Origin of the sequence: Nissabacter archeti (genome assembly GCF_018257325.1) — a bacterium.
GTDB lineage: Bacteria > Pseudomonadota > Gammaproteobacteria > Enterobacterales > Enterobacteriaceae > Chimaeribacter > Chimaeribacter arupi.
In genome coordinates, this window is record NZ_JAERKB010000001.1 from 171,979 (window position 1) to 285,682 (window position 113,704).

Annotated in this window: 114 protein-coding genes and 1 other annotated feature (1 of these 115 cut by a window edge); of the genes, 46 read left to right on the plus strand and 68 right to left on the minus strand. The window is 60.4% G+C overall.

Translation table 11 applies throughout. The annotated features are described in order from the left end of the window. Positions 1–815: 815 nt before the first annotated feature. Both JK232_RS00675 and chaB read right to left on the minus strand, forming a co-directional pair. A complete protein-coding gene (locus tag JK232_RS00675) occupies positions 816–1,526 on the minus strand; it encodes a gamma-glutamylcyclotransferase (RefSeq protein ID WP_101828892.1) in 711 nt (236 codons plus the stop codon). Positions 1,527–1,894: 368 nt separating this feature from the next. Next, complete coding sequence (gene chaB, locus JK232_RS00680; protein ID WP_072928552.1) at positions 1,895–2,131, minus strand: putative cation transport regulator ChaB; 237 nt, start codon at positions 2,129–2,131, stop codon at positions 1,895–1,897. Between the two features lie 446 nt (positions 2,132–2,577). Here chaB and chaA point away from each other — a divergent pair, with 446 nt between their 5' ends. Next, on the plus strand, positions 2,578–3,678 hold the full coding sequence (chaA, locus tag JK232_RS00685) for a sodium-potassium/proton antiporter ChaA (RefSeq protein WP_072928551.1): 1,101 nt from the start codon (positions 2,578–2,580) through the stop codon (positions 3,676–3,678). Between the two features lie 75 nt (positions 3,679–3,753). On the opposite strand, the gene phoH is transcribed toward chaA, so the two are convergent. The 4 genes from phoH to efeU form a co-directional block, all read right to left on the minus strand. After that, positions 3,754–4,542, minus strand: a complete 789-nt coding sequence (gene phoH / locus JK232_RS00690; RefSeq protein ID WP_072928550.1) for a phosphate starvation-inducible protein PhoH — start codon at positions 4,540–4,542, stop codon at positions 3,754–3,756. A gap of 670 nt (positions 4,543–5,212) precedes the next feature. Continuing rightward, positions 5,213–6,520: an iron uptake transporter deferrochelatase/peroxidase subunit gene (efeB, locus tag JK232_RS00695; RefSeq protein WP_277622385.1), complete on the minus strand. Its 1,308-nt coding sequence runs from the start codon at positions 6,518–6,520 to the stop codon at positions 5,213–5,215. Between the two features lie 4 nt (positions 6,521–6,524). Continuing rightward, positions 6,525–7,658 (minus strand): iron uptake system protein EfeO, encoded by a 1,134-nt coding sequence (efeO, locus tag JK232_RS00700; RefSeq protein ID WP_212588794.1) that lies wholly within the window; start codon positions 7,656–7,658, stop codon positions 6,525–6,527. A 38-nt stretch (positions 7,659–7,696) separates the two neighbouring features. Beyond that, complete coding sequence (gene efeU, locus JK232_RS00705) at positions 7,697–8,545, minus strand: iron uptake transporter permease EfeU (RefSeq protein ID WP_212588650.1); 849 nt, start codon at positions 8,543–8,545, stop codon at positions 7,697–7,699. 393 nt (positions 8,546–8,938) lie between these two features. Between efeU and JK232_RS22780 the strand changes: the two genes are divergently transcribed. Both JK232_RS22780 and JK232_RS00710 read left to right on the plus strand, forming a co-directional pair. Continuing rightward, positions 8,939–9,178 carry a hypothetical protein gene (locus tag JK232_RS22780; RefSeq protein WP_072928547.1) on the plus strand — a complete coding sequence of 80 codons (240 nt, stop codon included), beginning with the start codon at positions 8,939–8,941 and terminating at the stop codon, positions 9,176–9,178. A gap of 58 nt (positions 9,179–9,236) precedes the next feature. After that, positions 9,237–9,782 carry a helix-turn-helix transcriptional regulator gene (locus JK232_RS00710; RefSeq protein WP_212588651.1) on the plus strand — a complete coding sequence of 182 codons (546 nt, stop codon included), beginning with the start codon at positions 9,237–9,239 and terminating at the stop codon, positions 9,780–9,782. Between the two features lie 87 nt (positions 9,783–9,869). On the opposite strand, the gene putP is transcribed toward JK232_RS00710, so the two are convergent. Then, positions 9,870–11,354, minus strand: coding sequence for a sodium/proline symporter PutP (gene putP / locus JK232_RS00715; RefSeq protein WP_072928545.1), 1,485 nt, complete (start codon positions 11,352–11,354; stop codon positions 9,870–9,872). A gap of 736 nt (positions 11,355–12,090) precedes the next feature. On the opposite strand from putP, the gene putA reads away from it, so the two are divergent. Then, positions 12,091–16,059 carry a trifunctional transcriptional regulator/proline dehydrogenase/L-glutamate gamma-semialdehyde dehydrogenase gene (gene putA / locus JK232_RS00720; RefSeq protein ID WP_212588652.1) on the plus strand — a complete coding sequence of 1,323 codons (3,969 nt, stop codon included), beginning with the start codon at positions 12,091–12,093 and terminating at the stop codon, positions 16,057–16,059. Between the two features lie 723 nt (positions 16,060–16,782). Here the strand turns inward: putA and tcyN are convergent. The 7 genes from tcyN to JK232_RS00755 form a co-directional block, all read right to left on the minus strand. Then, complete coding sequence (tcyN, locus tag JK232_RS00725; RefSeq protein ID WP_072928543.1) at positions 16,783–17,538, minus strand: L-cystine ABC transporter ATP-binding protein TcyN; 756 nt, start codon at positions 17,536–17,538, stop codon at positions 16,783–16,785. A 2-nt stretch (positions 17,539–17,540) separates the two neighbouring features. Then, positions 17,541–18,203: a cystine ABC transporter permease gene (tcyL, locus tag JK232_RS00730; RefSeq protein ID WP_072928542.1), complete on the minus strand. Its 663-nt coding sequence runs from the start codon at positions 18,201–18,203 to the stop codon at positions 17,541–17,543. Between the two features lie 69 nt (positions 18,204–18,272). Beyond that, positions 18,273–19,070: a cystine ABC transporter substrate-binding protein gene (gene tcyJ, locus JK232_RS00735; RefSeq protein WP_072928541.1), complete on the minus strand. Its 798-nt coding sequence runs from the start codon at positions 19,068–19,070 to the stop codon at positions 18,273–18,275. A 114-nt stretch (positions 19,071–19,184) separates the two neighbouring features. After that, positions 19,185–20,186 carry a D-cysteine desulfhydrase gene (locus JK232_RS00740; RefSeq protein ID WP_241522898.1) on the minus strand — a complete coding sequence of 334 codons (1,002 nt, stop codon included), beginning with the start codon at positions 20,184–20,186 and terminating at the stop codon, positions 19,185–19,187. Positions 20,187–20,403: 217 nt separating this feature from the next. Beyond that, a complete protein-coding gene (gene fliZ, locus JK232_RS00745; protein ID WP_072928540.1) occupies positions 20,404–20,916 on the minus strand; it encodes a flagella biosynthesis regulatory protein FliZ in 513 nt (170 codons plus the stop codon). 75 nt (positions 20,917–20,991) lie between these two features. Then, on the minus strand, positions 20,992–21,714 hold the full coding sequence (locus JK232_RS00750; RefSeq protein WP_072928539.1) for an RNA polymerase sigma factor FliA: 723 nt from the start codon (positions 21,712–21,714) through the stop codon (positions 20,992–20,994). 282 nt (positions 21,715–21,996) lie between these two features. After that, positions 21,997–22,821 carry a flagellin N-terminal helical domain-containing protein gene (locus JK232_RS00755; RefSeq protein WP_212588653.1) on the minus strand — a complete coding sequence of 275 codons (825 nt, stop codon included), beginning with the start codon at positions 22,819–22,821 and terminating at the stop codon, positions 21,997–21,999. A 541-nt stretch (positions 22,822–23,362) separates the two neighbouring features. Between JK232_RS00755 and fliD the strand changes: the two genes are divergently transcribed. The 6 genes from fliD to JK232_RS00785 all read left to right on the plus strand — a co-directional run bounded on the left by fliD (position 23,363) and on the right by JK232_RS00785 (position 29,579). Continuing rightward, a complete protein-coding gene (gene fliD / locus JK232_RS00760; RefSeq protein WP_101828897.1) occupies positions 23,363–24,802 on the plus strand; it encodes a flagellar filament capping protein FliD in 1,440 nt (479 codons plus the stop codon). A 9-nt stretch (positions 24,803–24,811) separates the two neighbouring features. Continuing rightward, positions 24,812–25,222, plus strand: coding sequence for a flagellar export chaperone FliS (gene fliS, locus JK232_RS00765; protein WP_072928536.1), 411 nt, complete (start codon positions 24,812–24,814; stop codon positions 25,220–25,222). Next, on the plus strand, positions 25,222–25,587 hold the full coding sequence (gene fliT, locus JK232_RS00770; RefSeq protein WP_072928535.1) for a flagella biosynthesis regulatory protein FliT: 366 nt from the start codon (positions 25,222–25,224) through the stop codon (positions 25,585–25,587). The genes fliS and fliT overlap by 1 nt, the downstream gene beginning before the upstream one ends. 102 nt (positions 25,588–25,689) lie before the next feature. After that, positions 25,690–26,532: a helix-turn-helix transcriptional regulator gene (locus JK232_RS00775; RefSeq protein ID WP_072928534.1), complete on the plus strand. Its 843-nt coding sequence runs from the start codon at positions 25,690–25,692 to the stop codon at positions 26,530–26,532. A gap of 160 nt (positions 26,533–26,692) precedes the next feature. Then, the gene (locus tag JK232_RS00780) at positions 26,693–28,342 is read left to right on the plus strand and encodes a glycosyltransferase family protein (RefSeq protein WP_212588654.1); all 1,650 of its coding nucleotides are present in this window, start codon (positions 26,693–26,695) and stop codon (positions 28,340–28,342) included. A gap of 223 nt (positions 28,343–28,565) precedes the next feature. Next, a complete protein-coding gene (locus JK232_RS00785; protein WP_212588655.1) occupies positions 28,566–29,579 on the plus strand; it encodes an acyltransferase in 1,014 nt (337 codons plus the stop codon). Positions 29,580–29,632: 53 nt separating this feature from the next. Here the strand turns inward: JK232_RS00785 and JK232_RS00790 are convergent, their stop codons facing one another. Then, positions 29,633–29,857 carry a YgdI/YgdR family lipoprotein gene (locus JK232_RS00790; protein ID WP_072928531.1) on the minus strand — a complete coding sequence of 75 codons (225 nt, stop codon included), beginning with the start codon at positions 29,855–29,857 and terminating at the stop codon, positions 29,633–29,635. A gap of 211 nt (positions 29,858–30,068) precedes the next feature. Between JK232_RS00790 and JK232_RS00795 the strand changes: the two genes are divergently transcribed. Continuing rightward, positions 30,069–30,335 (plus strand): sigma-S stabilization anti-adapter protein IraP, encoded by a 267-nt coding sequence (locus JK232_RS00795; protein ID WP_072928530.1) that lies wholly within the window; start codon positions 30,069–30,071, stop codon positions 30,333–30,335. Between the two features lie 424 nt (positions 30,336–30,759). Continuing rightward, on the plus strand, positions 30,760–31,020 hold the full coding sequence (locus JK232_RS00800) for a biofilm/acid-resistance regulator YmgB/AriR (protein ID WP_072928529.1): 261 nt from the start codon (positions 30,760–30,762) through the stop codon (positions 31,018–31,020). 49 nt (positions 31,021–31,069) lie between these two features. Here JK232_RS00800 and JK232_RS00805 read toward each other — a convergent pair whose 3' ends face one another. From JK232_RS00805 to fliE, 8 genes are all read right to left on the minus strand, one after another. Further along, entirely contained in the window at positions 31,070–31,273 is a 204-nt protein-coding gene (locus JK232_RS00805) for a hypothetical protein (protein WP_241506130.1), read from the minus strand. Between the two features lie 185 nt (positions 31,274–31,458). Continuing rightward, the gene (locus JK232_RS00810; RefSeq protein ID WP_165698476.1) at positions 31,459–31,608 is read right to left on the minus strand and encodes a hypothetical protein; all 150 of its coding nucleotides are present in this window, start codon (positions 31,606–31,608) and stop codon (positions 31,459–31,461) included. Positions 31,609–31,783: 175 nt separating this feature from the next. Beyond that, positions 31,784–31,969 carry a hypothetical protein gene (locus JK232_RS00815; RefSeq protein WP_072928528.1) on the minus strand — a complete coding sequence of 62 codons (186 nt, stop codon included), beginning with the start codon at positions 31,967–31,969 and terminating at the stop codon, positions 31,784–31,786. 82 nt (positions 31,970–32,051) lie between these two features. Then, complete coding sequence (locus JK232_RS00820; RefSeq protein WP_072928527.1) at positions 32,052–32,252, minus strand: hypothetical protein; 201 nt, start codon at positions 32,250–32,252, stop codon at positions 32,052–32,054. A gap of 175 nt (positions 32,253–32,427) precedes the next feature. Then, entirely contained in the window at positions 32,428–32,610 is a 183-nt protein-coding gene (locus JK232_RS00825; RefSeq protein WP_072928526.1) for a hypothetical protein, read from the minus strand. Continuing rightward, on the minus strand, positions 32,600–32,752 hold the full coding sequence (locus tag JK232_RS00830; protein ID WP_165698475.1) for a hypothetical protein: 153 nt from the start codon (positions 32,750–32,752) through the stop codon (positions 32,600–32,602). The genes JK232_RS00825 and JK232_RS00830 overlap by 11 nt, the downstream gene beginning before the upstream one ends. Beyond that, positions 32,752–32,886: a hypothetical protein gene (locus tag JK232_RS22900; protein WP_276327353.1), complete on the minus strand. Its 135-nt coding sequence runs from the start codon at positions 32,884–32,886 to the stop codon at positions 32,752–32,754. The genes JK232_RS00830 and JK232_RS22900 overlap by 1 nt, the downstream gene beginning before the upstream one ends. 172 nt (positions 32,887–33,058) lie before the next feature. Then, entirely contained in the window at positions 33,059–33,373 is a 315-nt protein-coding gene (fliE, locus tag JK232_RS00835; RefSeq protein WP_072928525.1) for a flagellar hook-basal body complex protein FliE, read from the minus strand. Between the two features lie 294 nt (positions 33,374–33,667). On the opposite strand from fliE, the gene fliF reads away from it, so the two are divergent. The 13 genes from fliF to fliR all read left to right on the plus strand — a co-directional run bounded on the left by fliF (position 33,668) and on the right by fliR (position 44,750). Further along, on the plus strand, positions 33,668–35,386 hold the full coding sequence (gene fliF / locus JK232_RS00840; protein WP_101828901.1) for a flagellar basal-body MS-ring/collar protein FliF: 1,719 nt from the start codon (positions 33,668–33,670) through the stop codon (positions 35,384–35,386). Beyond that, complete coding sequence (fliG, locus tag JK232_RS00845) at positions 35,383–36,375, plus strand: flagellar motor switch protein FliG (RefSeq protein WP_072928523.1); 993 nt, start codon at positions 35,383–35,385, stop codon at positions 36,373–36,375. The genes fliF and fliG overlap by 4 nt, the downstream gene beginning before the upstream one ends. Beyond that, a complete protein-coding gene (gene fliH / locus JK232_RS00850) occupies positions 36,368–37,066 on the plus strand; it encodes a flagellar assembly protein FliH (protein WP_072928522.1) in 699 nt (232 codons plus the stop codon). The genes fliG and fliH overlap by 8 nt, the downstream gene beginning before the upstream one ends. Then, positions 37,063–38,430, plus strand: a complete 1,368-nt coding sequence (fliI, locus tag JK232_RS00855) for a flagellar protein export ATPase FliI (protein ID WP_072928521.1) — start codon at positions 37,063–37,065, stop codon at positions 38,428–38,430. Before fliH ends, fliI begins: the two co-directional genes overlap by 4 nt. 31 nt (positions 38,431–38,461) lie before the next feature. Continuing rightward, complete coding sequence (gene fliJ / locus JK232_RS00860; RefSeq protein WP_072928602.1) at positions 38,462–38,908, plus strand: flagellar export protein FliJ; 447 nt, start codon at positions 38,462–38,464, stop codon at positions 38,906–38,908. Continuing rightward, the gene (locus tag JK232_RS00865) at positions 38,905–40,236 is read left to right on the plus strand and encodes a flagellar hook-length control protein FliK (RefSeq protein WP_246538163.1); all 1,332 of its coding nucleotides are present in this window, start codon (positions 38,905–38,907) and stop codon (positions 40,234–40,236) included. Before fliJ ends, JK232_RS00865 begins: the two co-directional genes overlap by 4 nt. Before the next feature lie 158 nt (positions 40,237–40,394). After that, positions 40,395–40,874 (plus strand): flagellar basal body-associated protein FliL, encoded by a 480-nt coding sequence (gene fliL, locus JK232_RS00870; protein WP_072928520.1) that lies wholly within the window; start codon positions 40,395–40,397, stop codon positions 40,872–40,874. 6 nt (positions 40,875–40,880) lie between these two features. Further along, positions 40,881–41,885 carry a flagellar motor switch protein FliM gene (fliM, locus tag JK232_RS00875; RefSeq protein ID WP_072928519.1) on the plus strand — a complete coding sequence of 335 codons (1,005 nt, stop codon included), beginning with the start codon at positions 40,881–40,883 and terminating at the stop codon, positions 41,883–41,885. Next, positions 41,878–42,297: a flagellar motor switch protein FliN gene (gene fliN / locus JK232_RS00880; RefSeq protein WP_072928518.1), complete on the plus strand. Its 420-nt coding sequence runs from the start codon at positions 41,878–41,880 to the stop codon at positions 42,295–42,297. The genes fliM and fliN overlap by 8 nt, the downstream gene beginning before the upstream one ends. Before the next feature lie 200 nt (positions 42,298–42,497). Beyond that, entirely contained in the window at positions 42,498–42,926 is a 429-nt protein-coding gene (gene fliO / locus JK232_RS00885; protein WP_072928600.1) for a flagellar biosynthetic protein FliO, read from the plus strand. Next, entirely contained in the window at positions 42,923–43,681 is a 759-nt protein-coding gene (fliP, locus tag JK232_RS00890; protein ID WP_072928517.1) for a flagellar type III secretion system pore protein FliP, read from the plus strand. Before fliO ends, fliP begins: the two co-directional genes overlap by 4 nt. Before the next feature lie 12 nt (positions 43,682–43,693). After that, positions 43,694–43,963: a flagellar biosynthesis protein FliQ gene (fliQ, locus tag JK232_RS00895; RefSeq protein WP_072928516.1), complete on the plus strand. Its 270-nt coding sequence runs from the start codon at positions 43,694–43,696 to the stop codon at positions 43,961–43,963. Between the two features lies 1 nt (position 43,964). After that, complete coding sequence (gene fliR, locus JK232_RS00900) at positions 43,965–44,750, plus strand: flagellar biosynthetic protein FliR (RefSeq protein ID WP_072928515.1); 786 nt, start codon at positions 43,965–43,967, stop codon at positions 44,748–44,750. A gap of 39 nt (positions 44,751–44,789) precedes the next feature. Here fliR and JK232_RS00905 read toward each other — a convergent pair whose 3' ends face one another. From JK232_RS00905 to rimK, 10 genes are all read right to left on the minus strand, one after another. Next, positions 44,790–45,341 carry a hypothetical protein gene (locus JK232_RS00905; RefSeq protein ID WP_212588656.1) on the minus strand — a complete coding sequence of 184 codons (552 nt, stop codon included), beginning with the start codon at positions 45,339–45,341 and terminating at the stop codon, positions 44,790–44,792. Continuing rightward, entirely contained in the window at positions 45,332–45,973 is a 642-nt protein-coding gene (locus tag JK232_RS00910) for a hypothetical protein (protein WP_101828903.1), read from the minus strand. Before JK232_RS00910 ends, JK232_RS00905 begins: the two co-directional genes overlap by 10 nt. A gap of 129 nt (positions 45,974–46,102) precedes the next feature. Then, positions 46,103–47,230 (minus strand): 23S rRNA (uracil(747)-C(5))-methyltransferase RlmC, encoded by a 1,128-nt coding sequence (gene rlmC, locus JK232_RS00915; protein WP_212588657.1) that lies wholly within the window; start codon positions 47,228–47,230, stop codon positions 46,103–46,105. A 97-nt stretch (positions 47,231–47,327) separates the two neighbouring features. Continuing rightward, positions 47,328–47,777 carry a YbjO family protein gene (locus JK232_RS00920; RefSeq protein ID WP_072928511.1) on the minus strand — a complete coding sequence of 150 codons (450 nt, stop codon included), beginning with the start codon at positions 47,775–47,777 and terminating at the stop codon, positions 47,328–47,330. Positions 47,778–47,873: 96 nt separating this feature from the next. Then, positions 47,874–48,719, minus strand: a complete 846-nt coding sequence (gene potI / locus JK232_RS00925) for a putrescine ABC transporter permease PotI (RefSeq protein WP_072928510.1) — start codon at positions 48,717–48,719, stop codon at positions 47,874–47,876. Continuing rightward, positions 48,716–49,669, minus strand: coding sequence for a putrescine ABC transporter permease PotH (gene potH / locus JK232_RS00930; protein ID WP_072928509.1), 954 nt, complete (start codon positions 49,667–49,669; stop codon positions 48,716–48,718). Before potH ends, potI begins: the two co-directional genes overlap by 4 nt. Positions 49,670–49,682: 13 nt before the next feature. Beyond that, a complete protein-coding gene (gene potG, locus JK232_RS00935) occupies positions 49,683–50,816 on the minus strand; it encodes a putrescine ABC transporter ATP-binding subunit PotG (protein WP_072928508.1) in 1,134 nt (377 codons plus the stop codon). Between the two features lie 159 nt (positions 50,817–50,975). Continuing rightward, positions 50,976–52,085: a spermidine/putrescine ABC transporter substrate-binding protein PotF gene (gene potF / locus JK232_RS00940; protein WP_072928507.1), complete on the minus strand. Its 1,110-nt coding sequence runs from the start codon at positions 52,083–52,085 to the stop codon at positions 50,976–50,978. A 403-nt stretch (positions 52,086–52,488) separates the two neighbouring features. Then, entirely contained in the window at positions 52,489–52,968 is a 480-nt protein-coding gene (locus tag JK232_RS00945; RefSeq protein ID WP_072928506.1) for a YbjN domain-containing protein, read from the minus strand. 106 nt (positions 52,969–53,074) lie between these two features. Next, a complete protein-coding gene (rimK, locus tag JK232_RS00950; RefSeq protein ID WP_072928505.1) occupies positions 53,075–53,977 on the minus strand; it encodes a 30S ribosomal protein S6--L-glutamate ligase in 903 nt (300 codons plus the stop codon). Positions 53,978–54,226: 249 nt separating this feature from the next. On the opposite strand from rimK, the gene JK232_RS00955 reads away from it, so the two are divergent. Then, entirely contained in the window at positions 54,227–54,490 is a 264-nt protein-coding gene (locus tag JK232_RS00955) for a GrxA family glutaredoxin (protein WP_072928504.1), read from the plus strand. Between the two features lie 61 nt (positions 54,491–54,551). Here JK232_RS00955 and ybjM read toward each other — a convergent pair whose 3' ends face one another. After that, positions 54,552–54,929, minus strand: coding sequence for an inner membrane protein YbjM (ybjM, locus tag JK232_RS00960; protein WP_072928503.1), 378 nt, complete (start codon positions 54,927–54,929; stop codon positions 54,552–54,554). 331 nt (positions 54,930–55,260) lie between these two features. On the opposite strand from ybjM, the gene JK232_RS00965 reads away from it, so the two are divergent. The 5 genes from JK232_RS00965 (at position 55,261) to JK232_RS00985 (ending at position 61,207) form a co-directional block, all read left to right on the plus strand. Continuing rightward, positions 55,261–56,943: an aspartate:alanine antiporter gene (locus JK232_RS00965; protein WP_072928599.1), complete on the plus strand. Its 1,683-nt coding sequence runs from the start codon at positions 55,261–55,263 to the stop codon at positions 56,941–56,943. A gap of 264 nt (positions 56,944–57,207) precedes the next feature. Continuing rightward, positions 57,208–57,978, plus strand: coding sequence for a phosphatase PAP2 family protein (locus tag JK232_RS00970; RefSeq protein ID WP_101835137.1), 771 nt, complete (start codon positions 57,208–57,210; stop codon positions 57,976–57,978). Beyond that, on the plus strand, positions 57,978–58,583 hold the full coding sequence (ybjG, locus tag JK232_RS00975; RefSeq protein ID WP_101828907.1) for an undecaprenyl-diphosphate phosphatase: 606 nt from the start codon (positions 57,978–57,980) through the stop codon (positions 58,581–58,583). Before JK232_RS00970 ends, ybjG begins: the two co-directional genes overlap by 1 nt. Before the next feature lie 120 nt (positions 58,584–58,703). After that, positions 58,704–59,468, plus strand: a complete 765-nt coding sequence (deoR, locus tag JK232_RS00980) for a DNA-binding transcriptional repressor DeoR (protein ID WP_072928500.1) — start codon at positions 58,704–58,706, stop codon at positions 59,466–59,468. A gap of 449 nt (positions 59,469–59,917) precedes the next feature. After that, a complete protein-coding gene (locus JK232_RS00985) occupies positions 59,918–61,207 on the plus strand; it encodes an HAAAP family serine/threonine permease (protein ID WP_072928499.1) in 1,290 nt (429 codons plus the stop codon). Positions 61,208–61,271: 64 nt separating this feature from the next. Here the strand turns inward: JK232_RS00985 and JK232_RS00990 are convergent, their stop codons facing one another. Beyond that, positions 61,272–62,492 (minus strand): serine hydrolase, encoded by a 1,221-nt coding sequence (locus JK232_RS00990; RefSeq protein WP_101828908.1) that lies wholly within the window; start codon positions 62,490–62,492, stop codon positions 61,272–61,274. 249 nt (positions 62,493–62,741) lie between these two features. Between JK232_RS00990 and JK232_RS00995 the strand changes: the two genes are divergently transcribed. Together JK232_RS00995 and JK232_RS01000 are read left to right on the plus strand one after the other, a co-directional pair. After that, positions 62,742–63,086: a GlpM family protein gene (locus JK232_RS00995; protein WP_212588658.1), complete on the plus strand. Its 345-nt coding sequence runs from the start codon at positions 62,742–62,744 to the stop codon at positions 63,084–63,086. A gap of 110 nt (positions 63,087–63,196) precedes the next feature. Further along, positions 63,197–63,850 carry an HAD family hydrolase gene (locus tag JK232_RS01000; RefSeq protein WP_072928496.1) on the plus strand — a complete coding sequence of 218 codons (654 nt, stop codon included), beginning with the start codon at positions 63,197–63,199 and terminating at the stop codon, positions 63,848–63,850. 3 nt (positions 63,851–63,853) lie between these two features. On the opposite strand, the gene JK232_RS01005 is transcribed toward JK232_RS01000, so the two are convergent. After that, on the minus strand, positions 63,854–64,780 hold the full coding sequence (locus tag JK232_RS01005) for a LysR family transcriptional regulator (protein WP_072928495.1): 927 nt from the start codon (positions 64,778–64,780) through the stop codon (positions 63,854–63,856). Between the two features lie 169 nt (positions 64,781–64,949). Between JK232_RS01005 and JK232_RS01010 the strand changes: the two genes are divergently transcribed. The 4 genes from JK232_RS01010 to JK232_RS01025 all read left to right on the plus strand — a co-directional run bounded on the left by JK232_RS01010 (position 64,950) and on the right by JK232_RS01025 (position 69,378). Next, entirely contained in the window at positions 64,950–66,371 is a 1,422-nt protein-coding gene (locus JK232_RS01010; RefSeq protein WP_212588659.1) for a M20 family metallopeptidase, read from the plus strand. Beyond that, positions 66,368–67,633: an MFS transporter gene (locus tag JK232_RS01015; RefSeq protein ID WP_072928493.1), complete on the plus strand. Its 1,266-nt coding sequence runs from the start codon at positions 66,368–66,370 to the stop codon at positions 67,631–67,633. The genes JK232_RS01010 and JK232_RS01015 overlap by 4 nt, the downstream gene beginning before the upstream one ends. A 428-nt stretch (positions 67,634–68,061) precedes the next feature. Beyond that, on the plus strand, positions 68,062–68,769 hold the full coding sequence (locus JK232_RS01020; protein WP_101828914.1) for a phage antirepressor KilAC domain-containing protein: 708 nt from the start codon (positions 68,062–68,064) through the stop codon (positions 68,767–68,769). Between the two features lie 375 nt (positions 68,770–69,144). After that, positions 69,145–69,378 carry a hypothetical protein gene (locus JK232_RS01025; protein WP_072928492.1) on the plus strand — a complete coding sequence of 78 codons (234 nt, stop codon included), beginning with the start codon at positions 69,145–69,147 and terminating at the stop codon, positions 69,376–69,378. A 253-nt stretch (positions 69,379–69,631) separates the two neighbouring features. On the opposite strand, the gene JK232_RS01030 is transcribed toward JK232_RS01025, so the two are convergent. Continuing rightward, positions 69,632–70,759 carry a PQQ-dependent sugar dehydrogenase gene (locus tag JK232_RS01030; RefSeq protein WP_212588660.1) on the minus strand — a complete coding sequence of 376 codons (1,128 nt, stop codon included), beginning with the start codon at positions 70,757–70,759 and terminating at the stop codon, positions 69,632–69,634. A 259-nt stretch (positions 70,760–71,018) separates the two neighbouring features. Here JK232_RS01030 and JK232_RS01035 point away from each other — a divergent pair, with 259 nt between their 5' ends. Continuing rightward, positions 71,019–72,485, plus strand: a complete 1,467-nt coding sequence (locus tag JK232_RS01035; protein ID WP_072928490.1) for a TrkH family potassium uptake protein — start codon at positions 71,019–71,021, stop codon at positions 72,483–72,485. 1,036 nt (positions 72,486–73,521) lie between these two features. Here JK232_RS01035 and JK232_RS01040 read toward each other — a convergent pair. After that, positions 73,522–74,466, minus strand: coding sequence for a cation diffusion facilitator family transporter (locus tag JK232_RS01040; RefSeq protein WP_241506197.1), 945 nt, complete (start codon positions 74,464–74,466; stop codon positions 73,522–73,524). Positions 74,467–74,670: 204 nt separating this feature from the next. On the opposite strand from JK232_RS01040, the gene JK232_RS01045 reads away from it, so the two are divergent. Both JK232_RS01045 and JK232_RS01050 read left to right on the plus strand, forming a co-directional pair. Further along, the gene (locus tag JK232_RS01045; protein ID WP_072928488.1) at positions 74,671–75,078 is read left to right on the plus strand and encodes a CidA/LrgA family protein; all 408 of its coding nucleotides are present in this window, start codon (positions 74,671–74,673) and stop codon (positions 75,076–75,078) included. Next, a complete protein-coding gene (locus JK232_RS01050) occupies positions 75,075–75,770 on the plus strand; it encodes a CidB/LrgB family autolysis modulator (protein WP_072928487.1) in 696 nt (231 codons plus the stop codon). The genes JK232_RS01045 and JK232_RS01050 overlap by 4 nt, the downstream gene beginning before the upstream one ends. Positions 75,771–75,917: 147 nt before the next feature. Here JK232_RS01050 and flgL read toward each other — a convergent pair whose 3' ends face one another. From flgL to flgB, 11 genes are all read right to left on the minus strand, one after another. Beyond that, positions 75,918–76,868, minus strand: a complete 951-nt coding sequence (gene flgL, locus JK232_RS01055) for a flagellar hook-associated protein FlgL (protein ID WP_072928486.1) — start codon at positions 76,866–76,868, stop codon at positions 75,918–75,920. A gap of 18 nt (positions 76,869–76,886) precedes the next feature. Continuing rightward, positions 76,887–78,539: a flagellar hook-associated protein FlgK gene (flgK, locus tag JK232_RS01060; RefSeq protein WP_072928485.1), complete on the minus strand. Its 1,653-nt coding sequence runs from the start codon at positions 78,537–78,539 to the stop codon at positions 76,887–76,889. Positions 78,540–78,697: 158 nt separating this feature from the next. Beyond that, entirely contained in the window at positions 78,698–79,660 is a 963-nt protein-coding gene (flgJ, locus tag JK232_RS01065; protein ID WP_072928484.1) for a flagellar assembly peptidoglycan hydrolase FlgJ, read from the minus strand. Then, positions 79,660–80,766, minus strand: a complete 1,107-nt coding sequence (locus JK232_RS01070) for a flagellar basal body P-ring protein FlgI (protein WP_072928483.1) — start codon at positions 80,764–80,766, stop codon at positions 79,660–79,662. The genes flgJ and JK232_RS01070 overlap by 1 nt, the downstream gene beginning before the upstream one ends. 106 nt (positions 80,767–80,872) lie before the next feature. After that, positions 80,873–81,571: a flagellar basal body L-ring protein FlgH gene (locus JK232_RS01075; RefSeq protein ID WP_101829386.1), complete on the minus strand. Its 699-nt coding sequence runs from the start codon at positions 81,569–81,571 to the stop codon at positions 80,873–80,875. Positions 81,572–81,632: 61 nt separating this feature from the next. Continuing rightward, a complete protein-coding gene (gene flgG / locus JK232_RS01080) occupies positions 81,633–82,415 on the minus strand; it encodes a flagellar basal-body rod protein FlgG (protein WP_072928481.1) in 783 nt (260 codons plus the stop codon). A gap of 22 nt (positions 82,416–82,437) precedes the next feature. Further along, on the minus strand, positions 82,438–83,190 hold the full coding sequence (locus JK232_RS01085; RefSeq protein WP_101829383.1) for a flagellar basal body rod protein FlgF: 753 nt from the start codon (positions 83,188–83,190) through the stop codon (positions 82,438–82,440). 18 nt (positions 83,191–83,208) lie between these two features. Further along, positions 83,209–84,447 (minus strand): flagellar hook protein FlgE, encoded by a 1,239-nt coding sequence (flgE, locus tag JK232_RS01090; RefSeq protein ID WP_072928479.1) that lies wholly within the window; start codon positions 84,445–84,447, stop codon positions 83,209–83,211. 71 nt (positions 84,448–84,518) lie between these two features. Then, a complete protein-coding gene (gene flgD, locus JK232_RS01095) occupies positions 84,519–85,217 on the minus strand; it encodes a flagellar hook assembly protein FlgD (protein WP_101829385.1) in 699 nt (232 codons plus the stop codon). Between the two features lie 11 nt (positions 85,218–85,228). Then, positions 85,229–85,633 (minus strand): flagellar basal body rod protein FlgC, encoded by a 405-nt coding sequence (gene flgC, locus JK232_RS01100; protein WP_072928477.1) that lies wholly within the window; start codon positions 85,631–85,633, stop codon positions 85,229–85,231. Positions 85,634–85,638: 5 nt separating this feature from the next. After that, positions 85,639–86,052, minus strand: a complete 414-nt coding sequence (gene flgB / locus JK232_RS01105) for a flagellar basal body rod protein FlgB (RefSeq protein ID WP_072928476.1) — start codon at positions 86,050–86,052, stop codon at positions 85,639–85,641. A gap of 195 nt (positions 86,053–86,247) precedes the next feature. Here flgB and flgA point away from each other — a divergent pair, with 195 nt between their 5' ends. From flgA to JK232_RS01120, 3 genes are all read left to right on the plus strand, one after another. Next, a complete protein-coding gene (gene flgA / locus JK232_RS01110; RefSeq protein ID WP_241506198.1) occupies positions 86,248–86,919 on the plus strand; it encodes a flagellar basal body P-ring formation chaperone FlgA in 672 nt (223 codons plus the stop codon). A gap of 125 nt (positions 86,920–87,044) precedes the next feature. Beyond that, the gene (flgM, locus tag JK232_RS01115; protein WP_072928474.1) at positions 87,045–87,350 is read left to right on the plus strand and encodes a flagellar biosynthesis anti-sigma factor FlgM; all 306 of its coding nucleotides are present in this window, start codon (positions 87,045–87,047) and stop codon (positions 87,348–87,350) included. Positions 87,351–87,353: 3 nt separating this feature from the next. Further along, entirely contained in the window at positions 87,354–87,791 is a 438-nt protein-coding gene (locus JK232_RS01120) for a flagella synthesis protein FlgN (protein ID WP_072928473.1), read from the plus strand. 1,054 nt (positions 87,792–88,845) lie between these two features. Here JK232_RS01120 and JK232_RS01125 read toward each other — a convergent pair. From JK232_RS01125 to JK232_RS01215, 19 genes are all read right to left on the minus strand, one after another. Further along, complete coding sequence (locus JK232_RS01125; RefSeq protein ID WP_072928472.1) at positions 88,846–89,250, minus strand: flagellar protein FlhE; 405 nt, start codon at positions 89,248–89,250, stop codon at positions 88,846–88,848. Continuing rightward, positions 89,250–91,337 (minus strand): flagellar biosynthesis protein FlhA, encoded by a 2,088-nt coding sequence (gene flhA / locus JK232_RS01130; RefSeq protein WP_072928471.1) that lies wholly within the window; start codon positions 91,335–91,337, stop codon positions 89,250–89,252. Before flhA ends, JK232_RS01125 begins: the two co-directional genes overlap by 1 nt. After that, complete coding sequence (flhB, locus tag JK232_RS01135) at positions 91,330–92,478, minus strand: flagellar biosynthesis protein FlhB (protein ID WP_072928470.1); 1,149 nt, start codon at positions 92,476–92,478, stop codon at positions 91,330–91,332. The genes flhA and flhB overlap by 8 nt, the downstream gene beginning before the upstream one ends. 1,445 nt (positions 92,479–93,923) lie before the next feature. Beyond that, a complete protein-coding gene (gene cheZ / locus JK232_RS01140; RefSeq protein WP_072928469.1) occupies positions 93,924–94,568 on the minus strand; it encodes a protein phosphatase CheZ in 645 nt (214 codons plus the stop codon). Between the two features lie 10 nt (positions 94,569–94,578). Beyond that, complete coding sequence (gene cheY, locus JK232_RS01145) at positions 94,579–94,968, minus strand: chemotaxis response regulator CheY (protein ID WP_072928468.1); 390 nt, start codon at positions 94,966–94,968, stop codon at positions 94,579–94,581. A gap of 68 nt (positions 94,969–95,036) precedes the next feature. Beyond that, on the minus strand, positions 95,037–96,089 hold the full coding sequence (locus JK232_RS01150; protein ID WP_072928467.1) for a protein-glutamate methylesterase/protein-glutamine glutaminase: 1,053 nt from the start codon (positions 96,087–96,089) through the stop codon (positions 95,037–95,039). Next, positions 96,086–96,958, minus strand: a complete 873-nt coding sequence (gene cheR, locus JK232_RS01155; RefSeq protein WP_072928466.1) for a protein-glutamate O-methyltransferase CheR — start codon at positions 96,956–96,958, stop codon at positions 96,086–96,088. Before cheR ends, JK232_RS01150 begins: the two co-directional genes overlap by 4 nt. Positions 96,959–97,101: 143 nt before the next feature. Beyond that, a complete protein-coding gene (locus JK232_RS01160; protein ID WP_072928465.1) occupies positions 97,102–98,775 on the minus strand; it encodes a methyl-accepting chemotaxis protein in 1,674 nt (557 codons plus the stop codon). A gap of 115 nt (positions 98,776–98,890) precedes the next feature. Continuing rightward, on the minus strand, positions 98,891–99,931 hold the full coding sequence (locus tag JK232_RS01165; protein WP_072928464.1) for a fimbrial protein: 1,041 nt from the start codon (positions 99,929–99,931) through the stop codon (positions 98,891–98,893). Then, positions 99,928–100,662, minus strand: coding sequence for a fimbria/pilus periplasmic chaperone (locus JK232_RS01170; RefSeq protein WP_212588661.1), 735 nt, complete (start codon positions 100,660–100,662; stop codon positions 99,928–99,930). The genes JK232_RS01165 and JK232_RS01170 overlap by 4 nt, the downstream gene beginning before the upstream one ends. 44 nt (positions 100,663–100,706) lie before the next feature. Further along, positions 100,707–103,262 (minus strand): fimbria/pilus outer membrane usher protein, encoded by a 2,556-nt coding sequence (locus tag JK232_RS01175; RefSeq protein WP_212588662.1) that lies wholly within the window; start codon positions 103,260–103,262, stop codon positions 100,707–100,709. Then, positions 103,263–103,808 carry a fimbrial protein gene (locus tag JK232_RS01180; protein ID WP_072928462.1) on the minus strand — a complete coding sequence of 182 codons (546 nt, stop codon included), beginning with the start codon at positions 103,806–103,808 and terminating at the stop codon, positions 103,263–103,265. 298 nt (positions 103,809–104,106) lie between these two features. Next, positions 104,107–104,604, minus strand: coding sequence for a chemotaxis protein CheW (gene cheW / locus JK232_RS01185; RefSeq protein WP_072928461.1), 498 nt, complete (start codon positions 104,602–104,604; stop codon positions 104,107–104,109). A 44-nt stretch (positions 104,605–104,648) separates the two neighbouring features. After that, positions 104,649–106,664: a chemotaxis protein CheA gene (gene cheA / locus JK232_RS01190; RefSeq protein ID WP_212588663.1), complete on the minus strand. Its 2,016-nt coding sequence runs from the start codon at positions 106,662–106,664 to the stop codon at positions 104,649–104,651. Positions 106,665–106,668: 4 nt separating this feature from the next. Continuing rightward, the gene (motB, locus tag JK232_RS01195; protein WP_212588664.1) at positions 106,669–107,799 is read right to left on the minus strand and encodes a flagellar motor protein MotB; all 1,131 of its coding nucleotides are present in this window, start codon (positions 107,797–107,799) and stop codon (positions 106,669–106,671) included. After that, on the minus strand, positions 107,796–108,683 hold the full coding sequence (gene motA, locus JK232_RS01200) for a flagellar motor stator protein MotA (RefSeq protein ID WP_072928458.1): 888 nt from the start codon (positions 108,681–108,683) through the stop codon (positions 107,796–107,798). The genes motB and motA overlap by 4 nt, the downstream gene beginning before the upstream one ends. Positions 108,684–108,839: 156 nt before the next feature. Continuing rightward, complete coding sequence (gene flhC / locus JK232_RS01205) at positions 108,840–109,421, minus strand: flagellar transcriptional regulator FlhC (RefSeq protein WP_072928457.1); 582 nt, start codon at positions 109,419–109,421, stop codon at positions 108,840–108,842. After that, positions 109,421–109,780, minus strand: coding sequence for a flagellar transcriptional regulator FlhD (gene flhD / locus JK232_RS01210; protein ID WP_175558148.1), 360 nt, complete (start codon positions 109,778–109,780; stop codon positions 109,421–109,423). The genes flhC and flhD overlap by 1 nt, the downstream gene beginning before the upstream one ends. Positions 109,781–110,981: 1,201 nt before the next feature. Next, on the minus strand, positions 110,982–111,806 hold the full coding sequence (locus tag JK232_RS01215; RefSeq protein ID WP_072928596.1) for an SDR family oxidoreductase: 825 nt from the start codon (positions 111,804–111,806) through the stop codon (positions 110,982–110,984). Positions 111,807–112,083: 277 nt separating this feature from the next. Here JK232_RS01215 and hisL point away from each other — a divergent pair, with 277 nt between their 5' ends. From hisL to hisD, 3 genes are all read left to right on the plus strand, one after another. Further along, positions 112,084–112,131, plus strand: coding sequence for a his operon leader peptide (gene hisL / locus JK232_RS01220; RefSeq protein WP_002231208.1), 48 nt, complete (start codon positions 112,084–112,086; stop codon positions 112,129–112,131). Next, positions 112,107–112,232, plus strand: a sequence feature (His leader region). It overlaps the preceding gene by 25 nt. Positions 112,233–112,291: 59 nt before the next feature. After that, the gene (gene hisG, locus JK232_RS01225) at positions 112,292–113,191 is read left to right on the plus strand and encodes an ATP phosphoribosyltransferase (RefSeq protein ID WP_072928455.1); all 900 of its coding nucleotides are present in this window, start codon (positions 112,292–112,294) and stop codon (positions 113,189–113,191) included. Positions 113,192–113,193: 2 nt separating this feature from the next. Continuing rightward, positions 113,194–113,704, plus strand: the beginning of a protein-coding gene (hisD, locus tag JK232_RS01230; protein WP_212588665.1) for a histidinol dehydrogenase. 800 nt of this gene lie beyond the right edge of the window; only the first 511 of its 1,311 coding nucleotides appear in the window; its start codon is at positions 113,194–113,196; the stop codon falls past the right edge of the window.

Genomic DNA, 113,704 nt, shown 5'->3' on the forward strand with positions numbered 1-113,704 from the left:
TTTCGGTTGCTCATGTGTCTTTATCTACCCGGCTCACTGAGCCTCAACCGAGCAGGGCCTGCCGGCGCGCCGGCCCTGCACCCGCGCGCTTTGGGTGCCCCGGCAGAATTATTGGCCGCTCCCGCGGCTCCCCTCCAGCGTCCTCCGGGCTTATCGGGCCGGTACAGACACGCTCCCAGCGTGGCTGTACCTCTCGCACACATCCCTGTGTGCTCACCCGGCCCTGCGTCCTCGTCGGCAATAATTTAATGCCCCCACCTCCTCTGCAAATTCTTGGCTATGTAAGGAAAGAGTAGATAAGACATGTTTTAGTTTTTGGTGCAGATATAAAAATTGCAGCCACATGAAAATGCAAAGCAGAAAAAGCACACATCATGCCCAAAAACCTCCCCTACTATTTCCTTACATACTTACGGGTTTGCAAAGGGGTGGGGGCGTAAAAATCATTGCCGAGTGGAGCCGCAGGGCCGGGTGAGCGGGCAGGACAAATTGGCCGGGAGCCAATTTGAACAACGCGCAGCGTTGGCCCCGAAGGGGTGAGCCCCAAGGATGGGGCGAATCTCCCCCGCGAGAGCCGCCCATGACAGGGACTGTCATTAGCGGCAGCCCGGAAGCCCGGAGGCGGAGCGAGGGGACACGCGGGAGCGTGCAATGATTCAGCCGGGGCACCAAAAGCGCGCGGGTGCAGGGCCGGCGCGCCGGCAGGCCCTGCTCGGTTGAGGCTTGGGAGCTCAGGTAGACAACGAGACATAAACAACCGAAACATGCCACTACACCGATTAAAAGCCCTACCGTGGGTGCCGGGCGAACGCCCCCTACTTCCTATAAGGCATTGCTGCCGCCAGCGGCGACTCCTCGTTATTCGCCGCCTCTTGCTGCAGGCGACGAACATGCTCCACCAGCCCCCGCAGACACTCATCCTGCATGTTGTGCTTCTGTAACTCCTGCTCCAGCGCGAACAGATACTGGGCATTGGTACCGAGCGGGCCGCGGGCGCGGGCGATAAGCGGGGCGATCACCTGATACCGCGTATCAGCTTCAAACAGCGGGTGCGCGGCGTCCATCACAAACACCAGCGCCGTCACGGTGCTGCCGTCACATAAGGTCAGCTCACACCAGGTCGGCACGTAGCAACCGGTGATCATCTCGCGCTTCCACAACAGCTCCAGCTCCTCTTCGAGCTTTTCTTCCGGCAGGCGGAACGCCAGGCCGGTGGTGCTGCCGCCCTCTTTCAGCGCCAGCATCCGCCCCGGCTGCGCCGCCGTGCCGCGACCGGCCGTCAGCCGCAGGCAGAACGCACGGTGCCAGCCGTGCAACGTCGCCGGGCGCACCTCTTCCGCGTCAAAAATCGGGTTCCACATCAGCGAACCATAACCGAAAATCCAGACCGGGCTGTTGTCCGGACGGCGGGAGAGCGTACATTGCAGCGAGGCCCGGCGCTGTTCCGGGGAGAGCAGCAAGGTCTCCTCTATGGTTCCGAAAGCGGTTTTGCAATCTGCCTTAAGCAGAAAATCTCGCGTTAACACCTGTGGCTGCCCTCCTGTTGAAACTGACCCGCTCTGGAACGTCTTGCATTATATAACCTGATGCATTTATCAGGCCGGAAAGGGAAAGCAACGTGGTGCCTCACCCTAACCTGCTCATTCTGTTTATAACATCGGCCCGATTAGGATAAACCTTATTCGTTTCTTCTCAGGTGATCAAGATTGCGCCGGATCACAAAATGCCATTCCATGACAATTTGCGTGTCATTCTGTGAATTTTTAGCCTGAAACCGCGCTGGAACCGCTCCCAGTGCATAAGCATAGGCGGAGAAAGTCTAAGTCAGCCGGGAAATGCAGCAGGGCCACCTTAACGGTGGCCCTGTTCAGCAACGGCGGGAACAGCAGAGCAATTAATGCTTTTTCTTCGGGTGCCAGTGGTCATCATCGCCTTTCTGGTAATCATGTTTCACGGCTGACCACGCTACTTTGTGCGCCGTCTCTTCGCGGCTATCATCACCGCGGCGATCTTCTTTGTCTTTATACTCGTCCCAGGCGCTGTTGAACGCTTCTTTATAGATATCCTGCGCGTGGGGCGGCAGCACATTGCGTACGTTGTCTGGCAGGTCAGTGCGGGATTTATACGGCATGTTTTCCTCCTGAAGTCACGGTCAGCACATGGCGGCCCCGTTCAGGGCCGCGGTTTTCTGTAAGTGTAGAACATCAGGCGCCCCCTGCCCTTTGCCGCCGCAGTTTACGCGCCTTTCAGCACACTGAAAACAACCGCCCTCACTTCCTCACCAAAAGCAGCCTCATCTTTTTTACAGATTGATTTATAAAAGGATTACCTCAACCCTACTTTACAATAGAAGGCGGTTATTTCGCTTTTATTTAATGTTTGTTTAGCTTTGGGTCAGTCAGAGGTGGTAAACCTCCCCAGGGCGGTAAAAGTACGTAAATTTCGCCCGCCGCGCCCGCTAATTTGTTACGGTGCCTGCGTTTTTGCCTGCCGCGACTATACTTAGCGCCACCGGGGGGTGTTGACCTGGTGCGCCTTTCTGCCTTTATGCCACGCTGAATAAGGAGCCTCAGAACCATGACTTCGCCTGCTGCCCCGGTTCGGGCCAAAACCCGCCACAGTGAATATTCCCTGTTGTTACCGATCCTCGCCCTGGCCGTGCTGACGTTGTGGGGCAACGTCTCCAGCCTGCCCGCGCTGGCGGGCATTAACCTGCTGGCACTGGTCGGCATCCTGGCCAGCGCCTTCAGCGTGGTACGCCATGCGGACGTGCTGGCGCACCGGCTGGGTGAACCTTACGGCTCGCTGATCCTCAGCCTCTCGGTGGTGATCCTGGAAGTGAGTTTGATCTCCGCCCTGATGGCCACCGGTGATGCCGCCCCGGCACTGATGCGCGATACGCTGTTTTCCATCCTGATGATCGTCTCCAGCGGGCTGGTGGGGGTGTCACTGTTGCTGGGCGGCCGTAAATTTGCCACCCAGTACGTTAACCTCGCCGGCATCAAACAGTACCTGATGGCGATTTTCCCGCTGGCGGTGATTGTGCTGGTGCTGCCCGCGGCCCTGCCCGGCGGCAACTTCTCTACCCCGCAGGCGCTGCTGGTGGCCGCAATTTCGGCGGCGATGTATGGCGTGTTCCTGTTGATCCAGACCAAAACCCACCAGAGCCTGTTTGTGTATGAGCATGAGGATGAGGGCGATGACCCACACCACGGCAAACCCTCTGCCCACAGCAGCCTGTGGCACGGCATGTGGCTGGTGGTGCACCTGGTGGCGGTGATTGCCGTCACCAAGTTCAACGCCACGCCGCTGGAGAGCCTGCTGGATATTTTGGATGCCCCGGCACAGTTTACCGGCTTCCTGGTGGCGCTGCTGATCCTCTCGCCGGAAGGGTTGGGCGCGCTGCGGGCGGTGCTCAATAACCAGGTACAGCGGGCGATGAACCTCTTCTTCGGTTCGGTGCTGGCGACCATCTCCCTGACGGTGCCGGCGGTGACGATTATCGCCACCCTCACCGGCCAGCAACTGATTTTCGGGCTGGAGCCGCCGCACATCGTGGTGATGCTGGCGGTGCTGATGCTCTGCCAGATCTCGTTTTCCACCGGCCGCACCAATGTGCTGAACGGCACCGCCCACCTGGCGCTGTTCTTCGCCTACCTGATGATCATTATGCAGTGACGCAAAAAAGGCCGCAGGATGCGGCCTTTTGCAGGATCTGTTCAGGTTACGGCCGGGCGGCCCGGCCGACAGGGGTCAATAGTAGGCGTTCAGCGTGCGCTGGCAGAGTGCCGAGCGGACGCAGTCCTCTTTGGTGAAGCGGATAATCCCAATCATCTCATCCTCTTCGAAGCGCTCCAGCGCATCACTCAGCCCCGATTTCACACCGCGGGGCAAGTCACACTGGGTCACGTCGCCGTTGACAATCACGGTGACGTTTTCACCCAGACGCGTCAGGAACATCTTCATCTGGCTGGCGGTGACGTTCTGCGCTTCATCCAGAATCACCACCGCATTCTCAAAGGTGCGCCCGCGCATGTAGGCAAACGGGGCGATCTCCACCTTGCCAATCTCCGGCCGCAGGCAATACTGCATAAACGACGAGCCGAGGCGGCGCAGCAGGATGTCATACACCGGCCGGAAATAAGGGGCGAATTTCTCTGAGATATCACCGGGCAGGAAACCGAGATCTTCGTCGGCCTGCAATACCGGGCGGGTGACGATGATCCGATCGACTTCTTTATGAATCAGTGCTTCGGCGGCCTTGGCCGCGCTGATAAAGGTTTTCCCACAGCCCGCCTCGCCGGTGGCGAAGATCAATTGCTTGGTCTCAATGGCGGATAAGTACTGTCCCTGCGCTTCCGAGCGGGCTTCTATAGCAGAGGTGTCGCGGCTGTCTCGCGCCATGCCGATGGATTCCACCCCGCCCATCTGGACCAGGGAGGTCACCGATTCTTCCTCACGCTGCCGGTGGCTGCGTGCATCACGGCGGATAACGCGTTTTGCTTCACGACGCGCTTTAATCACTGCTTTCTGTCTTCCCATAGTGGCACCTTACAGTTTGTTTCACCTAGCGTCGCGGCCGGTAGTACCGCAGACGACGACTCAGATAACAGGTTTCACATACAGATGAGGTTGGTCCCCTTTAAGACCGCATTGGTCAATGAAATGGTGCGTCCGACGTCCGCCTGCCGGGCATGAAGGCCCTGAAGGCGTGGCATTGCACCATGAAGAGAGGTTGCCCTGACGGAGATCCCCGGCAGACAACGTTTTCATGCACTGATATGACAAAGGGGTTAAACGGGTTGATAGGAGATGAAGGGTGCCGAAAATTGCGGTGGCGAGGGGGCTGCCCTCGTGACGACGAGTGAAAGAGTGAATGCCTGAACGGTTACCTAACAGCCCAATCATGGACTCTCGCATCAGCGCTCCTCGCAGTGAATGTCGGCATCGCTGCCGTACACCGGTTTCGGTTCACTGCCGCAATCGGGCCGGCAGTTACTCTGAGTATAATGACTCTTTATTCATTAGTGTTACAGTTGTGTAAATATTTATGATAAGGCCGATTAAGTGGTGCTTTTTTGACCTTTCGAATCAGCCGGCTGCGTCGGCGCAGGATTTACCCGCCACGCTGCCGATAAGAAGAATGCATAAAGCAGGCCACCCAAAGGGGCCTGCTTTGCTTATGGATAGATAAGAAGCACAGCAGGCAGGATCAGGCCTCCAGCAGCGCCTGCGCCAGCATCTGCCCCGGTGCCACACCGGGCAACGCAAAGAAGTACCCCCCGCCAACCGGGCGGATGTATTCTTCAAGCGCCTCCCCATTCAGGCGCTTTTGCACCGTCAGGAAGCCCTTTTCCAGGTCATGCTGGTAACAGACAAACAGCAGGCCCATCTCCAGCTGGCCGGAATTGGAGACCCCCTGTGAATAGCTGTAACCGCGGCGCAACATCAGGTTGGCGGCCGTCTCCGGGGTGCGCGGGTTCGCCAGCCGGATATGCGCATCCAGCGGGATCACCTTGCCTTCCGGGTCAGCCGCGTAATCCGGCACATCCTGTTCATGCTGCATCCCGAGCGGCGCACCGCTCAGTTTCTCGCGGCCGAAAATGGTCTGCTGCTCCTGCAACGGGGTGCGATCCCAGAACTCCACATGGAAACGGATAATACGCACCGCCTGGTAGCTGCCGCCCACCGCCCAGGCCGGCTCCCCCTGGTCAGCCGTCACCCAGACAGCCTGATCCATCAGCGTGCTGTTTTGGGTGTCCGGGTTGGCGGTGCCGTCCTTAAAGCCCAGCAGGTTGATCGGCGTCTCTTTGCCGCGGCTGCGTGCCGCATGGGACGAGATAAACCCTTCGCGCCGCCAGCGCACGCTGAGCAGATCCGGCGTGTGCTTGATGATGTCACGCAACGCGTGGATCACCGTGTCATTATTGTTGGCGCAAATCTGCAACAGCAGATCGCCGTGGCACTGGGCCGCGTCCAGCGAGTCATTCGGGAAGCGCGTCATGCGTTGCAGGCGCAGCGGCTTCTGCGCCGCCAGCCCGAAACGTTCATCAAACAGCGCATTGCCGAGCGACACGGTGATTGTCAGGTTGTCCGGGTAGATCTGCGCGCCCATCACGCCGGAATCCAGCGGCGGCAACCGCGGGTCCACCGCGGGGGCCTCCCCGCCCTGGGTCAGGAATGCGATGCGCGCCGTCAGCAGCGCAAACAACCGCCGTAGCCCCGCCTTATCGGCGGCCAGCACGTCGAACGCCACCAGCATCATTGACGCCTGTTGCGGCGTCAGGATACCGGCCTGGTGCGGGCCGTGGAATGGCTGGCGCGTCCAGCGGTCATCCGGTGACAGGGTACCGGGTGCCGACACCGGCTTTTGGGCCGGTACGGCATCAGCCTGCGCTGTACGGCCCAGCGCCAGCGCCCCGCCCGCTGCGCCCATGCCCAGCAGCAAACGGCGGCGGGAGAGTGATGCCGCGCCCTGTGCACCGAACGGGCAGCCGCCGGAAGAAGTCGGTTTGCTCACGATCTTAGTCCAGCCCCAGCACACCACGCAGCGTGGCGAGATCTTCCGCCAGCGCGGTGATCGGCCCCTTCATGGCGTTACGGTCAGCGGTGGTGAGTTTGTCATAGGATTCAAAGCCCTGGGTGGTGCGGTATTTCGCCAGCAGGCCGTCCACCTTGCTGAAGTTGCCGTCAATCTGCGCCAGCCGGGCTGGGTCGGTTTTCTGCAACAGCGGCCGCAGCAGGGTCACAATTTTCTGTGCGCCGTCAACGTTGGCCTGGAAATCCCACAAATCCGTGCGGCTGTAGCGATCTTCTTCGCCGCTGATTTTGCTGGCTGCCACTTCCTCGATTAACCCGGCCGCGCCGCCGACGACTTTATTTGGCGGGAAGGTGAGATCGTTGATGCGTGATTGCAGCGCCAGGGTATCTTTCAGCAGACGATCGGCAAAGGGTGCGCCGCCTTCGGTGGTGTTGTCGCCAAACAGGATCTTCTCCAGACGGTGGAAACCGGTAAAGGCCGGGTCGGCGGCTTTCTGCTCGAAATCGTCTTCGCGCGCGTCGATGCTGCCGTCCAGGTCAGAAAACAGCTCGGCAATCGGCTCGATGCGCTCATAGTGGCTGCGTGCCGGGGCATACAGCGCCCGTGCGGCGGCCAGGTCGCCGCGTTTTACGGCGTCGGTGAAGGCCTGGGTCTGGATGACCAGCTGGCTCACCTCGCTCATCACATAGACTTTATACTCCGCAATCGGCCCGACCAGCGCCAGCGCGTCTGGTTTGGCCGCTGCCTGCGCCCCGGCAGCCGTGACGATAAGTTTGCCTTTCGGGTTGCTCAGCAGGCCGCAGGTCATGTCATACTCGCCCGGCTCCAGGGTCGCCGTCATCTTTTGGGTGAAGCCCGGCGCGATGTTTTCGCGCTCCTCCACCACCATTACCCCTTTCAGGATCTCCCACTCCAGCCCTTTCTGGCTGTCGTTGCGCACCACAAAACGGGTTTTACCCGCCGGCACGGTGAGCTGCATCGGCTCACACCGGGTGTCATTGACCGTGACATTGACCTGGCGCACCTCGTCCGCCTGTGCGGCCGCGCCCAGGAAACAGGCCGGGATTGCCAGCAGGGTAAGGTGCAGCGCACGGCGGCGCATAAAACGGGATAACATAGGCATAACGGTGAATACTCCCTGACCAGAATAGAAAATTAACGGACGCTTTTTTGCCCGGCAGACGGGGCCGCCGGGACGTGATGGGAAGGCAGGAAAAACAGGATCAGCGCCGGGATCAGATAGGCGAAATAAACCGTGACCTCGCTGACGGTCGGCGCTTCCTGATAGCCGAACACCCCTTCCAGCAACGTGCCGGTCAGCGAGTGCGTGGAAAGCACCGCGCTGAAATCAAAGGCCACACGCTGGAAACTGTTCCACAGCCCGGCCTCATGGAAAGCCCGGATCGCCCCGGCTGCCAGGCCGGCGGCCACCAGCAGGATGAACAGGCTGCTCCACATAAAAAAGCGCGCCAGATTCAGCCTGACGCCGCCCCAATAAATCAGGCCGCCCAGCACGATGGCGCACCCCAGCCCCAGCAGCGCACCGATAGGCGCCGCGATGCCGACATCCTGCTGGAACGCTGCCAGCAGGAAAAACACCGATTCCAGCCCCTCACGCGCCACGGCGAAGAACACCATCGCCACCAGCGCCCATGCCTGCCCGCTCTGATGCCGGTTCAGCGCCTGGTCGACAGCCTGCTCCAGCTGCACTTTGACGGAGCGTGACACCTTACGCATCCAGAACACCATGTAAGTCAGGATGCAGACCGCCACCACGGCCACCAGCCCTTCGAACAGCTCCTGTTGCTTCTGCGGGAATTCCCCGGTGGTTTCGTTAATCACGATACCCAGCGCCAGGCAGAGTGCCGCCGCAGCCACCACCCCGGCCCACACGGCACCCAGCCAATGGCCGCGCCGGGTACGTTTCAGGTAACCGGCAATCAGGCTCACTATCAGCGCCGCTTCCAGCCCTTCGCGGAACATAATCAGAAATGGTACGAACATACCTGCTACCCCAGATAAATGGCCGGACACGGCCGGTGCGTTCTGTAAAGAAAAGTAAAATAGAAACGAGAGTGATTATCATTCCAAAAAAAAGAAAAGCAAGAGGCGGCTATGAATAAAAATGCACAGGGCCGCCTGCCTCTTTGGAAAGCAGTTCTCACCGTTTCTGCAAGCCCCCCACATATTGACATCATCTCTTGGAAGTATTTCTTAACCTTTTAAATTTCAATACCTTAATCATTCACTCCCGAAACAGGTGCGCGCACAATAGCCGCGCCCCCTCTGCTGCGGCAGCGGGGTGCGGCCGGGGCGCCCTGAACAGACACGCCACCGCGCAAGTGTGTTGACAAGCGTCAACAGGCAATTTATCTTATCCACACAAACCGGAGGGCGATGAGAACGCATCCTAATAAGCATATTCAGGCAGCCATTGACTATGCGTTATCACAGGGCTGGACATTCCTTGAAGGCAGGGGTCATGCCTTTGGCAGGCTGTATTGCGGCACGCCACATCATAAGGAACACATGATGAGCATCTGGTCTACTCCTGCGGTTCCGGAGCGCCATGCGCGCCAGATCCGGCGCAAGGTTGAACGCTGTCTGCCTGCAGACGGCACGTCAGCAAATCGTTAATCAAGGCGGGAAACCGCCTTTTACCACCGGGCGGGAGACCGCCTGTTAAGGAGCATGAATGCCCGTTTACCACTTCTCGCTGACGCTGGCGGGTGTTACCTCCGCCACGCCCAACCTGGAGCAGCACTTATTTGAGCAAGGGTGTGACGATGCCCTGGTATGCGCCTATAACCAGACGGTGTACCTGGAGTTTGATCGCGAAGCCAAGGATTTCAGCAGCGCGCTGCTGAGCGCCGTGCGTGACTGTGAAGCCGCACCGTTACAGGCCCGCGTGGTGGCGGCGGATGCCGATCTGGTGGGGCTGAGTGATATTGCAGAACTGACCGGGATGACACGGCAGGCGATTGCCCTGTTGAAAGAGGGAAAACGCGGCACCGGTAACTTTCCGTCCCCGGTGCAACGCGTAAAAGGAACGTCCCCGCTCTGGCGCTGGGCGGACGTTGCCGCCTGGCTGGCTGACCAGCAACGCCTGCCGCCGGAAATGGCCGAGAACGCGCGCCAGCTGGCTGCCCTGAACCTGGCGTTACAACTGCGCGCCGAAGAGCAGCGCGCCTGCGCCCAACACTGGGCACGCAAGCTGGCTGCCCTGCCGCGCACCGCCTGACTGCGCCTTCAGCAGCCGGTGCAGGCAGAGGAAACCGGGCCAGCCGCTGCCGGAGATGACCGGCGCAGGCATTGCCCGGCCCATCCCTTAACGGGTATTGAACTCCTCTTCCGCGAGGCGGAAGCGCTCCGTCACTACCGCAGACGGCTGGCGGCCCATCAGGCTCACCACCACGATGGCGATAGCGGCAAACAGGAAGCCGGGGATGATTTCATACAGGTTCAGCCAGGCATACTGTTTCCAGACAATCACCGTAATGGCCCCGACCAGCATCCCGGCCAGCGCACCGTTACGGGTCATGCGGGACCACATCACGGAGATCAGGATCACCGGGCCAAAGGCGGCACCAAAACCGGCCCAGGCATAGCTGACCAGCCCCAGCACACGGTTTTCCGGGTTAGCCGCCAGCGCAATGGCGATCAGTGCCACCACCAGCACCATCAGGCGCCCGACCCAGACCAGTTCACGCTGGCTTGCGCCTTTGCGCAGGAAGGCTTTATAGAGGTCTTCGGTAATGGCGCTGGAGCAGACCAGCAGCTGGCAGCTCAGGGTACTCATGACCGCTGCCAGAATGGCAGAAAGCAGGATACCGGCGATCCACGGGTTGAACAGGATTTTTGCCAGCTCAATAAAGACGCGCTCGCCGTTCTCCGACACATTGCCGGCAAGCGTCGGGTTGTTGGTGAAGTAGGCGATGCCGAAGAAGCCCACGGCGATGGTGCCGGCCAGGCAGAGGATCATCCAGGTCATGCTGATGCGGCGGGCATTACGGATGGTGTGGTGGGAGTCCGCGGCCATGAAACGCGCCAGGATATGCGGCTGGCCGAAGTAGCCTAAGCCCCAGCCCAGCAGGGAGAGGATCGCCACCAGGTTCAGGCCTTTGAACATGTCCACATAGGCCGGGTTTTTGGCTTCAATCACCAGCATTGAGGTATCAATGCCGCCGACCGCCATGATCACGATGACCGGCGTCAGGATCAGCGCAAAGATCATCAGGGAGGCTTGCACGGTGTCTGTCCAGCTTACGGCCAGGAAGCCACCGATGAAGGTGTAGACGATGGTCGCTGCGGCACCGGCCCACAGGGCCGTGCCATAGCTCATGCCGAAGGTGCTTTCGAACAGGCGGGCACCGGCCACAATGCCGGAGGCACAGTAAATGGTGAAGAACACCAGGATAACGATCGCGGAGATGATACGCAGCAGCTTGCTTTTGTCCTCAAAGCGGCTGGTGAAGTAGTCCGGCAGCGTCAGGGCATTGTTGTTGGCTTCGGTATGCACCCGCAGCCGCCCGGCCACCAGTTTCCAGTTGAGGTAAGCGCCCAGTGTCAGGCCAATGGCAATCCAGCTTTCAGAGATGCCGGAGAGAAAGATGGCGCCCGGCAGGCCCATCAGCAACCAGCCGCTCATGTCAGACGCACCGGCAGAGAGTGCGGTCACGACACTGCCCAGGCTGCGGCCGCCCAGAATGTAATCATCAAAGTTATTGGTGCGGCGGTATGCCAGCAAGCCGATGACCACCATTCCCAGAATGTAGACCAGGAATGTCACCACCATTGGCGTATTAACTGTCATGTATGTTCTCCACGTACTTTTTAATCGGATTCACGCGGGAGGTCCCTGTGAAACGCCCTGTCTCTCCTGGCGGCCGGCACTGCCGTCAGGCGTAAGAAGATACCGGAACGGGGTATCGTGTTATGTTGCACGGTTTTAACGGCGGCCTGTTATCTGTCCCGGCTTTCTGAAAAAACCCTGCTGATTGTCGGGGAGTAATACCCTGTTCATGTTTTATGTCGGCCCTGACTGCCGCGCGGCACATCCTAGATGAGGTGACTGGGCTGTGCCAACGTATTTAACAATCAGGAAACATAAACCTGACGCCGCATCACACAAATAATCACCAGCGGTTGTACTGGGTAGCACTTCCGGGGTATCACCCTACCCTTGGCCCCCTCAGAAGAGGGGGCACACCTTTTTCAGGCCACGCCTGGCCTGCGCCGGACACTATCAGGCCGGTACAGGGCCGGGACGTGCCAGTTTCAAAGCAATAACTGTGCCTGTTTATTTTGTTTACAGGATTTGCTGTAAAAAACGGCATGAATCCTGCATGAATTAACAAAATTAAACATGACAAAACATGATAAAAACAGGGTTGCACAAAGTTGCAACATGGAGGTCACTGGCGCTATTCTCTGCGCAGTTTCTTTTGCGTGTTTTAACAGAAACCCTTGTCTTGTCAGAAACCGGAAAGATTTTCTGAAACCCGGTGCATCTCTTTATAAAGCAGTCTCGACTACAGGAGTCAGTTGGCATGGGCACTACCACAATGGGCGTGAAGCTGGACGAAGCCACACGCGATCGCATCAAAACTGCCGCGCAGCAGATCGACCGCACGCCGCATTGGCTAATCAAGCAGGCCATTTTTACCTATCTGGAACGGCTGGAGAGTGGCGAAGCGTTGCCGGAGTTTGCCGCAGCCGGTGCCACAGCGGCAGAGGCCGATGAGGCACCTGCCCTGCCGGCCGGTGATGCCCCCCAGCCCTTCCTGGAGTTTGCTGAGCAGATCCTGCCGCAGTCCGTTAACCGTGCCGCCATCACCGCGGCTTACCGCCGCCCGGAAACCGAAGCGGTGCCGATGCTGCTGGAGCAGGCGCGCCTGCCTGCCCCGCTGGCCGAGTCAACCCACCAGCTCGCTTACCGCATCGCGGAGAAGCTCCGGCACCAAAAAGGGGCAAGCGGACGCGCCGGGATGGTGCAAGGCCTGCTCCAGGAGTTCTCCCTCTCCTCACAAGAGGGCGTGGCGCTGATGTGCCTGGCCGAAGCCTTGCTGCGTATTCCTGACAAGGCCACGCGCGATGCGTTGATCCGGGATAAGATCAGCAACGGCAACTGGCACTCCCACCTTGGCCGCAGTTCTTCCCTGTTCGTTAACGCGGCCACCTGGGGGCTGCTGTTTACCGGCCGCCTGGTCTCGACCCACAATGAAGCCAACCTCTCCCGTTCACTGAACCGCATCATCGGCAAAAGCGGCGAACCGCTGATCCGCAAAGGCGTGGACATGGCGATGCGCCTGATGGGCGAACAGTTTGTGACCGGTGAAACCATCGCCGAAGCGCTGGCCAACGCCCGCAAACTTGAAGAGAAAGGGTTCCGCTACTCCTATGACATGCTGGGTGAAGCGGCGCTGACGGAAGCGGATGCGCAGGCTTACCTGACCTCCTACCAGCAGGCGATCCATGCCATCGGCAAAGCCTCCAATGGCCGCGGCATCTATGAGGGGCCGGGCATTTCCATCAAGCTGTCAGCGCTGCACCCGCGTTACAGCCGTGCCCAGTATGAACGCGTGATGGATGAACTCTATCCGCGCCTGCTGGCCCTGACGTTGCAGGCACGCAAATATGACATCGGCATCAACATCGATGCCGAAGAAGCCGACCGGCTGGAGATCTCGCTCGATTTGCTGGAAAAACTCTGCTTCGAACCGCAACTGGCAGGCTGGAACGGCATCGGCTTTGTTATCCAGGCTTACCAGAAACGCTGCCCGTTTGTGATTGACAGCCTGATCGACCTGGCCGGCCGCAGCCGCCGCCGCCTGATGATCCGCCTGGTGAAAGGCGCCTACTGGGACAGCGAAATCAAACGCGCCCAGATGGACGGCCTCGAGGGCTACCCGGTCTATACCCGCAAGGTGTATACCGACGTCTCCTACCTGGCCTGCGCCCGCAAACTGCTGGCCGTGCCGAACCTGATTTACCCGCAGTTCGCCACCCATAACGCCCACACGCTGGCGGCCATCTACCATCTGGCCGGGAATAACTACTATCCGGGCCAGTATGAGTTCCAGTGCCTGCACGGCATGGGTGAACCGCTGTATGAGCAGGTGGTGGGCAAAATTGCCGACGGCAAACTGAACCGCCCGTGCCGCATCTATGCGCCGGTGGGCACCCACGAAACGCTGCTGGCCTATCTGGTGCGCCGCCTGCTGGAGAACGGGGCGAACACCTCCTTTGTGAACCGCATCGCCGATGCCACCCTGCCGCTGGAAGAGCTGGTGGCCGATCCGGTCAGTGCCGTGGAAACCCTGGCCGCCCAGGAGGGGCAGATTGGCCTGCCGCACCCGCGCATCCCGCTGCCGCGTGAGCTGTATGGTGATGAGCGTGTGAACTCCTCCGGCCTGGATCTTTCCAACGAGCAGCGCCTGGCGTCCCTGTCCAGCGCCCTGCTCAGCACCGCCGCGCACCCACTGAATGCGGAACCGCTGATCGATGCCGAAAAAGAGACTGGCGAAGCCCAGCCGGTGATAAACCCGGCTGAGCCGCGTGATGTGGTGGGCTATGTGCGTGACACCACCGAGGCGGAGATCAGCCGCGCGCTGGACGCCTCCGCGGCGGCCGGGCCGATCTGGTTCGCCACCCCGCCGGAAGAGCGTGCGGCCATCCTGTCCCGCGCGGCGGAACTGATGGAAGCGCAACTGCAAAACCTGCTGGGCGTGCTGGTGCGCGAGGCGGGCAAAACCTTCAGCAACGCCATTGCTGAAGTGCGCGAAGCCGTGGATTTCCTGCACTATTACGCGGGCCTGATCCGTCAGGACTTCGCCAACGACAGCCACCGCCCGCTGGGGCCGGTGGTGTGTATCAGCCCGTGGAACTTCCCGCTGGCGATCTTTACCGGCCAGATTGCCGCCGCGCTGGCGGCAGGCAACAGCGTGCTGGCCAAACCGGCCGAACAGACGCCGCTTATCGCCTCGCTGGCGGTGAAGCTGCTGCATGAAGCCGGTGTCCCGGCCGGGGTGCTGCAACTGCTGCCGGGTGACGGCGCGACCGTCGGGGCGAAACTGGTGAACGATGCCCGCGTACGCGGCGTGATGTTTACCGGCTCCACGGAGGTGGCGTCGCTGCTGCAACGCAACATCGCCGGTCGCCTGGATCCGCAGGGCCGCCCGACGCCGCTGATTGCCGAAACCGGCGGGCTGAATGCGATGATTGTTGACTCCTCCGCCCTGACCGAACAAGTGGTCACCGACGTGGTCGCCTCCGCCTTCGACAGCGCCGGCCAGCGCTGCTCGGCCCTGCGCGTGCTGTGCGTACAGGATGAGGTGGCGGAACACACTCTGCAGATGCTGCGCGGTGCGATGGCTGAATGCCGGATGGGCAACCCGGAGCGCCTCTCCACCGACGTTGGCCCGGTGATTGATGCCGAAGCCAAAGCCAATATTGAGAAGCACATCAACGCGATGCGCGCCAAAGGCCGCAAGGTCTATCAGGCGGCGAAAGCCAATGCGCAGGATGAGAAAGAGTGGCCGGCAGGCACCTTTGTCAAACCGACGCTGATTGAGCTGGAGAGCTTTGACGAACTGAAACGCGAGATCTTCGGCCCGGTGCTGCACGTGGTGCGTTACTCCCGCCAGAACCTCGACGGCCTGATCGACCAGATCAACGCCGCGGGGTACGGCCTGACGCTGGGCGTGCATACCCGCATCGACGAAACCATCGCCCGCGTCACCAGCAAGGCGCGGGTCGGTAACCTCTACGTTAACCGTAATATGGTGGGTGCCGTGGTCGGCGTGCAGCCGTTCGGCGGCGAGGGGTTGTCCGGTACCGGCCCGAAAGCCGGTGGCCCGCTCTACCTCTACCGCCTGCTTGCCAGCCGCCCGGATGATGCGGTGCACCGCACCCTGACCCGTCAGGATCAGCAACTGGCGCTGGACTCCAGCGCGCGCCAGCCATTGCAGGCACCGTTGCAGGCGCTGAAAAACTGGGCGGACGCCCAGCAGATGGCCCCGCTGTCCGCCCTGTGCAGCCACTACGCCGACTGGGCGCAGGGCGGCACGGTGCGCAGCCTGCCGGGGCCGACAGGCGAACGGAACACCTACGCGCTGATGCCGCGTGAGCAGGTGCTCTGCCTGGCCGATGATGAAAACGACGCCTGGACGCAACTGGCCGGGGTGTTGTCGGTGGGCAGCCGGGTGCTGTGGCCGGAAGGTGACATGCAACGGGCGCTGTTCAAGCGCTTGCCGCAGGAAGTGCAGGCGCGTATTGACTTCACGCCGGACTGGCAGGCAGGCAATGCCGAATATGACGCGGTGATCCACCACGGGGATTCCGATCAGCTGCGTGCGCTGTGTGAGCATGTGGCCCAGCGCGCCGGGGCGATTGTGTCGGTGCAGGGCTTTGCCCGCGGCGAAACGCATCTGCTGCTGGAGCGCCTGCTGCTGGAGCGTTCGCTGAGTATTAATACCGCGGCAGCGGGGGGGAATGCGAGTTTGATGACCATCGGCTAGTTAGGCTGACCGGTAGCCTGGCCGGTGAGTTAACCGGCGGGCAACGGGGACTTGATATTGAAAAAGGGGGGTGCGGGAAACCGTGCCCTTTTTTTGTTTTTTGGGAGGAAGATTGAAGTGGCTTCGGGAGGATATACTCACTGGGATTGAGGTATGTTGCGTTGGCATACGACCAGAACCCTTTCTGTAGCCCCGCTGCCGCCACTGGTCGTGAAGTGGCATGTTTCGGTTGTTTATGTACGGTTATCTACCCGGCTTTTCGCGCCTCAACCGAGCAGGGCGCGCCAGTGCGCTCGCCCTGCACCCGCGCACTTTCGGTGGTTTGGCTGAATCATTGGCCGCTCTCGCGGCTCCCCTCACTCCGTCTCCGGGCTAATCGGGCCGCCGCAGACACGCTCCCGGCGTGGCTGCGACTCTCACGGGCATCCATGCCCGTTCGCCCGGCCCTTCGTCTCCACTCGGCAATGATTTTTACGCCCCCACCAGACTGCATATCTTTTGGTATGTAAGGAAAGAATAGGCAGGTAAATCTGAGTCTTATCCAGCCCTGCTGGCTTCATTCGGCAGTGATTTTTACGCCCCCACCTAACTGCAAATTCCTGGCTATGTAAGGAAAAAGTAGGTGGTGAATGTTTTCGCTAACGTAAATGTTTTTCGCAGAGGGAGAAATAAGGTATTTGGGAAAGCAGAATAAAGGTGCCGGGGTGTCCGGCACCTTTTGGGTCAGGCCTGGTTCAGGAATTTGTCCAGGAACTGGCGGGTGCGGGCGTGTTGCGGGTGGGTGAACAGCGCTTTGGCCGGGCCTTGTTCGACGATGCGGCCGTTGTCCATGAAAATGGCGCGATCGGCGACGTCACGGGCGAAACTCATCTCGTGGGTGACGATCACCATGGTGCGGCGCTCCTGCGCCAGGGCGCGGATGGTGCTCAATACTTCGCCCACCAGCTCCGGGTCGAGGGCGGAGGTCGGTTCGTCGAATAAAATCACCTCGGGGCGCATCGCCAGCGCGCGGGCAATCGCCACTCGCTGCTGCTGGCCGCCGGAAAGACGGCGCGGGTAGGCGCTCTCCTTACCGCTCAGCCCGACCTTCGCCAGCAACTCGCGGGCGCGCTGCTCCGCCTCGGCGCGCGGCTCGCCCTTCACGATCACCGGCCCCTCAATGATATTCTCCAGCACCGAACGGTGCGGGAACAGATTAAAATTCTGGAACACAAACCCAACCTGCTGGCGCAGGGCGCGCACCTTCTGCTTCTGCCGGCTCAGCGGCTGGCTGCCGTCAATCGTTATCTTGCCGACGCTGATGGTGCCGCCGTCCGGCACTTCCAGCAGATTAATACTGCGCAACAGCGTGGTCTTGCCGGAACCGCTGGGGCCGATAATGGCCACCACTTCCCCGGCATCCACCGCCAGATCAATCCCATGCAGCACCGTATTGCCTTTAAAGGCTTTGGTCAGGTTCTTTACGTCAATGGCACTCATGGTTACTCCTGATCCTGTCGGTTAACACGGGCTTCAAGCCGGTTTTGCAACGCCGAAAGCAGCGTCGCCAGCACCCAGTACACCAGTGAGGCAGCCAGATACATGGTGAACACCTCAAACGTGCGCGAGGTAATCAGCTGCGCCTGACGGAACAGCTCCGGCACCTGGATGGTCGCGGCCAGCGAGGTGTCTTTCACCAGGCTGATAAAACTGTTGCCCAGCGGCGGCAGCGCGGTGCGGGCCGCCTGCGGCAGAATCACCCGGCGCAGCGTCTGCCACGGCGTCATGCCGATACTGGCGGCCGCTTCCCACTGCCCTCTCTCAATCGACGAAATCGCCGCGCGCAACGTTTCCGACGTATAGGCCGCGGTATTCAGCGACAGCCCAATCATCGCCGCCGGCATCGGGTCCAGCTCGATGCCGAACTGCGGCAGGCCGTAATAAATCATAAACAGCTGGGCAATCAGCGGTGTGCCGCGAAAAATTGACACATAAATCCGCGAGAGCCAGGCCAGTGGCCAGAAACGCGAAAGGCGCATCAGCGCCAGCACAAACCCCAGGAACAGGCCAAAGGCCATACCACCGATACTGAGCTGAAGGGTAAACAGTGTCCCCTTCAATAAAAAGGGTGCTGAATCCAGCACCAGTTGAATACTTTCTTGCATCTGTCGAACCCTGTCGGCGCACAACGCCGGAGGTGAAAATGGGCCGGTGATGACTCACCGGCGCGGGGGTTATTTGGTGACGTCAGCACCGAACCATTTTTCAGAGATTTTTTTCAGCGAGCCGTCCTGCTGCATGTCGGCAATCGCTTTATCCACGGCTGCCAGCATCTGCGGGTTGCCTTTGCGCAACGCCACACCGGACTCTTGGCGGGAGAAGGCCGGGCCGGCCACCGCCATCACATTGCCGGTTTTCTTCACCAGGTCCAGCGCCGCCAGGCGGTCTACCAGAATGGCATCGACACGGCCGAAGCGCAGGTCCTGGTATTTGGTCGGGTCATCATCATAGGTGCGGATGTCCACGCCTTTCACGTTCTCACGCACCCACTGCTCATAGTTGGTGCCGAGGCCGACGCCCACTTTCTTCCCAGAGAGATCCTCCGGTTTGGTGATGCCGCCCTCGTTGCCTTTCTTGGTCAGGGCCTGGATGCCGGACACCGTGTACGGGGTGGAGAAGTCATACTTTTTCTTACGCTCATCGGAAATCGTGACCTGGTTTATCACCACATCGATGCGTTTGGAATCCAGCGAGGCGAGCATCCCGTCCCATTTGGTCGGCGACAGTTTGGCTTTCACGCCGAGGTGCTGGGCCAGGGCCTCAGCAAATTCCACTTCAAACCCCGTGAGTTTGCCGTCTTCCCCCTGGAAGCTGAACGGCGGATAGGTGCCTTCCAGCCCGACCACCAGCGTGCCGCGCTGTTTCACCTGATCCAACTGGTCAGCCGCGTAGGTTGTGCTGACCATCCCGCTGGTCAGGGTGACGGCCATCATGCCCATCAGTAAATGACGACGAAATACGGAAACACCCATAGCTACCCCTTATGACATGTTAATTATTTTGATTTCAGCATGTTATCATTTAGTTTACCGGTTAACAGGAATAGATCATCCTATGGTTATACCGGAAAGTTATAGATAATGTGGTTAGTGTGACGGTGGATAGGCAAACAGCGCCGGTGCACCGCCGGTATGCACAAACAGAATTGGTCCGGCGGCAAAGCGCTTGCGCTCAAGGCCGTCGATCAATCCGGCCATCGCTTTGCCGGTGTAGACCGGGTCCAGCAGAATGCCCTCCTGCGCCGCCAGCAGTTTCACCGCAGCCATGCCCTCCTCGCTCGGCACGCCGTAACGCGGGCCGACGTACTCATCCCACAGCGTGACCGGCGCGGGGGCATCGGTGAGCGACAGCAACGCCGACACCTCCTGTTGCAGCGCCACCACTTTCGGCTGCTGCTCCTGTGCCTTGCGTGACACCGTGACGCCAACCAACGTGGTGTCCGGCATCAGTGATTGCAACCCCACCGCCAGCCCGGCATGGGTGCCGGCACTGCCGGACGCCACCACCACACTGCCGAACGCCACCTGTTGCGCCTGCCGGGCAATCTCCAGCGCGCACTGGATATACCCCAGCGCGCCCAGGCCATTGGAGCCGCCCACCGGGATCACATACGGGCGGAAGCCCTGCGCTTCCAGCCGATCCGCCTGCTCGCGCAGCTGCGCCTGCGGGTCATGCAGCGCGTCACACATCACCACCTCAGTATTGAACAGATCCAGCAGCAGCCGGTTGCCGTTGTGCTGGTAGTTGTCGCCGGGGTGGTAATGATCGGCTGCCGGGGCCGCAAACGGGCTTTCCAGCAAGGCCACACAATGCAGGCCGAGCCGGGCGGCCACGGCCGCCGTCTGGCGCACATGGTTGGACTGGATTGCCCCGGCGGTGACCAGCGTGTCGGCCCCCTGCCGCAACGCCTCGGCGGCCAGAAACTCCAGCTTGCGCAGCTTGTTGCCGCCCAGCGCCAGCGGCGTGAGGTCATCCCGCTTCATGTAAATATCATGGCCGAGATAATCGGAGAGACGGTCAAGGCGCTCAAGCGGCGTGGCCGGGCCGACCAGGTCAAGGCGCGGCACGGCGGCCAGTTGCTCAGCCAGGTAACGGTAGGATGGTGTGTTCGGTTGTTGGCTCACCTGTTTCCCCTCAGGACGGTGCAGAGATTCAACCTATAGATCTAGCAGATGTTTCTTCGGGATTCATCCATTGCGGTGCAGGATCGCGTGCAGAGGGGCAATTAAGGCGCATAAAAACAAAAATGCGCCCCGGTCACAGCATGACGGGGGCGCATCCGGTTATCGGGTAACACAGGCCGGCTCAGCGCGGCTGGCTTTGCCAGGCCAGGTACTGATCATATTTACGCAGGGCGATGCGGTAATTGTTGTGGCCGGCGTCCGGCAAATCCTCAATGATCCGCTGGTGAATGCTGTTGCCTTTGATGCGGTCACGCGGATAGTTGCAGGCACTCAGCATCTCATCCAGGCGGCGCAGGCGCACAACGTATTCACGCACCGTGCTGTGGCTCATTTCGGTCTGCTCAAACAGGTATTGCTTGAACGCTTTAATATCAAAATACTCAGGGTTGCTGTTGCAGGAGATCTCACTGCAAAAACGGCACAGCGCCATCAGCTCATTTTGCAGCTTCAGCCAGACCTGATCGTCGATCAGCTGATCCATGCCCGCAATGGCTTCTTTATTAATGATCTGTCCGCGGAAAACCAGCGCCATGCGGTCAAGCTGCTTGGTGCATTGCGAACAGTGAGTCTGGCTGTGTTTGTAGTCTTTAAGATAGCGGCTCAGCGGCCGTTTTTTTACAGATGTGCCTGGCATATAAAAATTCCGCTAATGTGATTTTTTATTAAGGGGCGGAACTCTGAAGAGGGTGCCTGCCGGGCAGGCACACGATTAGTGATCGGCATTGAGTCGGGCTCGCAAGCGCTTGATAGCCTGACTGTGCAGCTGGCTGACGCGGGATTCCCCCACTTCAAGCACAGCCCCGATCTCCTTCAGGTTCAGCTCTTCCTGGTAATACAGTGTTAACACCATTTTTTCGCGTTCGGGCAACGCCTCGATAGCGTCCATCACCCGCTGGCGGAGGCTGCCCTCCAGCAAATGGTGCAATGGGTTGCTCTCTTCATGGCCTTCCGTCAGTGTCTCGGCACTGTCGCCATGTTCTTCCCGCCACTCATCGTAGGAGAACAGCTGGCTGTTGTTGGTATCCATCAGGATCTGACGGTACTCCTCCAACGGGATGGCCAACGTCTGTGCCACTTCACTTTCAGTGGGCGGGCGCCCGAGCAGCTGTTCAGCCTGCTGCATGGCCACCGACACTTCGCGCGCATTGCGGCGCACGCTGCGGGGTGCCCAGTCGCGGCTGCGCAGTTCATCCAGCATGGCCCCACGGATGCGTTGCACCGCGTAGGTAGTAAAAGCCGTGCCCTGTAGCGCATCGTAACGATCAACCGCATTCAGCAGCCCAATGCCCCCTGCCTGAAGCAGGTCATCCAGCTCAACGCTGGCGGGCAACCGCACCTGGAGGCGCAGGGCTTCATGGCGGACAAGCGGAACATAACGCTGCCACAGAGTATTCTTGTCGATGACGCCTTCGGCGTTATACAAATCGCTCACTGTTAAAACCTGGCATGGGGTGGGGTTAGACGTATTATCCCTGTCCCCAGGCGAAGTAATCGGCAGAACAAACCGTAAAAAGGGTGGCTATTTGTTTTATGTCGTCGCGGCTTTTTCTTTTTTTCCCTAAGATAAATCTGAATCGCGGCCGATACTTTACACGACATTCACGCTGTTGTACTGCCAAACAACCTGAAGCAACGAAAAATTTAACTTAAGTATTACCACTGGTTAAAATAAACCCCGCCGAAGCGGGGTTGGGAACGAAACCAGCGTGCGGGATTAACGCAGCAGGGACAGAACGCCCTGAGGAACCTGGTTCGCCTGGGACAGTACAGAAGTACCAGCCTGCTGCAGGATCTGCGCGCGGCTCATGTTGGACACTTCGGTCGCGTAGTCAGCATCCTGAATACGGGACTGAGCGGCGCTCAGGTTGGTTACGGTGTTGTTGATGTTGTTAACAGTGGACTCGAAACGGTTCTGAACCGCACCCAGGCCGCTACGTGCTTTGTCGACGGTGCTGATCGCGGTGTCGATGGTTGCCAGCTCGGTACCTGCCAGCGCTTTCAGGTCGATGGAAGCCACACCCAGGGTGGTGGTGTCAGCTTTAGCACCGGTCAGGTTCAGGTCGATGGTCTGGCCGTCGTCTGCGCCAACCTGGATTTTAACCACACCACCAGTACCGGCAGAGCCGTCCAGCAGGTTGGTGCCGTTGAAAGAGGTCTGGCTGGCAACACGGTTGATTTCGTTCAGACGTGCGGTCACTTCGTCCTGCAGAGAAGCCAGGTCGCTGTCGCTGTTGGTGCCGTTCGCTGCCTGTACGGTCAGTTCACGAACACGCTGCAAGTTGGTGTTGATCTCGTTCAGCGCGCCTTCAGCGGTCTGCGCCATGGAGATACCGTCGTTGGCGTTACGTGCTGCCTGAGTCAGGCCTTTGATGTTAGAAGTGAAACGGTTGGAGATCGCTTGACCAGCCGCATCGTCTTTTGCACTGTTGATACGCAGACCAGATGACAGACGCTCGATAGCGGTGCCCAGAGCAGACTGAGATTTGTTCAGGTTGTTCTGAGTAGTCAGGGACATCAGGTTAGTATTGATAACTGACATAGTGGTATTCCTTAATCGCAAATTAGGTTTAGGTTTGAGCTTGTTGCTCACGGCGTCTCTCACCGTCCTAAAATTTATCGGCGCGTTATGGGGGAACTTTAAAAGAAATTTTAAAAATAGAGTAAGATTATGATATTAAACGGAAATTAATTCAAATAACTCACCTGATGGCGGTAAAACGGTGGGAAACGGGGCAAAATGGCCTGCGCCCGGCGTGATAAATGACGGTGTTTTACACGGTAATAATGATATCCCGGTGCGCTTTCCGGCCGCGGTTAACGTGCAGGGGCTTTTCTTCTCTCTTATTTTCCTTTCTTCTGCTTTCCCTTCTTCTTATTCGCCACGGCCTGTTTTATGATGGCCGCCACCCACGGGCGAACCGCCCCGCCCGCCGGCTGCGTTGCCCGCGGCCACTATCGCCACAATACCCTCTATTCTTCCGCGCTATTCCGCGCATCATTTTTTTTGACTTTACGTAAACTTTTACGCTTCCGGGCCGATACCTGCTTTCAGGTACATACTCAACATTAAGGAAGCATATATGGCGTCTACGACGATCAGTAACCTGGGGGTAGGATCGGGCCTCGATCTCAGCACATTATATACGTCCCTCGAAACCGCTGAGCAATCCAAGCTGACTACCATCACCACCCAGCAGAGCAGCTATAACAGCCAGCTGAGTGCCTATGGTAAACTGCAAAGCTCCCTGACCAGCCTGCAAACCGCTACCGCGGCACTGACAAAAACCACGGCGTTTAACAGCACCACTGTCAGCAGCACCAACACCGCCTTTACCGCCACCACGGACAGCACCGCCAACACCGGCAGCTATTCCGTCTCCGTGACGCAAATAGCCAAGGCGCAGACCCTGCTCTCCGGCTCAGTCAGCAGCAACACCGCGCAGCTCGGCACCACCGGCGCGACCCGCACCCTGACCATTACCCAGCCCGGCAACGACACGCCGCTGAGCATCAGCCTGACCGACGACCAGACCAGCCTGACCGGCATCGCGAACGCCATCAACAAAAGCGGCGGCGATGTCTCGGCCAGCATTATCAAAGCGAATGACGGCGATTACCGCCTGATGCTCAGCTCCAAATCCACCGGTACCGACTATGACATGACCGTCAGCGTCAGCGGTGATGACGCCTTGCAGGCGGTGATTGGCTATACCGCCGGCGGCACCGGCAACGGCATGAGTGAGCAGGTGCAGTCACAGAATGCCAAGCTGACGGTGAACGGCGTGGCGATTGAGCGCAGCAGCAACACCATTACCGATGCGCCGTCAGGCGTGACGCTGCAACTGAAAGCCGCCAGCGCCTCCGGTGCCTCAGAGCAGCTGGAAGTCACGCGCGCTACCGACAGCACCAAAACGGCCATCAATGCGTGGGTCAAAGCCTATAACGCGCTGCAGAGCACCATCGCCACCGTCACCAAATACACCAAAGTCGAGACCGGGGAAGACCAGTCCAGCAGCAACGGCGCCCTGCTCGGCGACAGCAACGTGCGCAGCATCCAGTCCCAGTTGCGCAGCCAGCTGACCACCGTCCAGAGCGGCAGCCTGGCGATCATGGCGCAGCTCGGCATCACCCAGGACCCGTCCATCGGGGCTGACGGCTCCAGCGGCAACCTGCTGGTGGATGACACCAAACTCTCCGCCGCGCTGGCCAGCAACCCGCAGGGCGTCACGGAGTACTTTGTCGGCGACGGCAAAACCACCGGTTTCGCTACCGTGATGAACAATACCCTGACGGATATGCTGAGCACCGCCACCGGTAAAGAGGGCGTGATCAAAAATGCCACCGACGGCATCAACAGCACGCTGAAGACCCTGAGCCAGCGCTATGACGACATGAGCGACAGCATTGACGCCACCATGGCGCGCTATAAGGCCCAGTTCACCCAATTGGATACCCTGATATCCAAGCTGAACAACACTGCCAGCTACCTGACGCAGCAGTTCAGCACGTCAAGTTCATAAGGACGACCTATGTACCATCGTTCGGGGGCTCACTCTTACCAGCAGGTCAGCCTGGAAAGCGGCGTAATGAGTGCCAGCCCACACCAGTTAATTGTCATGCTGTTTGACGGGGCGCAAAGCGCCCTGGTAAGGGCAAAGATTTTCATGGAGCAGGGGGACATTGCCAACAAAGGCCATGCGATCTCCAAAGCAATCAATATTATCGACAGCGGCCTGCGCGCCGGGCTTGACCGTGAACAGGACGGCGAGCTGGTCGATAATCTGGATAACCTCTATGAGTATATGAGCCGCCGCCTGTTACAGGCCAATTTGCACAATGACTTAACGGCTCTCGAAGAGGTTTCCGCGCTGTTGGATAACATCGCAGATGCCTGGCGCCAGATTGGACCACACTATCAACCTTCTCAGGACGTGAAATAATGGATCGTCACCCGCACCTTATTACCGCATATCAACAGATTCTGACCCTCAGTGAGCAGATGCTCGGCCTGGCGCGCCAGGAGCAGTGGCCGGAACTGGTTGAGCTCGAGGTCAGCTACGCCAAGGCGGTGGAACAGACCGCCGCCCTGCCCGTCAATGACGGCGTGCCTGATCAGGTGCAGGAGACGATCCGCCGTATGCTGGCGCGTATTCTTGATAACGAAAGCCAGGTGAAACAGCTGCTTAACGCCAGGATGGATAAACTGGCTGAGCTTATCGGCAACACCGGCCGTAAAAAAGATTTGCACCATGCTTACGGTAAGTTCGACGGGCAGTACACCATGCTCCAGGGCGACCCGCAGTAAACGGGTCTGCCGCTTCCGGCAGGCCGGTGTTTTTTCGCGTGCCGGCCCGGAGGCCGGCTCCCTCCGCCGGATGCGGGCAGCCATGAGCCATCTTGAACATTTATGGAACGGACAATTCGCTCTTACCCCGGTGTCGGCATTGCCGGGCACCTGATCCAACACAGCGCGCTGTGCGTGCCGTCAATTTACGTCAGCCGCCCCTGCCTGATCTATGTGTCACAAGGCTATAACATCCTGCGTACCCGTGAGGGTGAGCTGCGCATCGAGCAGGGTGAGATGCTGGCGCTGAACGGCGGCCAGACGCTGGACGTTTACAACGGCCTGGATGAGAAAGGCCTCTACGCCAGCAAAGCCATCGCCTGCGATCCGGCGCTGCTGGCGGATTTCAGCCGCGAGCACACCCCGCTGCTGTCACCGGTGGCCTCCGCCGCCATTATCCCCGACCCGGCCAACCAGTTTGCCCACTCGTTTGACTGCTTCTTCGACGCGCTGATGACGTCGCCCGCGCTGCCGGCCCCGATTGCCCGCCACCGTATGCAGGAGCAGATCCTGTGGCTGGCGCAGCACGGCGTGCGCCTGCATACCACGCCGCCGGCCACCCTCAGCCAGCAGGTGCGTGAGCTGCTGCTGACGGACATCGCCCACCCCTGGCCGGCCGCGGTGGTGGCAGAACGGCTGGAGATGAACGAAGTGATGCTGCGCCGCCGGCTGGCGGCCGAGGCAGAGGTGCTGCGCAATATCATCGCCGACACCCGCATGACCCACGCCCTGCACCTGTTACAAAACACCGATGCGGCGATTGCCGCCATCGCTCAGAGCGTGGGTTATGAGAGCGGCTCGCGCTTCGCAGAACGTTTCCGCAAACGTTTTGGTTTCCTGCCCACTGCCATCCGCGGCCATCACCGGCAAGCTGCCTGCCCCGATTGCAGCCTCGGCAGCAACTGACACCCCTGCAGGTTGGAATGCACTGCACAAAATGAGAATAAGTGCATCGCCTCCCATAGCGTGATGCGGTAAAAGCCCTTATCGTTTATCCGCCCGGCCTGACAGCGTCAGCGGGCAGGCTCCGCAGGCAGCGGCATCAGGCGTAAGAAAGGGCAACATCATGGGTACAGAAAAGGGTCTGCGCCGGGCGGCACTCGCCGTTATGGTCGTTATGGTGATGTTGCCGTTGCTGAGTGCGGGCATCTGGTACGGGCATGACTGGGAAGCGCACCTGCTGCGCATGACCTCACTCAACCAGGCACTGGCCCACGGCCAGTTCCCGCCGCTGTTTGATTACTGGAACGCCAACCAGTATGGCTACTCCTGGCAGATGTTCTACCCGCCGCTCAGCTCGCTGCTGTTCCTGCTGGCACGCGGGCTGACGTTTGGCCTGGCCTCTGATGTGGTGCAGATGAAGCTGGTGTTCGCCTTTATCCTGGCTCTCGGGTTCAGCTCTGCCTGTTATGCCGGTAAACGTGAACACCACAGCCTGACGGCCGGTCTCCTGTGCGGCCTGCTGTTTGTCACCTCCGTCTATTTCCTGAATAACCTGTTTGTCCGCTTTGCGGTCGGTGAATGCCTGGCAATGGCGGTAATGCCGCTGTTTGTCCGCGGGTGCAGCTCACTGATCAGCGACCGGCGCGACTGCCGGTTGATCCCGCTCTCGGCTTCCCTGATCCTGCTGTCCAATATTCCCAGTGTGGTGGTCAGCCTGATCTTCTTCCTGCTGTTTGCCGTATTGAACGCCCGCGCCCTGTTCACCCGCCGGAACCTGCTGTTCCTGGGACGTTCGGTGTTGCTTATCCTGGCGCTGACCTGCCTCTACTGGGGGCCGCTGCTCTACCATATGGTCTATTCCGATGTGTATGCCTTCAAAGGGATGCTGTTCAGCTACCGCCATATGGACCGCTATAAAAGCGACCTGCTGCAAACGCTGCTCGGCCTGCCCAGCCACTATGGGCTGACGCAAAACGGGACTTACTCCTCTCCCGGCCTGCCGTTGCTGCTGCTCAGCCTGGCCGCGCTGCTGATGCCAATCGCGCGCCGCGGCAAAACCCTGCTGGCGGCCGGGCTGGTGATGGTGCTGCTGACCACCAACCTGGTGAACTGGAACTGGCTGCCCGCGCATACGCCGGTGCTCAATATCATGCAGTTTTCGTGGCGGCTGCTGATGTGCGCCTGCGCGCTGCTGGCCCTGTATGCCGTGGTGCCGTTGCAATGGCTGCTGACGCACCAGCGCAAAACGGCGGCCCTGATGCTCACCGCCCTGCTGGCCGCCGCCTGGTTGCCGGTAAAAAGTGCGCTTGACCAGCCGCTGCCGGCGTTCCAGACCACCCGCCTGTACGCGGATTACCTCAACACCCGCACCATGCAGGGCACGACCTATGACCTGCTGGCCGCGCAGACACTGCCGCCGACCGCGCGCGATCACCTGCTGAACCTGCCGGGCGGCTACATCAACGGTTACCCGACGTTCCATGTTTCCGCCCCGGAGCCGGCGCTCTATACCCTGCCGTACGTGATGTACGCCGGGTATACGCTGATGGTGGATGGGCAACGCGTGGCCCCGGTCCCGCTGGATGATGGCTTTATGGGGGTACGCCTGCCGCCGGGTGAACATACGGTCACGCTGAGTTACCAGACGCTGATTGTGATCATCCCGGCGCTGGTTTCCCTCTCTACCCTGCTGATGATGGCTTGCCTGTGGATGCGCAAACGGCTGCGGCCGTCGCTTTTCATCATGAAACCCCCGGGCCATTTGCCGGAATAGTGCGGCAGACCTTCTAAAGAAGGATTTATTTTGTTCCTTTACCAAGGCTAAAGATTTCTTTCAATATTTGAATGATTCACCCAGGCCAGATGTCGCCTCCTTCTGGCCGTTTTTTAATGGCGATCGGATTTTTACGCCAACCTAACCTAAATTTATTGCTAATTATTTGGCTCTCTTATAAAGATAAACGACTTATCTTTATTCATGTACCGTTCAGGGAAGTATGGAAAAAAACCTCAACCTTGATGTGATGCGCGCCATCGCGATTGGCGCGGTGGTGCTGATTCATGGCTCGATGAATACGTTTTATATGGCACCGATTGACAGTGTCGCCTGGAACATCACTAACCTCTGTTATTCGCTGTCACGCTTTTGTGTCCCGCTGTTTTTTATGATTTCCGCCTTTTTACTGATTAAAGAGGATATGGATGTCCGCGCCTTTGTACGCCGCCGGCTGACAAGGATTGCCCTGCCGTTTCTGGCCTGGTCACTTATTTACGGGATACTGAACGGAGAGGATATTTTTAGCCGGCACTGGCTGGTGGATGTGGTGATTAATCATAATGCGATGGCTCAGTTATGGTTTTTATATGCGTTGATTGGCCTTTACCTGCTGATGCCGCTGGTCTCGCTGATCTACTATAAAGGGGGCCGGACATTCTGCCTGTTTTATACCGTACTGACCTTTCTGTTCTCCTGTACCTTCCCGTTTCTCAGTGATGCTTTCAAGATCACGATTTCGTTTGTCGGCAATATGGCGCTGAATAACTTTAATGCCTATGTGATTTTCCTGTTCCTGCCGCTGTTGATAAAAGATATAGGCTTTACCCGGCAGCGTGGCTGGCTGGCGCTGGGCCTGTTTATTCTGGCGGTCATCGTGATGTTTACCGGCACCCGGTCTGTGTCGCTGGCGGCCCATGCCGCGCGGGAAACCTACTACACCTATTTCTATCCGCCGACGGTGGTGGCCTCCGCCGCCCTGTTCTACCTGATACTGAATGCCCGCTTTACTTTTAGCCCGCTGATAAAACAACGGCTTACCTCGGTAGCAGAGTGCTCGTTTGGTATTTTCTTAGCGCATATGGTGGTCTACCTGGCCGTGACGCGGCTGATTAACATCAACGAAAAGTTAATCTGGCCTTTTGCCTCCCTGCTGTTCTCCGGCGTGATGTTTGGCATCACCTATCTGGCCGTTCGCTATTTGCGTAAGTTGCCTTACATCCGGGCACTGTTCTGAAACCGGCAATAAAAACCCCGCCGCAGCGGGGTTTTTTTAGGGGAAAATAAACGTCAGTTTTTAATTTCCTGCATTTGCTTCACGGTATTCTGGTTAATTTGCTGTTTGTTGCCCCAGGCATCTTTATAACTGATCATGCCGGTCTCATTATCTGTTTTTGGTTTGCCGTCACTGACAATCGTCCGGCCATCAATGGTGTGGATAGCATAGTTGCTGTCGGCACAGCCGGCCAGCAGGGCAGAGAGAATAACCGCAGAAGCCACAATGACTTTTTTCATAACTCACTCCTTTTTGTTAAGAACATTTCAAGAATAGTGCAAACCCTACCGTCAGCAAGTGCACCGCATTTTTAGCAACACGCGCATTTTTTCTTTTCCTTTCGCGCGTTGTGCAGGTCATTACCGCGAATGATTAAAATTTTGCTATCAGATTCATGAACTCCCGCATTATTATAAGCGCGCTAACGATCCCTTCTTGTGTGGAGACTTTATGAAAGCGTTAATCGCAGAACTGTTGGTGAAGCTGGCAGAAAATGATGTGGCCTCCAAAGAGACCCTGATTCAGGTAGAAGCCCTGCAAATTGCGGTGACAGCGCTGATGAATGCGCTGGATGCACAGACCAGGATGACCATTTCAAAACAGGTGAACAAAGCGCTGGACCAGGCTTCAGAAGATTCTGCGACCCATCCGGAGGATCTGATCAAGCTGCGCGGTTGCCTTTACGCCTTGATTGACCAGCCGCGAATCGACCCCTGATCCCCTGGCTTGCGTAAGGCTTTTGTCACGAACGCACGCCCCTCTCCACCGCCCCCCTTACACTTTGCCGGGGTACCTGCCCCCCGGCGGCCCGGCAACTTATCATGCCCTTTTGCCCTTGCCGCCGCCCTCTCCACTGCCCGCCTGATAAGCTGCTTTTTATATACACCTCATACCACACAAAAAGCTCAGGCCAAAGTTACGCAAAATTTCCATCTTTGTATAAGTTTATCGGGGAGCAGGGAACGCTCGCCTGTCATAACGATAACGGATGCATTATGTTGCCTCTGAGGGTGTTTGGTTCCACGTTCAGAGGTCTTTTTTATTTACACACCAGTTTACGCCACCCCCATGACGCGACTTACGCCTGTCCGGCGTTCCGGATTGGGCGGTACGCGGAATACGCTCTATAAGGGAACAAAAAATGAATAAACAACCCGTCTCTGCGGAACACGAAATTGCGCGTTATTTTAACAGCCCGGCCGCGACGTCAGCGGCGGAGTCAGAAGTGATTACTCAGATTGCGGCAGAATTGCTCAGCACCCATGAGTTTGTCACTAATAAAGCGATCATTGCGCGGCTGATTGAAAAGCTGGAAACCGAACATGATGTGGTGAAACTGGATGTTTACCGCCATGCGCTGGAAGCGATGATCCTGAAAGCCCCTGACGAGACATTTGCCTGATAGGACGCGGGCGGCCGCGATGGCCGCCCGTGACAGCACCACGCCGGTGTCAGGCCGACACCTTACTCATCTGCATCAGTTCATCCAGCCGTTGCCCCATCTCCCGGATATTTTTCCTCAGGTCCGCATCCGCCTCAGTGGCCGTCTTGCCCCGGCCTGTCACCTCAAACTGGTAATCCGCCTCGCGGCAGGTGGCGGCATACAGATAGTGGTCCGGCCCTTCTGACTTTTTCTCAATCTCTAATGACATCATGGTTCTCCCTGTTGCGTTATCTTAAAGATAGCAGATACACGCTGCACGCCGGCAAAAACGCCCGGTGCCTTACCGGCATTAACTGATGGACTACAGGGATTAACCAACTAACGAACTACAGGCATTAACTGACGAACAGCAGGCAACAAAAAACCGCCCGCAGGCGGTTTTAGAGTAGATAAGGCTTACACGTCATCCGGGGTTTGCGGCACATCGTCATCATCCCCCAACGGATCATCCCCTAAAGGATCATCCTCTTCCGGAAACTCTTCCGGGGTTTCAGGAACCATATCATCATCCGGCAGCGGATCAATTTCATCAGGACGTTCGGACATAACTACCTCCAGGCCCGACATGGGCATAGGAAGTATAGGCAAGCCGCCAGCGGGCAGACCTGCCGGACATCACATCCTGATGAACAAATGTCCAATCAGGCTAATCTGTCTGCCCGGCGGTGTGGCGGCAACAAAAAACCGCCCGGAGGCGGTTTCTGGATAGCGGGAACAGACGCTATTTCGAGTCTGATTCGTAAGGATCTTCTTTATCATCGGAGCTGTCATCGCGCTTTCTCGGGATTTCTCCCTCTTTATTCGCCAGGTCATCCTCTTCATAAGGGTTCGGCGAATTGGGCGCATCTTCAGGCAGGCCGTGATGTTTATTGGGGAAAGGCGCGTTATGATCAGGATGTTCAGACATGGTTCTCTCCATTGACTCACGGGTTTGTCCATTAAGTATAGAAGATAACAACACTTTCAGCCTGCCGCCGCCTGCCTTCCTTTCAGCCCTTCAGGCGCAGCTTGCTCAGGATGACCTGATGCCTGCGTCGTTTGTACGGTGAGGGGTTCAGATGGCGCATGACCCGCTGTTCCAGTTGCTGGTCACTCAGCTCGCGCCCCCGCACTGCATAAACCCAGCACACCAGCCGGATGTAGGGGAAAAACCACCAGCTTACTCCCTGTTTAACGCGCATGTTTGCCACTCTGTTACTCCTCACTCTGTCAACATTGCCCCGCCTCTTTACGCTGCAGGCCCCGCATTATGGCATACGCCCGACCGCCGGGCTTGTAACAGACCGCTTTTTTTGCCGTCAGTTCAACAGATAAGGCAAAGAAGGGGCAATGTCCCTCTGCACGCGGCAGGCAGTGCGCGCCCGTTCAGCGTTTTCCGGCGATTTCCACGTAGTCATACACCAGTTCATGAGCGCGGCTGAGCAGCAGGTCAACCGCCATCGGCTGGTGACCGCCGTCACGCACCAGCTTCAATGCCTCGCAAAGGTGTTGCTGGGCCTGGGTCAGCTGATGCAAGGGCTTTTTAAACGGGATGATTTCAGCGGCCATATTTCTCTCCTAACTTTTGAATTGCCATGCAGACACAGGCGGTGCTCAACCAGATTGTGCCGCAAATTAATGCGATGCCATTGTCAGACACCATCGCCGTGCCGGTTATCAGCGCGCCGAGTGCCGCCAGAAAGTAATGCATCACTCACGCTCCGGGCGCAGCCGGTCGCGTTTGCCTGTGCGCCTTATCGCGTCAGGCTCTGCCCCACCGCCGCCATACCACATATCACACGCCGCCCGGATCGCGGCGTCTGTCTTGAACAGGTTGGTTTGCATCAGGATCCTCTTCCCCGCTTTTTGCCTGAACACAGTATCGGCAGCCGGGGGGATAACCGTAATAAATCTACTGATAATGACAAAAATTCAGGCAACAGGCGGTGAAAGAGCACAGCATCGCGGCCACCGGGTGTGGCGCAGGAAACCTGCCGGAAGCGGGCAGTCCGCCCCCCTACACCTGCATGTTCATGATTTCCTGGTAGGCGGACACCAGCTTGTTACGCACCTGCACGCCCAGTTGCAGGGAGACGGAGGATTTTTGCAGATCCACCATCACGTCATTCAGCCCAACGCCCGGCACGCCCAGCTCAAATTTCTCGGCCTGGGTGCGGGCGCTGTTCTGGATGTCGCTTATCTTGCCGACGGCCGCTTTCAGCTCGCTGGCAAAGCCCGCGTGCGCCAACGGCTGGGCGGGTGCCGGGCCGGCGGCCTGGAGCGCGGTGGCCTGCATCTGCTGGAGGACGCTTTGAATACCCTGAATTGACATACTTTTCTCTCTGGTGTCAGCCCGTGCCGGACGCACCGGCGGACGATATAGATTTGATGGCAGACACCCTACCACAGGGTTTTCCGGCTAAAGCATCTAAATAGCGGCAAAAAACACGGCTTATTCACCCATCGAATTTTCTGTCAACAGCAAATAATGGCCCACCTGAAAATTGGGACATTTCCTATTACCAGGTCCAGTGCCTTTTGACGCGTCAACGCAAACCGCCAGGGAGTCCGTTTTGCAACTCTATACCATTACTCACATCCGTTTGCAGTGTAGCGAGGTGGCCTCATGAATGCCGCGACCGCCACCGGCGATAACCGTGAAAACGGCATGAACGCGCTGTTTACCCGCTTGCGCGCTAACCCAAAAATTCCGTTGCTGATTGCCGCAGCGGCGGCGGTGGCCATTGTCGTTGCCATGATGCTCTGGGCCCGCAGCCCGGACTATCGCGTCCTGTTCAGTAACCTGAACGATAAGGATGGCGGTGCCATCGTCGCCCAGCTGACGCAGATGAATGTCCCTTACCGCTTTGCGGATAACGGCGGCGCGCTGCTGGTGCCGGCGGAGAGTGTCCATGAGACACGCCTGCGCCTGGCGCAGGCCGGGCTGCCGAAAGGCGGTGCGGTGGGCTTCGAACTGATGGATCAGGAGAAGTTCGGCATCAGCCAGTTCAGCGAGCAGATCAACTACCAGCGTGGCCTGGAAGGTGAGCTGTCGCGCACCATTGAAACCCTCGGCCCGGTGCTGAGCGCGCGCGTACACCTGGCGATGCCTAAGCCGTCGCTGTTTGTGCGCGAGCAGAAATCCCCGTCGGCGTCAGTCACGCTGGCCCTGCAACCCGGCCGCGCGCTGGATGACGGCCAGATCAATGCCATCGTCCATATGGTCTCCAGCAGCGTTTCCGGCCTGCCGCCGGCCAGCGTCACCGTGGTTGACCAGAGCGGCCACCTGCTGACCCAGAATGAAGGCGGCGATCGCCTCCTGAACGCGACCCAGCTGAAATTCACCAATGAGCTGGAGAGCCGTTTCCAGCGCCGTATCGAGACCATCCTCGCGCCGATGGTGGGTGCAGGCAACGTCCACGCCCAGGTCACCGCGCAGCTTGATTTCGCCTCCCGCGAGCAGACGGATGAGCAGTACCAGCCGAACGGCAATGCGGACAACGCCGCAATCCGTTCACGCCAGCTGAGCACCAATGAACAAGTGGGTTCCGCTGTCGGCGGCGTGCCGGGCGCGCTCTCCAACCAGCCGGCCCCGGCCACCACCGCGCCGATTGATACACCGCCGGCGAAGAACGCGGCAAATGCCAAGAATGCAGCGGCCAACAAAACCGCCGACGCGGCCACCCGCAGCAGCGCCACCACAGCGCGCGGCACCACGTCCGGCAGCAGCCGCCATGATGAAACCACCAACTACGAGCTGGACCGCACCATCCGTCACACCACGGAAAGTGCCGGTGGCGTGAAGCGCCTCTCCGTCGCCGTGGTGGTGAACTACGCCACCGGTGCAGACGGCAAGCAGAAAGCGCTGACCGAGGCCCAGCTTAAGCAGATCAACGATCTGGTGCGTGAGGCGATGGGCTACTCCGCCGAGCGCGGCGACAGCCTGAACGTGGTCAACACGCCGTTTAACGATACGCAGGACGTGCCGGTTGAGCTGCCGTTCTGGAAACAGCAGTCGTTCTTCGAGCAGCTTATCGAGGCCGGCCGTTACCTGCTGATCCTGATTGTGGCCTGGATCCTGTGGCGCAAGCTGGTTCGCCCGCAACTGCGTAAACAGCAACAGGCGCAGGAAGCCGCTGTGGCTGCCGCCGCCGCTGCCCAGGCTGTCTCTGCCACTGAGGCTGCCCCGGCCGCCAAGCCGAGCAGCGATGAGCTGGCCCAGCGCAAGCGCTCCCAGCAACGTGTCAGCGTTGAAGTCCAGACCCAGCGTATCCAGGAGCTGGCCGATAAAGAACCTCGCGTGGTCGCCCTGGTGATCCGCCAATGGATGAGTACCGAGTTATGAGTTTGACCGGAACCGAAAAGAGCGCCGTCCTGCTGATGACGCTCGGTGAAGACCGCGCGGCGGAGGTGTTCAAACACCTCTCCTCGCGCGAGGTACAGCAGCTGAGCAGCGCGATGGCGAACACCCATCACATCTCCACCAAAGTGCTGGCGGAAGTGCTCAATGAATTCGAGGTGGATGCCGAGCAGTACGCGGCCCTGAGCATCAACACCAATGACTACCTGCGCTCGGTGCTGGTCAAAGCCCTGGGCGAGGAGCGCGCCTCCAGCCTGCTCGAGGACATCCTCGAGTCGCGTGAAACCACCACCGGCATGGAAACGCTCAACTATATGGAACCGCTGATGGCGGCCGACCTGATCCGCGACGAACACCCGCAGATCATCGCCACCATTATGGTGCACCTGAAACGCGGCCAGGCGGCCGACATCCTGGCGCAGTTCGACGAACGCCTGCGCAACGACGTGATGCTGCGTATCGCCACCTTCGGCGGCGTGCAGCCGGCGGCACTGGCGGAACTGACCGAAGTGCTGAACAACCTGCTCGACGGCCAGAACCTCAAGCGCAGCAAGCTGGGCGGGGTACGTACTGCCGCCGAGATCATCAACCTGATGAAAACCCAGCAGGAAGAAGCGGTCATGGACGCGATGCGCGGCTACGACGGCGAGCTGGCACAGAAGATTGTCGACGAGATGTTCCTGTTCGAAAACCTGGTGCAGGTCGACGACCGCAGCATCCAGCGCCTGTTGCAGGAAGTGGACAACGAGTCGCTGCTGGTCGCCCTGAAAGGTGCCGAACAGCCGCTGCGCGACAAGTTCCTCAACAACATGTCGCAACGTGCGGCCGATATCCTGCGCGACGACCTGGCCAACCGCGGCCCGATGCGTATGTCGCAGGTCGAGGCAGAACAGAAAGCGATCCTGCTGATTGTCCGCCGTCTGGCGGAAACCGGCGAAATGATGATTGGTGGTGGCGAGGATACCTATGTCTGATGCGCTTAACCGGCTGCCGTGGCAACCGTGGAAACTTAACGATCTCTCCCCTGCCCCGAAGCGCATGGAGCCGGCCTTCCAGGCCGCCTACGATGTGCTGGTGGAGCACGAAGAACATTCCCGCCAGCACGAGCTGGCCGGGTTGCGCCAGCAGGCCCAGCAGGAGGGCCACCAGTTGGGCTTCCAGCAGGGCAAACAACAGGGCTATGACGCCGGCTTCCAGGCCGGTTACCAGGCCGGGCAGCAGCAGGGGCTGGACGCCGCGCACGCGCAGCAGCAGCCGCTGACCGAACAGTGGCAGGCGATGGTCACCGATTTCCAGCAGACGCTGGACTCGCTCGACAGCGTGATCGCCTCCCGCCTGATGCAACTGGCGCTGACCGCCGCCAAACAGATCCTCGGCCAGACCCCGCAGTGTGACGGCGCGGCGCTGCTGGCCCAGATCCAGCAGCTGATTCAGCAGGAGCCGATGTTCAGCGGCAAACCGCAACTGCGCGTCAGCCCGCAGGATTATGACCGCGTGGAGCAGCAGCTCGGCGTGACGTTAAGCCTCAACGGCTGGCGGCTGGTCTCTGACCCGCAGATCCACCGCGGCGGCTGCAAAGTCAGCGCAGAAGACGGCGACCTTGATGCCTCGCTCGCCACGCGCTGGCAGGAACTCTGCCGCCTGGCGGCACCGGGGGAAGTATGACAGCCCGTTTAGGCCGGTTATTGCATGCGCTGGATGATGCCGAACAACGCATCACCCGCACCCCGGCCCTGCGCCGGTATGGCCGCCTGACCCGTGCCACCGGGCTGGTGCTGGAGGCGACCGGCCTCCAGTTGCCGCTCGGTGCCACCTGCATTATTGAGCGGATGGATGCCAACCATCAGGTGCAGGAAGTCGAGAGTGAAGTGGTGGGCTTTCAGGGGCAGCGCCTGTTCCTGATGCCGCTGGAAGAGGTGGAAGGCATTCTGCCCGGTGCCAGGGTCTATGCCCGCATGACGCCGGACGGCCAGAGCAGCGGCAAACAGTTGCCGCTCGGCCCGCAACTGCTGGGCCGGGTGCTGGACGGCGCCGCCAAACCGCTGGACGGCCTGCCGCCGCCGGAAACCGGCTTCCGCGCCCCGCTGATGACCGCCCCGGTCAACCCGCTGCTGCGTACCCCGATTGAGCAGGTGCTCGACGTCGGCGTGCGCGCCATCAACGCCCTGCTGACCGTGGGGCGCGGCCAGCGTATGGGCCTGTTCGCCGGTTCCGGCGTCGGCAAAAGCGTGCTGCTCGGCATGATGGCCCGCTACACCCAGGCCGATGTGATTGTGGTCGGGCTGATTGGCGAACGTGGCCGCGAAGTCAAAGACTTCATCGAAAATATCCTGGGTGCCGAGGGCCGCGCGCGCTCGGTGGTGATCGCCGCCCCGGCGGACGTCTCGCCGCTGCTGCGTATGCAGGGGGCTGCCTACGCCACCCGCATCGCGGAAGATTTCCGTGACCGGGGCCAGCATGTGCTGCTGATCATGGACTCCCTGACCCGCTACGCCATGGCGCAGCGTGAAATCGCCCTGGCGATCGGCGAGCCGCCGGCCACCAAAGGCTACCCGCCGTCGGTGTTTGCCAAGCTGCCCGCGCTGGTGGAGCGTGCCGGTAACGGCGTGGATGGCGGCGGCTCGATCACCGCGTTCTATACCGTCCTGACCGAAGGCGATGACCAGCAAGACCCGATCGCGGACTCGGCGCGCGCCATCCTTGACGGCCACGTGGTGCTGTCCCGCCGCCTGGCGGAGTCCGGCCACTACCCGGCTATCGATATCGAAGCCTCCATCAGCCGGGCGATGACCTCACTGATTGATGACACCCACTACCGCCGGGTGCGCCAGTTCAAACAGATGCTGGCGAGTTACCAGCGTAACCGCGACCTGGTCAGCGTCGGGGCGTATGCCGCCGGCAGCGATCCGCTGCTTGACCGCGCCATCCGCCTCTACCCGCAGATGGAAGCGCTGTTGCAGCAAGGCATTCATGAGCAGAGCGACTTTACTGCCTCCTGCGACCACCTGAACACCCTGTTGCCGAACTGACCGGCAACCCGTTTTTTCCTGTGAGGCCATGATGAACAGTCTCTCCCCGATGGGCACCCTGCGCGACCTGGCGCAAAAAGCGCTGGATCAGGCGGTCACCCAGCTTGGGCAGGTGCGCCAGTCGCGCCTTAATGCCGAACAGCAGCTCACCATGCTGCTCAATTATCAGGATGAGTACCGCCAGCAGCTGAACACCACGCTGAACGGCGGCATTGATGCGCTGAGCTGGCAAAACTACCAGCAGTTTATCCAGACGCTGGACAAGGCGATTGAGCAGCACCGCCGCCAGCTGGCGCAGTGGAACCAGCGCCTCGATCAGGCGGTGAGCCACTGGCAGGACAAACAGCAACGGTTGAATGCTTACCAGACGCTGGCCGACCGCGCCCTGTTACAACAGCAGGTCATTGAGGGGCGGCTGGACCAAAAACGCATGGACGAATTTGCGCAACGAAGCACCTACAGGAACCGAGAACAATGAACCTCACGCTGTTGAACCTCGCCCCTGCGGCCGAGACCGCCACCGCCGCGCTCTCCCCCGCCACCGCCACGGCCGCCGGGCAGGCCCCGGAAGAGAGCGGCCTGGATTTCGCCGGCCAGCTTGATGCCCAGTTGGGGCAACTGGCTGCCGGTGTGCCGGGCAACGCGCTGACGCCGGCAGGTGAGCCAAAAGGCAAAGGTTTCACCGCGCTGGCCGCTGACGGCAAAGCCGCCCTGGCCGCGGCTGCCGCGGCCGGCAATACCGCGGCCGGGAAAGCGCAGGCGACCGATCTGGTCAGCCAGCTCGCGGCCGCCGTGGAAAAACTGACCCAGCCCGGCACCGTGCCGGCGGCGCTCACCAGCCGTGATGCGCGCGTAGAGACGCGCGTCTCCGGGGACGCCGGCAATGCGGAAGATAAAGAGGATGACCAGCAGGCGATCCAGTCGCTGTTCGCCATGCTCGGCCTGCCCGCCCCGCTGATGGCACCGGCTCAGGCCACCGCCTCCGGCTCCGGCACCCAGGCTGCCGCTGAGGCTGAGACCGCACGTACCGCCGCCGCCGTGCTGGGCGGTGCCTCTGCCCTGACGGCCGCGCCGGCCACCCCGGCCACGGCGTCCGCCTCACCGGCTGCGGCCCATGCCGCCCATGCGGGCACAGATAACACGGCAGCCGCTGCCGCCCCGGCCGTGGCCCCGGCGGAGAGCCTGGAGAGCGCGGCCATGCTGCTCTCCGCCGCCCAGCCGCAGAAAGATCTGCCGGCGGCGACCGCTGACAGCGCCCCGCAACCGGTGGTGCAGGCCGCCGCGCTGCCGCCGGCTGCCCATACCAACGCCGCACCGGCCGCCACCGCGCTGCCGGTCACGGCCGCTGCCCCGCAGATCACCAGCCCGCTGGCGACCCCGGAGTGGCAGCAGGCCCTTGGCCAGCAGGTACTGATGTTTACCCGCCACGGCCAGCAGAGCGCAGAGCTGCGCCTGCACCCGGAAGATCTCGGGGCATTGCAGATAAGCCTGAAGATTGATAACGACCAGGCGCAGCTGCACTTCGTCTCCGCCCACCAGCAGGTACGCGCCGCGGTGGAAGCCGCCATGCCGCACCTGCGCACTGCGCTGGCGGAGAGCGGCATCAACCTGGGGCAGAGCAGCGTCGGCAGTGATGCCGGCGGCTGGCAGCAGGCGCAGCAGCAGAGCGCCCAACAGCAGGGCGGCCGCAGCGCACCAAACAGCTGGGACGCGGCCGATCCCCTGGCGGCCGCTGAACCGCTGGCCGTCCCGGCCAGCCTGGTTTCCCGCCTTCAGGGCAGCAGCGGTGTGGACATCTTCGCCTGACGCTTTTATACCCGGCTGCCCACAAACGGATGAGGTAAGCCGGTTTTCCATGCCTATTCCACCTATTGTCCGGGCCGATAACCGCGATAATCATCGCAACATCTAGTCCGGCATGCATCGCGTGCCGGGCGTTAACGTTACAGGAAACTGACTTATCCATGTCTGAACAAGCCAACAAAGCCAAAGGTAAACGCTTCCCCTGGATGATCATTCTCATCGTGGTCGCCATTGCCGCCTGCGCGGCAGCGGGCTACAGTTGGTGGAGAATGCATAATCATACCGAGGGTACAGTCAGCGCGAAACCTCAGCCGCCTGCTCCCCCGGTGTTTATGCCGCTGGACACCTTTACCGTGAATCTCCAGACGCCAACCAATGACCCGGACCGCGTCCTGTATATCGGTCTGACCCTGCGCCTGCCGGATGAAGAGACCCGTGCCACCCTGACCGGTTACCTGCCGGAAGTGCGCAGCCGCCTGCTGTTGCTGCTGTCGCGCCAGACGCCGGCCCAGCTGGCCAGTGAAGCGGGCAAGCAACAACTTATGGGCCAGATCAAAGACGTGCTCCGCCCGTCGATGGTCCACGGCCAGCCGGAACAAAAGGTGACGGATGTCCTGTTCACCGCCTTTATCTTACGGTGACCGGTTATGGGCGATAGCATCCTTTCCCAGGCCGAGATTGACGCACTGCTGAACGGTGACAGCAACAGTGATGAACCTGTTGCCGCCGCCGGCAGTGAAAATGATGTCCGGCCCTATGACCCGACGACCCAGCGCCGCGTGGTGCGTGAACGCCTTCAGGCGCTGGAGATTATCAACGAGCGGTTTGCGCGCCACTTCCGGATGGGGCTGTTCAACCTGTTGCGACGCAGCCCGGACATCACGGTCGGCGGCATCAAGATCCAGCCTTACCATGAGTTTGCCCGTAACCTGCCGGTGCCGACCAACCTGAACCTGGTGCAGCTGAAGCCGTTGCGCGGTACCGCCCTGTTCGTGTTTGAGCCGAGCCTGGTGTTTATCGCCGTTGACAACCTGTTCGGCGGTGACGGACGCTTCCCGACCAAAGTCGAGGGGCGTGAGTTTACCCACACGGAACAACGGGTAATCAAGCGGATGCTGCGGCTGGCGCTGGATGCCTACGGTGATGCCTGGAGCGCGATTTACAAGATTGATATCGAGTATGTGCGTGCCGAGATGCAGGTGAAGTTCACCAATATTACGACCTCACCGAACGACATCGTGGTCACCACGCCGTTCCACGTCGAGATCGGTGCGCTGAGCGGGGATTTCAACATCTGTATCCCGTTCGCCATGATTGAACCGCTGCGCGAGCTGCTGACCAACCCGCCGCTGGAGAACTCCCGCCAGGAGGACAACAACTGGCGCGATACGCTGGTGCATCAGGTGCAGCACTCTGAGCTGGAGCTGGTGGCGAACTTCGCCGAAATCCCGCTGCGGTTATCACAAATTATGAAATTACAACCGGGTGACGTGCTGCCGATTGAGAAAGCCGACCGCCTGATTGCCCATGTTGATGGTGTGCCGGTACTGACCAGTCAGTACGGTACGCTGAACGGCCAGTACGCGCTGCGCGTGGAACACCTGATTAACCCTATTTTGAATTCGCTGAATGAGGAACAGCCCAATGACTGACGCCAACCAGCCGACTGACGCAGGAACCGGATCCGTGGACGATTTATGGGCTGATGCGTTCAACGAACAGCAGCAGGCTGCCGAAAAACCGGTCCCGACCACTGAAGGGGTGTTCAAATCCCTGGAGCCGCACGAAGGGCTGGGCAATTTGCAGGATATCGACATGATCCTCGATATCCCGGTCAAGCTCACGGTGGAACTGGGCCGCACCAAGATGACCATCAAAGAGCTGCTGCGCCTGTCGCAGGGTTCCGTGGTGGCGCTGGACGGCCTGGCGGGTGAGCCGCTGGACATCCTGATCAACGGTTACCTGATTGCCCAGGGTGAAGTGGTGGTGGTCGCTGACAAGTTCGGCGTGCGCATCACTGACATCATTACCCCTTCTGAACGTATGCGCCGCCTGAGCCGTTAATGACGACACTGACCAACCTGTACGCTGACCACCCTGCTGCCCCGGCTGTTGCGCCGGCGGCAGAGGCTGCACCGGCCGCTGCCGCCCCTGCGGCGGCTGTTCCGGCACCACCGGCCGCCCTACAGCCGGTTGCAGAACACCCCGCCGCACCCTCGGTTGCAGAAAAAGCGGTTGCAGAAAAAGCGGTTGCAGAAAACCCGATGGCAGAAAAGCCGGTCGCCTCGCAACCGGTTGCCGCCCCTGCCCCGGTGGTGGCGGTGCCGCCCGCCCCGGCGATTTCTACCGGGTCGCTGGTGACGCAGGTGGGTTCCGGGCTGGGCGGCATTCTGCTGCTGATCCTGCTGGCGGGCTGGGTGGTCAAGCGTCTGGGCTTCGCCCCGCAACGCCGTAACAGCGCGTTGCTGAAGGTGACGGCCAGTTGCCAGGTCGGCCAGCGTGAGCGGGTGGTGATTGTGGAGGTGGACAATACCTGGCTGGTGCTGGGTGTGACGCCGACCCAAATCACCCCGCTGCATACCCTGAGCGCGCCGCCGGCACAACCGCCTGCGGCGACAGCGGCCACCCCGGCCGCAGCCCAGTTCCGTCAGTTACTGAACAATGTGCTTCACCGCCCGGATAAATCGGCATGACCACGACCTCTCTCCTGCGCCGCACCCTGACCCTGGGGCTGCCGGCCCTGCTGTTGCTCGCCGCCCCTGCGGCTTTTGCCCAGGTGCCGGGCTTTGTCAGCCAGCCCCTGGCCAATGGCGGCCAGAGCTGGTCGCTGCCGGTGCAGACGCTGGTGTTTATCACCACGCTGACGCTGCTGCCTGCCGGGCTGCTGATGATGACCAGCTTTACCCGCATCATCATCGTGCTTGGCCTGCTGCGCAACGCCCTCGGTACGCCGTCTGCCCCGCCTAACCAGGTGATGCTGGGGCTGGCGCTGTTTTTGACCTTCTTCGTGATGGCGCCGGTGTTCGACAAGATCTATACCGACGCGTACCAGCCGTTCAGTGAAAACAAGATCAGCATGGAAACGGCGATGGAGCGCGGCACCGTGCCGCTGCGTGAATTTATGCTGCGCCAGACGCGGGAAACTGACCTGGCGCTCTATGCCCGGCTGGCGAACCTGCCGCCGTTGCCGGGGCCGGAAGCGGTACCGATGCGCATCCTGCTGCCCGCCTACGTGACCAGCGAGCTGAAAACCGCGTTCCAGATTGGGTTTACGGTGTTTATCCCGTTCCTGATTATTGACCTGGTGGTCGCCAGCGTGCTGATGGCGCTGGGGATGATGATGGTGCCGCCTGCCACCATCTCCCTGCCCTTCAAGCTGATGCTGTTTGTGCTGGTGGATGGCTGGCAGCTGCTGCTTGGCTCGCTGGCCCAAAGTTTCTTCAGTTGACCCGGAGGCACCATGACCCCTGAATCGATTATGGCGATGGGCAGCGAGGCGATGAAAGTCGCCCTGCTGCTGGCCGCCCCGCTGTTGCTGGTGTCGCTGGTGACCGGTCTGGTGGTGAGCCTGTTGCAGGCCGCCACCCAGATAAACGAAATGACCCTCTCCTTTATCCCGAAGATCCTGGCGGTGGTCGGCACTATGGTGGTGGCCGGGCCGTGGATGCTGAATTTGTTGCTGGACTATATGCGCACGCTGTTCAGCAGCCTGCCGACGATTATCGGCTGATATGCTGACGCTGGACACCTCCCAGCTCGGCCAGTGGCTGAGCCTCTATTTCTGGCCGCTGCTGCGCATCCTGGCATTGCTGAGCAGCGCCCCGCTGTTTGGTGAGAAGCAGATCCCGGCGCGGGTGAAACTGGGGCTGGGGCTGCTTATCACCGTGCTGATTGCCCCCAGCCTTCCGGCCAACGACACGCCGATTTTTTCCGGGGCCGCCGCCTGGCTGGCGATCCAGCAAATCATGATTGGCGTAGCGCTGGGGCTGACGATGCAGATGGCGTTCGGCGCGGTGCGGATGGCCGGTGAGATTATCGGCTTGCAGATGGGCCTGTCGTTCGCCACCTTCTTCGACCCCTCCAGCGGCCCGAACACCTCCGTGCTGACACGCATCATGAACCTGCTGGCGGTGCTGCTGTTTTTGAGCTTTGACGGCCACCTGTGGCTGATTTCCATGCTCGCGGACAGCTTCCACACCCTGCCGGTGCGCAGCGATCCTTTACAGGGCAACGGGTTTATGGCGCTGGCCCAGACCGGCGGCCTGATTTTCAGCAGTGGGCTGATGCTGGCGTTGCCGATTATCACCCTGTTACTGACGCTGAACATGGCGCTCGGCCTGCTGAACCGGATGACGCCGCAACTCTCGGTGTTTGTGATCGGTTTCCCGATCACCATGATCGTCGGCATGTTGACCCTGAGCATGATGATGCCGCTGCTGGCCCCGTTCTGCGAACGCCTGTTCGGGGAAATTTTCGACCGGCTGGTGGTTATCCTCGGCGGTATGGTCGGCGGCTAAGGCGGCCCGGAACACGGGCCGCTGAGGGAATACTGACGCTTATGGCCAGGTTTTGGTGCCCCAGGTCATCTTCCCGCGGAATTCGTCCTCTTTCAGCTCCTCACGCCCCTCATACATTAATGCCATACACTCCTTTCCTTTGTCGCCAATTTTACGCAAGGCCTCGGTTGCGCTGTCGTAATAGCGCACTGCTGACGCTTTGGTGTAATTGAGACTGATGAAACCAGGGCAAAGATATTGCCAGTCATACAAGTTGATCTCTGACTTATCGATCGTTTTACCAATGTCCGGCAATATATCGAGCGTTGCTGCCGGGTTTGATGTTAAGGAAAAAGCTAATGAGGTCAGTAGTGCATCCCGTTGCTGCTGATTGGCTGTCGAGGCAAAGAGCGGCAGGGTATTCAGCCATGCCGGTTCCCCTTTGGCAACACCCGAGAGCAGCGTTTGCCACGCGTCAGGTTGCTTAAGCACCACCCAGGCGTTGTCTGCGCCCCCGTCTTCAGCAGCATGGCGCAGGGAATCGGGTGTCAGTGAGGCCTGGGAAACAAGGGGAAACAGGGAGAGCGCTATAAGAGCGGTTTTTATGGCCATGTTTTGGTGCCCCAGGTCATCTTCCCGCGCTGCTCTTCTGCCTCGATTTCATCCATAGAGGCGTTTATTAATGCCAGACAGCCCGCCCCCTTATCGCCTGTTTTTTCAAGGGACTGGCTGACGCTGGAATAATAGTTCAGGGTGGACTGGCGGGTATATTCCAGCGTCATCGGCACCCCACACACGATATCCGTACCAAAACGGCCCAGCGCGTAGGCACCCTGTTGCGCCCGGATATCGAGGCTTTTGGCTACCCGCAGTGTGGCCGGCGGATCAGCGACCAACGCAAGACTTAACGCTGTCATTACATCGCCGGCCTGTTTTTCATCCGCCTCTGCCCCTATCAATGGAATAAGGTTGAGCCACCTCTCCTCGCCGCGGGCAATACCCGCCGTGACGGTTCGCCATTGTGCATCATTTTTCCTGAGCACCTCCATCATCTTATCCGCGCCAAATTCACTGACGGCATAGGTGATATTTTCCGGCGTGACGGCTCCCCATGACCTACCCGGACAGAAAGTCACCACCGGGCAGAAAATAAAGAGTACAGCCCATTTCATCTGACCCCCTCTACATCGCCGCCAATGGGCTTCGCCACTCTTTTTTCTTATTGGGTATACCAGAATCGGCATCCTTCTCTCCTTGCGTTAACCCTGAAAACCGTGGGTGTTATACGCCGGTGTCAACCGGCGTTGCAGGGAGAGCGATCACCTTTTTATAAGGTGCGGGGATTTTCAGAGGTTTAGTAGCGGCGGGGCCGATCAGCGGCGGACCAGCAGGGTCAGCACTTCGTAGTGCGCGGTATGCGGGAACATGTCGAACAGCTGCACTTTTTCGCAGGCGTAATCCGGCAGGTTGGCCAGGTCGCGCGCCATGCTCTCCGCGTTACAACTGGAGTAGAGAATATAGGGCGGCGCCATGCGGCTGAGGTAGTCGCACAATGCATTGCCGATGCCGCGCCGCGGCGGGTTGACCAGCACCAGATCCGGTACCTGCGCCTCGTGGGTGGCGAAACCGGTGGAGTCCAGCGCCTGGAAATTGACCTGTGTCAGCCCCAGCGTATCGGCAGAACGGCGGGCGCAGGCGATCGCCTCGGCGCTGATTTCAATGCCGGTCAGCGCCATCTCCGGGGTGGCGCAGTGCAGGCCAAACCCACCCACGCCGCAGAACAGATCCCACATCGCCTTGACCGGCAGCGCCCGTACCCAGTCGCGCGCCGTGGCGTAGAGCGTGGCCGCCACCTGCGGGTTGGTCTGGAAAAAGCTGCGCGGGCGCAGGTAGAGCGGCACCTGGTTGAACTGCTCTGCCAGCATCTGGTCGTCCGTCAGCATGATTTCGGTATCGCCTTCCAGAATCGCCATATGCACCGGCTGGAGGTTCACCGAGATCACCCGCAGTTGCGGCACCTGCTGTTGCAGCCACGGCAGCGCCGCACGCAGTTGCGCCAGTTTGCTCTCTGAGCGCAGCACAAAACGCAGCATCAGCCCGCCGACCAGCGTGCTCTGTGTCAGCAGGATAAACTTCAGCTCGCCGCGTTTGCGCGCGACGTTGTAGGGCGTCAGCCCTGCGCGGGCGATAAAGGTTTTCAGCACCGCAAATACCGGCTCAAACGAGGCGGGGTACAGCGGGCACGCGGTGAGATCCACCGGGGTGCCGTCGCGGTGCAGCATCCCGAGCAAGGGCCGCTCCACGCTGCCGCTGACCACCATTTTGGCTTTGTTGCGAAACGCCTGCTGCGGCCCGGTCACCGGCGGCAGCCACTGCGCCACCGGCCGTGCGGCCAGCAACTGCTGTAACTGCTGCTGTTTCTGTTCCAGTTGTTGGGCGTAAGGCAAAGCCAGCCACTGGCAGGATCGGCAGGTGTTGGCGTCATACTGTGCGCAATGCATAAGTTACCTGGTCGGGTGTCGCCCGGCAGCGGGCGCAAGAGGGGCGAAAATCAAGGGCGCAAAGTGTACTGTATGCGCCCGGTCAATGCCAGTGGGCTTAGCGGCGGCGTGAGAAAAAGCGGCGGCTGGAAGGCGGGAGGAACAGCAACAACAGCACCAGCGCATCAGGCAGTTTCTGCATCACCAGCGCGTTGGCCGCTTCGGCCGGGTCAGCACTCTCCAGGCGGAAAATCTTCGGCCCGAACCAGTCAAACGAGGCCAGCAGCATATAGCCCACCACCACCAGCTGGCAGCCGAAATAGAGCCAGCGCCCCCAGTTGCGGGCGCGCATCACCGCATAGGCGCAGTGCGCCTCCACCAGGATGATCATCAGGCTACAGAGCAGCAGCAGCGTATTGAGCCAGTTTTCCGTGCTTGCGCGGATAAAGTCCCCGATACCGGCCATGCCCAGCTCATCAAACAGCAGCAGGAACCCCAGCAGCCGGGTCGCGATAATCGCGCTTGCACCAATCATTACGGGAACGGGAATAAATGCCAGACGACTCATTGATCTGAATGCTCTCCTGCCTGCCACATCATTGTGAAAAGAAGACGCCGCCAGGGGGCGGCGTCGGCAAGAAAAGCGTAACAGCTTTAGGATAAATCAGCCACGCGCGGCCCGTTGTAAATCGCGCACCCGCTGCTTTTCTGCGCGGGCCATAAACCACCAGGCGATAAGGCCTATCACCCCCACCACCAGCAGGATCAGCGACGCCAGCGCGTTGATCTCCGGGTTCACCCCCAGACGCACACTGGAGAACACCAGCATCGGCAGCGTGGTCGCCCCCGGCCCTGAAACGAAGCTGGCGATCACCAGGTCATCCAGCGACAGGGTAAAGGCCAGCAACCAGCCGGACACCAGCGCCGGGGCGATCATCGGCACGGTGATCACGAAGAAGACCTTGAGCGGCGCGGCGCCGAGATCCATCGCTGCCTCCTCAATGGAGCGGTCCAGCTCACGCAGCCGGGAGCCGATCACCACCGCCACATAGGCGGTACAGAAGGTGACATGCGCCAGGAAGATGGTGAACATGCCGCGCTCCTGCGGCCAGCCGATGGCGTGGCCGAGCGCCACAAACAGCAGCAGCAGCGACAGCCCGGTGATCACATCCGGCATTACCAGCGGGGCGGTGAGCATAAAGGCGAAGCCGGTCGCACCGCGGAAGCGGCCGAAACGTACCATCACCACCGCCGCCAGCGTGCCGAGGACAACCGCCGCGGTGGCGGCGCAGGCGGCAATGGTCAGGCTCAGGCCCACGGCGCTCATCATCGCGCTGTCGTGGAACAGTTGCCCATACCAGCGCACTGACCAGCCGGCCCACACCGTCACCAGCTTCGAGCTGTTGAACGAGTAGATAACCAGCATCAGCATCGGCGCGTAGAGGAAGGTGAAGGCCAGCACCAGGATCAGGATGCGCCACGGCGAACGTATTACCGGTAAATTACTCATTCCCCGTCTCCCAGGCTTTTGTTCTGATGTTTGTGGAACCAGAGGATCGGCACAATCAGCAGCAGCAGCATCACAATCGCCACCGACGAGGCCACCGGCCAGTCGCGGTTATTGAAGAACTCCTGCCACAGCACGCGGCCAATCATGATGCTGTCCGGCCCGCCGAGCAGTTCCGGGATCACGTACTCCCCCACCGCCGGGATAAACACCAGCATGGAGCCGGCGATAATCCCGCCTTTGGTCAGCGGCACGATCACCTGGAAAAAGGTTTTCAGCGGCCGTGCCCCAAGATCAAGCGACGCCTCCACCAGCGAGTAGTCAATGCGTGACAGCGCAGTGTAGATCGGCAGCACCATAAACGGCAGGTAGGAGTACACCACGCCGATATAGACCGCGAGGTTGGTGTGCAGGATCACCAGCGGCTGGTCGATCACCCCGGCCCACATCAGCACGTTGTTCAGCACGCCGTTATTTTTCAGGATGCCCATCCAGGCGTAGACGCGGATCAAAAACGACGTCCACGACGGCAGGATCACCAGCAGCAGCAGAATGTTGCGCGTCGACGGTTTGCTGTGCGCCACCGCCCAGGCGAGCGGGTAGCCGATCGCCAGGCAGCAGAGCGTTGAGACTGCCGCCACGCGCAGCGACTGGAGGTAGGCGTCGATGTAGAGCGGATCGTCCGTCAGCGACAGGTAGTTGTTGAGGTTCAGCACGATATTCAGCGTGCCGTCCGCCCAGCTCACCAGATCGGTATAAGGCGGGATGGCGCGCGCCATCTCAGCCAGGCTGATTTTGAACACAATCAGGAACGGCAACAGGAACAGCAGCAGCAGCCAGATAAACGGCAGCGCGATCACCAGCTTGCGGCCGTGGGCCATTTTCTGGCGGGCAAACCAGGTTTTCAGCGGCCGCGCCGGGGCGGCCGGGGGGCGTTCGGTTAACAGGGTCATGGCGTTCTCCTGATCAGGCCGTCAGCACAACACAGCTGTCCGCGTCCCAGCAGAGGCGCACTTCATCGCCCCAGGTAGGCATACCTTTGCGGTAGCGGTGATCGTTTTGCAGCTGGGCGGTGATCATCTGGCCGCTGTGCAGCCGCACATGGTAAATCGACAGGTCGCCGAGGTAAGCGATATTCACCACCTCCCCCACCGCGAAGTTGCAGCCGTTGGCCGGCACCTCGTCACACAGGCCGATTTTCTCCGGGCGCAGCGCCACAAACACCGGCACGCCGTCTACCACCGAGGCATCCGGGTCCACCTGCAACGGGTGGATAAGGCCGGGGCTGGCGATCACCAGCGCATCGTCGCGCCGCTCCTGCAACACGCCCTCGAACACGTTGACGGAGCCGATGAATTCGGCGCTGAAACGGGTGTTGGGGTGCTCGTAGATCTCCTCCGGCTCGCCAATCTGCACGAATTTGCCGCGGTTCATGATGGCAATGCGCCCGGCCATGGTCATCGCCTCTTCCTGGTCATGGGTTACCATCACGCAGGTGGCGCCGACGCGCTCCAGGATGTCCACCACTTCCAGCTGCATCCGGTCACGCAATTTTTTGTCGAGCGCGCCCATCGGCTCATCGAGCAGCAGCAGTTTCGGCCGTTTCGCCAGGCTGCGGGCCAGCGCGACACGCTGGCGCTGGCCGCCGGAGAGCTGGTGCGGCTTGCGTTTGGCGTACTCTTCCATGTGCACCAGCGTCAGCATTTCGGCGACGCGCGCTTTGATGTCAGCGCCGGGCAGCTTGTCCTGCTTGAGGCCGAACGCGATGTTCTGCTCCACCGTCATGTGCGGGAACAGCGCGTAGGACTGGAACATCATGTTAATCGGCCGCTGGTAAGGCGGCACGTGTGACAGGTCCTGGCCGTCCAGCACGATCTGGCCGTGGGTCGGCGTTTCAAAACCGGCCAGCATCCGCAGCAGCGTGGATTTGCCGCAGCCGGAAGCGCCCAGCAGGGCAAAAATCTCGCCTTTGTAAATGGTCAGGCTGACGTCATCTACCGCAGCCTGGCCGTCGAAGGATTTGGTCAGGTTACGGATCTCAAGCAGTGGCGTCACAACTTTCTGGGTCTTGGGCTGAGGGCGGGGAATCGCGTCATTCACTCAGTGTGTTCTCCGGCAAAAGCGGGTCAATGCTGCATGCTGTGTATGCAGCGCTGTCAATTATCACTTTCTATAAGAATAACAGGCGGTCGTGAAACCGCCTGTCGGATCAGGGTCAGGGAGGTCAATGCCCCGGCGTGCGGGGCAACAGGGGGCGGCTTATTTACCGCTCTTTACCCTGGTCCAGGCACGGGTACGCACGCGGTCAATCTTCGGCTCCTGCACCTTCAGAGTAAACATCTTGGCGCGCACGTCCTCCGGCGGGTAGATGCCGGGGTTGTTACGCACGTCGGCATTCACCAGCGGGGTAGCCGCCAGGTTGCCGCTGGCGTAATACACGGTGTTACTGATGTTCGCCATTACGTCCGGCTTCATCAGGTAGTTGAGGAACTGGTAGGCTTCCTCTTTGTTTTTGGCGTCTGCCGGCATGGCCAGGACGTCAAAGAAGGCCAGCGCGCCCTCTTTCGGGATGCTGTAGGCCACATTCACGTTGTTTTTCGCCTCTTTGGCGCGGTTGGCTGCCTGCATTACATCCCCTGCCCAGCCGACCGCCACGCAGATGTCGCCGTTCGCCAGATCGTTGATGTATTGCGACGAGTGGAAGTAACGGATGTTCGGCCGCAGTTTCAGCAGCAGATCGGTGGCCGCGCCGCTGTAGTCCGTGGCGGTGCTGCTGTTCGGATCTTTGCCGAGGTAGTTCAGCACCGTGGCGAAGATCTCTTCCGGCGCATCCAGGAATGACACGCCGCAGCTTTTCAGCTTCTCGAGGTTTTCCGGCTTCAGCACCAGGTCCCAGCTGTTGACCGGGGCATCGGTGCCCAGCGCGGCTTTGACTTTCTCCACGTTGTAGCCGATGCCGGTGGTGGCCCACAGGTACGGGATGGCGTATTTGTTGTCCGGGTCGTGCTTCGCCACCAGCTTCAGCAGCTCAGGGTCGAGGTTTTTGTAGTTCGGCAACTTGCTCTTGTCGAGCGGCTGGAACACGCCTGCGCCCAGCTGGCGCTCCAGGAAGCTGGCGGACGGTACCACCAGGTCAAAGCCGGTGCTGCCGGCCATGAGTTTGCCTTCCAGCACCTCATTGGAGTCGAAGACGTCATACACCACCTTGATGCCGGTCTCTTTCTGGAAATTGGCTAAGGTGTCGGGCGCGATATAGTCAGACCAGTTGTACACATGCAGCGTTTTTTCTTCCGCCACAGCGGAAACGGAGGCCGCCATCAGCAGGCCGGCAACCAGGCCTGATAACCAGTTTTTACGCGGGATAACCATCCGTAACTCCTTCCAGAACAGGGAAAATCATCGAAATAAACGTGTATCTCACGGAGATACAACACCTTTCCTGACCTAGCGCCGTTGCTGCCCACACCGTTGCATAGCCATGCATACGGCAGGGGGTTGCCCATCACGGGATTAACCGCTTGGTTTTTCAGGGGTATCGCAGGCCCTACACAGAACCAGAAGCATAACCCCTGTTGCCGCGTCACACCATAGCCCAGCGTAAAAAACGCCTTTTATCGAATTTTTATGCATTTTTTGTCTATGTGATACGCCGGGTACACGATAAACGGCGAGAAATATCCGGCAATAAAGGGGAAAACGCAGAATAAAACAGCGAAAAAGCAAGGGGCGGGAAGATTTGCCGCCGGGGAAGCGGCAAAAAAGGGAGGCGGGATCAGTGCAGGCGGTGGAGGATCTCAACCGGCGGCGCGTTGTCATCCTCTTCGCCTAAAAACAGCAGGTCATTGGCACGGGCTTCCAGGATGATCATCGAGACCTGCTCCTCGCTCTGCTGCATAAAGCTGCTGAATTGCGCAAGCGTCACGCCGACCATCACGCTCAGTGACTGGCAGACAATCAGCTTCGGCAGGTTGTCATCCTGAATATCGATAAACGCCTTGGCTGACAGCGAGCTGGCGTTAATCTGGCTCAGGTCAGCGAACAGCGGGATCAGTGCGGTCGGCTTCACTTCTGCCAACGCTGAGAACAAAATCACGTTATCCACCAAATCGATCTTGGCATCGAAAACGCCATCAAAATTCTGCATATGCGGCAGATGGAGAGCCTGACAGGAATCGCACTCAAAGAACGATATCCCCAATTGATCCAGCCAGCGGCGCAGTTGCGCCAGATCGGGGATGGTGAGTGAATCCATAATTAGTCTGCCTCACGGGTTACGGAGATGGGAAAAGTGGCATAGCTTACGGAATAATCCGCCGCAACGCCATGCACAATCACATCGCGGGCGATGGGTTTCAGATTTAACCGCCGGATTTCAGCCGGTCGCCGCTTAAGAGGCGCTGCTCAATCCGGGCGATCATCATGCCGGCGATGTCGAGGCCGGTGGTGGCCTCAATGCCCTCCAGCCCCGGCGAGGCGTTGACTTCAATCACCAACGGGCCGCTGTCAGCACGCAGGATGTCAACCCCGGCCACCTCCAGCCCCAGCGTGGCGGCGGCTTTTACCGCGATGGCGCGTTCGGCGGCACTGAGGGTCACCGGGCAGGCGATGCCGCCCCGGTGCAGGTTGGCGCGGAATTCACCGGGCTGCGCCCGGCGCATCATGGCCGCTACCACGTCGCGGCCAATCACCAGGCAGCGGATGTCGCACCCTTGCGCCTCACGGATGAACGCCTGCACCAGCACAGGCACAGTCAGGCCGCGGAAGGCCTCAATCACGCTTTGCGCCGCCTGGCGGGTATCGGCCAGCACCACACCGATGCCCTGGGAACCTTCCATCAATTTAACCACCAGCGGCGCCCCGCCGACTAACGCGATCAAGTCATCGGTATCGTCCGGTGAATGTGCAAAACCGGTAACCGGCAGCCCGATGCCCTGCCGGGCCAGGAGCTGCAACGTGCAGAGTTTGTCCCGCGCACGGGCAATCGCGGCCGCGTGATTGAGCGGAAAACTGCCCAGCATTTCGAACTGGCGCAGCACCGCCAGGCCATAGGGGGTGGTCGCCGGGCCCACCCGCGGGATCACCGCCTGGTAGCCGGTGAGTGCCCGCTTCTGATAATACAGGGCGGGCGCGGCCGGGTTGATGTTCATCGAGCACGCCAGGGGATCGATAACCTCGGCGTCATGGCCGCGGCTGACAGCCGCCTCATGCAGGCGGCGGCTGGAATAGAGCGTGGCATCGCGCGAGAGAATGGCAATTTTCACAACAGGCTCCCTGTGGGCACCGGCACGCCGTGGCCGCATCCGATAGGCAGAATTAATCAGATTAACAGGTAATTCCTGCTTTTGTTTCGGCCGCGTGACCGGCATAGTAGCGCCAACAACAAAATGTCATGCGCCGGGTAACACTTTTTATGCAACGCCACGCTGTTTCATTTTCAGGCTGCGCAGCCCGGCACATGAGTGATGGTTTATTCTCAAGTCCTTTACAGGCACGTTAACTAAGGAGTTTCCATGTTTGCAGTTATTTTTGGGCGTCCGGGCTGTCCGTACTGTGTCCGTGCTAAAGAGCTGGCTGAAAAACTCACCGAAGAACGTGATGATTTCAACTTCCGTTACGTTGACATCCACGCGGAAGGCATTACCAAAGCCGACCTGGAGAAGACCGTGGGCAAACCGGTTGAAACCGTGCCGCAGATCTTCCTGGATCAGAAACACATCGGCGGTTGCACTGATTTCGAAGCGTACGCAAAAGAAAACCTGGCCCTGTTCCAGTAATCTTTTACCGGCTTATGCAGCAAAAAGGCGCTCACTGAGCGCCTTTTTTCATGGTTTTTTTTCAGATCCCCCGGCGGCGCCAGTGCTGCCACAGCGCCTGGAGCAGCATAAAGAGCAACGCGCCCAGCACACACCAGAAAATCGCGCTGGCCGCGTAGGCTATCTCCTGCCACAACGCGCGCACCCTGACAAAAAACAGCATCCGGATCAGGTAGCACAACGGAATGGCCAGCACCGCCCCGAAAAAGGCGGCCGACAGGCCGTTACGCCCCACCAGCGACGTGGTCACCATGCCCGGCAGCATAAACAGCAACAGGCCATACTCCGGGCCGGGTGTGAAGTTGCGCATCACAATCAGCTCGGTTTTCAACATAATAAAAATGGCCAGAAACAGCAGGCAGCAGACCGGCACGCCATATTTTTCTCGAACATGCGCCATACGCATCCTCCATTGACTCCCTGAACCCCTTCCGGCGATGCCTGTGCTGAGCACGCAGCGGCATCCTCCCGGTATGGAGTGCGTGACTACTTTTCCCTGTATGAATGACGTGGCGGGGCCACAAGATAAAACCGTTGAAGGGCCGGATTTTACCGGCTTTTATCTGGCTGAACGGCGGGCTTAACGCTAAAATGTCGCGCATCATCGCGTTGTCATGGAAGGAAACGATCCCCTGACGCTTTTGCTGTCCGCTTCAAATATAATGCTGCTGAATTTATATCGATAACCCACCCATATCAAGAATTTGTTGGTAAACAATAAGTTAACCCACGTGAACATAAACGTCTCTAATTTGTTAAACGGGAATTATGTCCTGTTGCTCTTTGTGGTTCTGGCACTCGGTTTATGTCTGGGCAAGCTGCGGCTTGGTTCGGTCCAGCTGGGAAATTCCATCGGCGTATTAGTGGTTTCCCTGATCCTGGGGCAGCAGCACTTTGCCATTAATACCGAAGCGCTGAGCCTTGGCTTTATGCTGTTTATTTTTTGTGTCGGGGTGGAAGCCGGGCCTAACTTTTTCTCGATCTTTTTCCGCGATGGTAAAAATTATTTAATGCTGGCGCTGGTGATGGTGTTCAGCGCGATGCTGATCGCGCTGGGGCTGGGAAGGCTGTTTGGCTGGGACATCGGCCTGACGGCGGGGATGCTGGCCGGCTCCATGACCTCGACCCCGGTGCTGGTGGGCGCGGGGGATACCCTGCGCAACACGCTCGGCAGCGGCCCGCAACTGGCGGTGGCGCAAAACAACCTCAGCCTCGGTTACGCCCTCACCTACCTGATCGGGCTGGTGAGCCTGATCTTCGGCGCCCGCTATCTGCCGAAACTCCAGCATCAGGATCTGCCGACCAGCGCCCAGCAGATCGCCCGTGAACGCGGGCTGGACACCGACAGCCAGCGCAAAGTCTATTTGCCGGTGATCCGCGCGTACCGCGTCGGCCCGGAGCTGGTGGCCTGGGCCGACGGCAAAAACCTGCGGGAACTGGGCATCTACCGCCAGACCGGCTGTTACATTGAGCGCATCCGCCGCAACGGCATTCTGGCCACGCCGGACGGTGACGCCGTGTTGCAGGTGGGGGATGAAATCGCGCTGGTGGGCTACCCGGACGCCCATGCGCGGCTTGACCCGAGTTTCCGCAACGGCAAAGAGGTGTTTGACCGTGACCTGCTCGACATGCGCATCGTCACGGAAGAGATCGTGGTGAAGAACAATAACGCGGTCGGCAAGCGGCTGAGCCAGATCCAGCTCACTGACCACGGCTGTTTCCTGAACCGGGTGATCCGCAGCCAGATTGAGATGCCGATCGACGACAGCACGGTGCTGAACAAAGGTGACGTGTTGCAGGTCAGCGGCGATGCACGCCGGGTGAAAAGCGTGGCGGAGCGGATTGGCTTTATCTCGATTCACAGCCAGGTCACCGATCTGCTGGCGTTCTGCGCCTTCTTTATCATCGGCCTGATGATCGGCATGATCACCTTCCAGTTCAAAAACTTCTCCTTCGGCATCGGCAATGCCGCCGGCCTGCTGTTTGCCGGGATCCTGCTTGGCTTTTTGCGTGCCAACCACCCGACGTTCGGCTATATCCCGCAGGGGGCGCTGAACATGGTGAAAGAGTTCGGCCTGATGGTCTTTATGGCCGGCGTGGGCCTCAGCGCCGGCAGCGGCATTACCCACGGGCTGGGTATGGTCGGCGGCCAGATGCTGCTGGCCGGGCTGGTGGTCAGCCTGGTGCCGGTGGTGCTCTGCTTCCTGTTCGGTGCCTACGTGCTGCGCATGAACCGCGCGCTGCTGTTCGGCGCGCTGATGGGCGCGCGCACCTGCGCCCCGGCGATGGAGATCATCAGCGACACCGCGCGCAGCAACATCCCGGCGCTGGGCTATGCCGGCACCTACGCCATCGCCAACGTGCTGCTGACGCTGGCCGGTACGCTGATTGTCATCATCTGGCCCGGCACCTGAAGCCTGCGCTAATGCGTTGATGCATAATGGGGTTTATAAATTGCAATAATTTTCTCAAAAAAGAGCGGCACACGGCGAACTTATTTTAGGCAGTACAGTCTGACTTAATGCCACTGCTTTTCTTTGATGTCCCCACTTTGGAGAGCCCGATAGTCCCGCCTGATTACAGGTTCAAGACTACCGGGTTTTTTCTTGCCTGTTGTTTACGGCCGCCCCACTTAAGGTTCTCTTAAGCCACTTTGGTTACCGTTTGGTGACATACCCATGTCACCGGATAGTGTTGTGAAATTTTCCCTGCCTCGTGCTGCTGACTTAAATCGCGCCTCAACAGCGCCTGCGATTAAGACTTTCCCGCTTTACTCCCTCAGTGCCCGCTTTTACTGTGCACAGGTTTTTGGCCTGTTGATCAGTGGGTTGCTGTTTTTCTGGCTGTCACGCCATGAACAGTTTGACCTAAGCCTCAGCCAGCCGTGGTTTGACCCACGCAGCGGCCATTTTCCGCTGCAGGAGAACTACTGGCTGAATCTGATTAACCACCGGTTGCTGAAGCAGCTGATCATTGCCGGTGCGGTTGGCGGCCTGCTGTGGGGCATGGTGCGCCGTGAGCCGCGGGTGGTGCTGGTGATGCTGCTGTTTGCGGTGGGGCCGCTGGTGGTCGGGGTGCTCAAAGCCACCAGCGCACACGCCTGCCCCTGGGATTTACAGGCGTTTGGCGGACAGGCGCAGGGTTACCCCCTGCTGGGCACCGTGCCGCTGAACCCCGGGCCGGGGCGCTGTTTCCCCGGCGGCCATGCTTCCAGTGGGTTCAGCATCATGGCGCTGTTTTTCCTGTTTTACCCGCAGCGGCGGCAGCTTGCCTGGGCCTGCTGGCTGGCGGGCATCGTGCTGGGGCTGGTGATGGGCTACGGACAAGTGATGCGCGGCGCGCATTTTTTCACCCACAACCTGTGGGCCGGGTGGTGGGTGTGGGTTGGCCAATTGGCTGTGTTTGGGTGGAGCGACGGTTACCGCCGATATCATGTAAGGAAGACCTGATGGAACAACTTAACCACCAGCTGTTCAGCTGGATCAACGCCACGCCGGACTCCCCGGCCTGGCTGCTGGCGTTTGCCACCTTTCTGGCGCGCGATCTGATCGCGATTGTGCCGCTGCTGATTGTCGGGCTGTGGCTCTGGGGGCGGCCGGACGCCCTTGCCCATCAGCGTGCGCTGGCCTGCAAGGCGCTGATTGCACTCTGTTTTGCCATGGCGTCCACCACCAGTATTTCGATGCTGTTTCCCCATGCGCGCCCGTTTGTGGAAGGCTTTGGCTACACCTTCCTGCACCACGCGCCGGATGACTCCTTCCCCAGCGACCACGGCACCGCGATGTTTACCTTTGCCCTGGCGTTCCTCTGCTGGCACCGCGTCTGGTCCGGGATGGTGCTGATGGTGATTGCCTGCGCGATCGCCTGGTCACGGGTTTACCTCGGGGTGCACTGGCCGCTGGACATGGTGGGCGGCCTGCTGGTGGGCGGCATCGGCTGCTTGTTTGCCCAGCTGGTCTGGAATCTCTTCGGCCCTGCCCTCTCCCCGCCGCTGGAGCGCCTCTACCGTGTCTGTTTTGCGCTGCCCATCCGCAAAGGCTGGACGCGGCATTGAGTGCCTGACACGCCGGATCGCACAAAAGGCCTGTTCGCAGGTCTTTTTTCTGCGTACCCCCTCACGTTTTTTTTCATCTGAGGCTAGTATGGAAGCCTTGCAACAGACTTGAGGTCAGGAATGGAAACGCGACGCGAAGAACGGATACAACGGCTGGTTCAGGCCCTGAAACGGGCAGATAAAATTCACCTGAAAGAGGCGGCCATGCTGCTCGGCGTCTCAGAGATGACGATCAGGCGTGATCTAAGCGCCCAACCGGCGAGCGTGGTGCTGCTGGGCGGCTACGTGGTGATTGACCCGAAAACCAATAACGCCACCAACTATTTTGTCTCTGACCAGCAGGCGCGCCAGGTTGAGGAAAAGCGCCGCGTCGGTGCGCTGGCGGCAAAACGGATCAGCGCCAATGACACGCTGTTTTTTGATTGCGGCACCACCATTCCCTATATCATCGAAGCGATTGATGAGGATCTGCCGTTCACCGCCGTCTGTTATTCGCTCAATACCTTCCTGGCGTTGCAGGATAAACCGCGGTGCAAAGTGGTGCTGTGCGGGGGCGAGTTCCGGCCGGACAGCTACATTTTCACCCCGCTGGCGGGCCACAACCTACTGGATAACATCTGCCCGAACAAGGCGTTTATCTCCGCCGCCGGCATCCACCTGGAGCATGGTGCCAGTTGTTTCAATTTTGATGAAATTGAGATGAAACATCGCGCCCTGAGCGGGGCCGGCCAGCGTATTTTAGTCTGTGACCATACCAAATTCGGCCAGGTGAAACCGGCCCGCATCGGCGATTTGACGCTGTTTGATACAATTATTACCAACCGCCCGCCTGACCCCGCTTTTTTACGTTATTTCCACGCACAGAACATCACGTTACTGAGCTGATCCCCCTGTTCTGCCCGGCTGCCTAAAAAGGCGGCAAACAGCGCCGTAACCGCCCGCCCCGCTATAGCAAACGATTGCGTTGTTGGTTATGCTGCTGCCCCGAGACGGGCGGCAGTGGCTTCTCCTGCTTAAAAAGCGACCTTGCAGCACAATATTTCGCCAAAGCAAGCTAAGAAACCTCTTATGGTGCATTTGCGAGAACGATCACGGATGTTTTCACCAAGGATCGCTATTGTGGCGCGCTCTGATTCCCTGAGAGAACGAATATCAGGAGAAAATATCGCATTCAGGGTCATGCTCTTGTCTCCCACCGGGGATGGCGGCATGATGCGGGACAAAAACGGGCAAAATTGCCGGTTATCAAAAGAATATTTTTTAACCAGTTTCGCCAGCAGGCGGGCGGGTGCCGGAAGGCCGGCTTTCTCTTAACGTGTTCACGCGGAGGCACTATGGACACTACACAAACGGGTACGATCATTTCCCCTGCCGACAGCGGGCAGGGTTGGCGCAAAACTGACACCATGTGGATGCTCGGCCTGTACGGCACCGCCATCGGGGCCGGTGTGCTGTTCCTGCCGATCAATGCCGGGGTTGGCGGCCTGATCCCGCTGGTGATCATGGCGCTGCTGGCCTTCCCGATGACCTACTACGCCCACCGCGGCCTGTGCCGCTTTGTGCTGTCCGGCAAAAATCCGGGTGAAGACATCACCGAAGTGGTGGAAGAACATTTCGGCACCGGCGCGGGTAAACTGATCACCCTGCTCTATTTCTTCGCCATCTACCCGATTTTGCTGGTCTACAGTGTCGCGATCACCAACACCGTGGAGAGCTTCATCACCCACCAGCTGCAGATGACCGCCCCGCCGCGCGCGCTGCTGGCGCTGATCCTGATCGTCGGGCTGATGACCATTGTGCGCTTTGGCGAACACTTCATCGTGCGGGCGATGAGCATCCTGGTGTTCCCGTTCGTGGCCATCCTGATGTTGCTGGCCCTGTACCTGATCCCCAACTGGAGCACCGCCCTGTTCCAGAACGTCAGCTTCTCGGCGGCTGAAGGCAGCAACGGCCTGCTGATGACCCTGTGGCTGGCGATCCCGGTGATGGTGTTTGCCTTCAACCATTCGCCGATCATCTCCGCGTTTGCGGTTGCCAAGCGCAACGAATATGGCGAGGGTGCCGAACGCAAATGCGCCTCGATTCTGGCGCGCAGCCACCTGATGATGGTCGCCACGGTGATGTTCTTTGTCTTCAGCTGCGTGCTGAGCCTCTCACCGGCCGATCTGATGGCGGCCAAAGCGCAGAACATCTCCATCCTCTCTTATCTGGCGAACCACTTCCATAACCCGATGATCGAGTACCTGGCGCCGTTTATCGCCTTTGTCGCCATCACCAAATCGTTCCTCGGCCACTACCTCGGCGCGCGGGAAGGGTTCAACGGGCTGATGATCAAATCCTTGCGCAGCCGCGGCAAAACCGTGCCGGTGAGCCGCCTGAACCGTGTGACCGCGCTGTTTATGCTGGTGACCACCTGGATTGTGGCCACCTTGAACCCCAGCATCCTGGGGATGATCGAAACGCTGGGCGGCCCGGTGATCGCCATGCTGCTGTTCCTGATGCCGATGTACGCCATCCAGAAAGTCCCGGCAATGCGCAAATACAGCGGTGCTGCCAGCAACGTGTTTGTGGTGCTGATGGGGCTGGTGGCGATCTCCGCCATCCTTTACAGCCTGTTCGGCTAAGCGCCTGCGATAAAAACCAGGCAACAAAAAAGAGCGCCGCGGCGCTCTTTTTTTATTCCGGCCCTCAGGCCTTGTCTTTATCCCCGAACCAGCCGCTGAACCAGCTGCTCAGTTGCATCATCACCCGGTCCCACAGGCGGCTGATAAAGCCGCCTTCTTTGACCTCGGTCAGCGCCACCAGCGGCCGCTGCTCCACCACTTTACCATTCAGCTCAAAATTGATGGTGCCGACCACCTGGTTTTTCGCCAGCGGCGCTTTCAGTTGCGGATCATTGAGCTTGAAACTGGCTTTGAGGTTCTTCATCTCGCCGCGCGGAATGGTGATGGCGGCATCCTGCGCCACGCCGAGCGGCACTTCATTGGCATCCCCGAACCAGACCCGCTGGCTGACGAACGGCGCGTCCGCTTTGATCGGCGTCGCGGTTTCATAGAAGCGGAAGCCCCAGGTCAGCAGCGTCTGGCTCTCATTGAAACGGATGCTGTCACTCGGCGCGCCCAGCACCACGGAAATCAGCCGCATCCCGTTGTCGGTGGCGGATGACACCAGGTTATACCCGGCCCCGGAGGTATAGCCGGTTTTCACGCCATCCACATTCAGGTTAGTGCTCCACAACAGGCGGTTGCGGTTTACCTGGCGGATGCGGTTAAAGGTGAACTCTTTCTCTTTGTGCAGCGCGTATTCGTCCGGCGTGTCGCGGATCATCGCCTGGGTCAGCAGCGCCATGTCGCGGGCGGTGCTGTACTGCCCTTCCGCATCCAGCCCGTGCACCGTCAGGAAATGGGTATTCTGTAACCCCAGCGCCTGCGAATAGGTGTTCATCAGCCGCACAAACGCGTCCTGGCTGCCGGCCACGTAGTCCGCCAGCGCAATGCTGGCATCGTTACCGGACTGGATCACAATCCCCTTGTTCAGCTCCGACACCGGCACGCGGTCGCCGGGTTTCAGGAACATCAGTGACGACCCGCGCAGCGCCGGGTTGCCGGTGGCCCAGGCATCTTTGCCCACCGTGACCATGTCATCCGGCGTGATCTTTTTCGCCTTGATCGACTGGCCGATCACGTAACTGGACATGATTTTGGTCAGGCTGGCCGGATCGAGGCGGGTATCGGGGTTGGACTGTGCCAGGATCTTGCCGCTGTGGTAATCCATCAGCACATAAGCCTTGGCATTGATTTGCGGGGCGACCGGGGCATCAGCGGCCACGGCGGGAACGGCGGCAAGCCACAGCACCAGCGTGCCGGCACCGGTGGCGGCGCGCAGGGAGAGTCGGAGAGAGTTGTTCATCAGCGGATCAGCGTTTCCATTCAGACAAGTGAAAATTCGCACTCTTTCAATCAGATCGTGTTGTACCTGTGGTGCAAACCTAGCATTTTTTTCACCCGCTGATAAACCTTCTCTATGTAAAGTTTTCATCCTCCGCACGTTTCTTAACGCAAATTCACGCGATCTTACCCGGCCCCATACAGCACAGGATTGACCCGGCCGCTGCGCTGCGGCATGGTGTGGCTCTTTTGCCCAGGGATTGAACAGGTTATGGGACTCTTTCTGAAGGCCGCCATCGGGGCGTTGGTGGTGGTGCTGATCGGTATGTTATCGAAGACCAAAAATTACTACATCGCCGGGCTGGTGCCGCTGTTTCCGACCTTTGCGCTGATTGCCCATTACATCGTCGGCAGTGAACGGTCGGTTGAGGCGCTGCGCACCACGATTATTTTCGGCATCTGGGCAGTGATCCCTTACCTGGTTTACCTGGTGTCGCTCTGGTTTTTGCTGGGGGTTTTTCGGCTGCAGCCGGCGCTGCTGGCGGCGGTGGGCTGCTGGGTGGTCGCGGCCTGGCTGCTGATCCAGCTCTGGAACCGCTGGCACGGCCAGGGCTGACCCGGCGCTGTCGTCTGGGTGTCACTTTTCTGATTTAGCCTGAGTCTCCCTGACGCAGCGGTGCCTGGCGGCTACGCTGTGAGAAGCCCACGCTGACCCGGAGACACATCATGGATTTAGCCCTGTTTGATCTTGACGAGACGTTGCTGTGTGAGGATAGCGCCACCCTGTGGTTGCGCTGGCTGGTGTCCCAGGGGTTTGCCCCGGCTGAACTGGTGCGCCAGCAGCCGGTGTTGCTGGAGAAAGCGCGGCGCGGGGCGCTGGCCGGAGAAGATTACCGGCTGGTGACGCTCTCCCCCCTGGCCGGGCTGAGTTGCCGCACCGTCTCCGGCTGGGTGGATCGCTTTATCCAGCGTGACATCCTGCCGCGCATCTACCCGGACGCCCGCCGCCAGCTGCTCTGGCACCGTGAGCGCGGGGACTACATCATCATCCTGTCCGCCAGCGGCAACCATCTGGTCAGCCCGATTGCCCTGACGCTGGGCGCGCATCAGGCCCTGGCCCCGGACGCCGGGGTGGAAGATGACCGCTTTACCGGCGCGCCCCACCCCGCCACCGCGCACCATGACCACGCGCAACGGGTGGAGCACTGGCTGGCGGGCTGGGGCGGCGAGCCGTTCCGGGCGCTGCACGGCTACAGTGACTCGATCCATGACCGGGCGCTGCTGGAGCGGGTGGACCATGCCAGCGTCATCAACCCAACGCCGGAGCTGCATGCGCTGGCCAGCCGCAGCGGCTGGCAGGTGCGCGCCTGGCAGCGCTGAGCCTTACGCCAGGCCGAAATCGTGTTGGAAGGCGGCGCTCTTTGCGCCGATTTCCTCCCGCAGGAACGCCAGAAACAGCGTGAGTGCCGCCGACGGGCGGGTGCCGGCCTGCGCCTGGATCTGTAACGTGCGCTGGCTGAGCTGGCCTATCTGCAGGTCACGCAGCCGCACGCCGTCCTGCCGGGCGCGGAACAGCAGCGAGAAGTGGCTGCAGGCGGTGATCGCCTGCGGCGTGTTGAGCATGAACTGGTAAAGCGCCGAGAAATTATTGCAGCTGAGGGTCGGCTCCAGGAAAGTGCCGCTCATGCGGCAGGAGAGATCAAACAACTGGCGGATGGTGGTGCCCGGTTCCGGCAGCGCCAGCGGATAAGGGTGCAGGCTGGCGAGATCCACCGGCCCCTGTGCCAGCGGGTGGTCCGGGCGCATCACCAGCAGCACCGGCGCCGGGAACGCCGCCACCACTTCCACCCCGCGTTCCGGCGTCAGGCAGAACTGTAACGCCACATCTGCCTCGCCGTTGCGTAACGCCTCTGACACCTCCGCCGCCGGGCTGACCATCAGGTGAAACGTGACGGAGGGCGTCTGCGCCCGGAACCGCGTCAGCAACGTGGGCAGCAGGTCAAACGCCATGCCGTCAGTGCCGATGACCCGGATCAACGTGCGGCGCACCGCGCGCAACCCCTGGATTTCCGCCATCGCATACTCCATGTCACGCATACTTTTGCGTACATGGTTCTCCAGGATCTTCCCGGCATCATTCAACACCATCCCCCGCGCATGGCGCTCGAACAGCGGCGCGCCCACTTTCGCCTCCAGTCGCTGGATCTGGCGGCTGATGGCTGACACCGCCACAAACAGTTGCTGGCTGGCCGCGGCCAGCGAGCCGCAATTGGCGACGGCCAGAAAATAACGGATTTCGGTGCTGTGCATACGGTTGCCCCAGGATGATGCATGCCTCAAAAGCGGGCACCTGAGCCTTATAATAAAAGCAACGCGCGCTTGCAATTATTATTATTGTGGCAACCCTCGCGATTGGCTTAGATGGAGAGGCACAACAATAAGACCTCTCCAATTATCACTCGCGCAGACAGGGCACCTCATGACATCACAACAGGCAGTAACCCAGGCATTGGCCTGGTTTGACAGCGGCGCGTTCCGCGACACCCTGGCCCGCCGCGTGGCCTATGCCACTGAAAGCCAGCGCCAGGATCGTGATGCGGTGCTGGCCGATTACCTGAACCAGGAAATTGCCCCGCCGCTGGCGGAGATGGGCTTTTCCCTGCAATGGCTCGACAACCCGGAGGCGGCAAACCGGCCGTTTTTAATTGCAGCGCGCATCGAAGACCCGGCGTTGCCGACCCTGCTCTGCTACGGCCACGGCGATGTGGTCACCGGCGATGCAGAAGGCTGGCGCGACGGCCTGACCCCCTGGGTGCTGGTGGAAGAAGGTGACCGCTGGTATGGCCGCGGCACCGCCGACAATAAAGGCCAGCACAGCATAAACCTGGCAGCGCTGGCGCAGGTGTATGCCGCCCGCGGTGGGCGGCTGGGGTTTAACTGCAAACTGCTGTTCGAAATGGGCGAAGAGGTCAGCTCGCCGGGGCTGGCGGCGATCTGCCGCGCCCACTGGGAGGCGCTGCGTGCCGATCTGTTTATCGCCGCTGACGGGCCGCGCATGAGCGCCGATCGCCCGACGCTGTTCCTCGGCTCGCGCGGCTGTGTGAATTTCCGCCTGAGCGTGACGCCGCGCGACCGTGCTTACCACTCCGGCAACTGGGGCGGCGTGCTCAGCAACCCCGGCACCCGGCTGGCGAATGCGATTGCCGCGCTGGTCGATGCCCGCGGCGCCTTGCAGGTCGACGCGCTGAAACCGCCCGCCCTGACCCCGGCGCTGCGCGCCATCCTGCGTGAACTGGAGGCCGGTGGCCAGCCGGGTGACCCGGAAATCGATACCGGCTGGGGCGAACCGGGGCTGACACCTGCCGAACGGCTGTTTGGCTGGAACACGCTGGAGGTGCTCAGTTTCCTGACCGGCAACCCGCACCAGCCGATGAACGCCATCCCGGCGCAGGCCACCGCCGTCTGCCAGTTACGCTTTGTGGTGGAGACCGACTGGACACAGTTAACCCGGCACCTGCGCGCCCACCTGGACGCTGCCGGTTTCCCGGACGTCGGGGTGGAGGTGATCCGCGGCACCCCGGCCACCCGGCTCGATCCGGCGCACCCGCTGGTGGGTTGGGCGCTCGGCATTATGCAGCACGCCAGCGGCAAAAAACCGGCGTTACTGCCGAATCTCGGCGGCTCACTGCCGAATGAGGTGTTTGCGGAGATCCTGGGCCTGCCGACGCTGTGGATCCCCCACTCTTACCCGGCCTGCGGCCAGCACGCCGCTGACGAACACCTGCTGAAACCGGTGGCGCGTGAGGGGTTACAGATCATGGTTGAGCTGCTGTGGGCGCTGGGCGAAGCGGACAACCCGCTGCGCCAGGCTGCGGCTGCCGAGCAGGAGGCGACACCATGAGCGCAACCCTGACACTGAGCGCCCCGCGCCCCAGCCTCTACAAAACCCTGTTTGCCACCTGCATCGGCAATGCGCTGGAGTGGTTTGACATCGCCGTCTATGGCTTTTTTGCCGCCTACATCGCCCATGCGTTTTTCCCGGCCGCCGATCCGGCCGTGTCGCTGCTGCTGGCCTTCGGCAGTTTCGGCATCTCCTTCCTGATCCGCCCGCTCGGCGCAGTGGTGCTGGGTGCCTACGCAGACCGCGCCGGGCGTAAGGCGTCGCTGCTGCTGTCGATCAGCCTGATGATGCTGGGCGGGCTGATTATTGTGGTGATGCCGACTTACCAGAGCATCGGGCTGGCCGCACCGCTGCTGGTCCTGCTGGCGCGCCTGATCCAGGGCTTTTCCGCCGGCGGCGAATTCGGCAGCTCGACGGCCTTTCTGGTTGAGCACTTCCCGGAGCGGCGGGCGTTTATCGCCAGCTGGCAGTTCGCCACCCAGGGGGCCAGCACATTACTGGCGTCGCTGTTCGGGCTGGGGCTGGCGGCCTGGCTGACGGAAGCGCAGATTCAGGCGTGGGGCTGGCGGATCCCTTTCGCCTTTGGCCTGCTGATTGGCCCGGTGGGGTTGTACATCCGCCGCCACCTGCATGAACCGGCTTCCACGGCGCAGGCCCCGCGCACCGCCTCGCCGGTGAAAACGCTGGCGCGTGAGCAGAAAGGCCGGTTCTTTATTGCCATCGGCCTGATGGTGGTGTCGACGGCAGTGAACTACCTGCTCAACTATGTGCCGACCTATGCCACCAAAACCCTGCACCTGCCCGGCCAGGCTGCCTTCAGCGCCACGCTGGTCGCCGGGATCATCCTGACGGTGGTCACGCCGCTGATGGGCCTGTGGGCTGAGCGCATCGGCCGCCTGCCGCTGATGTGGGGGTCGCTGCTGTTGCTGCTGGTGACGGTCTGGCCCGGCTTCTGGCTGATGACGCGCAGTGTGTCGCCGCTGTCGCTCTGCCTGCTGATTGGCTGGATGGCGCTGTTGAAGTCCGTTTACTTTGCCACCGTGCCGTCGCTGATGGCCGATCTCTTCCCGGCCGCCACCCGCGCCAGCGGCATGGCCATCAGCTATAACGTGGCGGTGACGGTATTCGGCGGCTTTGCGCCCTTTATCTGTACGCTGCTTATCACCTCTACCGGCACCGCGCTGGCCCCCAGCTACTACCTGATGGCCGTCAGCCTGCTCAGCGCCTGTGCCTTGCTACGCGCCCAACGGTTGCCGCGCTGATCCTGCTGCCCCGCAAGGGGCAGTTTTCCGCCTCAGGTGAGCGCCGGGCATGTCCCGCGCCCAATCGCCCACCGGCATTCCACACCGCCCGCCGGCGAAACGCCCTTTTCCCCGGTTTTCTGCACGGTCACCCATGTCTCAATGGCTGCAGCTCTCCACTGCATCAGCAGAGAAAAAAGTATGTTGTCACTATCTATGCCCCCAGCTTATACACATCTTGTGCTGCCCCTGTACAGCGTCGGGCCGCCGCGCGACGGCAACGCTTTTTTCAGCCGCCAGCCCTTGTGCCACGCGGGCTGCGGGAAATGTGCTTATTTTTCGCACTGTTAGTTGCGCAAATAAATCACTGGATATATCCACAGGTATGCTGTATATTTATTGAACTCCTGTGGGGAGACGTAGCGTTCTGACATTGAGTGGTGAAAGTGATGATGATATCCGCAGCGGGTTTTGAAGCCCTTCATCAAACGGTCTCAATGAGCAGCCGGGAACTGGCTGAACTGACCGGAACCTCGCATGGCGAGGTCAAGCGCCTGATCAAAAGCCTGGAGACGGCCCAGCGCGTGTCGCAACCTTTGCGCACCGCAGATTATGAGCGCGATGGGGAAACTTTTCAGGAGTACCTGTTGAACAAGCGTGATTCACTGATGGTGGTGGCCCGCCTGTCGCCGGCCTTTACCTCGGTGGTGCTGGATCGCTGGCAGGAGCGTGAACTGACCCACGATCTGCCGGACTTTACCAACCCGGCGGTGGCTGCACGCGCCTGGGCGGAAGAGTTTGAGCGCCGTCAGGCGATGGAAAAGCAGATCGCCCTCATCGCCCCGAAGGCAGACTTTTTTGACCGGTATGTCACCGTTGAGGGCACGCTGGGCTTTCGTCAGGTGTGCAAGCTGCTGAAGGTTAAAGAGACCGATTTCCGCCAGTTCCTGCTGGAACGCCAGATCATGTACCGCCTTGCCGGTGCCCTGACGCCCTACCAGCAGCATATCGATGCCGGCCGTTTTGAAATGCACTCCGGCACCGGCGAAAACAGCCACGCCTTCTCGCAGGCGCTGTTTACGTCCAAAGGCGTGAAATGGATCGCTGACCTGTGGGCCAGCAAAGTGACCCAGACCGCACGCGGGGCCGCAGCCTGACAGGTATGCGCCCGGTGCAGGGGCTGAGGTTGTTCAGGGGCTGACGACGCGGGCAGGTGTGCTCGCCCCGTCAGCCCTTTTCTTTTCCGGCCCGGCCTGACTTTCCCTTTTTCCCCTTCATTCTGCATTGTTTAATTTTGCGCTAAAATTCTTGTGCCGTTTTTAATGCCTGTATAATTTTCCCCTGTGTATTATTTTCCGGCAGTAATATCTCTGTATAATTAACCTTACCTTCTTAATACCCCCCGTTATTTTTAATATAATTAAAACGTTAATGCTGTCACAATTCAGGGTCACCACCGTTTATTTGTGTTATCGCCTCCTCTATTTTTTAGCTTCTGATTTCCCTGCAACATATTGACGTGAGGCTCTGTTATGGCGCTTTATAAATATGAGAACTTTTTGCGGCAATCCCGTGTCGCGGCATTTGATGTGATTTATGATCCCGGTGCCATTGCGGTATATCCGGGTATTTACCGTTGCACCTCGTGCGGGGATGAAATTGCTGTCGGCAGCGGGCAGCGCCTGCCGGAGCTTAACCACCGGCAGCACTACGGTTCCGTTCCGGTACGCTGGCAGTTACTGGTCTATCCGCAATTACGCTCCTGATGCCTGTCGGCGAAGGTGTTTATTTCTCTCCACAAGGCAGCATTATGCCGGATTTATCACCACTACTTTTCCGCACCGGTTAATTAAATAATCAGGGCGTTTTTTACGTGCGTGGTAATTATGCGGTGAAATAAAAATGAACCGTGCTTTTACCCCTATAAATAATGACTGATGCTGTTATGCCGATTATCTGAAAAAAGATAACATCGTCTTACTTATAACGGGCATGTCTGCACATGCCCGTTATAGCCTGCTACTTTTCGCCCACCCGCAATAATTTCCCGTTTTCTGCATCCGTCAACAGATACAGGTAGCCGTCCGGCCCGACCCGCACGTCGCGGATACGCTCTTTGCGGTCACTCAACAGCCGCTCCTCGTTAACCACCTTGTCGCCGTCCAGCGTCAGCCGGATCAGCTCCTCCTGTGCCAGCGCCCCGACAAACAGGGAGTGCTGCCAGGCGGGGAAGCGGTCGGCGTTGTAAAAGGCCATGCCGCTGACGCCGGGCGATTTTTTCCAGGCATACAGCGGCGGCTCGGTGCCGGGCGCGGTTTCGCCTTTCGCTTCAGGGATGGCCAGGCCGGAGTAGTTGATGCCGTGCGTCGCCAGCGGCCAGCCGTAATTTTTCCCGGCCTGCGGAATATTCACCTCATCCCCGCCACGCGGGCCGTGCTCGGTTTCCCACATCACGCCGCTCCAGGGGTTAAGCGCCAGTGATTGCGGGTTACGGTGACCATAAGACCAGATTTCCGGCCGCGCATCGCGGCGTGCGATGAAGGGGTTATCCGCCACCGGCTGCCCTTCCGGCGTCAGGCGGACGATTTTCCCCTGTAGCAGCGAAAGTTGCTGGGCCGTCGGCCGTTGGTTGTTTTCTCCCAGCGTCATAAACAGGTGGCCTTGCCGGTCAAACGCCAGTTTGCCGCCAAAGTGGTTGCCGGTAGAGAGTTTTGGCTGCTGCTGGAAGATGCGGCGGAAACCGGTGAGCTGGGTGAAGTCCTCTGAAAGCCGCCCATACCCCAGCGCGGTGCCGGCTTTGTCCGCCTCTTCACCACTGCCCTGTTCCGCATAACTCAGGTAAATGCGGCGGCTGGTGGCGAAATCAGGCGCGGGCAACACCTCCAGCAGGCCGCCCTGCCCCTGCGCCCAGACTTCCGGCACCCCGCCAATCGGGGCAGACAGCCCTTTGCCCGGTTGCCAGCGGCGCAACTGGCCGTCGCGTTCGGTAATCAGCGCCCCCTGGTTGTCAGGCAGAAACGCCAGTGACCAGGGATGATCCAATCCATCCTGCAATACGGTCACCTCAGGGGCGGCCAGGGCGGGCAGCGAGGCCACATTCAGCAAACAACAACTCAGCAACAGAGCAGAAACACGGGGCAACGGCATCGGGGTATCTCCATGTTAAGGTGTCAGTTAAGGGTAGATGATGGGGCTTGCTGCGCCCCCGTGTGGCGGGCAGCTTTACGTTTGCTGACATTCCCGGTAGGGTGCGCCATTCGGACATCGCAACCGGCAAAATCAGGCTACGCTGTAATCAACTTGTTGTGTTGTTGTTCAGGAAACGGGCAGATACTTTTTTTTTACACCTTTTTTACGGCGCGACAGGTATCCTTTCCTGCGAAAAGTCAGACAGATGAGAGAGTAAATGGTCAACACATCACAGGCGAAGGTCATCATTCATTTATGCAGTTATCTGATCGTCCTTTACGGGCTGACGTTGGCCATTCCGCTGATGTTTGCGCTCTACTTCCGCGAACGCGCTGAAATTTTCGCCTTTCTTTATACCCTGATTATCTGCCTCGGCACCGGGCTTATTGGTTCCTTTATCACCCGGAAAAGCCCGCGGCATAACCTGGACCGTAAAAACGGCTTTTTACTGATCCTGTTGCTGTGGGTGATTTTCTCCCTGATAAGCGGCCTGCCGCTGCTGCTGAATGAGGATATGCATATCCGGCTGGTGGACGCCGTGTTTGAGGGGGTATCGGGCATTACCACCACCGGCGGCTCGGTGCTGAGCAATATCGATGCCCTGCCGCGCTCGATCCACTACTTCCGGGCGCAGCTGAACTTCGTCGGCGGGTTGGGGGTCATTATCCTCGCGATCGCCATTCTGCCGCTGCTGGGCGTGGGTGGGCTGAAGATGTACCAGTCGGAGATGCCCGGCCCGATGAAAGAGGAGCGCGTCACGCCGCGGCTGGCGGACGGGGCGAAGAACCTCTGGTTCGTTTACCTGATGCTGGGGGTGCTCTGCACCGTGGCGTACCGGGCGGCAGGGCTGACCTGGTTTGATGCGCTGTGCCACGGCATCGCCACGGTGTCGCTGGGCGGCTACTCGACCCGCGGCGACAGCCTGGGGTATTACAATAATGACGCGGTGGAAGTGGTCGCCGGGGTATTTTCGCTGCTGTCGGCGGTGAGTTTCACGCTGTACTTTTTTGCGCTGAAAAAGCGCAGTGTGCTGGTGATCCTGCGTAACCCGGAGTTCCGTTTCTTTATTGGGCTGGCGGCGGTGGTGATTGGCATTACCTGTTTTGAGCTGTACCGGGTAAACCATTTCACGCTGCGCGAATCATTGGTTCACGGCTTTTTTATGGCCTCGTCGGTGATGACGGATAACGGCCTCGCCCCCAGCGATTACGGCAGCTGGCCGCAGCATGTGATTATGCTGCTGATGCTCTCCAGCTTCTTTGGCGGCTGTATCGGCTCGACCTGCGGCGGCATCAAGATTTTCCGTATTTACGTGCTTTACCAGCAGTGTAAAGGTGAGATCCACCAAATCCTGCGCCCCAACCAGATCAAGACCATCAAGATGGGCACCAGCCCGATCGACGACCGTATTGTGAAGTCGATTTGGGGGTTCTTTATTCTTTATATCTTCTTTACGGTGGTGCTGACCTGGATCCTGAACAGTATGGGCTATGACATGCTGACGGCGTTTGCCACCGTGGCCGCCTGTATCAACAACATGGGGCTGGGTTACGGCGCGACCGCCACCGGTTTCGGCACCCTGACGGACGGCGCCAAGTGGCTGATGTGTCTGGCGATGCTGCTCGGGCGTCTGGAGATTTTCCCGGTTATTGTGTTGTTTTCGCGGAATTTTTGGCGATATTGATGCCAGTCGCGCTGGCATACGGGCGCTGTTTTGTTTGGATCGAGGTAGGTTGCGTTGGCATACGACCGCATTCTTTCTGCGGCTCCGCTGCCGGGCGTGAAGTGGATTGTTTCGGTTGTTTATGTGTATTTGCCTACCTGGCTTTTCGAGCCTCAACCGAGCAGGGCCTGCCGGCGCGCCGGCCCTGCACCCGCGCGCGTTCGGTGCCCCGGCTGAATCATTGCACGCTCCCGCGTGTTCCCTCATTTCGCCTTCGGGCTAATCGGGCCGCCGCAGACACGCTCCCGGCGTGGCTGCGACTCTCACGGGCATCCATGCCCGTTCGCCCGGCCCTTCGTCTCCACTCGGCAATGATTTTTACGCCCCCACCCCCTCTGCAAACCAATTAGTATGTGAGGAAATAGTAGGGGGAGGTTTTTTTGGGCGTGATGTACATGCTTTTCGCTCTGCATTTTTATGTGGCAACGCCCTTACACTAAACCCAGATATTAAAAAGACCTTATCTACTCTTTCCTTACATACCCAAGAATTTGCTGTCTGGCGGGGGCATTAAATTATTGCCGACGAGGACGCAGGGCCGGGGGAGCGGGCAGGACGCCCGCGAAAGGGACAGTCACGCCGGGAGCGTGTCTGTCCCGGCCCGAACAGCCCGGAGGACGCTGGAGGGGAGCCGCGGGAGCGGCCAATAATTCTGCCGGATCACCCAAAAGCGCGGGGATGCAAGGGGCGCGCGCTTACGCGCCCCTTGCGCGGTGGCGGCAGCGAAGCCGCAGAAAGAATGCGGGCGTTTGCCAACGCAACAAGCCTCGATCAAAAAAGTCCACGACACATAAACAACCGAAACATGCCACTTTACAACCGATGACGGCACCGGAGCCGCAGAAAGACGCCGGGCGTTTGCCAACGCAACAAACCTCGATCCAAAGACCTAATCCACCGCACATGAACAACCAAACCTTCCACAAAAACCTTAAAAGCCGTACCGCGTACTCCATACCCGCGGGTGCAGGGCCAGCACGCCAGCCCCCGCCCCCCCCTATTTAAGCAAATCATCCAATCTGTCATCCACAATCCCTGCCGGCTCCAGGTGAGCCGTCACATCCGCCCGCGTGAACAGCGCCCGCACGGCGGCTTCGGCGGCGTCGCCGATATCATGGCCGACATCCACCGTCAGCGCGCCGTCCACCTCGACATGGAACTCCACAAACACCCGGTCGCCGCCATTGCGGGTTCGCAGGTCGTGGATCCCCTGCACACCGGGGCAGCTCAGCACCGCGGCGCGGATGCGTTTGCGGTCGGCGGCGTCCAGTTCCCGGTCCAGCAACTGCTTCAGGGCGTCGGCGGCCATGCCGCGGGCGTTCCATACCATGTAAAACGAAATCCCCAACGCGCCCAGGGCGTCTGAGCGTGACCAGCCAAACAGGTGATCCAGCAACAGCGCCACCAGCACCGCCACGTTGACCGCCACATCCGTGATGTAGTGCGCCCGGTCGGCGGCAATCGCCGTTGACCCGGTGCGCTTCACCACATAAGTCTGCATCAGCACCAGCCCGGTGGCGGCGCAGGTGCTGGCCACAATCACCCAAATCCCCAGCCCCAGTTGCGCCAGCGGCTGCGGGTTCAGCAACCGCCCGCCCGACTCAATCCCCAGCCCGATGCCGGCCGCCGCCAGCAATAACGCCTGTATAAACGCCGCCACGGCCTCCGCTTTGCCGTGGCCGTAACGGTGCCCCTTGTCAACCGGGCGCAGCGCGTAACGCACCCCCACCAGCGTGACCAGCGAGGCGAGCACATCCACCAGCCCGTCCGCCGCCGACGTCAGCAGCGCCATCGAACCGGTGGCCAGCCAGGCCCATAACTTAATACTCACCAGCAGCAGCGCCACCAGTAACGAAATCAGTGACGCCGTGCGCGCCAGCCCGGTGGGCGGCGGGGGCATCACCGGCGAAGAGGAGGACTCCGCAGGACAATGATCAGGCATAGTCAAAATGGCATATTCACTTATTAACAGGGCAATGGCTCTATTGTGGCGGTGCCGGGGGCCGCTTGGCAACCTGGATGCGGCTATCCTGCGAACCATCTTCCACTACGCTTAAGGCAGTGGCTTCGGCTTACATCATGTGATCTATAGCTCACTTCTTGATTTAATTGTATGATGAATACATCAGACCTTCAGGAACCCGTTATGCGCCCTCTCCTCACGCTTTGCTGGCAATTCCTCCGCGCCTTTCTGGCGATTTATCTCTGCCTGTGGGCCGGTAATGCCCTGGCGGCCCTGCTGCCGCTGGCGATCCCCGGCAGTATCCTCGGTATGTTGATCCTGTTTTTCCTGCTGTCGTTGCAGATCCTGCCCGCCGGCTGGGTCAAACCGGGCTGCCATCTGCTGATCCGCTATATGGCGCTGCTGTTTGTGCCGATTGGCGTCGGCGTGATGAACTATTATGACCAGATCCGCGCGCAGTTCGGCCCGCTGGTGGTCTCCTGCATCGTCAGCACGCTGATTGTGATGGTGGTGGTGGCCTGTGCCTCGCACTATGTGCACCGCGAGCGGCCGCTGGTCGGTACTGAGGACGCCGCCGGGGAGGAGAAATGATGGGTGAAATCTGGTGGTCGCTGCCGCTTACGGTGGCCGTTTTCTTTGCTGCACGCAAACTGGCAACCCGGCTGCGGATGCCGCTGCTCAACCCGCTGCTGGTGTCGATGGCCGTGATCATCCCGCTGCTGCTGCTGACCCACACGCCTTATGCCCGCTATTTTGCCGGCAGCAAAATCCTGAATGACCTGCTGCAACCGGCGGTGGTGGCGCTGGCCTTCCCGCTCTATGAGCAACTGCACCAGATCCGCGCCCGCTGGAAATCGATCATCACCATCTGCTTTATCGGCAGTATCACCGCCATGTGCACCGGCACGGCGATTGCGCTGTGGATGGGCGCGTCACCGCAGGTTGCGGCGTCTATCCTGCCGAAATCGGTCACGACGCCGATTGCGATGGCGGTGTCGCAGTCGATTGGCGGCATCCCGGCGATAAGCGCCGTGTGTGTGATTTTTGTCGGGGTACTCGGCGCAGTGCTGGGCCACAGTCTGCTGAACCTGCTGCGTATCCGCACCAAAGCGTCACGCGGGCTGGCGATGGGCACGGCGTCCCATGCGCTGGGCACGGCGCGGGCGGCGGAACTGGATTATCAGGAGGGGGCGTTCAGTTCTCTGGCGTTGGTGCTGTGCGGCATCATCACGTCGCTGATTGCGCCGTTCCTGTTCCCGCTGCTGCTGGTGATGTTTGGCTGAGAAAAAGGCGTGCAGAGAAGGGAAAGAAGAGAAGAAAAAGAGGTATGCCGCCGCAACCTTAGACAGAACGGCGGCATACCAAAACAGGCACCGGTGTACGCGGGCCTGAAAAGAACCTGCCCGCGCCCGGCGAGCAGAGAGAAATCACTACTGGTTAAGCTGGAACAGGGACATCCCCTGCATATCACTGAAGGTCTTATACGCCGCCTGTAACGCCACCTGCTGCATGCTGTAGCTGGAGATGGCTGCGTTCCAGTCGGTGTCCTGCAAATTACTCAGTTGGGTGCTGTTGGTCAGGCTGCGCTGGTCGCCGATGCTGTCGAGCGTGTCCAGCTCGTTCATCTGGGTACCGAGTTCAGAACGCACCGATAACACATTGTTCAGCGAGTTGCTCAGGCCGCGGTTGGTTTTGTCCAGCGCGGCGGTCAGGTCTTCGCTGCTGATGCTGCTGTCATTCAGCGCCGTCAGGGCGAAATCCAGGGTCGCGAACACATCGCTTTCCGGCGTGCTGCCGTCCGGCTCCGGCTTGGCGTTACTGGTCACGGACAAGAACACCTGCGAACCGGTGTGGCTCACGATCATGGTGCGGTTGGCATCCACTTTCTGCTCAATCGCCTGCGCGCCGCCGTGGTAGAGCACGGTGCCGTCACCGGCGCTGACGAACGGCGCTTTGTCGCTGGCGTAGCCCGCGAAAATGTAGCGGCCGTTACCGTCGCTGGTGTTGGCCAGGTTGAGCAGCTGATCTTTCAGCCCCTGCAACTGGGTGGCCAGCGAGGCGCGGTCATCATCACTCAGGGTGCCGTTACCGGCGCTCACCACCACGCTCTGCGCGCTCTGGATGGTGCTGGTGACGTTGCCGAGGATCGACTCTTCCAGGCTCATGTTGTTATTGGCGAAATCGCGGGCCAGCGCATACTGCTTGTTCTGTGACTCTGACTGGGTCACCAGAATCGCCTGCGAGGCGGCCATCGGGTCATCGGACGGCTTGTTCACGCGCAGGCCGGTGGAGAGCTGGGTGCCGCTCGCCTGCCACTTGCTCTGGCTGTTGGAAATGCCGTCCATATTTTGCTGGTAAAGCATACTGGTACTTACACGCATGGTGCCGTTCCTTATCTGTTAGCCGCGCAAGTCCATCAGCGCATTGAAAATGGTGCCGGCGGTCTGGATGACCTGGGCGTTAGCCAGGTAGTACTGCTGGTAACGTTGCAGGTCGCCGTACTCTTCATCCAGGTTGACGCCGGAGATGGACTGTTGCTGGGCAGTCAGCTGGGTGACGATATTGCCCTGGGTGGTATTGTTCAGTTTTGCGGTGCTGGTCTGGTTGCCGATGTCACTCACCAGGCTGGCATAGGCGCCGGACAGGGTGGTTTTGCCCTGCACCACTTTGCTGGTCTGCAAATCCAGCAGTTTTTGTGCGTTGCGGTTGTCGCTCACGCCGCTGGTAGCCTCAGAGGCCGCCGCGATTTTGCTGGAGTCAGTGATCGCGACCTGGAGGTTGCCCGCCGCGTTGCTCACCGTTTTCAGGGTGAAACTGTCACCGCCGGCTGCCGCCCCGGTGATGCTCACTGACAGGCCGTCAAAGCTCAGGCTCGGGTTGCCGTCGCTGTCGGTGCCGCTGGTGGCGGTGATGGCCGCGCCGTCAGAGACACGGGTCACGTTCCAGCTGCTGCCGTTGTATTTCAGGGTATAGTCGCTGGCCTGCACCTTGGTGGTGTCGGTGTAGGTCACGGACATGTCGGCGGTGCCGCTGTTTTTCACGTTGCCGAGGGTGGTCGGGCCGGTGAAGCTGAAGAAGGCCCCGCCCGCGTCGCCTTCGAGGTCAAACCCGGCTTCGTGGATCTGGTTGAACTGGTCGGCCATGGTGACGGCCAGCTGGCCCAGCTGGTTGCGCGCCGGGTCAAGGGATTCGCTGCGGAAAGAGAGCAGGCCGCCGAGCGTGCCGGTGGTGAGCTGGCTTTCCGGCACTTCGCTGGTGCCGTTGCCGCGGTTGTAACCGATGGTCAGGCGGCTTGGGTCGCTGCTGGAGGGCACGGCCTCCAGGCTGTAGGCGTTGCCGCCCTGCACCAGCATCAGGCCGCCGGCCACCGAGATGTTCATGGTGTCGCCGTCCTGCTGGGTGACGCTGACGCCCACCAGGTCGTTGAGTTCGCTCACCAGCTGGTCGCGCTGGTCGAGCAAGGCATTCGGCTCGCTGCCGGCTGCGCCGCGTGCACGGGAGATCTGGTTGTTCAGCGTTGCTATCTGTTTGGCGTAGTTGTTCACCAGGTCAACGTTGTCACTTATCTGCTGGTTAACGCCGCTCTCCATGTCTTTCAGGTATTTGTCCGTGCTCTGGAACTGGTTTACCAGCCCCTGCGCACTGCCGAGCACCGTCTGGCGCGCGGCGTCATCACCTGGGTTGCTGACCATGCTTTGCAGGTTGCTGAAGAAAGTCTGCATGGTGGTGGAGAGGCTGTTGGTGCTGTCTGACAGCAGGTCATCCACCTGCGACACCTGGTTGTAATAAGAGGTGAGCGCGCTGTTGGTGGTCGAGGCCGAACGCAACTGGTTGACGATGAACTGGTTATATTCGCGGTTCACGCCGCTGGTCACCACACCGTTGCCGATGTAGCCCTGCGCGGTGTTGGTGCCGGTATTCTGCGAGATGACCGCGGTCTGGCGGTTATAGCCCGCCGTGGTCACGTTGCTGATGTTGTTACTGGCAGTGCTGAGGGCCGCCTGTGCCGCGTTCAGCCCGCTCATCGCCGTGTTGATTAAATTATTGGACATGTCGGTTCCTTGTTGCCGGCGGCCTCGTCTGTACCGGTCGCATGATAAACGGTGCCGGGAAGGGGGCTCCTCTCCGGCCTGTCTGGGTTATCGGCAAATAATGAAAAAACTTGAGTGTTAAAAGGCACAACGGCCATGATTTCTCACGGCCGTTGCGGTTAAAACAGGGAACTCAGATCGTGGGTGTAGGCTTTCACCGCCTGCGCCCCCGCGCCCTTGATCTGCTGGATCACGCTGACCAGTTTGCTGGCGTAGTTCGGGTCAGTGGCGTAGCCCGCTTTTTGCAGGGCGTGGGCCGCCTGCTCCGGCGTATCGGCCGCGGCCACGTTTGCATAGCGCGGGTTATTGGTGAGCAGCCGCACGTAGTCACTGATCGCCTCGACGTAAGAGCCGTAGACGCGGAAGGTCGCTTTGATCTTCTTCGCGGCACCGTTCTCATACTCGGTGGTGGTGATGTCGGTGGTCGGGCCATCCCAGCTGCTGCCGGCCTTGATGCCGAACAGGTTGTAGCTCGGCGTGCCGTCTTTGGTCGGGATCTCGCGCTGGCCCCAGCCGGACTCCAGCGCCGCCTGCGCCATGATCAACTGGTGCGGGATGCCGCTCTCCTGGCTGGCCATCTGCGCGGGCAGGCTGAGGCGTGACACAAACTCGCCGCTGTCGCCGGAGAGCTTCGGTGCCACCACCACCGGCGTGGCGCTCGGTGCCGGCATTTTCGGCACCGATTTGCGCAGCATCTGCTCCAGTGCCTGCACCGGCAGGGTGTTGAGCACCTCTTTGTCCAGCGCCATCGGCACGGTACCGGCGGTTTCACTGGGTGCGCCGGTGCTGCCGCCGAGCTGTTTCACCATCATGTCGGCCATGCCCAGCCCTTTCTTCGACATCTCCTGCGCGACCTGCTGGTCATACAGGGAGGTGTAGAGTTTGGTCTGGTCATTGCTGAGCAGGCCGCCTTCCGGCAGGGCCGAACGCATACTTTTCAGCATCATGGTGACAAACACCCCCTCGAACTGCTGCGCCACCTGTTTCAGGTGCGCCTTCGGGTCTTTGCCGACATCCCGTTTCAGGTCATTCAGCGCCTGCGCGTCATACGCGGCACCGGAGAGGCTGTTCAGTTCGCTCATCAGATAATTTCCAGATCGGCGCGCAGGCAACCGGCGGTTTTCATCGCCTGCAGGATGGACATCAGGTCGATCGGCGTGGCACCCAGCGCGTTCAGGGTCCGCACCACGTTGTTCAGGCTCGGGCTGGACTGCACCTGTTGCAGTGAACCGCCCTGCTGGCGCACCGAGATCTGGGTGTTTGGCGTGACCACAGTCTGGCCGCCGCCCAGCGGGGTGTCCGGCTGGCTGACCTGGTTCTGCTGGTCCACCACCACTGACAGGTTGCCCTGCGCCACGGCGCAGCTGTCGAGGGTGACATCACGGTTCATCACCACCGAGCCGGTGCGGGAGTTGATGATCACTTTCGCATCACGCGGGCCGAGGTTGACGTTGATGTTCTGGATCTGCGCGAGCGAGCGCACCTGCGCGCTGCTGCCCTGCGGCACCAGCACCTGGATGGTGCGGCCGTCGAGCGCGGTGGCGCTGCCTGCGCCCTGACGGTTGATGGCGTCCGCCACGGCCTGCGCGGTGGTGAAGTCCTCTTCGTTCAGTTGCAGGTTCAGGGTGCCGCCGCTGCCGAAGGTGGTCGGCAGTTCGCGTTCAATGGTCGCGCCGTTGGTGATGCGGCCGCCGGCCAGCTGGTTCACCTGCACGCTGCTGCCGCCCGCCGAGGCACCCGCCCCGCCCACCAGCACGTTACCCTGTGCCAGCGCATAGACCTGGTTGTCCACGCCTTTCAGCGGGGTCATCAGCAGGGTGCCGCCGCGCAGGCTTTTGGCGTTGCCCAGCGAAGAGACCACCACATCAATGCCCTGCCCGGCGCGGGAGAACGGCGGCAGTTTAGCGGTGACCATCACCGCGGCCACGTTTTTCAGCTGCATGTTCGTCCCGGCCGGCACGGTAATGCCGAGCTGCGAAAGCATGTTGTTCAGGCTCTGGGTGGTAAACGGCGTCTGCATGGTCTGGTCGCCGGAGCCGTCCAGCCCCACCACCAGCCCGTAACCGATCAGGGCGTTGTCGCGCACACCCTGCACGGTCGTCAGGTCACGGATCCGCTCCGCACCGGCCGGCCCGGCGCACAGCATTGCCGCGGCCAACAGTAAACCCATCACTCGTTGTTTTCGCATCTGAAACCTCATTTGCCCGCAAGGGCGTCTCTTTTGCCCCTCAGGGCGTCACGCGTGCATGTGCCCCTGGGGGCGTAAAACCTGCCCCTGGGGGCGGCCGGTCACCTTAAAGCGGCGACAGGTTAAGGAAGAACCGTTGCATCCAGCCCATGTTCTGGGCTTCGTTGATATAGCCGTTGCCCACGTATTCGATGCGGGCGTCCGCCACCTGGGTGGAGATCACGGCGTTCTGGCCGCTGATGGTGCGTGGGTTGACCACGCCCGAGAAGCGGATGAACTCCGTGCCCTGATTGATGGCAATCTGTTTCTCACCCACCACGTGCAGGTTGCCGTTCACCAGCACCTGGTCCACGGTCACGGTAAGCGTGCCGCTGAAGGTGTTGTTGGCATTCGCCCCACCCTTGCCGCTGAAGGTGTTGTCGCCGGTGGTGTCCACCGCCGCGCGCGCATTGCCGAACAGCCCTTCCAGGTAGCGCGGCACGGTGTCGAACCCGAAGGTGGTTGACCCGCTGCGGCTGGCATTGGCAGACGAGCTCTTGCTGGCGCTGACGTTCTCCTGCAACACGATGGTCAGGGTATCGCCGACGTTGCGCGGGCGGCGATCCTCGAACAGCGGCTGGTAGCCGTAGTTCATCGGCTGTACCGTCTGGAAGATGGAGCCGTTCGGCGCAGGCGCGCTGACCGGCGCCGGGGATGCCGTGGTCGCGCCTTTGACCAGATTGTCGTGCGGGATATAAGCACAGCCGGTCAGGGCCAGCGCCAGCAGTGCCGGCAACACGGCGGCCGGCGGATGTTTCAGTTTCACCACGGTATCGAACCTTCGTTAGAGTGAGTGTCAGTCTGCCGGGCCTGCGCCCGGCACCCTGTCAGAGCTGCGTCAGTTTCTGCAGCATCTGGTCAGAGGTAGAGACCGCCTTGCTGTTGATTTCATAGGCGCGCTGGGTCTGGATCATGTTCACCAGCTCCTCGGCCACGTTGACGTTGGAGGTCTCGACATAGCCCTGGTAGAGCAGGCCCGCGCCGTTCAGGCCGGGGGTGCTCTCGGTCGGTGCGCCGGAACTCTGCGTCTCCTGGTAGAGGTTTTCACCCACGCTTTCCAGGCCGCTGTCGTTGATAAAGGTGCTCAGGGTCAGCTGGCCGACCTGCTGGGCAGCGGTCTGCCCCTGCTGGGTCACGCTGACGATGCCGTCACGGCCGACGGTGATAGACAGGGCGTTAGCCGGGATGGTGATCGCCGGTTGCACCTGGAAACCGCTGGCGGTCACCAGCTGGCCGTTCTGGTCAACCTGGAACGAGCCGTCACGGGTGTAGGCCAGCGTGCCGTCCGGCATCTGTACCTGGAAGAAGCCCTGCCCTTTGATGGCGATGTCTTTGCTGTTGTCGGTCTGCGACAGGTTGCCCTGGCTGTGCAGGCGCTCGGTCGCCACCGGGCGCACGCCGGTACCGATCTGCAACCCGGACGGCAGCGTGGTCTGGTCAGAAGACTGGGCACCCGGCTGGCGCATGGTCTGGTACATCAAATCCTCAAACACCGCGCGCTGGCGTTTGAAGCCGGTGGTGCTGACGTTCGCCAGGTTGTTGGCGATCACGTCCATGTTGGTCTGCTGGGCGTCCAGCCCGGTTTTGGCAATATAAAGCGAAGAGATCATAAAAAGTCCTTAATACCCGGCATCAGCTCAGGGAAAGCAGCGAGTTCGCCTGCTGTTCGTTTTCATTCACGCTGGAGATGACTTTCATCTGCATCTCGAAGCGGCGGGCGTTGGCGATCATGTCCACCATGGTTTCCACCGGCTTGACGTTGCTGCCTTCCAGCACGCCCGGCATCAGCCGCATCTGCGGGTCTGCCGCCAGTGCGCCGCCTGCCTGCGGGCCGTTGGCCGCAGTGTGGAACAGGCCGTCGTCGCCGCGCTCGAGTTCACCGGCCTGCGCCCGGACCAGCTTCAGCTTGCCGACCTGCGCCGTGGTGCTCGGCGAGTCGCCGGCATTCAGCGCGGTGATGGTGCCGTCGGCCGCGATGGTCAGCTGGGCGGAAGGCGGCACCTCAATCGGGCCGCCGTCTCCCATCACCGGCAACCCGCCCGCGGTGAGCTGGCTGTTGGCGTTGATCTGGATGTCACCGTTGCGGGTGTACGCCTCGGAACCGTCCGGCAGGCGCACCGCCAGATAGCCATCCTGTTGCAGGGCCACATCCAGCGGGCGGCCGGTGGTGGTCAGCGGCCCCTGGGTGTCGTTGCTGCCCGGTGTGGACGCAGCCACCAGCGTACGTGTCTGCAGGGTGTCGCCGTCCAGCGGCACCGCACGGAACGCGCTGAGCTGCGCTTTGAAACCGGGCGTTGAGGCGTTCGCCATGTTGTTGGCGGTGACCGCCTGCATGTTGAGCGTCTGGCTGGCCGCGCCCATCGCGGTATAGATTGCGTGATCCATCGTCTATCCGTCAGCGCGTTAGCGCAGGTTAACCAGGGTGTTCAGGATCTGGTCCTGAGTTTTGATGGTCTGGGCGTTGGACTGGTAGTTACGCTGTGCCACGATCATGTTGACCAGTTCTTTGCTCAGATCCACGTTCGAGGCTTCCAGCGCGCCGCTGGTCAGGGAGCCGAAGCCGCTGCCGCCGGCCACGCCGGTGATCGCCTGCCCGGAGGACTGGGTCGCCTGCCAGACGTTGTTACCGGCGGATTCCAGCCCTTCGGTGTTCGCGAAGTTGCTCATCACGATCTGGCCGAGCAGCTGGGTCTGCTGGTTGGAGTAAACGCCGGTGATGGTGCCGTCATCGTTGATCTGGTAGCCGGTCATGTCGCCTGCGGCGTAGCCGTCCTGGGACAGGGTGCCGATGCTGTCAGTGCCGGTGTTCTGCTGCAGGCTGCCGACCATGCTGAGCTGGATGGTCTGGGCGTCTGCCCCGTTCAGCGCGCCCATCGGCAGCGTGAAGGTGGAGGCATTGGTGGTGGCGTTGCCGTTGGCATCCACGGTGCTGACCAGCGCGCCGCTGGTGGAGAAGTTCATGGTGCCGAGCTTGTTGGCGGTGGCACCGCTGACGCTGCCGTCCATGGAGTAGACGTCCCAGGTGTTGTTCGCGGTTTTCGCGAAGTAGACGTTCATGTCATGGGAGTTGCCCAGCGTGTCATAGGTGGTGATGGTGTTGACGTAGCTGTAGCTGGTGGCGTCGTTGGCGTTGAACGGCGTGGTGGTGACCACGTCATGGCTTGAGTTCAGGTTCGCGACCATAGAGCCGGTGCTGGTGGCTTTGGCAGAGAGCATGGTGTTCGGGATGCTCAGCGCGACCGGCTGTGCGCCCTGGGCGATGGCCGGCGGGGTGCCGGTGGCCGGGTAACCGGTCAGGCTCAGGCCCTGCATGTTCACCAGGTTGCGGTTTTCGTCCAGCGTGAACTGGCCGTTACGGGAGTAGAACACGCCGCCGCTGCTGTCCGTCAGGCGGAAGAAGCCGTTGCCGCTGATCGCCACGTCCAGGCCACGGTTGGTGGTGGAGGTGGTGCCGTCGGTGAAGTCCTGCGTGACGCTGGCGACTTTTACGCCCATCCCGGTTTTGGAACCGGCGAACATGTCGGCAAAGGAGATCGACGCCGATTTAAAGCCGGAGGTCGCGGAGTTGGCGATGTTGTTGCCGATGACGTCCAGATTGCTTGAGGCGGCGTTAAGGCCGCTGACTGCCTGAGAAAAACTCATTATTTCGCTCCGTAAAACTGTGCTGTGTGGGGTGCCGCGCCAAAAGCGGGCGAAGTTAAGTACGCGCCGGGTTACAGGATCTGGCGCACATCGCTCAGTGTCGTGGTGCCGGAGATGCCGAGGTCAAGCACCGCCCCACTGCTGTCATTGGTAATGCCGTTGACCAGCGCATATTTCAGCGGCTGGACCACCATCTGTTCGCCATTGCTGCTGCTGGCGTTAAAGCTGATGGAGTACGAGCCGTCCGGTGCGTTGGTGCCGTCCGCCTGCAGGCCGTCCCAGCTGTAGCTGTGGACACCCGCCGTCTGCGCGCCGAGATCCAGCGTGCGGACAACTTTGCCGCTGCTGTCGGTGATGGTGGCCGTCACGTTACCGGCCGCACGCTCCAGCTCCAGGCCAAACGGCGTGGTGCTGACGGTGCCGTCAGCCGCGGTGCCGGCCAGGATGCTGTTCCCGGCGATCATCACCCCGTGGCCAATCATGGCGGTGGACTGCACTGACTGGTTGCTGTTGATCTGCCCGGAGATGCTGCCAAGCGTGGTATTCAGCTTCTCAATGCCGCTCACGGTATTGATCTGCGCCAACTGGGTGGTCAGCTCGCTGTTTTCCATCGGGTTGGTCGGGTCCTGGTTTTTCAGCTGGGTCACCAGCAGGGTCAGGAAGTTGTTTTGCAAATCCGCGCTGGTGCTGGCGGACGTGCTGCTGCTTTTGCTGGTGGTACCGACAACGGTATTGTCGGTGCTGCCGTTAACGGACGATAAAACAGACATGGCGGCTCCTGTTATTGGCCGAGAGTCAGGGTTTTCATCATCAGGGACTTGGTGGTGTTGAGCACCTCCACGTTGGCCTGATAGCTGCGTGATGCGGAGATGGTGTTCACCATCTCGTTGACCGGGTCGACATTCGGCATACGCACATAGCCCTTGTCGTCAGCCAGCGGGTTGCCGGGCTGGTAGACCAGCTTGTCCGGCGCGCTGGAGTCCACGATTTGTGCCACACGCACGCCGCCGGTTTCCTGCCCCGGCGCAGCCTGCACCTGGAACACCACCTCTTTGGCGCGGTACGGCTGGCCGTCCGGCCCGGTGACGCTGTCAGCGTTCGCCAGGTTACTGGCACTGACGTTCATCCGCTGGGACTGGGCGGCCAGCGCGGAACCGGAAATATCAAAAATCGAGAGCATTGACATGCGGGTTATCCTTGTTGCAGCACAGACATCATGCTTTTAATCTGGCCGCCGAGCACGGTCAGGTCGGTCTGGTACTTCAGGCTGTTGTCAGCAAAGTTGGTGCGTTCCCGATCCATGTCGACGGTGTTACCATCGAGCGCCGGCTGGTCCGGGACACGGAACAGCAGGTCAAGGTCGGCCGGTTGGCTGGCCTGCACCTCAATGTGACGGGCAGACGTCACATTCAGGGCCAGACCGCTGCCGTTTACCCGCCCCTGCTCCATCACTTTATTCAGCTGGCTGGCGAAATCGATATCCCTGGCCTGGTAGCCGGGGGTGTCTGCGTTGGCAATGTTCGCGGCCAGGACTTCCTGGCGCTGGGCGCGTAAATTGAGCGCCTCTTGTTGAAAGCGCAACGCTGCATCCAGTTTGTCGAGCATGCGTCCTCCGCAAATGAGATTTTGGAGCCGACAGCATAGTCGGGGGGGTGGCAACCCTATCGCAGGAATAAGCACACAATCGGCCGCTATTTTTCTGCTTTAACGCAACCAAAACCGCGTAAGATAATTCCGAATTATGCCCGCCCCCCACGTTTTTCCGGGGGTCGGCTGACTGGTCTGGACGAGGAGATGGCCGTGCGCTTCCCTATTCTGACGCCGCTGCCGGTGCTGTGTGCCCTGCTGTGGCTGCCTGTTTCCGGTGCTGTGGCGGCATCCCTGGAGTCGCAGATTGCTGAGTTTTTCCAGCGGCAATATGCGCAGAGCGGTATGCAGGTGAAAACGCGGGTCGTCACCCCGGAAGCCCAATGGCCGGATTGCCCGGCCCCCCAGCTTTCGCTGCCGAACAACGGCCGCAGCTGGGGCATGATTTCGCTGTCGGTGCGGTGCGGCGAGACCCGCCGTTTTGTGCAGACTGACGTACAGGTGACCGGCCGTTACTGGGTTGCCGCCCGCACCATCCCGCGCGGCACGGTGCTCTCGGCCGCTGACCTGCAACAGAAAGAGGGGCGGCTGGACACCCTGCCGCCGCGCACGTTACAGAACGAACAGCAGGTTCAGGGCGCGGTGGCGCTGCGCGCCATCAACATCGGCCAGCCGCTGACGCTGAGCATGGTGCGCCGCGCCTGGCAGGTGCAGGCCGGCCAGGAGGTGCAGGTGATGGCGGGCGGTAACGGCTTCAACGTCTCCAGTGCCGGCAAAGCGATGAACAATGCGGCCATTGCCGATAATGTGCGGGTCCGGATGGCGTCCGGCCAGGTGGTGAGCGGAACGGTGGCGGCAGATGGCACAGTACACCTGACGTTGTAGCCGCCGCTTTCGGAAAAAAGCAGACTGATAGCCTAAAGTTTTCTCTGACCGGGACGATAATCCTGGTACAGAGAGTTTTTTATGCGGGTGAGAGGACGTCATTCCCGCCAGACTGGGAGAATACTATGAGCATCGATCGTACTCAGCCGCTGTCCGGCATCAGCCAGGTTCAGGCGCGTGATAATAATGAAAGCGGCGTGCAATCCGCCAAAGTAAAAACCGGCACCGCTGCCGGTGCGGCCGAGGTGAAAGGCACCCAGGTCAGCCTGAGCGGTGCGCAAGCCGTCCTTTCCGGCAACAGCGCGCAGGACATCAACATGCAGCGGGTTGAGCAGTTGAAAGAGGCCATCCGTAACGGTGAGCTGAAAATGGACACCGGCAAAATTGCCGATGCCCTGCTGCGGGACACCCAGGACTACCTGAAGGGGTAAACCATGCACGACCTGCCCAAAACGCTGAACAGCCTGCTGGAGACATTGCAGGCGCTGCAACCGGTGATGGACGCCGAACAGGCGCAGCTCTGCGCCGGCCAGGTGAATGGCGTGGCATTGCAACGCATCACCGAGCAGAAGAGTTCACTGCTGACCACGCTGAGCTACCTCGACAGCTGCCGCAAGCAGCACGAGGCCCCGCTGCGCCTGCGTGCGCCTTACCGCAATGTGCCGGCGCTGTATGCGCTGTGGCAGCGGATCATGGCCTGCACTGACGCGCTGAACCAGCGTAACCAGCACAACGGGATGTTGCTGGAGCAGCAGGTCGCGCGTAATCACCAGGCGATGTCGGTACTGCGTGCCAACCACGGCCAGACGCTGTACGGGCCGAACGGGCAGTCACACAGCCGCGGTGTGAGTATGCGGAAGATTTCGATCTAGCGAGTGTTGGGTGGGGCGGATGCAGCCCTGGAAAAGGGCCTGCCATTTTTGAAATGGCGGGCTTTTTGTGTTTTGGTTTTTTTATTCGTTTTTGTGGGCGGTGGAAGGTTTCTTTCGGATCGAGGGTTGTTGCGTTGGCTTGCGTGTGAAGCCTTTCTGCAGCCCCGCTGCCGCCACCGCGCAAGGGGCGCGTAAGCGCGCGCCCCTTGCATCCCCGCGCTTTGGGTGCCCCGGCAGAATTATTGGCCGCTCGCGCGGCTCTCCTCCAGCGTCCTCCGGGCTGTTCGGGCCGGGCCAGACACGCTCCCAGCGTGGCTGTCCCTTTCGCGGGCGTCCATGCCCGCTCACCCGGCCCTGCGTCCTCGTCGGCAATAATTTAATGCCCCTACCCAACTGCAAGCCCTCGGCTATGTAAGGAAGGAGTAGATAAGGCCTTTTTAAGATTTGGGAAGGATACAGACGCGTTGCCGCATGAAAATTCAGTAGAAGAGTAAACACACCGAGCGATTTAAAACCCTCCCCTACTATTTCCTTACATACTTTTTGGTTTGCAGAGGTGGTGGGGGCGTAAAAATCATTGCCGAGTGGAGCCGCAGGGCCGGGCGAACGGGCAGGACGCCCGTGAGAGTCGCAGCCACGCCGGGAGCGTGTCTGCGGCGGCCCGATTAGCCCGTAGGCGAAATGAGGGGAGCCGCGGGAGCGGCCAATGATTCAGCCAAACCACCGACAGCGCGCGGGTGCAGGGCCGGCGCGCCGGCAGGCCCTGCTCGGTTGAGGCCCAGAAAGCCAGGCAGACAAATACACATAAACAACCGAAACAAGCCACCAAAACCCTTAAAAGACGTACCGCGTACTCCCTGCCCGCGGGTGCAGGGCCGGCGCGTCGGCAGGCCCTGCCCGGTTGAGGCCCAGAAAGCCAGGCAGACAAATACACATAAACAACCGAAACAAGCCACTATACTTGCGGCGGTGCAGCCGCAGAAAGAGTGCGGGCGATTGCCCACGCAATCGACTTCGAGCTAAAAAGAAAAAGGGGCGCTTTTGCGCCCCCCTCTCACCGATAATTAACCCGTATCTCCTGCCCCACCACCCGCATCGGCGGGTTCAGCACCCCCTTGCCCGCGACGCTGAAAATCATCCGCAGCGGCTGGTTGGCGATTTCGCCGCCCAGCCCGTGGGTGGTGCCGCTCTGGCCGTTTATCTCGGTGCAGCGTTGCAGTGTGCAGAGCTGCACCCGCAGGCCGTCCGGCGTCGGGCCGAGCAGGCGGTAACGCCAGTTCACGGTCGCAATCAGCCCCCGGCCGACCGGCGCGCTCACCGGCGGGGAAAGCGCCGGGGTACTGAGCGCCTGGTTACGCAGCGAGAGCGTAATGCCCCGGCTGTCCGCACTCCAGGTGCCGGAGGCAAACCCGGCGGCCGGTAACAGGGTGAGTATTGTGGTCAGCAACAGCGCGCGCATTACTGGCCTCCGATGGTGGCCGTCATACGGATCTGGCGGTTGTCGCTCAGTTCCAGGTTAGAGAGCACCACCATGTTCGGCAACGTACGGCGCAGGAAGCGCGCCAGCAGCGGACGCAGTGCGGCGTTCACCAGCAGTACCGGCGGTGCGCCCAGCATCTCCTGACGGTGCAGCGCCTGACGCGCCTGATCCAGCAGACGATCCGCCAGGCCCGGCTCCAGCCCGCCGCCGCCCTGCAACGCCTGCAACAGCAGCCGCTCAAGCGGGGTGTCCAGCCCGATAATCTGAATCTCGCCATTGCCCGGATACCACTGCTGGGTAATCGCGCGGCCCAGTGCCACACGCACCACGGTGGTCAGCTCCTGTGCGTCCGTCTGCGACGGGGCGTGCTCCGCCAGCGTCTCCAGAATGGTGCGCATATCGCGGATCGACACCCGCTCGGCCAGCAGGTTCTGCAACACTTTATGCAGCGTGGTAAGCGATACCACACCCGGGATCAGATCCTCGGTCAGCTTCGGCATATCCTGCGTGACGCGATCCAGCAACTGTTGGGCTTCCTGGCGGCCAAACAGCTCATTGGCATACTGGCTGATGATATGGTTCAGGTGGGTCGCCACCACGGTACTCGCCTCGACCACGGTAAAGCCCTGAATCTGCGCCTGCTCACGCAGCGCCGGTTCAATCCACACTGCGGCCAGCCCAAAGGCCGGGTCCTGCGTGATCTCGCCCGGCAGGCTGCCCGCGGCATTGCCGGGGTTAATCGCCAGCCAGCGGCCCGGATGCGCCTCACCGCGCCCCACTTCCACCCCTTTCATCAGGATGCGGTAACTGGCCGGTGCCAGCTCCAGGTTGTCACGGATGTGCACCACCGGCGGCAGGTAGCCCATCTCCTGGGCGAATTTTTTACGGATGCTGCGGATACGCCCCAGCAACTCGCCATCCTGCTGGAAATCCACCATCGGGATCAGGCGGTAGCCCACTTCCATCCCCAGCGGGTCTTCCAGCTGAACATCAGACCAGCTTGCTTCCACGGTCTGCGGGCTTTCCGGCACGGCGGCCGCCGCCGCACTGTTGGCTGCCGCCGCGCTTTTCTGCGGCTGGCCGCGCCGCCACCAGGCCAGCCCCAGCAGGGCCGCGGTGAACAGCAGGAACACCAGGTTCGGCATCCCCGGCACCAGGCCGAGCAAACCGAGCACCCCGGCGCTCAGCACCATGACGCGGGTGTTGGAGAACAGCTGGGTCACCATCTGCTCGCCGACATCCTGATCGGTGCCGACGCGGGTCACAATCACGCCCGCTGCGGTGGAGATCACCAGCGCCGGGATCTGCGCCACCAGGCCATCACCAATGGTCAGCAAGGTGTAGGTTTCGGCGGCGTGGCCAAACGCCATATCGTGTTGCAGCACCCCGACCAGCAGGCCGCCGACGACGTTGATCGCCATGATCAGCAACCCGGCCACGGCGTCACCGCGCACGAATTTACTCGCACCGTCCATTGAGCCGTAGAAGTCCGCTTCTTGTGTCACTTCCAGACGGCGGCGTTTTGCCTCATCTTCCCCAATCACCCCGGCGTTGAGGTCGGCGTCGATCGCCATCTGTTTGCCCGGCATCCCATCCAGTACGAAGCGAGCGCCCACTTCGGCGATACGCCCCGCCCCTTTCGTGATAACCATGAAGTTAATCACCACCAGGATGATAAACACCACGATACCGATGGCGAAGTTGCCGCCCACCAGGAAGTGGCCGAATGCCTCCACCACCTGCCCGGCGGCGGCCCCGCCGGTGTGGCCGTCCATCAGGATCACACGGGTCGAGGCGACGTTGAGCGACAGGCGCAGCAAGGTCGAGAACAGCAGCACCGTCGGGAACGCGGCGAACTCCAGCGTGCGCTGGGTGAACATCGCGACCAGCAGCACCATAATCGACAGGGCGATGTTGAAGGTGAACAACAGGTCGAGGATGAACGGCGGCAGCGGCAGCACCATCATCGACAGGATAAGCAGGATCAGAACCGGCCCGGCCAGAACCTGCCACTGTGAGTCTTTCATGTTTGCGGGCAACCGCAGGATTGAGGCCAGATTAGCCATTCGACGTGCTCTCTTTTGCAAAATCCAGTGCGTCCGGCACCGGCAGATGTTCAGGTTTTTTCGGGATCAGGCCGCCCTGGGTACGCCAGCGTTTCAGCTGGTAGACCCAGGCCAGCACTTCCGCCACCGCCGCATAGAGCGTGGCGGGGATCTGCTGACCAATTTCGCTGTGACGGTAGAGCGCACGCGCCAGCGGCGGTGCTTCCAGCATCGGGATGCGGTGGGTGTTGCCCAGTTCACGGATTTTGAGGGCAATATCACCGGCGCCTTTTGCCAGCACTTTCGGCGCGCTCATTTTGTCGTTGTACTGCAATGCCACGGCGTAGTGCGTCGGGTTGGTGACAATCACGTCCGCTTTCGGCACATCCGCCATCATGCGGCGGCGGGCGATGGCCCGTTGCTGCTGACGGATGCGTGCTTTGATCTGCGGGTTACCGTCGTTCTCCTTGAACTCATCGCGGATCTCCTGTTTCGTCATGCGCAGCTTTTTGAGGTTGCTCCAGATCTGCCAGAACACGTCAAACCCCACCATCGGCAGCAGGCCGATCAGCACCAGCATCGCGCAGCCCGCCACCATGCTGAGGGCATCGCCGAGTGCCGGCAGCGTCGGTGCGGCCATCAGCCGCAGCATGGCGGGCCAGTTGTGCATCAGGTAGAGCCAGGTCACGATGCCGACCAGCACCGATTTCAGGATCGCTTTCAGCAGTTCGGCCCCGACCTGGCTGGAGAAGAGGCGCCCCAGCCCGCTTATCGGGTTCAGGCGGCCAAAATTGGGTTTCAGGGATTCACCGCTGAACAGCAGCCCGCCCAGCAGCATCGGGGCGGCCAGCGCCATCAGCACCAGGCCGCCGAACACCGGCAACATCGCCCAGAACGCCCCGGTCAGCAGGGTGCCTATCTGGCGCAGGATCTGTTTTTCATCGCTGACCACGCTGTGGTCAAAGTTCAGCCCGGACGCCAGCATGGCGCCGAGTTTCTGCGCCATCGGCCCCCCGGTCATCCACAGCAGGGCCACACCGGCCCCCAGCATCAACAGGGACGTCAGTTCGCGCGATCGCGGGATCTGGCCCTTTTCCCGTGCTTTTTCAAGTTTATGGGGTGTGGGGTCTTCGGTCTTTTCGAGGTCGCTCTCTTCAGCCAAGGCGGCCTTCCTCATCAAGCTGACGGCAGAATAGTCTGAGGCGTAGCATGACAAACTTCGTCTGCGCTAATGGCGGGAACAACGGGGATAAATGGGGGTTATTTGGCTTATCGACAGGTGGCCCCGGCGGGGGCGGGCCGCTGTCGCCCGTATAGTGATATGTTTTGGTGGTATGTTTCTTTTTGATTGAGGTTTGTTGCGTTGGCAAACGCCCGCACTCCTTCTGCGGCTTCGCTGCCGTCATTGGTCGTAAAGTAGTTTGTTTTGGTTGTTTATGTGCGGATGGCTTTTGGATCGAGGTGTGTTGCGTTGGCAGACGCCCGGCTTCTTTCTGCAGCCCCGCTGCCGCCACCGCGCAAGGGGCGCGTAAGCGCGCGCCCCTTGCATCCCCGCGCTTTGGGTGCCCCGGCAGAATTATTGCCCGCGTAGCGGGTTCCCTCCTTCGTTCTCCGGGCTAATCGGGCCGGGACAGACACGCTCCCAGCGTGGCTGTCCCTCTCGCACACATCCCTGTGTGCTCGCCCGGCCCTGCGCCCTCGTCGGCAATAATTTAATGCCCCCACCAGACTGCAAATCCTCGGCTATGTAAGGAAAGAGTAGATAAGTTCTTTTTAAGGTTTGGAATGCGTGAAATTGCATTGCCGCATGAAAATTCAAAATGAGAAAAAACACGCCGAACGCAAAAAAAATCCTCCCCTACTATTTCCTCACATACCTATTGATTTGCAGAGGGGGTGGGGGCGTAAAAATCATTGCCGAGTGGAGGCGCAGGGCCGGGCGAGCGGGCATGGATGCCCGCGAGAGCCGCCCATGACAGGGACTGTCATTAGCGGCGGCCCGATCAGCCCGGAGGCGGAGTGAGGGGACACGCGGGAGCGTGCAATGATTCAGCCGGATCACCGACAGCGCGCGGGTGCAGGGCCGGCGCGCCGGCAGGCCCTGCTCGGTTGAGGTTCGGAAAGCCAGGTAGACAAAGGCACCTGAGCAACCGAAATATTCCACCAAAACCATGAAAACCCGTACCGCGTACTCCATGCCCGCGGGTGCAGGGCCGGCGCGCCGGCAGGCCCTGCTCGGTTGAGGTTCGGAAAGCCAGGTAGACAAAGACACCTGAGCAACCGAAACATTCCACCAAAACCATGAAAACCCGTACCACGTACTCCATGCCCGCGGGTGCAGGGCCGGCGCGCCGGCAGGCCCTGCTCGGTTGAGGCTCGGCGGCTCAAGTAGACAAATACACATGAACAACCGAAACAAGCCACCACACATAATCAACCGAAACATGCCACCACACATAACCAACCGAAACATGCCACCGCACATAACCAACCGAAACAAGCCACATCACACCAGGTAGCGGCAACGGCAGCCGCCCTCCTGCCAGGCCTGCCGCCAGGCAAAAAAAAATCCCCCCACGTCTCCGTGGAGGGATTTCAGTCACTGAATCAGAAGCCCAGACTGTCGAGCAGATCGTCAACCTGTGCCTGGCTGGCAACAACACCCACACCATTTGCATCGAGCTGCGGCCCGTTGAGCAGGCTGTCATTTTCACGCTTCGGCTTGGCGGCCTGATCGGGAATGTTCTCCATCAGTACCATCAGCAACTGCGTTTCAATCTCTTGTACCACATGCATCATGCGCTTGATCACCTGACCGGTCAGGTCCTGGAAATCCTGCGCCATCATGATCTCCATCAGCTGGGCGTTGGTGAACCCGGTATGTTCCGGCACCGCGCTCAGGTACTGACGGGTGTCGGTCACCAGCTCGCGCGCATCCGCCAGCTCAATCGGGTTTTCAAACCAGGCGTCCCAACGGCCGGAGAGCGCTTTCGCCCCGGTTTCCAGTTCGTTCTGGCGCGGCTGCGCGGCTTCAACGCTGCTCAGCGCGCGCTCAGCGGCCTGCGCGGTCATGGTGACCACATAGTCCAGCCGGTCGCGGGCGTCTGGGATGGCTTCCGCCGCCTGCGCAATCGCTTGATCCAGGCCCAGTTCCCGCATGCTGTCACGCAGCATACGCGTCAGTTGCCCGATGCGCGAAATAATATCGCCGGCGGAGGCGGCTTCAAACGCGGGCGTGTGTTGTTGTGCCATACCCTTCTCCTTACATCCCGAGTTTTTCGAAGATCTTATTCAGCTTTTCTTCGAGGGTTGCCGCAGTAAACGGCTTGACGACATAACCGCTTGCACCGGCCTGAGCGGCAGCGATGATGTTCTCTTTCTTGGCTTCCGCCGTGACCATCAGCACCGGCATGGCCGCGAGCGCTGCGTCAGCGCGGATGGTCTGCAACAGTTGCAGGCCGTCCATGTTCGGCATGTTCCAGTCAGACACCACGAAATCAAACGGCGCGCTGCGCAGTTTGTTCAGGGCGTCTGCGCCGTCTTCGGCCTCTTCCACGTTGTTAAAGCCCAGCTCTTTCAGCAAGTTCCTGACGATGCGGCGCATCGTGGAGAAGTCGTCCACCACCAGGAAGCGAAGATTCTTATCTGCCATACGTACTCCTAACTAAGGTTTATTGTTCGTTTCTGAGCGAAGTTGCTCATGTTAAAAGGCCCGGCGCATCAGATGCGCAGCGCCTGCCCGGCTGAGATTTGCGCCAGCATCCGCTGGCTTATCTGGCTCAGGTCCACCACCTCACTGACACCGCCGGAGGCGATGGCTTCACGCGGCATGCCGAATACCACGCAACTGGCCTCGTTCTGTGCGAGGGTGTAGGCGCCTGCCCGGTGCATCTCCAGCATGCCTGCGGCACCGTCGTTGCCCATCCCGGTCAGGATCACCCCTACCGCATTGCGCCCGGCGTACTGCGCCACCGAACGGAACAGCACATCCACGGATGGCCGGTGGCGGTTGACCGCCGGGCCATCGGTGATTTTGATCTGGTAGTTGGCACCGCTGCGCGCCAGCTCCATATGCCGGTCACCCGGCGCAATATAGGCGTGGCCCGGCAGCACGCGCTCGCCGTCTTCCGCCTCTTTCACCGTTATCTGGCACAGCTTGTTGAGCCGGTCAGCAAACGAGCGGGTAAAGCCCGGCGGCATATGCTGGGTGATCAGCAGCGCCGGGCTGGACGGCGGCAGCGGTTGCAGCACATGGCGGATCGCCTCCGTGCCGCCGGTGGAGGAGCCGATGGCGATCAGCTTCTCACTGCTGAGCAACGGCGCATGGCTGAGCATCGCCGGGCTGCCGGCCCCCTGCTGGCGCTGGGTCAGCCGCGCTTTGGACGCGGTGCGGATTTTGTCGGCGATCATCTCGCTGTAGGCCAGCATCCCTTCACGGATGCCGAGCTGCGGCTTGGTGACGAAGTCAATCGCCCCCAGCTCCAGCGCCCGCAGGGTGATCTCTGAGCCTTTGCCGGTCAGGGAAGAGACCATCACCACCGGCATCGGCCGCAGGCGCATCAGCTTTTCGAGGAAATCCAGCCCGTCCATGCGCGGCATTTCAACGTCCAGCGTCAGCACGTCCGGGTTATATTTTTTGATGAGATCACGGGCCACCAGCGGATCGGGCGCGGTCGCGACCATGTCCATGTCCGGGTGGCTGTTGATGATCTCGGTCATCAACTGGCGCATCAGTGCTGAGTCATCAACACTCAGTACCCTGATTTTACTCATGACTTCTCCTTGGCCAGGCTGTACACGGTTTGGCCGCGCAAGCAGAATTCCCGGCTGATCTGGCTGAAGTTTTCAGAATGGCCGGCGAACATCAGCCCGCCCGGCTTCAGCAAGGGAACGAAACGCCGCAGGATGCGCTCCTGGGTCTCTTTATCGAAATAGATCATCACGTTACGGCAGAAAATGGCGTCAAACTGCCCCGGCAGCGCCCATTCCGGTGCCAGCAGGTTCAGCGGCTGGAAGGTGATCATCGCCGCCAGCTCCGGCCGCACCCGCACCAGCCCTTCATGCGGGCCGGTGCCGCGCAGGAAGAAACGCTGCAACTGTTGCGGGCTGAGGGTACGCAGCTCCTCCTGGCGATAGACACCGGCGGTCGCCTTCTCCAGCACCTGGGTGTCGATGTCAGAGGCGATCACCTGTGCGCCGTTGCCGCGGTTGCCGAGCGCTTCCATCAGCGTCATGGCGATGGAGTATGGCTCTTCCCCGGTGGAGGCCGCGGTGCTCCAGACGCTGTAGTTGCCGCCGCGCGACCGGGCGTGCTCCGCCAGGATCGGGAAGTGGTGCGCCTCGCGGAAAAACGCCGTCAGGTTGGTGGTCAACGCGTTGATAAACGCCTGCCACTCTGCGCTGTTCTGGTTCTGCTCCAGTTTCGCCAGGTACTGGCCGAAATCGTTCAGCCCCAGGGTGCGCAGGCGGCGCACCAGCCGGTTGTAGACCATTTCACGTTTGTGATCGGCCAGTACGATGCCGGCACGCTGGTAAATCAGCTGGCTGATGCGACGGAAATGCACATCAGACAGCGGCAGGCGCTGGGCCATCTGTGACAGGGAGGCCAGATCAGGTTCCGGGGTCAGTGGTTGCCGGTTCATAACACCCCCTCAGGGTGCAAACAAAGCGCTGTGTTGTTGCTCAATCTCAGTATTCCTGTGCTGCTGCGGGTTGTTTGCGCCTGCCGGCACTGTGCCGGCAGGGTAGTCACCGTCCTGTGGCCTCTGTCAGGCAGGGTTGCCGGTCAGAAGGTTTCCCAATTTTCTGTGGTGGCGGCGGCAGCGGCGGCCGGTTTTTTCAATACCGGTGCGGTGGCCACGCTTTTCGGTGCCAGTTCAGCCACGGCGTTACGCTGCTGGCTGGTGGTCAGGCGGAATACCGCCACGGATTGCGTCAGGCGGCTCGCCTGCTCTTCCAGCGCGGCGGCGGCAGAGGCAGACTCTTCCACCAGCGCGGCGTTCTGCTGGGTCACGCGGTCCATTTCGGTCACGGCCAGCCCGACCTGCTCGATGCCGCGGCTCTGTTCATCCGAGGCGGAGGCAATTTCGCCCATGATGTCAGTCACGCGGGTAACGGCGCTGACGATGTCACTCATGGTTTCACCGGCGCTCTCCACCAGCGTGGAGCCGGTATCAACGCGGGCCACGGAGTCATCAATCAGCCCTTTGATCTCTTTCGCGGCCTGGGCGCTGCGTTGCGCCAGGTTGCGCACCTCACCGGCGACCACGGCGAAACCACGCCCCTGCTCACCGGCACGGGCGGCTTCCACGGCGGCGTTCAGCGCCAGGATGTTGGTCTGGAAGGCGATGCCGTCAATCACACCGGTGATGTCAGCGATCTTCTGCGAACTGCCGGCAATCTCTTGCATGGTCTGCACCACGTTCGCCACCACCTTGCCGCCTTTCTGTGCGGTTTCGGAGGCACTCAGCGCCAGCTGGCTGGCCTGACGGGCGTTTTCGGCGTTCTGTTTCACCGTGGCGGTGAGCTGCTCCATGCTGGCGGCGGTCTCTTCCAGCGAAGAGGCCTGCTGCTCGGTGCGTGAGGAGAGGTCATTGTTACCGGCGGAGATTTCGCTCGCGCCGCTGTAAATGGCATCGGCCCCGAGGCGCACGCCGCTGACGGTAGTGATCAGTTCGCTCTGCATGTGTTGCAGGCTGGCGGCCAGTTGGCCCATCTCGTTGCGGCCTGCCCCTTCCACCGGGTGGGTCAGGTCACCGGCGGCGATGTGTTTGATGTGTGCGATCAGGCGGTTAAGCGGCGCGATCAGCGCGCTCTGAATGCCGAACCAGGCCGCGGCGATCAGTAACAGCACCAGGATCAGCACCGTGCCGAGTACCCACATGGCGTTGCCGAAGGAAGACTCGCTGTCCTTCACCGCGTGGTCATAAAGCTTGTCGTTCTGGTCGATGTAATTGACGAATGCCTTTTCAAAGCCGTCCTGGTAGCTCTGGGTCGGTTGTTCGAAGAAGTCATTGATGCGGCCGATGCTGATAAGCTCAATCAGTTCGGACAGCGCGCCGTGCAGGATGTCATAATTCTTTTTAACTTCATCGGCATAGCGCGGGTTCTGGCCGGCATCCAGCGGGATTTTCTGATAGTTGGCGTAGTGCTGCGCGGCGATCTCCAGATCTTTTTGCGCCACGGCCACCAGTTCTTTCACGGTCGCGCCGCTGCCCATCTGGTTGGCGTCCAGCATGTAGCGAATGCCCGCCCGGTTCAGGGTGTTACGGGTTTGCAGCAGGTAGATCCAGCTCGCGTTCATCTCAGCCTGTTGCTGGCGGATGCGCTGCGAGGTGGCAAAATTATCTTTATCGTTTTTCAGGGCGCTGAAAAACAGGCCGCCTGACGCAAGTTGCAGTGCGCCGAACAACGCCAGCATGATGACCAGGCTGGTGACCACTTTCATTCGCTTTAACATGATGTCCCTTAGTAGGTGATTCAACTGAACATGTTATCGGCACCATGAAAGGGAACTTTATGCGGCATTTGCTGAAAAGCGCGGGCGGCAGGCCGGGCGCCTGCCGGGGGGAAAATCAGTAGTAGTTAATCTTGAATACCGTGGTGGCTTCCCACGGGCCGGGGGTGACCGTGCGGCCGGGGATTGGCAACAACCGGGCGGTAAAGGTTCTCTCCACGCTCAGCGAGTGGGTGCTGAAATCCGCGAACAGAAAATAGTGGTTGAAAACCAGCGGCGTTTTTGCCTCCAGGATGTTCAGCATCAGGCCGTTTTGCAGATCGAGGGCCGTATTGCCCGCCAGCAGCGGCTGGTCAGTGTAGAACTCCGCGGCCAGCCGGAACCCCATGCTGCAGGTGTGATCCTGTGTTTTGGTGGCAGTCACGGAAAAGGTACGCTCACGCGGCGCGTTTGCCAGGTCAGCGGCGCTGACGGTGCCGAAGTCCACGATCTGGTTCTCCGGGTGCACCGTCAGCGACGCGCCGCAGTCCAGCACGGTGATGTTATTAAGGCCGTTGAGGCGGTATTTCAGGTTGCGGGCGTCCGGCAACTGGTTGATGCCGCCTTTGCCGTCGAACTGCACCAGCGTATAACTGCCCAGCGCGCTCTGGTAGCCCGGCGGCGGCAGGCTGTTCAGTTTCACATAGAGGCGGAAACGTACGTTGAAGGCGCGCGAGGTGTGCACCTGGGCCGCATTCCCTGAGCAGAGTTTTTCAGGGTGTTCCCGCATTAAGTCCGGGTTCTGTGCCAGCACGTTGTTATCCACACACTGGTGGGTGTCCAGCCCATACAGGCCGCCTGCCGCATCAAACTGTTGGCCGTTAAAATTCACGCCCAGTTGGTAGTAGGGATCGGTTTGCGACGGATAAGGGTTGATCCAGGCGAAAACGTTCTCGCGTTCATGCTGGTCAGCCGTGTTGTTGTCGCAGTAGACGGTGAGGGTGTAGTCGCCGCTCTCCCAGATGATGTCGCCGGGTGTGGCATTGGCAGGCACCGCAAACGGCTCGACCTGCGCGGTGACATCCACCGCCCCGCCCGGCCCGTTCAGGAAGCAATCCAGCGCCAGCGCCCGGCCGGTAAACAGCAACAGGCCGAGCAACAGCAGGGCCGCGCGCCTCATCGCCCCTCCCCCTTATCCGGCGTCACCCGGCAGGGCGCGCCCGCCGCACAGTCCACCGCCAGCATGTTCAGCGCGCCGTGGTCATTGATGTAGCCCAGCAGGAATGCCGGGTGCAGCGTGCCGTCAATGGCGGCGCTGGCGTTGCCGAACGGCGGCACCATCATGCCCCCAAACGCTTTTATGCCCGGCTGGCGGCGGTTGCCGACAAACCCGACCGTGATGTAGTAGGGCGTGGGGTTGCGCAATGTCAGTGCGGCCGCGCTGCGCGTCACCACAATGCGCTCCTGCCAGGGAATGGCAGGCAGGCTGGCGATGGCCGCCGGGCGGTAGAAGAGTTTGATGCGGCTTTGTGTCGCCATCTGCATGACGTTGCGCTGGCTGGCTTTGGGCGGCACTTCCCGCATATTGAAGTAGAACAGGCTTTCGCGATCGGCAGGCAGGGACGCCGCGCCCGGCTGGCGCACCAGTTTGACCTGGCTGTTGGCCTGCGGCTCCAGCCGCTGGAGCGGCGGCAGCGCCATAAACACCGACGCCGCCTTGTTGCCCGCGGCATCCTCGACCCAGGCGTGCGCCAGGTAGGGCAGCGCGCTGCTCTCGTTGGTCACCATCAGGCTGACGGAGGCATCCGCCTCATAGGCGATAAGCCGGGTGCGGTCGAGGTTGACGGCAGCCTGGCTGGTTAACGCGGCGCAGAGCACGCCTGGCAATAACAGAAGCGATCGCAGTTTCATCCTATAACTCCTTCAGGTAACAGGCGTTATCCGCCTGAAAATAATCAGTCACCGCACGGCAGCAGCAGCGTGCCACCGGTGGCGGGGAAGGTGCCCGGCAGCGTCAGGCGGCACGCCTTCCCCCTGCCCCACTGCACGTGGAGCACATGGCCCGGCGCAACGCCCTGCAAATAGGCCATCCCCGCCTCGCTGACCATGCCGACGCTGAGCGCCCGCGCCTCATCCACGATTTCCGCCCCCAGCGGCGGAAAGGTGCCGTCTGCCAGGCGGATAACCACCATGCCCTTCCCGCCCTGCACCGCATTCAGCGGCCGGTAACCAATGGCCCCTTCGGTGAAGGTCTGGCGCAGGACGTTGTTATGTACCGTGACGTCTTCAGGCAGATGGTTGACATCAACCCGCACCTCGGCGGGCTGGTAACTGTTGAGTGTGGGGATCACCGCCACGCCGAACGGGTTGGTGACGGCGCTGCCGTTATTGAGCGGGATCGCCGCGATGCCGTTGCCGTCCACCATCAGCCGGGGTTCATTGCCCTGGTTGTAGCGGTGCAGCGCCGCGCCGTGGCGGGTGGCGGTGATCGACCCGGCCCAGCCGGCGTTCACCGAGTAGTACGCCTGCTGCTTGTAACTGGCCGCCAGCGCCAGTTCACCCAGCGCGCTGCGCTGCTGGACGTTGCCGCGCGCCAGCATCCCCGGCTCACTGCCGCCGTGCTGATGGCCCACACTCAGCCCCCAGTTGCTGTCGCGGTCGGGGAAAGCGGCATAATTCAGCAGCTGATCCACCCCCTCACCCTGCTGCACGCTGTAGCTTAAGCGGTCACCGTCATGGAGCGGCAGGCTGAAAGAGACATAGAACTGCTTGTCACTGCCGCCGGCCTCACTGCGGGTGCGGCCGGCGGAGAGCGAGGCAGAAAGGCTGCGCAACGGCCCGAGGTCAAACATCCGGCCCAGCGTCAGGGTGTAGGTATTTTCATCCGCGCCCTGCCAGTCGCGCTGGTTGCGCAGGCTGAGCGCCAGCGACACCTTCAGCGGCGTCATGTAGTGGTTGGCGATGAGGTTAACGGACTGTTTTTCGGCGCGGCCCTGCGCCGGCCCGCCACGGGCCAGATCCGCCAGCGAGAGGAAATGCGGGTCAGCATAACGGTCGCCGGAGAGCGCAATCCCGCTGTTGCCGGCGGCAAACCGTTTGTTGTAGCTGAGCCGGTAACGTGTGCCGCGCACGGCAGCCTGATGCGGCAACGTCGCCTGGGCCTGGGTAACGTCAAACGAGACTGCCCCCAGGTGCATCAGGTTCTGCCCCGCCCCCAGCGACAGCGCCCGGTAGTCGCTGCCGCTGGTCAGCAGGCCGCCATACAACGACGTCTGGTTAAACGCCCCCCAGGAGAATTCGCCGCTGTAAAAGTCCGGCTCCCGCACCGCGCCGCCCGGCTGCCCGGTTAACCGGCCACCGGCGAGTTTGTACCGCCACTGCCCTTTGCGGGTCAAAAACGGCACGCCCGCGGTCTCCACCGTAAAGGTGGTGCGGCTGCCGTCCTCTTCGGTGACGGCCACCTCCAGCGCACCCTGATAGGCTTCGCTGAGATCCTGGATCAGGAAGGGGCCGGGCGGCACGTCCGTCTGGTAGAGGGTGCGGCCGTTCTGGCTGAGCGTGACGCGGGCATGGGTTCTGGCCATGCCGCTGACCTGCGGCGCGTAGCCGCGCAAATGGTAGGGCAGCATCCGTTCGTCGCTCTCCAGCGCAGCGCCGGTGAACGCGAAGCCGTCGAAAATATCGGAGTGAAGATCGGTTTCGCCCAGGGTGAGTTTGCCGTTGACTGACGGCAGCGGGCGGAAGGCATAGAGGCGCGACGGGCTGAGGCGGTGGTCCTCGTCTCCGGCATCATCACCGGTAAAGTAGTGCAGATCGCTGCGTAACCGCCAGGCCCCGAGGTTGACCCCGGCGGTGCCGTAGGCATCAAGAGTGTTGCGCGCCCCGCCCTGCTGCGGCGCGTAATGGGCGGCAAACAGGTTGTAGTCAAGAAAAGCGCCGCTGATGCCGTGGTGCCACAGGGCGCGCGGCACGCCCTGGCGGTCGGTATAGGCCAGCCACGCCTGCGGCACGGTAATGGCCAGCGTCTGGCTGGCGCGATCGAGGGTGAAAGTGATACCGGGCTGGGCGGCAAAAGAGACGCAGCCCTGCACCAGCGGCAACGTACGGCGGATCGCCGGTTGCAGGCCCAGGGCGTCAGCCAGGGTGTCAGGAATACAGGGTTGCGGCCCGATGGCCTGCGGGGCGGCACGCCAGGCCAGCAGCACCGGGTCAGGCAGGGGCTGGCCGTTGACCGTGACGTTGACCAAATATTCCCCCGCCATCATGCTGCCGGGGTCGGCAAATGCCGCCAGGTCGATATTATGGCGCGCGTCAGCGTCCAGGGCATGGAGATTAAATTCAGTGGCGCTCAGCGGAAAAGAGAGAATAAGCAGCGGCAGGAACGTGCTTATTATCCCTGTTCTGACAGACAAACTGATTAACGGCATAATAATCTGGTTGATCGGCAGGAAATAAACGCCGGGGGTTACCCCGGCGGTGGCAATAAACGGCGTAACGCCGTAAAGCGGCAATCAGAGATATTCGAGGACGTAATGCGCGGACGCTTCTACATCACCCGGTGTCGGGGCGCCGCCCACCGGTTCCATATGGGCTTTGAATTTCAGGATCTGGGTTTTGTTGGTCCCGACCAAAGGCACCTCAACCGTGGAGCCGATGCCGATATGCTGTTCGTTTTCCTGCATCAGCCGTACACCCACATGCTGTGCGCCGCCCGCGTGCAGGTTAGCCAGCAGGTCGGTATTTTCTGCGGTAACGTTCGTGCTCTCGAATTTCACTTTTACTTTGGTAACAGGGGTTTCGCCGCCCAGCACGCAATCATTCAGCTGGATGTTGACCGGCACGGCAGCAGAGACGCCGGTGGCCAGTGCCTTATCAGAGACTTCACCCAGAGAGACCTGGAGATCCACACTCTCCGGATCCACAGAACACGGCGCATTGATAACCACGCCTTTGAACGTAATTTTTCCCTGGCCCTGGCCCGGATCTGCGGCGGCCCCCGTGGTCATCAACAGGGCAGACACCGCCAGGCAGAGCAGACTTTTCTTTATCGACAGCATTATTATTTCCTTATATTTTCAAAACACGCCGGACTGTGCCAAATGGCACAGTCACCTTATGCAGGCGTGGATAGTAAATAGTGCTATTTCACTTCACAATTAAAAGTGAATACAAAATGACTTATTAAAAAATAAATAGCGGGGATTATTAATAATTTTAATGGTGATTGCTTTGAGAAAAAAACAGGAAGAAATAAGAATCAGGGGGAATAACGCACAGGATAATAGAGGATGCGGCGGATAAGACAATATTGTCAGAGAAAAAAACCCCTTTTCCCGTGGGAAAAGGGGTTTTTCATCAGGCTTTGGCGACCACTTCCATCAGGGCCATCTCTTCGCTGCTGAGCAGCTTTTCGATGTCCACCAGGATCAGCATCCGCTCGCCGAGGGAGCCGAGGCCGGTGAGGTATTCCGTTGCCAGCGTCACCGCAAATTCCGGTGCCGGGCGGATCTGCTCCGTGGTGAGTGACAGCACGTCAGAGACGCCGTCCACCACGATGCCTACCACACGCTGCTCAAAATTGAGCACGATCACCACGGTGTTGTCATTGTACTCGACGCCCTGCTGGGCAAATTTCACCCGCAGATCGATGATCGGCACAATCACGCCGCGCAGGTTGGTGACGCCTTTAATAAAGGAGGGGGTGTTGGCGATGCGCGTTACCTGATCGTAACCGCGGATCTCCTGCACCTTGAGGATATCAATCCCGTACTCCTCGTCACCCAGCGTAAAGATCAGGAACTCCTGTCCTACCGTTTCGCCCGCCAGTTTTGTCACAGTTGCCAGTCCTGCCATGTTAGTTACCCTACTCGTTATGCGGCTCTAGATAATGGGCGGCCTCAGGCGGCCACACCCGATACCCGTTTTTCACGGTTCAGCGCCTGAAGCGCGGAGACATCAACGATCAGCGCCACGCTGCCGTCGCCCAGAATGGTGGCGGCGGAGATGCCCGGCACCTTGCGGTAGTTGCTTTCCAGGTTTTTCACCACCACCTGATGCTGGCCGATCAGCTGATCAACCAACAGGGCGTAGCGGCGACCGGCGCTTTGCAGGATCACCACAATGCCCTGCGTGGCCTCGGTGCGGGCCTCTGCCACGTCAAATACCCGGAACAGCTCCACCAGCGGCAGGTATTCGCCGCGCACCTGCAACACGCGCTCGCCCCCGGCCAGCGGGTGCAGATCTTCTGCCAGCGGTTGCAGGGACTCCATCACCGCGTTGAGCGGCAGAATGAAGACTTCCTGCCCGACCTTCACGGACATGCCGTCCAGGATCGCCAGCGTCAGCGGCAGCAGAATGCGGATGGTGGTGCCTTTGCCCTGCTGGGAGTGGATCTCCACATGGCCGCCCATCTCCTGGATGTTCCGTTTCACTACGTCCATCCCGACCCCACGGCCGGACACGTCGGTGACCTGTTCTGCGGTGGAGAAGCCTGGGGCGAAAATCAGCATCCCGACTTCTTCATCCGTCATGCTCTCGCTGACCGGCAGCCCCGAAGAGGCCGCTTTCGCCAGGATACGCTCACGGTTCAGCCCGGCACCGTCATCGATAACCTCGATGCAGATATTGCCGCCCTGGTGCTCTGCGGAGAGGATCAGGTTGCCGACCGGGTTTTTGCCGTTGGCCTCGCGGGTCGCGGCGTTTTCGATGCCGTGGTCGAGGCTGTTGCGCACCAGGTGGGTGAGCGGATCGATAATGCGTTCAATCAGGCTCTTGTCCAGCTCCGTGGAGCTGCCCTGCAAGGTGAGCTCCACCTGCTTGTTCAGTTTGCTGGCGAGATCGCGCACCAGGCGCGGGAAGCGACTGAACACATATTCCATCGGCATCATACGGATAGACATCACCGATTCCTGCAGATCGCGGGCGTTGCGCTGCAACTGCCCCATGCTGTTCAGCAGGTCGCCGTGGTTGACCGGGTCCAGGGTGCCGGAGCGCTGCGCCAGCATCGACTGGGTAATCACCAGCTCACCGACCAGGTTAATCAGCTGGTCCACCTTCTCCACGGCCACGCGGATGCTGGTAGATTCTGCGGCTTTGGCCGCTTTCGGCGCTTTCGGCGCCTCGGCTTTGGCTGCCGCCGGCGCTACCGGGGCGGGGGCCGGCGCTGCCGTGGCCCCGGCCGCCGGGGCGCTCACTGCGGCCGCCGGGGCCACAGTAGCGGCCGCCTGGCTGATGCTGATCTGTTCCGGTTCCAGTACGAAGCAGAGCACCGCGCTGATGTCATCCGCGCCCACGGAGGTCACCAGGGTGACGTCCAGCGTGCTGTCGGTCTGTTGCGGCTGGGTCACCTCGCCGAGGTTGCCCAGCTCCTCGAGCATCAGCGGGATCTCCTGCGGCTTCAGCCCGCTGAGGCGGATCTGCAAACCGCCGCCGGCGGCAGGGGTTGCGGCCGGGGTAGCTGGTGTTGCGGCGGGTGCGGCGGCAGCCGGTGCCGCGGCAGGGGCGGCCGCAGCCTCCCCGCCCTGTGCTTCCAGCGCCAGCTGGCGCAGGGCGGCGCAGATATAGGTAAAGCTCTCTGCGTCCGGTTCCTGGGAGGATTTATAGGCGTCCAGCTGCTCCTGCATAATATCTTTGGTTTCCAAAAACAGGTTGATGATCTCGGTGCTGAGCTGCATTTCACTGCGGCGCGCGCCGTCCAGCAGGTTTTCCAGCAGGTGGGTTGTCTCCTGCAAGATTGAAAAACCAAAGGTTGCTGCCCCGCCCTTTATCGAGTGCGCCGCGCGGAAAATCGCGTTGAGCTGTTCGATGTCCGGGCTGTGCGGGTCAAGCAGCAGCAGGTGCTGCTCCATATCCGCCAGCAATTCATCCGCTTCGTCGAAAAACGTCTGATAAAAATCACTGATATCCATGCTCACGGTGTCACCTCTGCTGTGAGTCGCGGCTGCCCGGTGCAGCCTGGCTGTCCGGTGCGGCCGGCAGCGCGGCGGTAGGCCGCGCTGCCTGAGTGGCCGCCGGCACAGGGGCCGCTACCGGGGTCGGTTGTTGAGTCGGTTGTTGAGCCGGTGCGGCATCGGCGGGCGTCGCCGGCGCCGCTGCCGCAGACGGTTGGCCCGTTGCCGGGTCAGCCGGCGCGGACGGTGCCGCCGCGTCGCCCTGACCGGCCGGAACCAGGGTTTTCAGCACGTCGGGCTGGCTGATGGCCACCGCCGCGCTTTCGCTGTTTTCACGCTCGATGTGCGCCTGCGCCTCTTTATTCAGCACCAGGATGCTGATACGGCGGTTGATGGCGTCATCGGCCTGGTGATCCTTAAGCTGCATGGTGGAGCCCAGCCCCATCACCCGCAGCACTTTGCCCTCGGTGAGGCCGCCATACACCAGCTCACGGCGGCTGGCGTTGGCGCGGTCTGCCGAGAGTTCCCAGTTGCTGTAGCCGCGCTCCCCGGTGACGTACGGCAGGTCATCGGTGTGCCCGGCCAGGCTGATTTTATTCGGGAAGTGATCCAGAATCGGCGCAATGGCGCGCAGGATGTCACGCATGTACGGCTCCACCTGCGCGCTGCCGGTGCGGAACATCGGCCGGTTCTGGCTGTCGATGATCTGGATGCGCAGCCCCTCTTCCGTCAGCGTGATCAGCAGGTGCGGGCGCAGGGCGCGCAGGCGCGGATCGGACTCCAGCAACTGGTCGAGGTCCTCATGCAGTTTCTCGAGTTTCGCGTTCTCGGCGATCTGCTCGGCGTGGTTCGGCGTCGATTTATGCACTTCGCCCTCCTGACGCGTCGGGTCATCACCGCCGCCGGGGATCGGGCTTTCGCTGTCGCTGCTGCGCTGGCCGCCGGTAATGGCGACCTTCAGCGGCGTGCGGAAATATTCGGCGATCTGCGTCAGCTCTTTCGGGCTGGCGATGGAGATCAGCCACATCACCAGGAAGAACGCCATCATCGCCGTCATAAAGTCAGCGTATGCGATCTTCCATGATCCCCCGTGGTGGCCGCCGCCATGCTTGGCTTTCTTCTTTTTAACCACGATCACCGGGTGATTTTGCTGTTTCATGCCTTCTCTTCCGCTGTCTGACCAGCCGGGGATTTGGTTTTGCGCACGTGTTCTTCCAGCTCAACGAAGGACGGGCGCTCGCTGGTGTAAAGGGTCTTACGGCCGAACTCCACCGCAATCTGCGGCGCATAACCGTTAATGCTCGACAGCAACGTCACTTTGATGCACTGCATCATTTTGACGTTTTCGGCACATTTCTGGCGCAGCACTGAGGCCAGCGGCGAGATGAAACCGTACGCCAGCAGGATGCCGAGGAAAGTCCCGACCATCGCGTGGGCAATCAGCTCACCCAGCTCCGCCGCCGGGCGATCCGCCGAGGCCAGTGCGTGTACCACGCCCATCACCGCCGCCACGATGCCGAACGCCGGCAGCGAGTCACCGATCATCGACAGGCTGCCTGCCGGCACTTCGCTCTCGTGTTCGAAGGTTTCGATCTCTTCGTCCATCAGCGCTTCGATTTCATGGGAGTTCATGTTGCCGCTCACCATCAGGCGCAGATAGTCGGTGATGTATTCCATCAGCACTTTATCGGCCAGAATGCGCGGATAATTAGAGAAAATTTCGCTGTCCGGTGGGGAGTCGATATCGCGCTCCAGTGACAACATGCCTTGCTGGCGCGATTTGGCCAGCAGGCGGTAAAGCAGGCCCATCACATCCATGTAGACTGCTTTGTTGTATTTCGAGCCGCGCATCAGCTTCGGCAGCGCGCGCATGGTGGCCTTGATCGACTTGCCGTTGTTGCCCACGAAGAAGGCGCCCACGGCCGCGCCGCCGATGATGACCAGCTCAGAGGGTTGATAGAGCGCGCCGAGTTCACCACCGACCATCATGTAGCCGCCCAGGACGGCGCCTAATACCAGGATGTAACCTATGATAACTAACACGATGATTCCTTAATAAAGTGGTTGGAAAGGCGGGGTGTTGCGCACAGCGGGAGAGGCCGGGCGTACGCCACGGACACGGAACATCGGGGGGGTGGTGCTTGCTGAACCGGGCCGGCCTGTTGCCGGCCCCAATTCAGTAGGTTGCCGTTATTCCGCTCAAACTGCGCGCTTGACCTGTTCGTCCAGCGTTTGAGGAGTTATATCGGCCATTTGCGGCGAAAGTTTACGTCTTTTTACTGCGCGGGACGGCGGCTGGCACAGGCTGCACACAAAGGTGTTGGCCGGATGGTGCGCATGGGTGATAAACGCGCCGCTGCAACAGGTGCAACCGGACATCTGCAACATGCCGCTGTCCACAAAACGCACCAGCGTCCAGGCGCGGGTCAGCGCCAGCACCGGGGCTTCACCCGCCTGTTGCGGGCACTGCTCCAGGTAGAGGCGGTAGGCTTTGATCACCGCTTCCACGCCGTTGCAACGCCCTTTCTGCGTCAGGAACAGGTAGATGTTATAGAACATCGACGAGTGGATATTCTGTTCCCAGGTCATGAACCAGTCGGTCGAAAACGGCAGCATCCCTTTCGGCGGCGGGCTGCCGCGCAACTCTTTATAGAGTTTGATCAGGCGGCCGCGGCTGAGCTGGGTTTCACTCTCCAGCATCTGCAGGCGCGCACCGAGGGTGATCAGCTCCATCGCCAGGTGGATATCTTTGGCTTCCTGAACAATGCTTTTCTCGCTCATCACATTGCCCTTTTCTTTTGCGCTGCGGCGGCGGAATCCGCCTGTGCCTGGTTTTTCAGCATATTGCTGGAGAGCAGGATACCGGTATGGATCTGCTGGAGGTCGTCCACGCGTGAGGCCTGGGTCAGGCGCTCAATCGATTTGTGGTCGTCAAAACGGAACTGACAAAGCAGTTGGTTGGTTTCCGCCAGCTTGACCATCTGCGGCAGGGTTAGCTGCGCCAATGCATCTGCCATGGCCTCATCAATTCCCAGCCGGAACATGGCTGCATCTTTTTCGTCATTGATTAAACGCTGTGCTAAAAGCAGATACGACAAGTTAATGTCATAAATATGTTTGAGTAATTCGGACATACTCAGTAACCCCGCCTGGCTGATTATGTTTCTTAACATAAACAGCTAAAAAGTATATTTCACGCCTCAGGTAAATTCCCAAGACTGACCCTGGTAATTGCGCCGTAACCGGCCAAATTCGTGTTCCTGGTATACAGAAAAAAACGCTTGACAGCGTCAAAACCGATGGTTTGGTCAAAGAAATCTAACGTTTTTAAGAGACATTTTCGTACTGAAACTGTTTCGCCTTTGAAACGCTTTTACACACTTTCTTAGGATTATTCCTAATTGGCGCAACTCTACTCTTGATGGCGGTAGCTGCACAACGGAGGCGGGTAAGAATTTTCGAAAAAGTGTGATGTAAGTCACAAAAATAAAATAAATATTAGCCCGAAAAGCGTAAAAGTTTCGTTTAGGTCATAAAAATGCAGTTTAAAAATCATGCCAATGTAAAAATCTGGCTAAAAACACCCGCTTTAAAGGCAAATATCTGCCCTTTTTGAGATCATTTCGAACTTGTGAATAAGAAAGCGGAATCAGCAGCGTTTCATGCTGGTATTAGCGCAAATTCACAGCATCGCGTGCTGATTTAACGAAATTGGCAGGAAGCTGAATCGAATCAATCGCCTAGGATTTAACCTGATAATTTAGGTTAAGGCGTGGGGATAAACAGGTTGTTTTTTGTACAAATGTACGGGGAAGGTTAAGAACAACTTTTGGTTGGCGGCAACAAGACAGGAAACGTAAAAAAATGTGTCTGGGACGATAAGATGCCTCCCGGCCGGAGGGCAGGACAGGCAAAAAGGATTTAATAGATGCGAATGGATATTATTTAATACGTGGCATACCTTTTATCGGCATTAATTAAAAAAGCTTTAGCGTTAAATGAGAAAAAAAATAAAAAAGGGCGGATTCCTCTTTCTATTTCTTCATATTTACACTTTCTTAACAGTCCCGACATTTTTACGTCATCTTTTATTGTGTGACTGCCCTCACCTTTATTGAGTGGGGTCTGCCCTCACCCGCCCTGTGCTGAGGGGCTGTACAGGGGCTATTGCTGATAAACACGGCGGCGGTTGCCGGTAAGCAGGCCAGGAACGACGCGAGGACACGGCGGGCCGGGCGCACACCCGCGGCTCACAAGGGGACGGGGATGGACATAAGCAGAAAGGCGACAGGGGAAATGTCAGGGCAACCCGCGGGTTGCCCTGTTTGTCGGTGGGGGTGATCAGCTGACCGGCATCCGGTCTGGGTCAGGGAACTGATAGGTAAAACCGAGATCGCGGCAGATGCGGCTGCCGTCTACAATCTTTCCGGCACTGCCGTCGTCGGCATCGAACTGCGGCGGTGTCAGCCCCAGCCGTTTTGCAGCACTGCGGTAAAACACCTGCTTCTGCGGGTGCTGCGGCGCGCAGAGGTTATAGGTGCGGTTGCCGTCCGGCCGGCGGAGCAGCAACTGGATCGCAGCGATCACGTCATCCTGATGCACCAGGTTTACGCCATGCGAACCGTTTTTAATGCCGCTCTTCCCGGCCAGGAAACGCCCTGGGTGGCGGTCCTGCCCCACCAGCCCGCCGAGGCGCAGAATATCCACCGCAATATTGGGCAACCGGTGCAGCCAGACTTCCAGCTCCGCCAGCGCGCGGCCGCTGTGAGTCACCGGGTCGAGCGGGCTCTCTTCATCCACTTCCCGCGGCTGGTCACCATACACTGCGGTGGAACTGGTCACGATAATCCGTTTCACCTGATGCGCCAGCGCGCTGTCCACCAGCAACTGTACGGCTTGCAGGTAGAGGCGGCTGCCCTCCGGCGTGCGGCGTGCCGGCAGGGTGATCACCAGCGCGTCCACCTCCAGCAGCTGCGCCAGATCCTCTGCATCCCCCGCCATTTCCGGTGTAATCTCCAGCGGGTAACAGTCGATCCCGGCCATGCGCGCCGCATCCACCCCGTCAGGTGTGGTTTTGCTGCCGACGACCTGCATCCCCTGGGCGGTCAGTGCCAGCGCCAGCGGCATCCCCAGCCAGCCTAAGCCGACAATTGCGACCTTGTTTATCGCCACATTTTCCATCTTTCTTCTCCTGCGGTGGCCTGTTTCTCATTGCCACGCTACGCCGCCCGGCCCCTGCCGACAATAGGACTGGCCTGAGAGCGGCGCATAGCAATACCTTCCGCCTATTCTATTCCCCTCAGTGATGAATAAGCGGCCGGAATGAAAATAAATCATCCAGCTAAAAAAAGGTTGCGTGACGCCGTGATGATGGTTTAGGTTAATCAACAGTTAAATCTGAATCGGCCTGTGCGCCGGTTAACCCAAACAGACGAGAAAAATTATGAATCGCGTTCAGTTCAACCACCATCATCACCATCACCCTGACTAGTCTTTCAGGCGATGTGTGCTGGAAGACGTTTAACGAATCTTCCAGTGGCGGCAGAACGCGACAGAAAAGCCCCCGGAAGATTCTTCCGGGGGCTTTTTTTTTAACCCCTTCATCAGAAAGAATTTTTTTACATCACTATTACGGGTAAGAGGGCGTCACCATGTTGGATAAAACACGTTTACGGATAGCCATGCAGAAATCGGGTCGCCTGAGCGAGGAGTCACAGGAGCTGCTGGCGCGCTGCGGGATCAAAATCAACCTGCAACAACAGCGCCTGATTGCGTTCGCAGAGAATATGCCGATCGACATCCTGCGCGTGCGGGATGATGACATCCCCGGCCTGGTCATGGATGGCGTGGTGGATCTCGGCATCATCGGCGAGAACGTGCTGGAAGAGGAGCTGCTCAGCCGCCGCGCCCAGGGCGAAGACCCGCGCTACACCACCCTGCGCCGCCTGGACTTCGGTGGGTGCCGCCTGTCACTGGCTGCCGCGCTGGATTTCGATTACACCGGCCCGCGCAGTTTGCAGAATGCCCGCATTGCCACCTCTTACCCGCACATTCTTAAGCAATACTTAGACAAACAGGGTGTGGCGTTCAAAGCCTGCCTGCTGAACGGCTCGGTGGAAGTGGCCCCGCGTGCCGGCCTGGCGGATGCGATTTGCGATCTGGTTTCCACCGGTGCCACGCTTGAGGCCAACGGCCTGCGTGAAGTCGAGGTGATTTACCGCTCCAAAGCCTGTTTGATCCAGCGCGACGGCGAAATGCCGCAGGAGAAACAGCTGCTGATTGACCGGCTGATGACCCGTATCCACGGCGTGATCCAGGCGCGTGAATCCAAATACATCATGATGCACGCGCCGAGCGAGCGGCTGGAAGAGGTGATCGCCCTGCTGCCGGGGGCGGAGCGCCCGACCATCCTGCCGCTGGCCGGTGACCAGAACCGCGTGGCGATGCACATGGTCAGCAGTGAAACCCTGTTCTGGGAAACCATGGAGAAGCTGAAAGCCCTGGGTGCCAGTTCGATTCTGGTGCTGCCGATTGAGAAGATGATGGAGTAACCATGCGCGCATTCGATCAGATTATTGACTGGCAACAGTGCAGCGCCGCCGAACAGCAGGCGTTGCTGACCCGCCCGGCGGTGTCCGCCTCGGCGCGGATCACCGAGGCCGTCCAGACGATCTTAAGCCGGGTCAGGCAGGAAGGCGATGCCGCGCTGCGCGACTTCAGCGCCCAGTTCGACAAAGTGTCGATTGACGCGATCCGCGTCAGCGACGACGAGATCACGGCCGCCGCCGCCCGCCTGGGTGATGACGTGAAACAGGCGATGGCCGTGGCCGTGCGTAATATCGAAACCTTCCACAACGCGCAGAAACTGCCGGTGGTGGATGTGGAAACCCAGCCGGGCGTGCGCTGCCAGCAAGTGACCCGCCCGATTGACGCCGTGGGCCTCTATATTCCCGGCGGCTCCGCGCCCCTGCCCTCCACGGTGCTGATGCTCGGCACGCCGTCACGTATTGCCGGTTGCCGCCGCGTGGTGCTCTGCTCCCCGCCGCCGATTGCCGATGAGATCC

Bases quoted from the DNA above. Each gene is read 5' to 3' on its own strand.
- chaB (WP_072928552.1), bottom strand. From the start codon at position 2,131: ATGCCGTATAAATCCCGCACTGACCTGCCAGACAACGTACGCAATGTG.
- chaA (WP_072928551.1), top strand. From the start codon at position 2,578: ATGACTTCGCCTGCTGCCCCGGTTCGGGCCAAAACCCGCCACAGTGAA.
- phoH (WP_072928550.1), bottom strand. From the start codon at position 4,542: ATGGGAAGACAGAAAGCAGTGATTAAAGCGCGTCGTGAAGCAAAACGC.
- efeO (WP_212588794.1), bottom strand. From the start codon at position 7,658: ATGTTATCCCGTTTTATGCGCCGCCGTGCGCTGCACCTTACCCTGCTG.
- efeU (WP_212588650.1), bottom strand. From the start codon at position 8,545: ATGTTCGTACCATTTCTGATTATGTTCCGCGAAGGGCTGGAAGCGGCG.
- JK232_RS22780 (WP_072928547.1), top strand. From the start codon at position 8,939: ATGAGAACGCATCCTAATAAGCATATTCAGGCAGCCATTGACTATGCG.
- JK232_RS00710 (WP_212588651.1), top strand. From the start codon at position 9,237: ATGCCCGTTTACCACTTCTCGCTGACGCTGGCGGGTGTTACCTCCGCC.
- putP (WP_072928545.1), bottom strand. From the start codon at position 11,354: ATGACAGTTAATACGCCAATGGTGGTGACATTCCTGGTCTACATTCTG.
- putA (WP_212588652.1), top strand. From the start codon at position 12,091: ATGGGCACTACCACAATGGGCGTGAAGCTGGACGAAGCCACACGCGAT.
- tcyN (WP_072928543.1), bottom strand. From the start codon at position 17,538: ATGAGTGCCATTGACGTAAAGAACCTGACCAAAGCCTTTAAAGGCAAT.
- tcyL (WP_072928542.1), bottom strand. From the start codon at position 18,203: ATGCAAGAAAGTATTCAACTGGTGCTGGATTCAGCACCCTTTTTATTG.
- tcyJ (WP_072928541.1), bottom strand. From the start codon at position 19,070: ATGGGTGTTTCCGTATTTCGTCGTCATTTACTGATGGGCATGATGGCC.
- fliZ (WP_072928540.1), bottom strand. From the start codon at position 20,916: ATGCCAGGCACATCTGTAAAAAAACGGCCGCTGAGCCGCTATCTTAAA.
- JK232_RS00755 (WP_212588653.1), bottom strand. From the start codon at position 22,821: ATGTCAGTTATCAATACTAACCTGATGTCCCTGACTACTCAGAACAAC.
- fliD (WP_101828897.1), top strand. From the start codon at position 23,363: ATGGCGTCTACGACGATCAGTAACCTGGGGGTAGGATCGGGCCTCGAT.
- fliS (WP_072928536.1), top strand. From the start codon at position 24,812: ATGTACCATCGTTCGGGGGCTCACTCTTACCAGCAGGTCAGCCTGGAA.
- fliT (WP_072928535.1), top strand. From the start codon at position 25,222: ATGGATCGTCACCCGCACCTTATTACCGCATATCAACAGATTCTGACC.
- JK232_RS00775 (WP_072928534.1), top strand. From the start codon at position 25,690: ATGGAACGGACAATTCGCTCTTACCCCGGTGTCGGCATTGCCGGGCAC.
- JK232_RS00780 (WP_212588654.1), top strand. From the start codon at position 26,693: ATGGGTACAGAAAAGGGTCTGCGCCGGGCGGCACTCGCCGTTATGGTC.
- JK232_RS00785 (WP_212588655.1), top strand. From the start codon at position 28,566: ATGGAAAAAAACCTCAACCTTGATGTGATGCGCGCCATCGCGATTGGC.
- JK232_RS00790 (WP_072928531.1), bottom strand. From the start codon at position 29,857: ATGAAAAAAGTCATTGTGGCTTCTGCGGTTATTCTCTCTGCCCTGCTG.
- JK232_RS00795 (WP_072928530.1), top strand. From the start codon at position 30,069: ATGAAAGCGTTAATCGCAGAACTGTTGGTGAAGCTGGCAGAAAATGAT.
- JK232_RS00800 (WP_072928529.1), top strand. From the start codon at position 30,760: ATGAATAAACAACCCGTCTCTGCGGAACACGAAATTGCGCGTTATTTT.
- JK232_RS00805 (WP_241506130.1), bottom strand. From the start codon at position 31,273: ATGATGTCATTAGAGATTGAGAAAAAGTCAGAAGGGCCGGACCACTAT.
- JK232_RS00810 (WP_165698476.1), bottom strand. From the start codon at position 31,608: ATGTCCGAACGTCCTGATGAAATTGATCCGCTGCCGGATGATGATATG.
- JK232_RS00815 (WP_072928528.1), bottom strand. From the start codon at position 31,969: ATGTCTGAACATCCTGATCATAACGCGCCTTTCCCCAATAAACATCAC.
- JK232_RS00825 (WP_072928526.1), bottom strand. From the start codon at position 32,610: ATGGCCGCTGAAATCATCCCGTTTAAAAAGCCCTTGCATCAGCTGACC.
- JK232_RS00830 (WP_165698475.1), bottom strand. From the start codon at position 32,752: ATGCATTACTTTCTGGCGGCACTCGGCGCGCTGATAACCGGCACGGCG.
- JK232_RS22900 (WP_276327353.1), bottom strand. From the start codon at position 32,886: ATGCAAACCAACCTGTTCAAGACAGACGCCGCGATCCGGGCGGCGTGT.
- fliE (WP_072928525.1), bottom strand. From the start codon at position 33,373: ATGTCAATTCAGGGTATTCAAAGCGTCCTCCAGCAGATGCAGGCCACC.
- fliF (WP_101828901.1), top strand. From the start codon at position 33,668: ATGAATGCCGCGACCGCCACCGGCGATAACCGTGAAAACGGCATGAAC.
- fliG (WP_072928523.1), top strand. From the start codon at position 35,383: ATGAGTTTGACCGGAACCGAAAAGAGCGCCGTCCTGCTGATGACGCTC.
- fliH (WP_072928522.1), top strand. From the start codon at position 36,368: ATGTCTGATGCGCTTAACCGGCTGCCGTGGCAACCGTGGAAACTTAAC.
- fliI (WP_072928521.1), top strand. From the start codon at position 37,063: ATGACAGCCCGTTTAGGCCGGTTATTGCATGCGCTGGATGATGCCGAA.
- fliJ (WP_072928602.1), top strand. From the start codon at position 38,462: ATGAACAGTCTCTCCCCGATGGGCACCCTGCGCGACCTGGCGCAAAAA.
- JK232_RS00865 (WP_246538163.1), top strand. From the start codon at position 38,905: ATGAACCTCACGCTGTTGAACCTCGCCCCTGCGGCCGAGACCGCCACC.
- fliL (WP_072928520.1), top strand. From the start codon at position 40,395: ATGTCTGAACAAGCCAACAAAGCCAAAGGTAAACGCTTCCCCTGGATG.
- fliM (WP_072928519.1), top strand. From the start codon at position 40,881: ATGGGCGATAGCATCCTTTCCCAGGCCGAGATTGACGCACTGCTGAAC.
- fliN (WP_072928518.1), top strand. From the start codon at position 41,878: ATGACTGACGCCAACCAGCCGACTGACGCAGGAACCGGATCCGTGGAC.
- fliO (WP_072928600.1), top strand. From the start codon at position 42,498: ATGGCAGAAAAGCCGGTCGCCTCGCAACCGGTTGCCGCCCCTGCCCCG.
- fliP (WP_072928517.1), top strand. From the start codon at position 42,923: ATGACCACGACCTCTCTCCTGCGCCGCACCCTGACCCTGGGGCTGCCG.
- fliQ (WP_072928516.1), top strand. From the start codon at position 43,694: ATGACCCCTGAATCGATTATGGCGATGGGCAGCGAGGCGATGAAAGTC.
- fliR (WP_072928515.1), top strand. From the start codon at position 43,965: ATGCTGACGCTGGACACCTCCCAGCTCGGCCAGTGGCTGAGCCTCTAT.
- JK232_RS00905 (WP_212588656.1), bottom strand. From the start codon at position 45,341: ATGGCCATAAAAACCGCTCTTATAGCGCTCTCCCTGTTTCCCCTTGTT.
- JK232_RS00910 (WP_101828903.1), bottom strand. From the start codon at position 45,973: ATGCCGATTCTGGTATACCCAATAAGAAAAAAGAGTGGCGAAGCCCAT.
- rlmC (WP_212588657.1), bottom strand. From the start codon at position 47,230: ATGCATTGCGCACAGTATGACGCCAACACCTGCCGATCCTGCCAGTGG.
- JK232_RS00920 (WP_072928511.1), bottom strand. From the start codon at position 47,777: ATGAGTCGTCTGGCATTTATTCCCGTTCCCGTAATGATTGGTGCAAGC.
- potI (WP_072928510.1), bottom strand. From the start codon at position 48,719: ATGAGTAATTTACCGGTAATACGTTCGCCGTGGCGCATCCTGATCCTG.
- potH (WP_072928509.1), bottom strand. From the start codon at position 49,669: ATGACCCTGTTAACCGAACGCCCCCCGGCCGCCCCGGCGCGGCCGCTG.
- potF (WP_072928507.1), bottom strand. From the start codon at position 52,085: ATGGTTATCCCGCGTAAAAACTGGTTATCAGGCCTGGTTGCCGGCCTG.
- JK232_RS00945 (WP_072928506.1), bottom strand. From the start codon at position 52,968: ATGGATTCACTCACCATCCCCGATCTGGCGCAACTGCGCCGCTGGCTG.
- JK232_RS00955 (WP_072928504.1), top strand. From the start codon at position 54,227: ATGTTTGCAGTTATTTTTGGGCGTCCGGGCTGTCCGTACTGTGTCCGT.
- ybjM (WP_072928503.1), bottom strand. From the start codon at position 54,929: ATGGCGCATGTTCGAGAAAAATATGGCGTGCCGGTCTGCTGCCTGCTG.
- JK232_RS00970 (WP_101835137.1), top strand. From the start codon at position 57,208: ATGTCACCGGATAGTGTTGTGAAATTTTCCCTGCCTCGTGCTGCTGAC.
- ybjG (WP_101828907.1), top strand. From the start codon at position 57,978: ATGGAACAACTTAACCACCAGCTGTTCAGCTGGATCAACGCCACGCCG.
- deoR (WP_072928500.1), top strand. From the start codon at position 58,704: ATGGAAACGCGACGCGAAGAACGGATACAACGGCTGGTTCAGGCCCTG.
- JK232_RS00985 (WP_072928499.1), top strand. From the start codon at position 59,918: ATGGACACTACACAAACGGGTACGATCATTTCCCCTGCCGACAGCGGG.
- JK232_RS00990 (WP_101828908.1), bottom strand. From the start codon at position 62,492: ATGAACAACTCTCTCCGACTCTCCCTGCGCGCCGCCACCGGTGCCGGC.
- JK232_RS00995 (WP_212588658.1), top strand. From the start codon at position 62,742: ATGGGACTCTTTCTGAAGGCCGCCATCGGGGCGTTGGTGGTGGTGCTG.
- JK232_RS01000 (WP_072928496.1), top strand. From the start codon at position 63,197: ATGGATTTAGCCCTGTTTGATCTTGACGAGACGTTGCTGTGTGAGGAT.
- JK232_RS01005 (WP_072928495.1), bottom strand. From the start codon at position 64,780: ATGCACAGCACCGAAATCCGTTATTTTCTGGCCGTCGCCAATTGCGGC.
- JK232_RS01010 (WP_212588659.1), top strand. From the start codon at position 64,950: ATGACATCACAACAGGCAGTAACCCAGGCATTGGCCTGGTTTGACAGC.
- JK232_RS01015 (WP_072928493.1), top strand. From the start codon at position 66,368: ATGAGCGCAACCCTGACACTGAGCGCCCCGCGCCCCAGCCTCTACAAA.
- JK232_RS01020 (WP_101828914.1), top strand. From the start codon at position 68,062: ATGATGATATCCGCAGCGGGTTTTGAAGCCCTTCATCAAACGGTCTCA.
- JK232_RS01025 (WP_072928492.1), top strand. From the start codon at position 69,145: ATGGCGCTTTATAAATATGAGAACTTTTTGCGGCAATCCCGTGTCGCG.
- JK232_RS01030 (WP_212588660.1), bottom strand. From the start codon at position 70,759: ATGCCGTTGCCCCGTGTTTCTGCTCTGTTGCTGAGTTGTTGTTTGCTG.
- JK232_RS01035 (WP_072928490.1), top strand. From the start codon at position 71,019: ATGGTCAACACATCACAGGCGAAGGTCATCATTCATTTATGCAGTTAT.
- JK232_RS01040 (WP_241506197.1), bottom strand. From the start codon at position 74,466: ATGCCTGATCATTGTCCTGCGGAGTCCTCCTCTTCGCCGGTGATGCCC.
- JK232_RS01045 (WP_072928488.1), top strand. From the start codon at position 74,671: ATGCGCCCTCTCCTCACGCTTTGCTGGCAATTCCTCCGCGCCTTTCTG.
- JK232_RS01050 (WP_072928487.1), top strand. From the start codon at position 75,075: ATGATGGGTGAAATCTGGTGGTCGCTGCCGCTTACGGTGGCCGTTTTC.
- flgL (WP_072928486.1), bottom strand. From the start codon at position 76,868: ATGCGTGTAAGTACCAGTATGCTTTACCAGCAAAATATGGACGGCATT.
- flgK (WP_072928485.1), bottom strand. From the start codon at position 78,539: ATGTCCAATAATTTAATCAACACGGCGATGAGCGGGCTGAACGCGGCA.
- flgJ (WP_072928484.1), bottom strand. From the start codon at position 79,660: ATGAGCGAACTGAACAGCCTCTCCGGTGCCGCGTATGACGCGCAGGCG.
- JK232_RS01070 (WP_072928483.1), bottom strand. From the start codon at position 80,766: ATGCGAAAACAACGAGTGATGGGTTTACTGTTGGCCGCGGCAATGCTG.
- flgG (WP_072928481.1), bottom strand. From the start codon at position 82,415: ATGATCTCTTCGCTTTATATTGCCAAAACCGGGCTGGACGCCCAGCAG.
- JK232_RS01085 (WP_101829383.1), bottom strand. From the start codon at position 83,190: ATGGATCACGCAATCTATACCGCGATGGGCGCGGCCAGCCAGACGCTC.
- flgE (WP_072928479.1), bottom strand. From the start codon at position 84,447: ATGAGTTTTTCTCAGGCAGTCAGCGGCCTTAACGCCGCCTCAAGCAAT.
- flgD (WP_101829385.1), bottom strand. From the start codon at position 85,217: ATGTCTGTTTTATCGTCCGTTAACGGCAGCACCGACAATACCGTTGTC.
- flgC (WP_072928477.1), bottom strand. From the start codon at position 85,633: ATGTCAATGCTCTCGATTTTTGATATTTCCGGTTCCGCGCTGGCCGCC.
- flgB (WP_072928476.1), bottom strand. From the start codon at position 86,052: ATGCTCGACAAACTGGATGCAGCGTTGCGCTTTCAACAAGAGGCGCTC.
- flgM (WP_072928474.1), top strand. From the start codon at position 87,045: ATGAGCATCGATCGTACTCAGCCGCTGTCCGGCATCAGCCAGGTTCAG.
- JK232_RS01120 (WP_072928473.1), top strand. From the start codon at position 87,354: ATGCACGACCTGCCCAAAACGCTGAACAGCCTGCTGGAGACATTGCAG.
- JK232_RS01125 (WP_072928472.1), bottom strand. From the start codon at position 89,250: ATGCGCGCGCTGTTGCTGACCACAATACTCACCCTGTTACCGGCCGCC.
- flhA (WP_072928471.1), bottom strand. From the start codon at position 91,337: ATGGCTAATCTGGCCTCAATCCTGCGGTTGCCCGCAAACATGAAAGAC.
- cheZ (WP_072928469.1), bottom strand. From the start codon at position 94,568: ATGGCACAACAACACACGCCCGCGTTTGAAGCCGCCTCCGCCGGCGAT.
- cheY (WP_072928468.1), bottom strand. From the start codon at position 94,968: ATGGCAGATAAGAATCTTCGCTTCCTGGTGGTGGACGACTTCTCCACG.
- JK232_RS01150 (WP_072928467.1), bottom strand. From the start codon at position 96,089: ATGAGTAAAATCAGGGTACTGAGTGTTGATGACTCAGCACTGATGCGC.
- cheR (WP_072928466.1), bottom strand. From the start codon at position 96,958: ATGAACCGGCAACCACTGACCCCGGAACCTGATCTGGCCTCCCTGTCA.
- JK232_RS01160 (WP_072928465.1), bottom strand. From the start codon at position 98,775: ATGTTAAAGCGAATGAAAGTGGTCACCAGCCTGGTCATCATGCTGGCG.
- JK232_RS01165 (WP_072928464.1), bottom strand. From the start codon at position 99,931: ATGAGGCGCGCGGCCCTGCTGTTGCTCGGCCTGTTGCTGTTTACCGGC.
- JK232_RS01170 (WP_212588661.1), bottom strand. From the start codon at position 100,662: ATGAAACTGCGATCGCTTCTGTTATTGCCAGGCGTGCTCTGCGCCGCG.
- JK232_RS01180 (WP_072928462.1), bottom strand. From the start codon at position 103,808: ATGCTGTCGATAAAGAAAAGTCTGCTCTGCCTGGCGGTGTCTGCCCTG.
- cheW (WP_072928461.1), bottom strand. From the start codon at position 104,604: ATGGCAGGACTGGCAACTGTGACAAAACTGGCGGGCGAAACGGTAGGA.
- motB (WP_212588664.1), bottom strand. From the start codon at position 107,799: ATGAAACAGCAAAATCACCCGGTGATCGTGGTTAAAAAGAAGAAAGCC.
- flhC (WP_072928457.1), bottom strand. From the start codon at position 109,421: ATGAGCGAGAAAAGCATTGTTCAGGAAGCCAAAGATATCCACCTGGCG.
- hisG (WP_072928455.1), top strand. From the start codon at position 112,292: ATGTTGGATAAAACACGTTTACGGATAGCCATGCAGAAATCGGGTCGC.